The sequence below is a fragment of the Brevibacillus sp. NRS-1366 genome (assembly GCF_050467985.1).
The window spans coordinates 53,341-164,253 of the sequence record NZ_JBITPN010000017.1 but is presented as its reverse complement, the minus strand read 5'-3'; the positions used below and the strand labels follow the sequence as shown (position 1 = coordinate 164,253).

151 protein-coding genes, 1 tRNA gene, 2 pseudogenes and 1 other annotated feature (2 of these 155 cut by a window edge) are annotated in these 110,913 nt (G+C 43.2%); of the genes and pseudogenes, 12 read left to right on the top strand and 142 right to left on the bottom strand.

The window, feature by feature from the left end; genetic code table 11:
* The 37 genes from ACIFQN_RS09890 to ACIFQN_RS09710 all read right to left on the bottom strand — a co-directional run.
* Nucleotides 1-284, bottom strand: partial view of a hypothetical protein gene (locus tag ACIFQN_RS09890; RefSeq protein WP_429832853.1) — the beginning only. 835 nt of this gene lie to the left of the window's left edge; 284 of the gene's 1,119 nt are visible here — the first part of the coding sequence; its start codon is at nt 282-284; its stop codon lies off the left edge, out of view.
* A gap of 132 nt (nt 285-416) precedes the next feature.
* Entirely contained in the window at nt 417-1,361 is a 945-nt protein-coding gene (locus ACIFQN_RS09885; protein ID WP_429832852.1) for a tetratricopeptide repeat protein, read from the bottom strand.
* 109 nt (nt 1,362-1,470) lie between these two features.
* Complete coding sequence (locus ACIFQN_RS09880) at nt 1,471-2,121, bottom strand: zf-HC2 domain-containing protein (RefSeq protein ID WP_429832851.1); 651 nt, start codon at nt 2,119-2,121, stop codon at nt 1,471-1,473.
* Nucleotides 2,118-2,708, bottom strand: coding sequence for an RNA polymerase sigma factor (locus ACIFQN_RS09875; protein WP_103105232.1), 591 nt, complete (start codon nt 2,706-2,708; stop codon nt 2,118-2,120). The genes ACIFQN_RS09880 and ACIFQN_RS09875 overlap by 4 nt, the downstream gene beginning before the upstream one ends.
* Before the next feature lie 147 nt (nt 2,709-2,855).
* On the bottom strand, nt 2,856-3,977 hold the full coding sequence (locus ACIFQN_RS09870; protein ID WP_429832850.1) for an amidohydrolase family protein: 1,122 nt from the start codon (nt 3,975-3,977) through the stop codon (nt 2,856-2,858).
* A gap of 278 nt (nt 3,978-4,255) precedes the next feature.
* The gene (aroA, locus tag ACIFQN_RS09865; protein ID WP_429832849.1) at nt 4,256-5,536 is read right to left on the bottom strand and encodes a 3-phosphoshikimate 1-carboxyvinyltransferase; all 1,281 of its coding nucleotides are present in this window, start codon (nt 5,534-5,536) and stop codon (nt 4,256-4,258) included.
* A gap of 77 nt (nt 5,537-5,613) precedes the next feature.
* Nucleotides 5,614-6,714 carry a prephenate dehydrogenase gene (locus ACIFQN_RS09860; protein WP_429833205.1) on the bottom strand — a complete coding sequence of 367 codons (1,101 nt, stop codon included), beginning with the start codon at nt 6,712-6,714 and terminating at the stop codon, nt 5,614-5,616.
* A 69-nt stretch (nt 6,715-6,783) separates the two neighbouring features.
* The gene (gene hisC, locus ACIFQN_RS09855) at nt 6,784-7,878 is read right to left on the bottom strand and encodes a histidinol-phosphate transaminase (RefSeq protein WP_429832848.1); all 1,095 of its coding nucleotides are present in this window, start codon (nt 7,876-7,878) and stop codon (nt 6,784-6,786) included.
* 29 nt (nt 7,879-7,907) lie between these two features.
* Nucleotides 7,908-8,726: a tryptophan synthase subunit alpha gene (gene trpA, locus ACIFQN_RS09850; protein WP_429832847.1), complete on the bottom strand. Its 819-nt coding sequence runs from the start codon at nt 8,724-8,726 to the stop codon at nt 7,908-7,910.
* 2 nt (nt 8,727-8,728) lie between these two features.
* Nucleotides 8,729-9,955: a tryptophan synthase subunit beta gene (gene trpB / locus ACIFQN_RS09845; protein ID WP_429832846.1), complete on the bottom strand. Its 1,227-nt coding sequence runs from the start codon at nt 9,953-9,955 to the stop codon at nt 8,729-8,731.
* Nucleotides 9,918-10,586, bottom strand: coding sequence for a phosphoribosylanthranilate isomerase (locus ACIFQN_RS09840; protein ID WP_429832845.1), 669 nt, complete (start codon nt 10,584-10,586; stop codon nt 9,918-9,920). The genes trpB and ACIFQN_RS09840 overlap by 38 nt, the downstream gene beginning before the upstream one ends.
* A complete protein-coding gene (gene trpC / locus ACIFQN_RS09835) occupies nt 10,583-11,386 on the bottom strand; it encodes an indole-3-glycerol phosphate synthase TrpC (protein WP_429832844.1) in 804 nt (267 codons plus the stop codon). The genes ACIFQN_RS09840 and trpC overlap by 4 nt, the downstream gene beginning before the upstream one ends.
* On the bottom strand, nt 11,376-12,401 hold the full coding sequence (gene trpD / locus ACIFQN_RS09830) for an anthranilate phosphoribosyltransferase (protein ID WP_429832843.1): 1,026 nt from the start codon (nt 12,399-12,401) through the stop codon (nt 11,376-11,378). Before trpD ends, trpC begins: the two co-directional genes overlap by 11 nt.
* Entirely contained in the window at nt 12,395-13,909 is a 1,515-nt protein-coding gene (gene trpE / locus ACIFQN_RS09825; protein ID WP_429832842.1) for an anthranilate synthase component I, read from the bottom strand. The genes trpD and trpE overlap by 7 nt, the downstream gene beginning before the upstream one ends.
* A 281-nt stretch (nt 13,910-14,190) precedes the next feature.
* The gene (aroH, locus tag ACIFQN_RS09820; protein ID WP_429832841.1) at nt 14,191-14,568 is read right to left on the bottom strand and encodes a chorismate mutase; all 378 of its coding nucleotides are present in this window, start codon (nt 14,566-14,568) and stop codon (nt 14,191-14,193) included.
* A gap of 2 nt (nt 14,569-14,570) precedes the next feature.
* The gene (gene aroB / locus ACIFQN_RS09815; RefSeq protein WP_429832840.1) at nt 14,571-15,671 is read right to left on the bottom strand and encodes a 3-dehydroquinate synthase; all 1,101 of its coding nucleotides are present in this window, start codon (nt 15,669-15,671) and stop codon (nt 14,571-14,573) included.
* Nucleotides 15,671-16,831, bottom strand: coding sequence for a chorismate synthase (gene aroC / locus ACIFQN_RS09810; protein WP_429832839.1), 1,161 nt, complete (start codon nt 16,829-16,831; stop codon nt 15,671-15,673). Before aroC ends, aroB begins: the two co-directional genes overlap by 1 nt.
* A 206-nt stretch (nt 16,832-17,037) precedes the next feature.
* Nucleotides 17,038-17,205, bottom strand: coding sequence for a hypothetical protein (locus ACIFQN_RS09805; RefSeq protein WP_429832838.1), 168 nt, complete (start codon nt 17,203-17,205; stop codon nt 17,038-17,040).
* Nucleotides 17,206-17,279: 74 nt separating this feature from the next.
* Complete coding sequence (locus ACIFQN_RS09800) at nt 17,280-18,053, bottom strand: CheR family methyltransferase (protein WP_429832837.1); 774 nt, start codon at nt 18,051-18,053, stop codon at nt 17,280-17,282.
* A gap of 137 nt (nt 18,054-18,190) precedes the next feature.
* Nucleotides 18,191-18,634, bottom strand: coding sequence for a nucleoside-diphosphate kinase (gene ndk / locus ACIFQN_RS09795; protein ID WP_055743593.1), 444 nt, complete (start codon nt 18,632-18,634; stop codon nt 18,191-18,193).
* A 107-nt stretch (nt 18,635-18,741) separates the two neighbouring features.
* Nucleotides 18,742-19,707, bottom strand: a complete 966-nt coding sequence (gene hepT, locus ACIFQN_RS09790; RefSeq protein WP_429832836.1) for a heptaprenyl diphosphate synthase component II — start codon at nt 19,705-19,707, stop codon at nt 18,742-18,744.
* A 9-nt stretch (nt 19,708-19,716) separates the two neighbouring features.
* Nucleotides 19,717-20,580, bottom strand: coding sequence for a menaquinone biosynthesis protein (locus tag ACIFQN_RS09785; protein ID WP_429832835.1), 864 nt, complete (start codon nt 20,578-20,580; stop codon nt 19,717-19,719).
* Nucleotides 20,581-20,585: 5 nt separating this feature from the next.
* Complete coding sequence (locus ACIFQN_RS09780) at nt 20,586-21,182, bottom strand: UbiX family flavin prenyltransferase (RefSeq protein ID WP_429832834.1); 597 nt, start codon at nt 21,180-21,182, stop codon at nt 20,586-20,588.
* Nucleotides 21,179-22,048, bottom strand: a complete 870-nt coding sequence (locus ACIFQN_RS09775; RefSeq protein ID WP_429832833.1) for a UbiA-like polyprenyltransferase — start codon at nt 22,046-22,048, stop codon at nt 21,179-21,181. The genes ACIFQN_RS09780 and ACIFQN_RS09775 overlap by 4 nt, the downstream gene beginning before the upstream one ends.
* A 75-nt stretch (nt 22,049-22,123) precedes the next feature.
* On the bottom strand, nt 22,124-22,843 hold the full coding sequence (locus tag ACIFQN_RS09770) for a demethylmenaquinone methyltransferase (RefSeq protein WP_429832832.1): 720 nt from the start codon (nt 22,841-22,843) through the stop codon (nt 22,124-22,126).
* Nucleotides 22,844-22,848: 5 nt separating this feature from the next.
* Entirely contained in the window at nt 22,849-23,685 is an 837-nt protein-coding gene (locus ACIFQN_RS09765) for a heptaprenyl diphosphate synthase component 1 (RefSeq protein WP_429832831.1), read from the bottom strand.
* A 116-nt stretch (nt 23,686-23,801) separates the two neighbouring features.
* Nucleotides 23,802-24,317 carry a hypothetical protein gene (locus tag ACIFQN_RS09760; RefSeq protein WP_429832830.1) on the bottom strand — a complete coding sequence of 172 codons (516 nt, stop codon included), beginning with the start codon at nt 24,315-24,317 and terminating at the stop codon, nt 23,802-23,804.
* Nucleotides 24,318-24,390: 73 nt separating this feature from the next.
* Nucleotides 24,391-24,621 carry a trp RNA-binding attenuation protein MtrB gene (mtrB, locus tag ACIFQN_RS09755; RefSeq protein WP_289136109.1) on the bottom strand — a complete coding sequence of 77 codons (231 nt, stop codon included), beginning with the start codon at nt 24,619-24,621 and terminating at the stop codon, nt 24,391-24,393.
* A 37-nt stretch (nt 24,622-24,658) separates the two neighbouring features.
* Entirely contained in the window at nt 24,659-25,354 is a 696-nt protein-coding gene (locus tag ACIFQN_RS09750; protein WP_429832829.1) for a lytic transglycosylase domain-containing protein, read from the bottom strand.
* Between the two features lie 140 nt (nt 25,355-25,494).
* A tRNA-Pro gene (locus ACIFQN_RS09745) sits at nt 25,495-25,571 on the bottom strand.
* A gap of 80 nt (nt 25,572-25,651) precedes the next feature.
* A complete protein-coding gene (folE, locus tag ACIFQN_RS09740; RefSeq protein ID WP_429832828.1) occupies nt 25,652-26,215 on the bottom strand; it encodes a GTP cyclohydrolase I FolE in 564 nt (187 codons plus the stop codon).
* Nucleotides 26,216-26,452: 237 nt separating this feature from the next.
* On the bottom strand, nt 26,453-26,725 hold the full coding sequence (locus tag ACIFQN_RS09735) for an HU family DNA-binding protein (RefSeq protein WP_005831316.1): 273 nt from the start codon (nt 26,723-26,725) through the stop codon (nt 26,453-26,455).
* 237 nt (nt 26,726-26,962) lie between these two features.
* The gene (gene spoIVA, locus ACIFQN_RS09730; protein ID WP_429833204.1) at nt 26,963-28,441 is read right to left on the bottom strand and encodes a stage IV sporulation protein A; all 1,479 of its coding nucleotides are present in this window, start codon (nt 28,439-28,441) and stop codon (nt 26,963-26,965) included.
* Between the two features lie 180 nt (nt 28,442-28,621).
* Complete coding sequence (locus ACIFQN_RS09725; protein WP_429832827.1) at nt 28,622-29,347, bottom strand: hypothetical protein; 726 nt, start codon at nt 29,345-29,347, stop codon at nt 28,622-28,624.
* A gap of 22 nt (nt 29,348-29,369) precedes the next feature.
* Nucleotides 29,370-29,711 carry a 2Fe-2S iron-sulfur cluster-binding protein gene (locus ACIFQN_RS09720; protein WP_429832826.1) on the bottom strand — a complete coding sequence of 114 codons (342 nt, stop codon included), beginning with the start codon at nt 29,709-29,711 and terminating at the stop codon, nt 29,370-29,372.
* A gap of 15 nt (nt 29,712-29,726) precedes the next feature.
* Complete coding sequence (locus ACIFQN_RS09715) at nt 29,727-30,023, bottom strand: 2Fe-2S iron-sulfur cluster-binding protein (protein WP_429832825.1); 297 nt, start codon at nt 30,021-30,023, stop codon at nt 29,727-29,729.
* A gap of 12 nt (nt 30,024-30,035) precedes the next feature.
* A complete protein-coding gene (locus tag ACIFQN_RS09710; protein WP_429832824.1) occupies nt 30,036-30,224 on the bottom strand; it encodes a DUF2768 family protein in 189 nt (62 codons plus the stop codon).
* A 138-nt stretch (nt 30,225-30,362) separates the two neighbouring features.
* Here ACIFQN_RS09710 and ACIFQN_RS09705 point away from each other — a divergent pair, with 138 nt between their 5' ends.
* Nucleotides 30,363-30,860 carry a hypothetical protein gene (locus ACIFQN_RS09705; RefSeq protein ID WP_429832823.1) on the top strand — a complete coding sequence of 166 codons (498 nt, stop codon included), beginning with the start codon at nt 30,363-30,365 and terminating at the stop codon, nt 30,858-30,860.
* 119 nt (nt 30,861-30,979) lie between these two features.
* Here ACIFQN_RS09705 and ACIFQN_RS09700 read toward each other — a convergent pair whose 3' ends face one another.
* The 16 genes from ACIFQN_RS09700 to prsW form a co-directional block, all read right to left on the bottom strand.
* Nucleotides 30,980-31,237: a stage VI sporulation protein F gene (locus ACIFQN_RS09700; RefSeq protein ID WP_429832822.1), complete on the bottom strand. Its 258-nt coding sequence runs from the start codon at nt 31,235-31,237 to the stop codon at nt 30,980-30,982.
* Nucleotides 31,238-31,310: 73 nt separating this feature from the next.
* Nucleotides 31,311-32,339: an NAD(P)H-dependent glycerol-3-phosphate dehydrogenase gene (locus ACIFQN_RS09695; RefSeq protein ID WP_429832821.1), complete on the bottom strand. Its 1,029-nt coding sequence runs from the start codon at nt 32,337-32,339 to the stop codon at nt 31,311-31,313.
* A gap of 54 nt (nt 32,340-32,393) precedes the next feature.
* Nucleotides 32,394-32,996 (bottom strand): glycerol-3-phosphate 1-O-acyltransferase PlsY, encoded by a 603-nt coding sequence (gene plsY, locus ACIFQN_RS09690; protein ID WP_429832820.1) that lies wholly within the window; start codon nt 32,994-32,996, stop codon nt 32,394-32,396.
* A gap of 15 nt (nt 32,997-33,011) precedes the next feature.
* Entirely contained in the window at nt 33,012-34,325 is a 1,314-nt protein-coding gene (gene der / locus ACIFQN_RS09685; RefSeq protein WP_429833203.1) for a ribosome biogenesis GTPase Der, read from the bottom strand.
* 54 nt (nt 34,326-34,379) lie between these two features.
* A complete protein-coding gene (locus ACIFQN_RS09680) occupies nt 34,380-34,562 on the bottom strand; it encodes a capping complex subunit for YIEGIA (RefSeq protein WP_429832819.1) in 183 nt (60 codons plus the stop codon).
* Nucleotides 34,563-34,574: 12 nt separating this feature from the next.
* Nucleotides 34,575-35,471: a YIEGIA family protein gene (locus ACIFQN_RS09675; RefSeq protein WP_429832818.1), complete on the bottom strand. Its 897-nt coding sequence runs from the start codon at nt 35,469-35,471 to the stop codon at nt 34,575-34,577.
* A gap of 6 nt (nt 35,472-35,477) precedes the next feature.
* The gene (locus ACIFQN_RS09670; RefSeq protein ID WP_429832817.1) at nt 35,478-36,113 is read right to left on the bottom strand and encodes a YphA family membrane protein; all 636 of its coding nucleotides are present in this window, start codon (nt 36,111-36,113) and stop codon (nt 35,478-35,480) included.
* A gap of 56 nt (nt 36,114-36,169) precedes the next feature.
* The gene (gene fni, locus ACIFQN_RS09665; RefSeq protein WP_429832816.1) at nt 36,170-37,243 is read right to left on the bottom strand and encodes a type 2 isopentenyl-diphosphate Delta-isomerase; all 1,074 of its coding nucleotides are present in this window, start codon (nt 37,241-37,243) and stop codon (nt 36,170-36,172) included.
* 106 nt (nt 37,244-37,349) lie between these two features.
* Nucleotides 37,350-38,522, bottom strand: a complete 1,173-nt coding sequence (gene rpsA / locus ACIFQN_RS09660) for a 30S ribosomal protein S1 (protein WP_429832815.1) — start codon at nt 38,520-38,522, stop codon at nt 37,350-37,352.
* 186 nt (nt 38,523-38,708) lie between these two features.
* Nucleotides 38,709-39,302, bottom strand: coding sequence for a lysophospholipid acyltransferase family protein (locus ACIFQN_RS09655; RefSeq protein WP_429832814.1), 594 nt, complete (start codon nt 39,300-39,302; stop codon nt 38,709-38,711).
* Entirely contained in the window at nt 39,299-39,970 is a 672-nt protein-coding gene (gene cmk / locus ACIFQN_RS09650; RefSeq protein WP_429832813.1) for a (d)CMP kinase, read from the bottom strand. The genes ACIFQN_RS09655 and cmk overlap by 4 nt, the downstream gene beginning before the upstream one ends.
* A 138-nt stretch (nt 39,971-40,108) precedes the next feature.
* Nucleotides 40,109-40,291 (bottom strand): hypothetical protein, encoded by a 183-nt coding sequence (locus tag ACIFQN_RS09645; protein ID WP_429832812.1) that lies wholly within the window; start codon nt 40,289-40,291, stop codon nt 40,109-40,111.
* 25 nt (nt 40,292-40,316) lie between these two features.
* The gene (locus ACIFQN_RS09640) at nt 40,317-41,000 is read right to left on the bottom strand and encodes a flagellar brake protein (RefSeq protein WP_429832811.1); all 684 of its coding nucleotides are present in this window, start codon (nt 40,998-41,000) and stop codon (nt 40,317-40,319) included.
* A gap of 116 nt (nt 41,001-41,116) precedes the next feature.
* Nucleotides 41,117-42,484, bottom strand: a complete 1,368-nt coding sequence (ypeB, locus tag ACIFQN_RS09635; RefSeq protein WP_429832810.1) for a germination protein YpeB — start codon at nt 42,482-42,484, stop codon at nt 41,117-41,119.
* A gap of 33 nt (nt 42,485-42,517) precedes the next feature.
* Nucleotides 42,518-43,168 (bottom strand): cell wall hydrolase, encoded by a 651-nt coding sequence (locus tag ACIFQN_RS09630; protein WP_429832809.1) that lies wholly within the window; start codon nt 43,166-43,168, stop codon nt 42,518-42,520.
* A 192-nt stretch (nt 43,169-43,360) separates the two neighbouring features.
* Complete coding sequence (gene prsW / locus ACIFQN_RS09625; RefSeq protein WP_429832808.1) at nt 43,361-44,035, bottom strand: glutamic-type intramembrane protease PrsW; 675 nt, start codon at nt 44,033-44,035, stop codon at nt 43,361-43,363.
* Between the two features lie 83 nt (nt 44,036-44,118).
* Here prsW and ACIFQN_RS09620 point away from each other — a divergent pair, with 83 nt between their 5' ends.
* On the top strand, nt 44,119-45,090 hold the full coding sequence (locus ACIFQN_RS09620; RefSeq protein ID WP_429832807.1) for an asparaginase: 972 nt from the start codon (nt 44,119-44,121) through the stop codon (nt 45,088-45,090).
* An 81-nt stretch (nt 45,091-45,171) separates the two neighbouring features.
* Here the strand turns inward: ACIFQN_RS09620 and ACIFQN_RS09615 are convergent, their stop codons facing one another.
* Nucleotides 45,172-46,461, bottom strand: coding sequence for a Glu/Leu/Phe/Val family dehydrogenase (locus ACIFQN_RS09615; protein ID WP_429832806.1), 1,290 nt, complete (start codon nt 46,459-46,461; stop codon nt 45,172-45,174).
* 312 nt (nt 46,462-46,773) lie between these two features.
* Here ACIFQN_RS09615 and ACIFQN_RS09610 point away from each other — a divergent pair, with 312 nt between their 5' ends.
* On the top strand, nt 46,774-47,514 hold the full coding sequence (locus ACIFQN_RS09610; RefSeq protein ID WP_429832805.1) for a PIG-L deacetylase family protein: 741 nt from the start codon (nt 46,774-46,776) through the stop codon (nt 47,512-47,514).
* A gap of 72 nt (nt 47,515-47,586) precedes the next feature.
* Here ACIFQN_RS09610 and ACIFQN_RS09605 read toward each other — a convergent pair whose 3' ends face one another.
* The 6 genes from ACIFQN_RS09605 to ACIFQN_RS09580 form a co-directional block, all read right to left on the bottom strand.
* Complete coding sequence (locus ACIFQN_RS09605) at nt 47,587-48,192, bottom strand: genetic competence negative regulator (RefSeq protein WP_429832804.1); 606 nt, start codon at nt 48,190-48,192, stop codon at nt 47,587-47,589.
* Between the two features lie 759 nt (nt 48,193-48,951).
* Nucleotides 48,952-49,863, bottom strand: coding sequence for an NAD(P)/FAD-dependent oxidoreductase (locus tag ACIFQN_RS09600; RefSeq protein WP_429832803.1), 912 nt, complete (start codon nt 49,861-49,863; stop codon nt 48,952-48,954).
* 58 nt (nt 49,864-49,921) lie between these two features.
* The gene (locus ACIFQN_RS09595; RefSeq protein WP_429832802.1) at nt 49,922-50,566 is read right to left on the bottom strand and encodes a LysM peptidoglycan-binding domain-containing protein; all 645 of its coding nucleotides are present in this window, start codon (nt 50,564-50,566) and stop codon (nt 49,922-49,924) included.
* Entirely contained in the window at nt 50,563-51,144 is a 582-nt protein-coding gene (locus ACIFQN_RS09590) for a CPBP family intramembrane glutamic endopeptidase (RefSeq protein ID WP_429832801.1), read from the bottom strand. The genes ACIFQN_RS09595 and ACIFQN_RS09590 overlap by 4 nt, the downstream gene beginning before the upstream one ends.
* Nucleotides 51,145-51,160: 16 nt before the next feature.
* On the bottom strand, nt 51,161-52,672 hold the full coding sequence (locus ACIFQN_RS09585; protein WP_429832800.1) for a RecQ family ATP-dependent DNA helicase: 1,512 nt from the start codon (nt 52,670-52,672) through the stop codon (nt 51,161-51,163).
* Nucleotides 52,669-53,787 carry a helix-turn-helix domain-containing protein gene (locus ACIFQN_RS09580; protein WP_429832799.1) on the bottom strand — a complete coding sequence of 373 codons (1,119 nt, stop codon included), beginning with the start codon at nt 53,785-53,787 and terminating at the stop codon, nt 52,669-52,671. The genes ACIFQN_RS09585 and ACIFQN_RS09580 overlap by 4 nt, the downstream gene beginning before the upstream one ends.
* 108 nt (nt 53,788-53,895) lie before the next feature.
* On the opposite strand from ACIFQN_RS09580, the gene ACIFQN_RS09575 reads away from it, so the two are divergent.
* The 7 genes from ACIFQN_RS09575 to ACIFQN_RS09545 all read left to right on the top strand — a co-directional run bounded on the left by ACIFQN_RS09575 (nt 53,896) and on the right by ACIFQN_RS09545 (nt 60,264).
* The gene (locus ACIFQN_RS09575; protein WP_429832798.1) at nt 53,896-54,210 is read left to right on the top strand and encodes a hypothetical protein; all 315 of its coding nucleotides are present in this window, start codon (nt 53,896-53,898) and stop codon (nt 54,208-54,210) included.
* Entirely contained in the window at nt 54,188-54,814 is a 627-nt protein-coding gene (locus ACIFQN_RS09570; protein ID WP_429832797.1) for a hypothetical protein, read from the top strand. The genes ACIFQN_RS09575 and ACIFQN_RS09570 overlap by 23 nt, the downstream gene beginning before the upstream one ends.
* A 103-nt stretch (nt 54,815-54,917) precedes the next feature.
* Entirely contained in the window at nt 54,918-55,124 is a 207-nt protein-coding gene (locus tag ACIFQN_RS09565; RefSeq protein WP_007724004.1) for a ferredoxin, read from the top strand.
* Between the two features lie 378 nt (nt 55,125-55,502).
* Nucleotides 55,503-55,749: a binding site (T-box leader), on the top strand.
* Nucleotides 55,750-55,831: 82 nt separating this feature from the next.
* On the top strand, nt 55,832-56,986 hold the full coding sequence (locus tag ACIFQN_RS09560) for a pyridoxal-phosphate-dependent aminotransferase family protein (RefSeq protein WP_429832796.1): 1,155 nt from the start codon (nt 55,832-55,834) through the stop codon (nt 56,984-56,986).
* Nucleotides 56,979-58,562, top strand: coding sequence for a phosphoglycerate dehydrogenase (serA, locus tag ACIFQN_RS09555; RefSeq protein WP_429832795.1), 1,584 nt, complete (start codon nt 56,979-56,981; stop codon nt 58,560-58,562). Before ACIFQN_RS09560 ends, serA begins: the two co-directional genes overlap by 8 nt.
* A gap of 130 nt (nt 58,563-58,692) precedes the next feature.
* The gene (locus ACIFQN_RS09550; protein ID WP_429832794.1) at nt 58,693-59,976 is read left to right on the top strand and encodes an SLC13 family permease; all 1,284 of its coding nucleotides are present in this window, start codon (nt 58,693-58,695) and stop codon (nt 59,974-59,976) included.
* A gap of 12 nt (nt 59,977-59,988) precedes the next feature.
* Entirely contained in the window at nt 59,989-60,264 is a 276-nt protein-coding gene (locus ACIFQN_RS09545; RefSeq protein ID WP_429832793.1) for a hypothetical protein, read from the top strand.
* A gap of 90 nt (nt 60,265-60,354) precedes the next feature.
* Here ACIFQN_RS09545 and ACIFQN_RS09540 read toward each other — a convergent pair whose 3' ends face one another.
* The 39 genes and pseudogenes from ACIFQN_RS09540 to ACIFQN_RS09350 form a co-directional block, all read right to left on the bottom strand.
* Nucleotides 60,355-61,491, bottom strand: coding sequence for an HAD family hydrolase (locus ACIFQN_RS09540; protein ID WP_429832792.1), 1,137 nt, complete (start codon nt 61,489-61,491; stop codon nt 60,355-60,357).
* Between the two features lie 14 nt (nt 61,492-61,505).
* The gene (locus ACIFQN_RS09535) at nt 61,506-63,293 is read right to left on the bottom strand and encodes an ATP-binding protein (RefSeq protein ID WP_429832791.1); all 1,788 of its coding nucleotides are present in this window, start codon (nt 63,291-63,293) and stop codon (nt 61,506-61,508) included.
* Between the two features lies 1 nt (nt 63,294).
* Nucleotides 63,295-64,011, bottom strand: coding sequence for a response regulator transcription factor (locus ACIFQN_RS09530; protein ID WP_429832790.1), 717 nt, complete (start codon nt 64,009-64,011; stop codon nt 63,295-63,297).
* An 89-nt stretch (nt 64,012-64,100) separates the two neighbouring features.
* Entirely contained in the window at nt 64,101-65,330 is a 1,230-nt protein-coding gene (gene ccsA / locus ACIFQN_RS09525) for a cytochrome c biogenesis protein CcsA (RefSeq protein WP_429832789.1), read from the bottom strand.
* Between the two features lie 23 nt (nt 65,331-65,353).
* On the bottom strand, nt 65,354-66,982 hold the full coding sequence (resB, locus tag ACIFQN_RS09520; RefSeq protein ID WP_429832788.1) for a cytochrome c biogenesis protein ResB: 1,629 nt from the start codon (nt 66,980-66,982) through the stop codon (nt 65,354-65,356).
* 12 nt (nt 66,983-66,994) lie between these two features.
* Nucleotides 66,995-67,519: a thiol-disulfide oxidoreductase ResA gene (gene resA / locus ACIFQN_RS09515; RefSeq protein ID WP_429832787.1), complete on the bottom strand. Its 525-nt coding sequence runs from the start codon at nt 67,517-67,519 to the stop codon at nt 66,995-66,997.
* A 108-nt stretch (nt 67,520-67,627) separates the two neighbouring features.
* Nucleotides 67,628-68,377 carry a pseudouridine synthase gene (locus tag ACIFQN_RS09510; RefSeq protein WP_429832786.1) on the bottom strand — a complete coding sequence of 250 codons (750 nt, stop codon included), beginning with the start codon at nt 68,375-68,377 and terminating at the stop codon, nt 67,628-67,630.
* A gap of 113 nt (nt 68,378-68,490) precedes the next feature.
* Nucleotides 68,491-69,024, bottom strand: a complete 534-nt coding sequence (locus ACIFQN_RS09505; protein ID WP_429832785.1) for a spore maturation protein — start codon at nt 69,022-69,024, stop codon at nt 68,491-68,493.
* 12 nt (nt 69,025-69,036) lie between these two features.
* Nucleotides 69,037-69,627, bottom strand: coding sequence for a nucleoside recognition domain-containing protein (locus ACIFQN_RS09500; protein ID WP_429832784.1), 591 nt, complete (start codon nt 69,625-69,627; stop codon nt 69,037-69,039).
* Nucleotides 69,620-70,798, bottom strand: a complete 1,179-nt coding sequence (locus ACIFQN_RS09495; RefSeq protein WP_429832783.1) for a D-alanyl-D-alanine carboxypeptidase family protein — start codon at nt 70,796-70,798, stop codon at nt 69,620-69,622. The genes ACIFQN_RS09500 and ACIFQN_RS09495 overlap by 8 nt, the downstream gene beginning before the upstream one ends.
* Nucleotides 70,799-70,894: 96 nt before the next feature.
* Complete coding sequence (scpB, locus tag ACIFQN_RS09490) at nt 70,895-71,479, bottom strand: SMC-Scp complex subunit ScpB (protein WP_429832782.1); 585 nt, start codon at nt 71,477-71,479, stop codon at nt 70,895-70,897.
* On the bottom strand, nt 71,469-72,236 hold the full coding sequence (locus ACIFQN_RS09485) for a segregation/condensation protein A (protein WP_429832781.1): 768 nt from the start codon (nt 72,234-72,236) through the stop codon (nt 71,469-71,471). The genes scpB and ACIFQN_RS09485 overlap by 11 nt, the downstream gene beginning before the upstream one ends.
* A 19-nt stretch (nt 72,237-72,255) precedes the next feature.
* The gene (locus ACIFQN_RS09480; protein WP_429832780.1) at nt 72,256-72,924 is read right to left on the bottom strand and encodes a site-2 protease family protein; all 669 of its coding nucleotides are present in this window, start codon (nt 72,922-72,924) and stop codon (nt 72,256-72,258) included.
* A 138-nt stretch (nt 72,925-73,062) separates the two neighbouring features.
* A pseudogene (locus tag ACIFQN_RS09475) lies at nt 73,063-73,326 on the bottom strand (peptidylprolyl isomerase); the annotation flags it as partial.
* Nucleotides 73,327-73,345: 19 nt separating this feature from the next.
* Nucleotides 73,346-74,944, bottom strand: coding sequence for a recombinase family protein (locus ACIFQN_RS09470; RefSeq protein ID WP_429832779.1), 1,599 nt, complete (start codon nt 74,942-74,944; stop codon nt 73,346-73,348).
* A gap of 368 nt (nt 74,945-75,312) precedes the next feature.
* Nucleotides 75,313-75,876: a RusA family crossover junction endodeoxyribonuclease gene (locus ACIFQN_RS09465; RefSeq protein ID WP_429832778.1), complete on the bottom strand. Its 564-nt coding sequence runs from the start codon at nt 75,874-75,876 to the stop codon at nt 75,313-75,315.
* A gap of 4 nt (nt 75,877-75,880) precedes the next feature.
* Nucleotides 75,881-76,075 (bottom strand): hypothetical protein, encoded by a 195-nt coding sequence (locus ACIFQN_RS09460; RefSeq protein ID WP_429832777.1) that lies wholly within the window; start codon nt 76,073-76,075, stop codon nt 75,881-75,883.
* A 283-nt stretch (nt 76,076-76,358) separates the two neighbouring features.
* Nucleotides 76,359-76,937, bottom strand: coding sequence for a hypothetical protein (locus tag ACIFQN_RS09455; RefSeq protein ID WP_429832776.1), 579 nt, complete (start codon nt 76,935-76,937; stop codon nt 76,359-76,361).
* Nucleotides 76,938-76,948: 11 nt separating this feature from the next.
* Nucleotides 76,949-77,209, bottom strand: a complete 261-nt coding sequence (locus ACIFQN_RS09450; RefSeq protein ID WP_429832775.1) for a hypothetical protein — start codon at nt 77,207-77,209, stop codon at nt 76,949-76,951.
* Nucleotides 77,196-78,110: a hypothetical protein gene (locus tag ACIFQN_RS09445; protein WP_429832774.1), complete on the bottom strand. Its 915-nt coding sequence runs from the start codon at nt 78,108-78,110 to the stop codon at nt 77,196-77,198. The genes ACIFQN_RS09450 and ACIFQN_RS09445 overlap by 14 nt, the downstream gene beginning before the upstream one ends.
* A gap of 27 nt (nt 78,111-78,137) precedes the next feature.
* On the bottom strand, nt 78,138-78,425 hold the full coding sequence (locus ACIFQN_RS09440) for a hypothetical protein (protein WP_429832773.1): 288 nt from the start codon (nt 78,423-78,425) through the stop codon (nt 78,138-78,140).
* A 225-nt stretch (nt 78,426-78,650) separates the two neighbouring features.
* The gene (locus ACIFQN_RS09435; protein WP_429832772.1) at nt 78,651-79,046 is read right to left on the bottom strand and encodes a hypothetical protein; all 396 of its coding nucleotides are present in this window, start codon (nt 79,044-79,046) and stop codon (nt 78,651-78,653) included.
* Between the two features lie 31 nt (nt 79,047-79,077).
* Nucleotides 79,078-79,731 carry a hypothetical protein gene (locus ACIFQN_RS09430; protein ID WP_429832771.1) on the bottom strand — a complete coding sequence of 218 codons (654 nt, stop codon included), beginning with the start codon at nt 79,729-79,731 and terminating at the stop codon, nt 79,078-79,080.
* 25 nt (nt 79,732-79,756) lie between these two features.
* Nucleotides 79,757-79,999, bottom strand: a complete 243-nt coding sequence (locus tag ACIFQN_RS09425) for a hypothetical protein (protein WP_429832770.1) — start codon at nt 79,997-79,999, stop codon at nt 79,757-79,759.
* Between the two features lie 4 nt (nt 80,000-80,003).
* Nucleotides 80,004-80,351, bottom strand: coding sequence for a hypothetical protein (locus ACIFQN_RS09420; protein WP_429832769.1), 348 nt, complete (start codon nt 80,349-80,351; stop codon nt 80,004-80,006).
* Nucleotides 80,352-80,444: 93 nt separating this feature from the next.
* Nucleotides 80,445-80,510, bottom strand: a pseudogene (locus tag ACIFQN_RS09415) (HNH endonuclease); the annotation flags it as partial.
* A 141-nt stretch (nt 80,511-80,651) separates the two neighbouring features.
* Complete coding sequence (locus tag ACIFQN_RS09410) at nt 80,652-81,005, bottom strand: reverse transcriptase-like protein (protein ID WP_429832768.1); 354 nt, start codon at nt 81,003-81,005, stop codon at nt 80,652-80,654.
* Complete coding sequence (locus tag ACIFQN_RS09405; RefSeq protein WP_429832767.1) at nt 80,998-81,732, bottom strand: metallophosphoesterase family protein; 735 nt, start codon at nt 81,730-81,732, stop codon at nt 80,998-81,000. Before ACIFQN_RS09405 ends, ACIFQN_RS09410 begins: the two co-directional genes overlap by 8 nt.
* A gap of 15 nt (nt 81,733-81,747) precedes the next feature.
* Entirely contained in the window at nt 81,748-82,026 is a 279-nt protein-coding gene (locus ACIFQN_RS09400; protein WP_429832766.1) for a hypothetical protein, read from the bottom strand.
* Between the two features lie 33 nt (nt 82,027-82,059).
* On the bottom strand, nt 82,060-82,287 hold the full coding sequence (locus ACIFQN_RS09395) for a hypothetical protein (protein WP_429832765.1): 228 nt from the start codon (nt 82,285-82,287) through the stop codon (nt 82,060-82,062).
* Between the two features lie 31 nt (nt 82,288-82,318).
* A complete protein-coding gene (locus ACIFQN_RS09390; RefSeq protein ID WP_429832764.1) occupies nt 82,319-82,564 on the bottom strand; it encodes a hypothetical protein in 246 nt (81 codons plus the stop codon).
* 49 nt (nt 82,565-82,613) lie between these two features.
* Nucleotides 82,614-82,901, bottom strand: coding sequence for a hypothetical protein (locus ACIFQN_RS09385; protein ID WP_429832763.1), 288 nt, complete (start codon nt 82,899-82,901; stop codon nt 82,614-82,616).
* Entirely contained in the window at nt 82,892-83,470 is a 579-nt protein-coding gene (locus ACIFQN_RS09380; RefSeq protein WP_429832762.1) for a hypothetical protein, read from the bottom strand. Before ACIFQN_RS09380 ends, ACIFQN_RS09385 begins: the two co-directional genes overlap by 10 nt.
* Before the next feature lie 27 nt (nt 83,471-83,497).
* Entirely contained in the window at nt 83,498-83,698 is a 201-nt protein-coding gene (locus ACIFQN_RS09375; protein WP_429832761.1) for a hypothetical protein, read from the bottom strand.
* Entirely contained in the window at nt 83,698-84,273 is a 576-nt protein-coding gene (locus ACIFQN_RS09370) for a thymidine kinase (RefSeq protein WP_429833202.1), read from the bottom strand. The genes ACIFQN_RS09375 and ACIFQN_RS09370 overlap by 1 nt, the downstream gene beginning before the upstream one ends.
* A 167-nt stretch (nt 84,274-84,440) precedes the next feature.
* A complete protein-coding gene (locus ACIFQN_RS09365; RefSeq protein WP_429832760.1) occupies nt 84,441-84,704 on the bottom strand; it encodes a hypothetical protein in 264 nt (87 codons plus the stop codon).
* A gap of 67 nt (nt 84,705-84,771) precedes the next feature.
* Nucleotides 84,772-85,392 (bottom strand): hypothetical protein, encoded by a 621-nt coding sequence (locus ACIFQN_RS09360; RefSeq protein WP_429832759.1) that lies wholly within the window; start codon nt 85,390-85,392, stop codon nt 84,772-84,774.
* A gap of 91 nt (nt 85,393-85,483) precedes the next feature.
* A complete protein-coding gene (locus ACIFQN_RS09355; RefSeq protein ID WP_429832758.1) occupies nt 85,484-86,059 on the bottom strand; it encodes a hypothetical protein in 576 nt (191 codons plus the stop codon).
* Nucleotides 86,060-86,239: 180 nt separating this feature from the next.
* Entirely contained in the window at nt 86,240-86,527 is a 288-nt protein-coding gene (locus ACIFQN_RS09350) for a hypothetical protein (protein ID WP_429832757.1), read from the bottom strand.
* 137 nt (nt 86,528-86,664) lie between these two features.
* Between ACIFQN_RS09350 and ACIFQN_RS09345 the strand changes: the two genes are divergently transcribed.
* A complete protein-coding gene (locus ACIFQN_RS09345) occupies nt 86,665-87,057 on the top strand; it encodes a hypothetical protein (protein WP_429832756.1) in 393 nt (130 codons plus the stop codon).
* Between the two features lie 508 nt (nt 87,058-87,565).
* Here the strand turns inward: ACIFQN_RS09345 and ACIFQN_RS09340 are convergent.
* The 43 genes from ACIFQN_RS09340 to ACIFQN_RS09130 all read right to left on the bottom strand — a co-directional run bounded on the left by ACIFQN_RS09340 (nt 87,566) and on the right by ACIFQN_RS09130 (nt 110,325).
* Nucleotides 87,566-87,985, bottom strand: a complete 420-nt coding sequence (locus ACIFQN_RS09340; RefSeq protein ID WP_429832755.1) for a hypothetical protein — start codon at nt 87,983-87,985, stop codon at nt 87,566-87,568.
* A gap of 32 nt (nt 87,986-88,017) precedes the next feature.
* On the bottom strand, nt 88,018-88,347 hold the full coding sequence (locus ACIFQN_RS09335) for a hypothetical protein (protein WP_429832754.1): 330 nt from the start codon (nt 88,345-88,347) through the stop codon (nt 88,018-88,020).
* 521 nt (nt 88,348-88,868) lie between these two features.
* Entirely contained in the window at nt 88,869-89,423 is a 555-nt protein-coding gene (locus ACIFQN_RS09330) for a reverse transcriptase-like protein (protein ID WP_429832753.1), read from the bottom strand.
* A gap of 36 nt (nt 89,424-89,459) precedes the next feature.
* On the bottom strand, nt 89,460-89,618 hold the full coding sequence (locus tag ACIFQN_RS09325; protein WP_429832752.1) for a hypothetical protein: 159 nt from the start codon (nt 89,616-89,618) through the stop codon (nt 89,460-89,462).
* Nucleotides 89,619-89,732: 114 nt separating this feature from the next.
* The gene (locus tag ACIFQN_RS09320) at nt 89,733-90,536 is read right to left on the bottom strand and encodes an FAD-dependent thymidylate synthase (RefSeq protein ID WP_429832751.1); all 804 of its coding nucleotides are present in this window, start codon (nt 90,534-90,536) and stop codon (nt 89,733-89,735) included.
* 71 nt (nt 90,537-90,607) lie between these two features.
* A complete protein-coding gene (locus ACIFQN_RS09315) occupies nt 90,608-91,135 on the bottom strand; it encodes a hypothetical protein (RefSeq protein ID WP_429832750.1) in 528 nt (175 codons plus the stop codon).
* Nucleotides 91,136-91,187: 52 nt separating this feature from the next.
* A complete protein-coding gene (locus ACIFQN_RS09310; protein WP_429832749.1) occupies nt 91,188-91,640 on the bottom strand; it encodes a hypothetical protein in 453 nt (150 codons plus the stop codon).
* A gap of 25 nt (nt 91,641-91,665) precedes the next feature.
* Entirely contained in the window at nt 91,666-91,989 is a 324-nt protein-coding gene (locus ACIFQN_RS09305) for a hypothetical protein (protein ID WP_429832748.1), read from the bottom strand.
* Between the two features lie 318 nt (nt 91,990-92,307).
* Nucleotides 92,308-92,595, bottom strand: a complete 288-nt coding sequence (locus ACIFQN_RS09300) for a hypothetical protein (protein ID WP_429832747.1) — start codon at nt 92,593-92,595, stop codon at nt 92,308-92,310.
* A 42-nt stretch (nt 92,596-92,637) separates the two neighbouring features.
* Nucleotides 92,638-93,114: a siphovirus Gp157 family protein gene (locus tag ACIFQN_RS09295; protein WP_429832746.1), complete on the bottom strand. Its 477-nt coding sequence runs from the start codon at nt 93,112-93,114 to the stop codon at nt 92,638-92,640.
* 21 nt (nt 93,115-93,135) lie between these two features.
* Nucleotides 93,136-93,549 carry a hypothetical protein gene (locus ACIFQN_RS09290; RefSeq protein WP_429832745.1) on the bottom strand — a complete coding sequence of 138 codons (414 nt, stop codon included), beginning with the start codon at nt 93,547-93,549 and terminating at the stop codon, nt 93,136-93,138.
* A gap of 3 nt (nt 93,550-93,552) precedes the next feature.
* Nucleotides 93,553-94,677 (bottom strand): hypothetical protein, encoded by a 1,125-nt coding sequence (locus tag ACIFQN_RS09285; protein ID WP_429832744.1) that lies wholly within the window; start codon nt 94,675-94,677, stop codon nt 93,553-93,555.
* A 31-nt stretch (nt 94,678-94,708) separates the two neighbouring features.
* Nucleotides 94,709-95,032, bottom strand: a complete 324-nt coding sequence (locus ACIFQN_RS09280) for a hypothetical protein (protein WP_429832743.1) — start codon at nt 95,030-95,032, stop codon at nt 94,709-94,711.
* Nucleotides 95,033-95,114: 82 nt separating this feature from the next.
* Nucleotides 95,115-95,738 carry a vWA domain-containing protein gene (locus tag ACIFQN_RS09275; RefSeq protein WP_429832742.1) on the bottom strand — a complete coding sequence of 208 codons (624 nt, stop codon included), beginning with the start codon at nt 95,736-95,738 and terminating at the stop codon, nt 95,115-95,117.
* A gap of 46 nt (nt 95,739-95,784) precedes the next feature.
* Nucleotides 95,785-96,066, bottom strand: coding sequence for a DUF2829 domain-containing protein (locus ACIFQN_RS09270; protein ID WP_429832741.1), 282 nt, complete (start codon nt 96,064-96,066; stop codon nt 95,785-95,787).
* A gap of 234 nt (nt 96,067-96,300) precedes the next feature.
* The gene (locus ACIFQN_RS09265; protein ID WP_429832740.1) at nt 96,301-96,729 is read right to left on the bottom strand and encodes a dUTP diphosphatase; all 429 of its coding nucleotides are present in this window, start codon (nt 96,727-96,729) and stop codon (nt 96,301-96,303) included.
* A 179-nt stretch (nt 96,730-96,908) separates the two neighbouring features.
* Nucleotides 96,909-99,155, bottom strand: coding sequence for a ribonucleoside-triphosphate reductase, adenosylcobalamin-dependent (gene nrdJ, locus ACIFQN_RS09260; protein WP_429832739.1), 2,247 nt, complete (start codon nt 99,153-99,155; stop codon nt 96,909-96,911).
* A 52-nt stretch (nt 99,156-99,207) separates the two neighbouring features.
* Nucleotides 99,208-99,540: a hypothetical protein gene (locus ACIFQN_RS09255; RefSeq protein ID WP_429832738.1), complete on the bottom strand. Its 333-nt coding sequence runs from the start codon at nt 99,538-99,540 to the stop codon at nt 99,208-99,210.
* Nucleotides 99,541-99,776: 236 nt separating this feature from the next.
* Nucleotides 99,777-99,983 (bottom strand): hypothetical protein, encoded by a 207-nt coding sequence (locus ACIFQN_RS09250; RefSeq protein ID WP_429832737.1) that lies wholly within the window; start codon nt 99,981-99,983, stop codon nt 99,777-99,779.
* A 219-nt stretch (nt 99,984-100,202) separates the two neighbouring features.
* Nucleotides 100,203-100,553, bottom strand: a complete 351-nt coding sequence (locus ACIFQN_RS09245; protein ID WP_429832736.1) for a DUF5412 family protein — start codon at nt 100,551-100,553, stop codon at nt 100,203-100,205.
* A 29-nt stretch (nt 100,554-100,582) separates the two neighbouring features.
* Nucleotides 100,583-101,416 (bottom strand): polymorphic toxin type 44 domain-containing protein, encoded by an 834-nt coding sequence (locus ACIFQN_RS09240; RefSeq protein WP_429832735.1) that lies wholly within the window; start codon nt 101,414-101,416, stop codon nt 100,583-100,585.
* A 406-nt stretch (nt 101,417-101,822) separates the two neighbouring features.
* Nucleotides 101,823-102,116, bottom strand: coding sequence for a hypothetical protein (locus ACIFQN_RS09235; RefSeq protein ID WP_429832734.1), 294 nt, complete (start codon nt 102,114-102,116; stop codon nt 101,823-101,825).
* A gap of 40 nt (nt 102,117-102,156) precedes the next feature.
* Nucleotides 102,157-102,426 (bottom strand): hypothetical protein, encoded by a 270-nt coding sequence (locus ACIFQN_RS09230; RefSeq protein ID WP_429832733.1) that lies wholly within the window; start codon nt 102,424-102,426, stop codon nt 102,157-102,159.
* A gap of 32 nt (nt 102,427-102,458) precedes the next feature.
* Nucleotides 102,459-102,719 (bottom strand): hypothetical protein, encoded by a 261-nt coding sequence (locus tag ACIFQN_RS09225; protein ID WP_429832732.1) that lies wholly within the window; start codon nt 102,717-102,719, stop codon nt 102,459-102,461.
* Nucleotides 102,720-102,735: 16 nt separating this feature from the next.
* A complete protein-coding gene (locus tag ACIFQN_RS09220) occupies nt 102,736-102,918 on the bottom strand; it encodes a hypothetical protein (RefSeq protein WP_429832731.1) in 183 nt (60 codons plus the stop codon).
* Between the two features lie 44 nt (nt 102,919-102,962).
* Nucleotides 102,963-103,142, bottom strand: coding sequence for a hypothetical protein (locus ACIFQN_RS09215; RefSeq protein WP_429832730.1), 180 nt, complete (start codon nt 103,140-103,142; stop codon nt 102,963-102,965).
* Nucleotides 103,143-103,175: 33 nt separating this feature from the next.
* Nucleotides 103,176-103,532: a hypothetical protein gene (locus tag ACIFQN_RS09210; protein ID WP_429832729.1), complete on the bottom strand. Its 357-nt coding sequence runs from the start codon at nt 103,530-103,532 to the stop codon at nt 103,176-103,178.
* Between the two features lie 45 nt (nt 103,533-103,577).
* The gene (locus ACIFQN_RS09205; RefSeq protein WP_429832728.1) at nt 103,578-104,120 is read right to left on the bottom strand and encodes a ClpP family protease; all 543 of its coding nucleotides are present in this window, start codon (nt 104,118-104,120) and stop codon (nt 103,578-103,580) included.
* 34 nt (nt 104,121-104,154) lie between these two features.
* Nucleotides 104,155-104,445 (bottom strand): hypothetical protein, encoded by a 291-nt coding sequence (locus tag ACIFQN_RS09200; RefSeq protein ID WP_429832727.1) that lies wholly within the window; start codon nt 104,443-104,445, stop codon nt 104,155-104,157.
* A 42-nt stretch (nt 104,446-104,487) separates the two neighbouring features.
* Nucleotides 104,488-104,682 (bottom strand): hypothetical protein, encoded by a 195-nt coding sequence (locus ACIFQN_RS09195; RefSeq protein WP_429832726.1) that lies wholly within the window; start codon nt 104,680-104,682, stop codon nt 104,488-104,490.
* Between the two features lie 12 nt (nt 104,683-104,694).
* Entirely contained in the window at nt 104,695-104,829 is a 135-nt protein-coding gene (locus tag ACIFQN_RS09190) for a hypothetical protein (protein WP_429832725.1), read from the bottom strand.
* A 50-nt stretch (nt 104,830-104,879) separates the two neighbouring features.
* Nucleotides 104,880-105,230, bottom strand: a complete 351-nt coding sequence (locus ACIFQN_RS09185) for a hypothetical protein (RefSeq protein ID WP_429832724.1) — start codon at nt 105,228-105,230, stop codon at nt 104,880-104,882.
* Nucleotides 105,231-105,274: 44 nt separating this feature from the next.
* On the bottom strand, nt 105,275-105,991 hold the full coding sequence (locus ACIFQN_RS09180; protein ID WP_429832723.1) for a hypothetical protein: 717 nt from the start codon (nt 105,989-105,991) through the stop codon (nt 105,275-105,277).
* Between the two features lie 250 nt (nt 105,992-106,241).
* A complete protein-coding gene (locus ACIFQN_RS09175) occupies nt 106,242-106,412 on the bottom strand; it encodes an antitoxin VbhA family protein (protein WP_429832722.1) in 171 nt (56 codons plus the stop codon).
* Nucleotides 106,413-106,572: 160 nt separating this feature from the next.
* On the bottom strand, nt 106,573-106,965 hold the full coding sequence (locus ACIFQN_RS09170; protein WP_429832721.1) for a deoxynucleoside kinase: 393 nt from the start codon (nt 106,963-106,965) through the stop codon (nt 106,573-106,575).
* Between the two features lie 88 nt (nt 106,966-107,053).
* Nucleotides 107,054-107,641 (bottom strand): transglycosylase SLT domain-containing protein, encoded by a 588-nt coding sequence (locus tag ACIFQN_RS09165; protein WP_429832720.1) that lies wholly within the window; start codon nt 107,639-107,641, stop codon nt 107,054-107,056.
* Between the two features lie 149 nt (nt 107,642-107,790).
* Nucleotides 107,791-108,084 carry a hypothetical protein gene (locus ACIFQN_RS09160; protein WP_429832719.1) on the bottom strand — a complete coding sequence of 98 codons (294 nt, stop codon included), beginning with the start codon at nt 108,082-108,084 and terminating at the stop codon, nt 107,791-107,793.
* Entirely contained in the window at nt 108,069-108,242 is a 174-nt protein-coding gene (locus tag ACIFQN_RS09155; RefSeq protein WP_429832718.1) for a hypothetical protein, read from the bottom strand. Before ACIFQN_RS09155 ends, ACIFQN_RS09160 begins: the two co-directional genes overlap by 16 nt.
* 38 nt (nt 108,243-108,280) lie before the next feature.
* Complete coding sequence (locus ACIFQN_RS09150; RefSeq protein WP_429832717.1) at nt 108,281-108,640, bottom strand: hypothetical protein; 360 nt, start codon at nt 108,638-108,640, stop codon at nt 108,281-108,283.
* Nucleotides 108,627-109,367, bottom strand: coding sequence for an HNH endonuclease (locus ACIFQN_RS09145; RefSeq protein ID WP_429832716.1), 741 nt, complete (start codon nt 109,365-109,367; stop codon nt 108,627-108,629). The genes ACIFQN_RS09150 and ACIFQN_RS09145 overlap by 14 nt, the downstream gene beginning before the upstream one ends.
* Before the next feature lie 44 nt (nt 109,368-109,411).
* Complete coding sequence (locus ACIFQN_RS09140; protein WP_429832715.1) at nt 109,412-109,552, bottom strand: hypothetical protein; 141 nt, start codon at nt 109,550-109,552, stop codon at nt 109,412-109,414.
* 230 nt (nt 109,553-109,782) lie between these two features.
* On the bottom strand, nt 109,783-110,040 hold the full coding sequence (locus ACIFQN_RS09135; RefSeq protein ID WP_429832714.1) for a hypothetical protein: 258 nt from the start codon (nt 110,038-110,040) through the stop codon (nt 109,783-109,785).
* Between the two features lie 27 nt (nt 110,041-110,067).
* Nucleotides 110,068-110,325 (bottom strand): hypothetical protein, encoded by a 258-nt coding sequence (locus ACIFQN_RS09130; protein ID WP_429832713.1) that lies wholly within the window; start codon nt 110,323-110,325, stop codon nt 110,068-110,070.
* Nucleotides 110,326-110,412: 87 nt separating this feature from the next.
* On the opposite strand from ACIFQN_RS09130, the gene ACIFQN_RS09125 reads away from it, so the two are divergent.
* Nucleotides 110,413-110,913: the 5' portion of a DNA polymerase LigD gene (locus tag ACIFQN_RS09125; RefSeq protein ID WP_429832712.1), read on the top strand. 342 nt of this gene lie beyond the right edge of the window; the window shows 501 of its 843 coding nt (coding positions 1-501); the start codon lies at nt 110,413-110,415; its stop codon lies off the right edge, out of view.

Here is a 110,913-nt window from a genome sequence, read left to right as displayed (position 1 = left end):
TGTTTCTTTTCTTTCTGATTTTCCAGGGTCATGCCGGCTTTTGCTAAGAGATCCTCCAGCGACAAGACTGTTCGCTTATCGAGGAACAGTAGCAACAAAAAATGCGTTTCTTCCTTCGTCAGTTGTTCTATTTCTGCCGAGATTGTCAACCGGTGCCGCAAGCTGGACAGCAGTGACGTGATTAGTTCATTTTTGGAATGAGGGTTGCATTCGCATCCGTAATGGTTGGCAATCTGATGGAGCTGCCGGATATCGGTATACACCAAGATCTCAGCCAAGTTCATCTGTGCATCCCTTCTTTACGATGGCTTACTTGTATCCCTCATTCTTGCCAAAATGCGGAAAAATAAACAGGAAGCCACCAGAGTGACTTCCTGTTTGTCTTTTTTCTATTTGATTGGTTTTGATCCTATCTCTTACGCTTCTTCCTTTTCATCATTCCATTGATCGTGCAAATGCTGGTATTCCTTGGCTTCATCATATCGTCCAGCCTGTGTCAACAGGGCGATCAATCGGCGTATTTGATCCAGATCAAAACCGGATAAAGAAACGTACTGTTTTAGCGAATCAATCGCTTCTTCCGTTTTGCCCATGGATAGATACACATCCGCGGCTAGTGGATATGCAGCCACGTATTCTTCATCAAGTGCTTGCAGGCTCTTTACCAACTCTACGGCTTCGTCCAAACGTCCTACATGAAAGGCCATGAGCGCACTTCCAAATAACACTTCCGGTGAACGATCCAGTACAAGCGCCTGGCGGTACAACTGGTAAGCCTGCTCAAATTGACCGCTTTGGGCGAGCGAACGTCCTTTGGTCAAAAGCAGCGCAAGACTCTCTTCTCCCGCCTGCTCCAATAGTTTCATCGCCTCGTCATCTTCCCCGATTCGAAAGTACAGATTGCCCAGAGCAGCCAGAATGTCTTGATTATCTGGTTCTTTCTGCCGCGCCTGTTCCAAATACTTTACTGCCACTTCATCTAATTCCTGCAGTGCATACAAATCGGCCAGGAGCAAGTCCAATTGAATACTTTCGTACCCCGACTCCTTGCATTCATATAGCAGGTGCTGTGCAGTCTCGAAGTCACTTGAATCCAGCGCAATCTCAGCCAGCAGCATTTGACATTCCAGACGTAAAGAACGCTCCATCCCCGGGTTCTTTTCCATGACATCAGTCAGGAGACGCACCGCCTCGTCCAAATGCCCTAAACGGTACCAAACCTCAGCCAGGTACATCATGACATCTGGTAAATCCTTTCCATGCTCTTGTACTTTTTGCAAAGCGGTCAATCCCAGTTCCACTTCATCGTTTTCGATTCGTTTAATTGCTTCGTCTATGACATACAGCCACTTCTTCGGCATTTCTTGTTCACCTCATATGTATTTGTCGCATGTGTGGCTCTCCTCCGATAGAGAGCCACAAAAGACCGTCCGGAGACGGTCTTTTGTCTTTACTAATGATGATATACCATTATGCCCGTGTAAGCCAGCTCATTGTAAGAACTGTTACAAGGATACCAAATACACTGAGTACGATACTGTAATTCGGTTTTGCTAAATCAGTGCTGCTTGGCTTTCCATCGAGCGGTACAATGGAGGCCGTAGCATTGGCGAGGGGTTCTTCCTTTGAAGAAAGCTGCCCAGCCTCTACTACATATGTACCGTCGTCCGATTGCATGGAAGATGAAATCACCTGTGCCTTCTGTGTATTCATCGCCATAATTTCTCCGTCAATAATGAATGAGTTCGCTTGCTCAGTTGTACTCGTATTTACATATAACGTAAAAGTAAACAACATCAACAACAGGACAGCTACACTCGCACCAATACGTCTCATTCTGGCTGTTACGCTAAATATTTTACGTCCGATTGGAATTGCCCACTTCTCCTCAGAAAGGATTCGGGCCATCACAGCGTCTACAATAGAGCGAGAAGGCGTCACAGAGTGATACTCTTCCTTATGCGTCTCCATCCACTCACCGCTGTCCGACCACATCTCGTAATCGGCACGACAGGCGTAACATGTTGCCATATGATTGTCAACACGGCGCCTCGTCACTTCAGGCAACAGATTATCGGCGTATTCAGGCAGAATTTCCTGAACTTCTTCACATTTCATCATCGGTTCATCCCTTCAGCTTCATCCAAATGAGGGTCCAGGATGTAGGTTTCTAGCTGTCCTCTAATACTTTGTCGCGCTCGAAACAGGAGGGACTTCACTGAGCTGACCGTCAAATCTAAAATGGTGGCGATCTCGGTGTAATCCATCTGTTCGTACTCTCGCAGGATCAAGGCTGAGCGCTGTTTTTCCGGCAAGCTGTTAATCGCCAGTCTAACCATGCTCTCCCGTTCATTACGTAATAAAACCTGCTCTGGCAATGTTTTCGGGGATGCCATAGGTACCTGAAGGGTGTCGTCCAAATATACGTCAGAGTTGCGACTTTTGCGTAATTCACTGAGCACTGAGTTACGAGCAATCGTATAGAGCCAGGTAGAAAATGTTGCTTCTACATCGCGGAAAGAATGAATGCTTTTATACGCCTTGTAAAACGTCTCCTGACAGATATCCTCAGCAATATGCTCTAAATGTGCCTGACGCAATAAATGTGTAACAAATGAGAGGATCTTTTTTTCATATCGACGAATCAGTTCAGCATAGCATTCCAGATTACCTTCTTTAATCTCTCGGATAAGCTGGGAATCGGTCATGACCAGGATTACCTCCTTAGCGATTCCGATCCCTCAGCAGCCTTTTGAATAATTAGACTGCCAGGGATGTAAAAAGTTGCGCGATTGTACCATACTTTTCTCGTTTTTTTCCATGAATCCTTCACGAAAAAACCCCCAAACATGGGGTTAAATGACATATGTGTAGGGCTTGCTATCTCGAAGACACCTGCCCATCCCAATCGTAGGGAGAAACTCGTCGTTTCGATAAATCCACTTACCATTCGACATAACAGAAGTTGGAAGAAATATTTCACTAAAATTGAGAATAGTGGAAAGATCCTGCTTTGTCAACCAGTTTTCCTTTTTTAGGAAAACAATATCCGCATCTGCTCCTAATGTCAAGCATCCTTTTTGGGGATACAATCCGACGGCCTTGGCTACATTTGTCGATGAAAGCCGAACCAATACGCAGAGTAATTCTTCAGGGGTGCACCATCTCCTGCGATAATCGCAGCGGACTTCATGCAGAGGTGCTGCGACAGGCCATGTATCAAACCATTGCCGATACATGTGACGCATCGCTCGAGCTGTCCACTCCTTGTTCAGTCTAAAAATGTGATAGTACGGATCATACTCCTTTGCATCAAATAGAAACGCGGGATCAGGTAGCACTGTGCGCAGCTTCCAGTAACTCGTGGCTTCTAGCCACCGTTGAACGATCAGATCCCTCTGTTCTTTTTTACTAAACGTCTCTGTCGGTATGTGTAAATGTAAGATCGTCTTATATGACGTATGAAGTCCGGAAATCGTTTCCCAATTTAGGCTGGAAATTTCTTCTGCGCTGCGAATCGAAATGTGAATAGCAGAATACCCTCTCCTATTCCACTCACAGATCTCTTGTCCACGCAGTTCGGAAGCATCCAGCCCGACATGCCAATTATAATCGACCAGACTATTAAAATGTTGGGTCTGCTGAAAGTTGATCTGAGATCGGTTCATCCAGCGATCTGGGTAAAAGGTCTCGACAAGGCTTGTACAGCCCATACGTACCAAAGAACGGATCGCATCTATGTACGGCTCTAGCTCGCGTATTTTGTACAAGGACTGATCAGGCATCGCTACAAATCCAGGTAAGAGATACATATCCGTAGCGTCTATTTCGTAAAAAGAAGTCGTTTTCGTTGTTTTCAACAAGGTGTCTTTGGCTATTCGAATAATCTTACCCTGTGAAATCCAAATATCTGCTTGCTTGATTCCGTGTGATGTAACGATTGTTCCCCCGCGAATAACCATCCCTTGTTGAGACATCGCTCGTCCCCCTCCCGATCCAGCATCGAGAACCTGATTTGTACGAGCTTATGCACAAACTAGGAAAAAAGTACAAAAAAAAGACCGTCGTTGATTGTAAGCGCATTCAAACGACGGTAGCACATGTGTGCTTTATTATATTGGATAGGAGTGGAGAGAAACCATACTGTAGTTTTATAATAAACGGAATGTAAGCGCTTGTCAAATCATTTTTGCTAAAAAAAGTATCCCTTATGAATGACAAACCCCGCATCGTGATGTGCGGGGGTTTGTCCTGTTTATTTGCTGATCTGCTGGAGTAATTCGGCGAAGCCTGGGAACGATACAGCAATCGCATCATCATTTTCAATCACTGTTTCACCGAGAGCAGCAAGGCCAGCGACCGCCATAGCCATTCCGATTCGATGATCTCCGTGACTATCAATAACTGCCGCCTTCAAAGAAGTCTCCCCTTCGATAATCATACCATCATCGGTTGGTGTTACTTTTGCCCCGAATTTGGATAACTGACTGACTACCGTAGCAATCCGATCCGTCTCTTTTACCTTTAATTCCTCTGCGTCACGAATGACTGTACGCCCTTTTGCCTGCGTTGCTATCACTGCGATAACTGGAATCTCGTCGATCAAGCGCGGAATGATATCGCCTGCGATCTCAACCCCGTGCAGCTCGGAATGGGTTACCAACAGGTCAGCTACTGGTTCTTCATTGACGATTCGTTCATTCACCAGCTCCAGGCTTCCCCCCATCGCTCTCACCACATCAATGATGCCGGTACGGCTCGGGTTGATTCCTACGTTTTCAATCAAAAGCTTGCTGCCTGGTACCATCATGACAGCCGCAATCAAGAAAGCCGCAGAAGAGATATCGCCTGGCACTGAAATAGCGCGTCCTTGCAATTCCTGACCGCCCTCTACCGAGACAGTCAATCCATCACGTACGACCTGGACACCAAACGCCTGGAGCATGCGCTCTGTATGGTCACGGGACAAATGAGGCTCTGTGACACTGGTGACGCCTTTTGCTTGCAAGCCTGCCAGTAATATTGCCGACTTTACTTGTGCACTTGCGACAGGAGAGTGGTATGCGATCCCTTGCAATTCGCCTCCCCGGATAGCAAGCGGTGTAAATTCGCCATCCCTTCGCCCGTCTATTTTCGCTCCCATTTGGCGGAGTGGCCCGATGACCCGACGCATCGGTCTTTTCGCAATGGATTCATCCCCCTCCATAACGACATGAAAAGGCTGGGTCGACATAATCCCCGCCATCAAGCGGATGGTTGTGCCTGAATTGCCTACCTCTAGATGCTCAGAAGGTTCCTGTAATCCATACCAGCCTTTTCCATGCACTGTAACTTTGTCGCCTTGTTGCTCAATCTCAATCCCCATGCTACGGAAGCAACTGATCGTGCTGAGGCAGTCTGCACCTGGCAAAAATCCCTCGATTGTAGTCGTTCCCTTTGCGAGAGAGCCAAACATGACGGCACGGTGCGATATAGATTTATCTCCAGGAACACGGACGGTTCCTTCCACTTTTTGGGCTTGTCTAACACGAAGCACAGTTCCACTCCCCTTTTTCCTCGATAGTCATGCTGTGAAGCGTCTTCGTTGTAAAGTCCGCAGGCATAACAAGTCTATTAGCGCTTGTACACATTGTAGTCGAAATACCTCAGCAGTTCCTCGCCTTTTTCCATCTCCTGTTGGGACTGAAACGTAATCCGCAGGGCTCCGTAAATGTCTTCACGCGTCTCCCTGATCTGGAGGTTAGTAATATTGATTTGTCTCGCACCCAAGAGTGTAGTGATACGGCCAATTTCACCCGGATGGTCTGGGATGTCGATATACAAATCGTTCAATGGAGGCAGCGCTCCTGCTTTGCGCTCTGGTAATCCGTCACGGAAATCACGGGCCGTTTTGAAAAAATGTTCAATCCCTTCTGGATCTCCCTTTTCAACCAGATTCACCACATCCTGCAGCGCAATCGACCAGTCATTTGCAATCTTCAAGATGTGCTCACGGTTTTGCAAAAGCACATCACGCCACATCCGTGGATTACTCGATGCAATCCTCGTGATATCACGAAACCCACCTGCAGCCAATCGGGCATGCCATGCATTTTCGTCATCGTAGCCAGCGACCAGGTTTACCAGTGCAGACGCAAGCACGTGCGGGAAATGACTGACCGCACCCACTACCTGGTCGTGGGTATCTGCATCCATTTCCACGACTTTAGCTCGTGTGAGCGCAAGCAATTCTGTCAGACGGTCTATTTTTTCGACCGATGTCCCTGGTGCAGGCGTCAGAACGTAGTAGGCATTTTCCAGCAGTCTGTCAGAAGCGGCTTCTACACCGGACTTATGGGAACCCGCCATCGGGTGTCCGCCGATAAACGTAACGTAATCGGGAATGACTTCAACAGCCTGGCGCACAATGCCTGATTTGGTACTCCCTACATCCGTGACAATGACATTTTGCTGTAAATCCAGCCTTGACAGCACTTGCAGAGTCGCAAAAATTTGTTCGACCGGCGATGCTAGAAAAATCACATCGGCTTCTCTAACGGCCGTTTGTAAATCAGTTGTTCCTGCATGGATAACTCCAAGCGTCAATGCCTTGTCCAAACAATCCTGGCGTACGTCGTAACCGACGACCCGAATATTCGGATCACGCCGCATCGACAAGGCGATAGAGCCGCCTATCAATCCGACACCGATTACAGCAATGGTGGTTTTCTTCATCTCCACACTCTATCCTTCCTTTATCTGCGTAGACAAAAATGCCGGGACAGTCGCCCGGCATCTTTCGGGTTATTTCAATGCGCCAGTCACGATTTCTTTAAGCGCAGTGAGAATTTTTTCATTTTGCTCTTTTGTGCCGATTGTAATCCGTTGGAACCCTGGGTGACCAAGCGCATTTCCGGAACGGACGATAATTCCTTGGCTCAACAGCTTTTTAAATACTGCATCCGAGTCTTGCTTCAAGTCAACCAGAATAAAGTTTGTTTGCGTTGGGTAGTACGAAAGTCCCCACTCATCGAAACAATCTGTAAATTGCTTCAAGCCTTCTCTGTTTTTCTCACGGCAGGCGTTGACAAATTCCTGATCCTTCAGAGCTGCTCGCGCTGCTACCTGGCCCAAAGTTCCTGTGTTGAACGGTTCGCGAACGTGCTCCAAATGGGATACCAGCTCTTCCGAAGCGATCGCGTAACCGATACGTAGTGTTGCGAGACCATATATTTTAGAGAACGTACGCAAAATGATCAGATTCGGATACTCGGATAGCATCGGTACCGTTTGTGGATATTCCGGATCCACCGCATACTCGTAGTATGCCTCATCCATAACAACGAGCACGTCTTTCCGCACTTTTTTCATGAATGCCTCGAGCTGAGTTGTCGTGACAATCGTTCCAGATGGGTTATTCGGGTTACATATCCATACTACACGTGTCTGCTCGTTGATCGCAGCTGCCATCGCTTCCAGATCGTGTACGCCATCTTTCAGAGGAACCTCGATTAGCTCAGCCCCTTCAATAATGGCATTGGAGCGATATTGCGAGAAAGTAGGCGTCGCCATCACTGCATTGGTGCCCTCATTCAAAAATGCACGAGAGATCATCAACAGATTTTCGTCAGAGCCGTTTCCAAAGATCAATTGGCTCGGTTTCACTCCGAGAAAATCAGCTAGGTCCCAACGCAGACTCAGACTTGCACCATCTGGATACAACGCTAGATTGTCCAGTTGCTCGACAATTGCAGCTTTTGCCTTTGGCGAAGAGCCGAAGGGATTTTCGTTGGACGCCAGCTTAATCACTTCTGTCAGACCATATTCCCGTTTGACGTCATCAATGGGTTTCCCAGGTTGATAAACCGGGGCATTGAGTATGCGTTGCTTCGGTTGCATCCACGTTCACTCCAGTCACATTTTTCCCATTATTGTAGCGCACTTGCTAACTGATGTACAAACGTTTTTATTTTTTCGACTGCCTGTGGCGACTCCCTCGGGTCTTTCAACTGTTCGACATGTCGCTCAATCTCTTGTACAATCGCGCTGCCGACAATGACGCCATCTGTATGCACAGCCACGGCACGTACTTGTTCTGGTGTAGAAATTCCGAATCCTACAGCAGTCGGAGCGGTCGTAGACGCCTTTACCTTCTGCAAAAAATCAGCAAGATCATCCCGCAAATCAGTTCGAGCGCCTGTCACGCCCAATGAAGAAACGCAATAGAGAAAGCCGGTAGCCTGCTCACCGATCTTTTTGATCCGTGACTCCGAAGTAGGTGCTACGAGAGAAATGACGTGAATGCCATTTTTCTTTGCCGCCTCGACGGCTGGTCCGTTTTCCTCAATCGGCAAGTCAGGAATGACCACTCCATCTGCCCCATAGGCTGCCAAATCAGCAAAAAAGCGATCAATACCATATTGCAGCACGGGATTGAAATAGGAGAACAAGACAAGAGAAGCTTCCATACCAGTCTCTCTCAAACGCGCTACCAGATGCAGCGCATCGGTGATCGACACGCCATTTTCCAGCGCACGCTGAGATGCTCGTTGGATCGTAGGACCATCTGCAAGCGGGTCTGAATAAGGAACACCCAGTTCGATCACATCCGCCCCTGCTTCCACCATTGCGACTACAATCTGAAACGTTGCTTCTATCGTAGGGTCACCGACTGTAATAAACGGGATAAAGCGTTTGCGGCTGCGATCCTCGAACAGGCGATCAATTCTATTTACAGCTGTCGTCATTATCACTCTCCTCCTTCTCGACGCTCTTGCAGAGCATCCTGGATGGTTAACACGTCTTTGTCTCCACGACCAGATAGGCAAATGACGAGAATTTGATCACTAGACATCTGTGGTGCACGTTTGATTGCTTCTGCGATTGCATGAGCACTTTCCAGCGCAGGAATGATGCCTTCTGTGCGGCACAAGAGCTGAACGGCATCCAGTGCTTCGTTATCTGTCACAGAAGTATAGGTAACTCTACCGTTATCTTTTAGATAGGAATGCTCGGGTCCAACCCCTGGATAGTCAAGCCCCGCTGAAATCGAGTGGGCTTCCTGCACCTGCCCATGCTCGTCTTGCAACAGATACGTCAGCGAACCGTGAATCACACCTGGGCGTCCCAAGCTCAGCGTCGCCGCATGTTTTGCTGTATCTACCCCATGTCCAGCAGCCTCAACCCCGCGCAGAGCAACCGATTCATCCGCAATAAACGGATAAAACATGCCGATTGCATTACTCCCTCCCCCAACGCAGGCAATGACCTCATCAGGAAGTTTTCCAAGCATTTGCAAAATTTGACTGCGCGTCTCTTCCCCGATGATTTTCTGGAATTCACGCACAATGTACGGATACGGGTGCGGCCCTACTACGGAACCGATTACATAAAAGGTTTCTTCCACATGCGTCACCCAATGACGAATCGCTTCATTGGTCGCATCCTTTAACGTACGGGAACCTGAGACAGCCGGAATGACTTGTGCTCCCAGCAAATTCATCCGAAACACATTCAGTGACTGTCGGCGGATATCTTCTTCTCCCATGAACACTTTGCAGGAAAGCCCTAGTTTGGCTGCTACTGTTGCACTCGCTACCCCGTGTTGTCCAGCGCCAGTTTCTGCGATAATGGACTTTTTCCCCATTCGTTTCGCCAGCAGGGCTTGGCCGAGCGCATTATTCAATTTGTGGGCGCCTGTGTGATTGAGGTCTTCTCGCTTGAGATAAATTTGTGCTCCACCGAGTGCTTCGGTAAGTCTCTCTGCGTACGTAAGCGGCGTCGGTCTACCTGCATACTCTCTCAGCAAGTCGTTTAACTCCTGCACAAACTCGGGATCTCGACGGGCTTCTTCAAAAGCGACCTCCAGAGTAGCAACGGCATTCATCAATGTTTCAGGTACAAACTTTCCTCCAAACTGTCCAAAGCGTCCGTTTTCATCAGGCACGACTCGCGTAGTTGTCTGCTGCGTGTTCATTCGCTCTCACCCTCTCCACCAAAGTCTTGATTTTATCCGCATCTTTTTCACCGTCTGTTTCTACTCCGCTCGAGATGTCAATCACGTTTGGCTGGTAGTGACTGACTAACTCTGCGACATTATCCGTATTGATCCCGCCTGCGATGACACAAGCCGAATTTTTGCAACTTTCCTGCAGATCAGGAATTTGTTCCCAGGAGAAGCGTTTACCTGTTCCCCCGGCCATACTCGGATCATACGTATCGAACAGAAAAGCCTCTACCTTGCCCTCGTATCGGGCAATCTCACGTGCTGCATCAGACTCCCCGCCGACAGCCAGCGCTTTCCAGACCGGCAAGGAAAAACGTTCTTGAACAGCCTGACAAAAAACTGGCGATTCCTGCCCGTGCAATTGAATGACCGATAGGGGAACCTCTGCGAGGAGCTCTTCCAGCTCCTCCATGCTCGGGTTCACAAACACACCGACTGCGGGAGGATGATTCGAAACAGCAGTAAGCAAACTTTTAGCGGTCCCAGCATCGACCTTGCGCTTGCTTGGTGCAAAAACGAGACCTACGTAATCTACTTCCAGCTCTTTTAACAGAGCTAGCGTTTCTGCCCGCTTGATTCCGCATATTTTGATCTGGGTCATTTGCTCACCCCCGGTATTGGCGCTGCCCCTACCAATGAGATCACAGCCTTTTCTACATCGCTTTGTCGCATGAAATGCTCTCCGACCAATACCGCCCTTGCGCCCGCCCTTCGCACATTTTCAATGTCAGCAGGCACAGAAATGCCACTCTCACTCACGACGGTAATCGTTGAAGGGATATCTGCAATGACTTCGTGGGTAACAGACAGATCGGTTTGAAAGGTGTTCAGATTCCGATTGTTGATCCCAAGCAGCTTGGGATTGCTATATTTAAAGACCGTGTCACACTCGGGTCTGTCGTGTACTTCAATAAGCACGTCCATGCCTAGCCCCTCTGCCGTCTGTGCCAGATCGCGCATCTGCTCCGGATCGAGGATGGCTGCGATCAACAAGATGCAGTCTGCACCTGCCGCCCGTGCTTCAACCACTTGAATCTCATCAATTAGAAAATCTTTTCGCAAAAGTGGGCGATCTATCGTTTCATGGATCATACGCAAATAAGATAGACTGCCTTGGAAAAATGATTCATCGGTGAGTACAGAGATGCACTCTGCTTGGGCAGCTTGATAAGCCTGTGCGATGGAAACTGGATGAAAATCTGGTCGGATCAATCCTTTTGACGGCGATGCCTTTTTGACTTCAGCGATCACGCCGACTGGTCTCGTGCTTGTTTCCAATGCCCGTCGAAAGCCTCGTGGAGCTTCGATCGATTTGGTTTGGGTGAGTAACGAAGCAATCGTCGTTTCAGCTTTCAGACGACTGATCTCTTCCAGTTTTTTTTCTACGATTTTACGAAGCATGAATCATTCCTCCTGCAATTTGACGGAATTGCTCAAGCTTGCGCAATACGAGTCCGTCATCAATCAGTTCAGCCGCACGTATGACTCCCTCGCCAATCGAAGTCACACGATCTGCAAGATACAAGATAGCTCCGGCATTCAACAGGACGATGTCGCGAGCAGCACCGCGTCCTCCTGCGAATACATCGTGGATGATGGCCGCATTTTCATGAGCGTCCCCACCGCGCAGAGCATCTTTTTCATGCCGACGAAGTCCAAATTGTTCTGGCTCAATTTCATACGAACGAATTTGCCCATCCCGCAGTTCTGCAATTTGGCTAATTCCGGTAACCGTCAATTCATCCAATCCGTCGGAACCGGCCACGACCAGCGCTCGTTTCACTTCCAATTCTCTGAGCACGGTAGCTACTGTAGGAAGTAGCTGTGCGTCATACACACCCATCAACTGATGAGTAGCTCCAGCGGGATTTGTCAGAGGACCAAGCAGATTAAAAACGGTGCGAACAGCCAATTCCTTGCGCGGACCCGCCGCATGCTTCATCGCTTGATGATACAGGGGAGCGAACAGAAAGCAAAGATTGGTTGCTCGAAGACAATCCGCAGCATCCTTTGGGGATAGATTGACTGGCACGCCCAAAGCCTCCAAAACGTCTGCACTGCCGCTCTTACTCGATACTGCTCGGTTGCCGTGCTTGGCAATCCGAACACCGTCACTGGCTGCCACAATTGCGCTGGCAGTAGAGATATTGAAGGTGTTGCTGCCATCCCCGCCCGTTCCGCACGTGTCTACTAAACCAGGAAGGTCAATAGGAAAACATGTCGCCCGCTTTCTCATTGCACGAGCAAACCCGATAATTTCTTCTACTTGCTCTCCTTTCAGGCGCAGGCTTGCCAAAAAGGCTCCGATCTGAGCAGGTGTTGCCTTTCCATCCATAATTTCACCCATTGCCTCTTCCGCCATGTCTCTGTTCAAATGGCTCCCTTTTAAGATCTGATCCAATGCATGGGTTAGCATGGCAATTCCTCCTTGCGCGCGAATAACTGCTCCGCTTTTTCCAGAGCGGAAATCATTGCTGCTGCTTTATTGATCGTTTCCTGGTATTCACTTGCGGGAACAGAATCTGCCACGATCCCTGCACCTGCCTGCACGTGTGCATAACCATCCTGGAAAAACAAAGTCCGGATTGTGATGCAGCTATCCAGCGAACCATCAAACGAAATATATCCAATCGCACCAGCGTATAAATGTCTCGCATCTGACTCCAGTTCCGCGATGATCTCCATCGCACGAAGTTTGGGTGAGCCTGAAACCGTTCCCGCAGGAAAAGCGGACAAGAGGGCATCAAACGCGTGGAGTCCTTCTCGGAGCTTTCCGGTCACATGTGACACCATGTGCATTACGTGGGAGTAGTTCTCGATCACCAAAGCCTCTTCTACCTTCACGCTGCCATAGGAGGAGACTTTCCCCACATCATTTCGTCCCAGGTCGAGCAGCATATAATGTTCTGCGCGCTCTTTGTTATCCGCCAACAAGTCTGCCGCCAATTCCTCGTCTTCTTTTGGAGTTGCTCCTCGCTTGCGTGTCCCTGCGATGGGCCGCATTTCTACTTTTTCATCCTCTACCCGAACCAATAGCTCGGGAGACGTTCCGACAACTGTCTCACCTTCATACTCGAGGTAGTACATGTAAGGAGAGGGGTTCAGTGTACGCAACAAGCGGTAAACGGCAAATGGATCGACGGACGTTTTTACAGAAAAGCGCTGGGATAGCACTACCTGAAAAATATCTCCGGCCGCAATGTATTCTTTGGCTTGTTCTACCATCCGTTCATATTGTTCCCGGCTCATATTGGGCTCGACGGACAACGGTTCCGGCGACCCGGTCGCTACCTGGATGCGGCTGTCAGCCTGCAGGGGAGCTGTAACTTTTGTCGCCAGCTGCTCGAGTCGTTCACAAACTAGTTTGTATTTTTCGTCGATCCGGGAGGCTGTATCACCTGGCTCTACATGCAGGTTGACAATCAACTGAATTTCTTGTTTCAAATGGTCGAATGCAATCATCTCGTCAACGAAGAGAAACCGCATGTCGGGTACCCGTACTGCTTCTTTTCGATGCACAGGTAAATTTTCAAAATAACGCAGCGTATTATAGCCGAAGAATCCAACCGCTCCGCCACTCAGACGAGGGAAGCGCGGGAGTTTAGGGCTTTTGTAGCGATCCGTTTCTTCGCGCAAAAAATTTACCGGGTTGCCCTTCTGGACGAAACGCTCTCCATTTCGCCTGGAAACTGTTATTACTTCCCCTTTTGCTTCCACAATCTGAAAGGGGTTCATTCCAATGAACGAAAACCGTGCCCAGCGAGCACCGCCTTCGACGCTCTCCAAGAGGAAAGAATCACTCGTTCGAATCTTCTGATACAGACGGATAGGTGTTTCTTGGTCCGCGAGCAAAGTCATGCTTACAGGAATCAAGGAATACGATGCCGAAAGGGACTGCACTTCGGCCAGGGAGGGGAAATACATGGACTCTCATCTCCTTTTTAGAGGGTGTGAAAAGGGAGGAACAAACCCGCCTTTTCTACATCCGCTTCTTAGAGCGAGAGGTAGGGGGAGAAAGAAAATATGAAAAAAAATCCAGTAGGAGACCTGGATTGGGCATGTATATGTACCCAGCCTGCTCTTCTCTCCTCAACCTAACTCATCTCAACTCTGCTCTACTCACTCTGCTCTCAGCCGGTATCTGCTTAAAACCGGAAAACGAGGCGCTCTCGTTTCACTTATGGTAAAAGAGAGCGCCCCGATTGTCAACTGCGATTTGTCAGGTCAGGCCGTAGCTTCACAGCATCACGTAGAAAAACGTGTTGAATTTCTTTGGCTGTCTTGTCTGTATTCACATGCATCATGACGCGGACACAGAGGGGCAGCCCCCCGGGTACAGGAATTTCTTGGGCACACATGAGTGGAACATAGGCCCATGCTTCCCCGTCAATCATACGTGCTGCTTGCGCTGGAAAAGTCGCACACAGATCGGGTGTCGTCGTAATGATAATACTTCCGATATCCTCAGGATTTACCTCGTTACGTCCTACCATCTCTTCCAACAGCCACTTTGTAGAAGAAATAATTTCTTCGCGTGTATCGGCTTCCACCGTTACAGCGCCTCTGATTCCTCGCACTCCCATCGTTATGCCTCCGCTTCTTCTTTCATTACGCTGATGATCAGGTCTTCATCGATGTCTTTTACTACTTCCACTTGTCCGATTGCACGTGGCAAGACTAAAGCAAGCTTGCCGCCGATTGTTTTTTTGTCTCGTCTCATTGCATCCAACACCGCTTCTGGCGACAGGTCACCAGGCCATTTAGTAGGAAGATGGTAGAGGCGAAGGACTCTCTCGGTTCGCGCGTAGACGCCTTTTTCTGCAAAGCCGATACGTTCAGCCACTTTGGCAGCGAGGCACATGCCAATCGCTATTGCTTCACCATGGTTAAGCGTTGAGTAGTGGGACAGCGCTTCAAAAGCATGTCCAAACGTATGGCCTAAATTGAGTAATGCACGTTGTCCCTGCTCCGTCTCGTCCTCTGAGACAATCGCGGCCTTGACTGCACAGCCACGTTGAATCGCTTTCGCTAATAATTCAGAATCCAGATCCCACAGACTCTCTGCGTTTTCCTGGAGCCAATCTACAAAAGACTCATCTGCAATGAGTCCATGCTTGACGACCTCTGCAAATCCCGCTGCTACCTCACACTTCGGCAATGTTTGTAGAGCGGCTGTATCATAAATGACAACGCGAGGCTGATGGAATGCTCCAATCAGATTTTTCCCCAGCGCATGATTGATGGCAACTTTCCCGCCGACGGAGCTATCATGGGCAAGCAGCGTAGTAGGCAGCTGGACAAAATCAATTCCACGCATATACGTGGCCGCCACGAATCCTGCCAGATCTCCCACGACACCGCCACCGAGAGCCAATACAGCAGACCTCCGATCTAGACCAGCCTGAATGGCTTCAGTCATGATCCGTTCATAGACGGCGAGGGACTTCGACTGCTCTCCCGCTGCGATAACACTAGCAGAAGCCTGGTAGCCAGCAGCTCGGAGAACCTCACGCAGAGAATCCAAATAGCCAGCAGCAACATTTTCATCGGTCACGATCAAAAGCTTGCTTGCAGAGGAAATGCTCGCCTCTTGCAGCAGGGTCGGAACTTGCTGCAAGAGGCCATTTCCAATCACAATCGGGTAAGAGCGCTCTCCTAGTTCAACAGTCAGGCTCTTTGCACTCATTAGTATTTCTCCGTATATGCGCGGTATTGGCGCACGTTTTCCACCATATCATCCATCGAGTCACATGGGAACTTGTCACACATGGCGTTTGCGATTTCCCACGCTACCACTGCTTCTGCTACTACACTAGCTGCTGGTACCGCACAGCTGTCAGATCGCTCAATGCTAGCGGAAAACGGCTCTTTGGAATCAATATCTACGCTCATCAGCGGCTTGTACAAGGTCGGAATCGGCTTCATGACACCACGCACAACGACAGGCATTCCTGTTGTCATACCGCCTTCCAGTCCACCGGCACGGTTCGACTTACGGCTGTAGCCAGTCTCTTCGTTCCAAAGAATTTCATCGTGCACTTGGGAGCCTGACAATCCTGCTGCCTCAAAGCCGATGCCGATCTCTACACCCTTGAATGCCTGAATGCTCATGATGGCTTGCGCCAAACGGCCATCCAGCTTGCGGTCCCATTGAACATGGCTTCCAAGGCCAATTGGAACGCCTTCCACAATAACCTCAACGATTCCACCCAGGGAGTCTCCGTCTTCTTTTGCCTTGTCAATCGCAGCCATCATGCGTGGCTCGGCTTCTTTATCCAGGCAGCGAACGGGTGACTCTTCCGTACGTGCAATCAGCTCGTCAAGGCTGACGTCCTGACGTTTTGCTACGACATCGTTAATCTGCAATACTTGGCCACCTAAACGAATGCCGAAAGCAGCCAGCAGTTGACGCGCTACTGCGCCTACTGCCACACGAATAGTCGTCTCACGTGCGCTAGAACGTTCCAGAATATTTCGCATATCCCGCTGATGATACTTAATCGCACCGTTCAAATCGGCATGACCCGGGCGAGGACGAGACACACGTCTTTTTTCTTCCGCGCCTTCGACTGGTTCAGCACACATGATCCCTTGCCAGTGAGTCCAATCTTTATTTTCCACGACCAGTGTGATTGGAGCACCTGTGGTATACCCATGACGGACACCGGATAGCACCTTCACCTGATCTATTTCAATTTGCATTCTTCTTCCACGTCCATGGCCTTTTTGTCGACGTGCCAATTGCTCGTTAATCGCCTCAATGGAAATAGGCAAGTTACTCGGTACGCCTTCGATGATTGCTGTCAATTGAGGCCCGTGAGACTCCCCTGCTGTCAAGTAACGCATCTCTTTCCTTCCTCCATCCTCCAGGCAGCCTTATCCCTAAATTTGATTCAAAAGGGATGCTGTCCTTTATCACTTTTAAGCGCTATAATATCATACCTGTTCCGCGGTGGAAACATAAAAGTGGCAAAACCGTTTGAAATCCTGATCCTTGACAGGAAAAACGCCCCTCCGAATGGAGAAGCGCTGGGGATTTACTTGGCGCTAATTTAGAAGCGGTCCACCACCAAAAACGGATTGGATCCAAGTGGTTGTCGGAGGTGGTCCACACGCATCAGATCGTCTAATTGCGTCTTTTCCGTACCCAGTATTTGTCCACACTCCTGAAGTGTAATCAGACCTCGACGATATGCTTCGATGACCTTTTGCTTATCCATCTGCTGCCTCCCCTGCACGTAGGTATTCCTAGTCTAGGGATAAAAGAACACAGATATACTAGAGCGCAGGTGAATTATCCCATTTTTCGATAAAAAAACGTATCTTCCGCTTCAAGCTGGTACTGCTGAGGCTGAAAGATCTGTTCTGTACTGCCAACGAACAGGACTCCCCCCGGCTTCAGAGCTCGACTGAACTTGTGATAGAGCTCATGCTTTGCTTCTTCTGTGAAGTAAATCATCACGTTGCGGCAAATGATCAAGTCGAAATGAGAATCAAACGTATCTGCAAGCAGGTTGTGCTTTTTGAAAGTAACGCGTTTTTTTACTTCCTCTGAAATCCGGTAGCTGAGCGTATCTTTTAAAAAATACTTGGCGACCAAATCTTTCGGACAGTCCTGCAGTGAACGGTCCGTATACACCCCTTGCTTTGCTTTAGACAAAGCGCCTTCATCAATGTCTGACGCGAGAATGGTTGCTTCTACTCTCTTGCGCAGCAGAATCAAGGAAAGCGTGTATGGCTCCTCCCCAGTCGAGCAAGCTGCACTCCAGCATTTGACAGGGCCCGATTGCTTTGCAAGTCGAGGCAGTATCTTGTTTTCGAGGACATCCCATCTACCCGGATTGCGGAAAAATTCCGATACGTTGATCGTCATCCTGTCCAGGAACTCATAGAACATTTCCTTGTCCTTTGCGATAGCATCAAAATAATGGGTAAACGTGGCATATCCCCGCTTCACTCGAAGTGAGGTGAGGCGACGCTTCATTTGCGCTTCTTTGTAGAGGGCAAGATCAATACCGGTCATTTTTTTAACATTTGCTATAAATTGGAGAAAGTCCTTATCTTCCATTGAGAACGGTGCCCCCTTTAACAGTTACCTCTCTCTTCATTCGCCATTATTTGAGTAAAATCCTATCAGGACAGACGCATATTTTGACGAAAAAAAGAAAAAAACCCCCACGAAAGGGGTTTTTTTGCAGAAAATCATTAGATCCAGCGTTGGATTGTTTTCTCGAAGGAGAGAACTTCATCCGCGGAGAACCACAGGCCGATTTCGCGCTCAGCACTTTCAGGAGAATCGGAGCCGTGGATGATGTTCATGCCAACGGAAGTAGCGAAATCACCACGGATTGTTCCGGAAGCCGCGTCAACCGGGTTTGTTTTACCCATCATTGCACGAGCAGTTGTGATTACGTTGTTGCCTTGCCATACCATAGCAAATACTGGTCCAGAAGTGATGAAGTCTACCAGTTCACCAAAGAAAGGACGCTCTTTGTGTTCAGCATAATGCTCTTCAGCCAGCTCGCGGCTAACAGTCATCAGCTTTGCGCCTACCAATTGGTATCCTTTTTTCTCAAAACGGGAAACGATTTCCCCGATCAGATTACGTTGTACGCCATCAGGTTTTACCATAAGGAATGTTTTTTCCATTGTAAGTATGCCTCCATTAGAGCTATGTATTGGTGTAGTTGACACCACCAACAGAAATTTTATCAAAAGTATGGTGGTCAAGCAACAGGCTGACCGTCAAAATATCATTAAAATTTGCGGTCAATGATAAAATTTGCAATTCCTGTCAGGGACGTTTTTGCTTGATTATCAGGCAAATCTGCCAAAATGGCATGCGCACGGGCAATGTAACGCTCGGCTAACTGTTGCGAAAACGCTATTCCCTCGCCTGCACGTACCAAACGAATCGCTTCGTCAATGTGATCCCAAAACGTATTTTCCGCAATCCAAGCCTGGAACTGCTGCGCGGATTTCCCGTGATGAGCCGTATATAGCGCAGGCAATGTGATATTTCCGTGAACCAGATCGCTTCCAGCCGGTTTCCCTAGCTGTTTCTCTGTTCCTGTGAAATCAAGAATGTCATCGGTAATCTGGAATGCCATACCCACGTTATACCCGTACCAGTACATTTTGCGCACGAGTTCTTCGGTGGCCCCGCTGGCAACAGCACCGAGCTGACAGCTTATCGCGATCAGCAAGGCCGTTTTGCGTTTAATGCGCCGCAAATACGTCCGGAAGTTTTGTTCCCAGTTGTTCAGATCTTTCACTTGCTCTATCTCGCCTTTGCAGACTTCGACAATAGCATTGGACAAAATTTGATGCAATTGCGGTATCGGCAGTGCTGAGGCAATCGCCAGCGCACGAGCAAAAATGTAATCACCCGCATACATTGCCACCTTGTTGTCCCACTTCATCCGTACGGTGTCCTTGCCACGCCGCTTATCCGCATCGTCAATGACGTCATCGTGCACAAGCGAGGCCATATGAATCAGCTCGAGTGGAACAGCTACGTGTTTCAGACGTTTTACATCATACTTCCCCCATTTTCCCCCGAGCAGCACAAATACCGGACGAATCCGTTTTCCTCCTGCTTTGAGAAGGTGGGTCGAAGATTGATAAAGCTCGCGTACTTCTGTATCAATGGACTTTTCCAGTTCATCTTCAATGTACTGGACGTCCTTTTTCATCTTGAAGTAAATATCGACTAGGTTCATCCGTTCCACCTATCTCGTCAACGTAGTTTTGGTCTGTCGGCCCCCAGCCTGCCACAGGTCGACAGTGGTTGGTGCCGCTAGAAGTCCCAGCTCCGCCGCGCATCGGTAGTAATACTCCAATCCAATCCGCTGTACGTCGCCGAAATCGTGCTGTAATCCCTGAAAATAGCGGGCCCACTCCTCTTTCTCTCCTCCGTAATGGGTGTGAACGTAATCAATCAAGGGAGCTGAATTTTCGAGCGTCTTCCTTTTGCTAGCCAAAAAAGAAGCATGCACTTCTGCAATCAAGTCATGATGTTCGGCAATCACCGCTTTGCGCAGTGCCCAGATCGCGAACGTCATGGAATAGCCCGTAAACTGATGCCACAGTTCTCCCAAATCATAGACGTGCAAGTCCCTGCCATTGCGCTTCGCCTGAATGGCGTCATCACCAATTAACAACGCAGCGTCCGCTCCGCGCAGCATTTCATCCAGTAAAGGCTCTTGTGTAACGTAGGAAATCTCATAATCGTAAAACTTACGGAGAATGATTTTTAACAGATTGACTGTGGTTGCCGACGTATTCGTGAGAGCAATACGAGCTCCATTCAATTGCTCAATCGGCTTCTTGCTGAACAAGAAAAGGGAGCCTACTCTCCCTTTGGCACTGACGGAAAGATCCGCCAACGCCACATATTGGGAAGCATGCTCAGCATAGCTAAAGGAAGAAATGGGACCCATATCTATTTCGCCCGAAGCCATCGCCTGGTTCAACTGAGCAGGCACTTGACGAATAAACTCGATACGGTCCTCAAATTTTGCCTGGTCAAAATAAAAGTAAACAGGGAGTACGTTCGTGTATAAGATTTGTCCAATTCGCAAGGATTTTTGCATGCTTCTTATTCCCCCCAACGCCGAAACAGCGAGTGTGGTACATCGAGTGCATCCAAAGCTTTCCCTACAACAAAATTGATGAGATCATCCATCGTTTGCGGTTTTTGATAATAGCCTGGCATCGCCGGCAATATTTTTACGCCCAAGCGACTCAGCTTCAGCATGTTTTCTAGTTGAATGGCATTCAGTGGAGTCTCACGCGGGACAATGACCAAGCGGCGCCCTTCCTTGAGCATGACATCCGCTACCCTCTCTAAGAGGCTGCCTGATGCCCCGTGTGCAATACCGGAGAGAGTTCCCATCGAGCATGGAACCACGATCATCCCGTCACAACGGTACGAACCACTTGCCGCCGGACAATTGAAGTCGCGCAGACCCCAATAATGCAGCTCACCAGAAAAATCCTGTTGCAACTTCTCCTGCAGCAAGCCTTCTCTGTTGCTGGTCTCCCAATCCAATTCATCTTGGAAAACTTGCCATCCCGCTTCAGTAATCATCAAATGGACAATGTGTCCGGCACGCAGCAGTTCTTGAACTAACCGTACGCCATAGATGGCACCACTTGCTCCCGTTATCCCAACAGCCCATTTTTGCTGATTCATGAGATCACTAAATCAATCATGGTAAACGTAAACATGACAACACTCAAGATGCCGTTCATATTGAAGAAAGCGACATCCAGTTTAGAAAGATCGGTTGGCTTCACAAGACTGTGCTCATAAATGAGGATCGCACCGGATATCAAGACACCAATCAAAAACCAAATGGACAAGTCAGCTACAACATACAAAGACATCAATCCTGCAAAAGTAAGAATGTGGCATATTCTTGCAGTCAAGAGCGCATTTGCAATCCCGAAACGGCTAGGCATGGAGAACAAGCCTTCTTTTCTGTCAAAATCAGCGTCCTGACAAGCATAAATAATATCAAAACCCGCTGTCCAAAACATAACAGACGCAAACAAAAGCAATCCAATGGCATCTACCTGACCTGTAGTCGCTACCCAGCCGCCTAATGGCCCAAAGCCGATAGCCACACCAAGAATGAAGTGGCACAGCCACGTAAAACGCTTGGTATAGGAATATAGCACTAGGACAAATACAGCAAGCGGCAAAAGCTTCACTGCCAGTTCATTCAACTGGAATGCTGCAATGAAAAGCACAGCAAACGACACAACGATAAACAAGATCACTTCTATTATCGAGATGAGTCCAGCCGGAATGGCGCGTGTGGCAGTCCGCGGATTTTTCGCATCAATAATTCGGTCGATTACCCGATTCAATGACATCGCTGCGCTTCTTGCCCCAACCATCGCTACTGTAACCCAAAAGATTTCCATCCAAGTGGGCCAAGCCTTTTCTATGACAATGCTACCCAAAACAGCTCCCATAAAAGCAAACGGCAATGCAAAGAGGGAGTGCTCGAATTTTATCATTTCCAAAATAATTTTCAATTTACGAAGACCCATGTCGTACACTTCCTATCCACTAAAGAAATACTGGTGAGCCCTCTCATGCTGAATCGGGAACCAGTAAAAGACATCCTACGATTTTGTACCGATGTGCAGGGCAGAAACTCCACCCATAAATAATTTGACCTGAACCGGATCCAACCCCGCTTGCTGGAACATGCGTGCCAACTCGCGACTGTCAGGGAATTTCGTCAGGGATTCAGGTAACCAGGCGTACTCTTCATACTTGTCCACAGTCCATTTCGCAACCAACGGCAATATCTTATAGAAATAGAGATAAAATAGCTTACGATAAGGAATAAAGGGGGGCTTGGACACTTCCAAGGAAACGACTTTACCTCCAGGCTTAACGACACGAGCCATTTCATTCAACACTTTCTGTACATCGGGAACATTGCGCAGGGCAAATCCGATTGTCGCAAAATCAAAAGTGTTGTCCTCATATGGCAAATTCATCGCATCCGCATTGACTAGCTTGACTGTATTGCCCACACCTGCATTAGAGACCTTGTAAGCGCCGACATCCAACATATTCTGGCTGAAGTCCAGTCCTACGACGCTTCCTGTACTGCCCACAGCATGGGCCAAAGCGATGGTCCAATCACCTGTACCACATGCTACGTCCAAGGCAGTGTGCCCAGGCTGGATGTTCATCTGCTTCATGGTATAGTTGCGCCACATGACATGGCTTCCAAAACTAATGATGTTGTTCATTTTGTCATAGTCTTTTGCAATGCTTTCAAAAACGGAATGGACGTACTCTGCCTTCTCTTTCATCTGCATCTGGTTCACTAGGCTTACATCTCCTCAATTACCCGTTTCAATCGATTAATCCGATGAGAGTAGCGAGCCGTAATCGTTGAAAGCATATTCCGCTTTTCAGCGGGATGCAGCGTACGCACCATTTGCTCGCACATGCTGATCATTTCCATGGCTTTCATCTCGACACCGGACATAACCTGCGCGAGCGTAGCCCCTGGTTTTTGCAGCAAAAAACGGGCAAAACCAAAGGGAACTTGTTCTTGCCATTTTATTTGCTCCCACTCCCCGATTACACTCTCTACCTTAGCTGTTTCCTTCATGAGATCAATCCAAAAGCGTCGATTATCTTCAGAATCAGCATACTCTTCCACGATCGCTACATACAAGCCTGTATCAATCGTATTACGCAGCTCCCAGTACTCTTCGTCAGATGGGATCTTGCCATCTCGACCAGCGACATACAATTTCATCTTGGCTTCATTTACTCGTTGTACGGCACCGGACAATACTTGAATCGCTTTAATCTCACTTGCCTGTGCAAGCAAATGATAGTAGCGGCTACTGTAATAATCGCCGGCCAGCACTGTGAGCTGTCTGCTTCGCTCGGCCGTCTGTGACTCTTCATACTCATTTTTCACATGTTCGTGCATGTCCAGTCCAAGCTGGACCAGTCCCGTCGCTGTGCAGAAAATCACTGCCCGTTCCTTGGTCATACCTTGCTCCCGCAAAAACAGGTACAAAAGCTCAAGACGATTTTCCGCCATGGAAGGAACATCAACGTAATATTCTACATAAGGGTGGGTACTTCGCTTGTAGATCTGTTCGATGATCAACCGAACTTCTTCTACATAGGGGGTGTGTTCTTTGCTCATGCGTCCTCCTCCACAAGCTGCGCAACCTAAAGATGTCTGCCTGCTTTCGTACACTTCCGTAATACTTTGCCATCCGGTCAAAAGGCCGTTCCTGCTATCATACCATACTTCTTTCGTCAGGGACTAATTCTCTCATAAAAATAGGGATCGATTCGAACAGGAAAAGTATCTCTCACATATGATTCCACATCGGACAGTTCTGTCAATGGCGTGGCGTGTGCAGCCTGGTTTTCACTGTTAGATTGGATCGCCACCAGGAGTCTTGACTCTTTTGGTGTATCGGTCACTTCTAGCAGCCGAAAATAGACTTGCTTCACATTGTCTGTAAGGGTAAACAAATCATGTGTCAAGCCATAAAAATCTTGATAAACATGAGGGAGTTCTACCTTTTGATCGGATTTCACCGCTAAATCGACATAAATTGACGAGTTTTCCCATTTTATACGCTTAATATTATAATGTGTTTCCACCATTGTAAACAAATCAAGCGCATTTTGCTCGCTTAGGTGGATCGGGTGGGCAGCATGGAATGTCGGAACATCAGCACCCTTCCAGCCAGAGCTGGGGACAAGAGACAGCATCAATGCCAAGAATGTGGATACAGCGATAGCCATAAATAGATTGCGGGGCATGGGCATCCCTCCTCTCCACCATTCTACAAATAAAAAAAGCAGGCTATGCCTGCTTTTACCCAAAACCACAAGATCATTCCGTTGTATCAATTGTCCCATGCTGGGAGTAAATGAGGGCTTTCCCCCGGACTTTTATCGCTGAAGTATGCTCTGTAAATTGAAAAATCATGACTTCGCCCTTGTCGAGCTTTTCTGTGTGATGGAAACGGGTATCGGTGCCTCTCGTTAGCCCGATCACATGCACACCATTTTCTTTTGCCTTGACCACAAAATAATCCTGATTAAAAGCAGATGGTTGTGACACGCTTTTTCCTCCTGACAATTGCGTTATCGCTAATGCCCTAGTATGTTGTCCCTTTTGGCTCTAGTCGGTTCATGATTTTTTCCACGTAGCGCTGTGTTTCTAGCGGCAGCTGGTCATATTTCGCTTCGAGATCCGCGTCAGTGTCAATGCCCAGGCGACCAACTCTCCCTGGCCCCGCATTATAAGCTGCTAAGGCTACTTTCACGTTGCCGTCATAACGGTCGAGGAGCGTTTTTAGATACTTGGTTCCTCCCGCCAAATTTTCGTCAGGATTATAGACGTTGCGCACATGCATCGCTTTCGCTGTTTGATCCATCAATTGCATCAAGCCTTTTGCTCCCGCATGGGAAACAACATTCGGATCGAAATTAGACTCGGCTCTCACAACTTCCCGCACCAAATCTTTGTCTACACCTACCCGATTGGCCATTCGGTCGATTTTTTCTAAAATGTCTTTCGAAGGCATAGCGGCTGTTCGCCCTGCAGAACCTGACTCAGAAGCCTCTGCATAACGATCGGGGGCTCCATTTGCAAAGTTCCATTCGGGTGACCCGTCAAGCTCGGCCAAAATTTCCTGCGATGTGATTACCCGTTGCCCATTAGCCAATTTTTCTTGCAAAAGGTCAGAAAACAGCTGGTCGTGACCGTTTGAAAGAGTAGACTGCCCTGTGCCGGTATCATAGGTTTGCGGCATCTGATTCGAATATGGCTGAAGTGATACTGGAACCCTCATGGTTACGAACAATCCTTCCTAGCTTGTCTTCCTCCTCATTATAGAAAAGAAATATCAGGAAGCCAATAGCGAATATGGAATCAGCAAAAGGAGACAAAAAAAGAAGCCTGATCCTCAGGCTTCTGGTCTGATCATGTAGATGGTCGGAATGCAGGGATTCGAACCCTGGACCTCACCCACCCCAAGGGTGCGCGCTACCGGGCTGCGCCACATCCCGACTGTACATGTACACTATACTATTTTTTACCTCTATTGTCAATAGTATTATCGTATTTTTCTGCTATTTGCACCTTGATATTACGTACGAATCAGGCTGAATACTTCTGCACGAGCTGCAGGATCTTTTTCAAATACTCCGCGTACGGCAGATGTTATGGTTTTGGAACCAGGCTTCTTCACACCGCGCATGGTCATGCACATATGCTCTGCTTCCACGACGACCACTACTCCATGTGGGTCCAGCTTGCGGACGAGGGAGTCTGCAACGGTTGTCGTGATTCTTTCCTGCAGTTGAGGTCGACGTGCTACAGTGTCAACAGCGCGTGCCAATTTGCTTAGTCCCACTACACGGCCACCGCGCGGGATATAGGCCACATGCGCCTTTCCAAAAAAAGGAACCAGGTGATGCTCACACATTGAGTAGAACGGGATGTCTTTTACAAGCACCATCTCTTCATGATCTTCACTAAATACCGTTTCGAAGTATTTCTCTTCGTCTATGTGCATGCCTTCAAATACTTCGGCGTACATTTTCGCTACACGTTTAGGGGTATCTAGCAATCCTTCCCGGTCCGGGTTATCACCGATTGCTTCTAAAATCATCCGAACCGCTTGCTGAATTTTATCCAAATCAACGTTCATTTTTGTACCTCCTAACTTGATGACATACCACTGCGTAACCACCTATGACATGTCCATTCCTCACGCCTTCTTGACACGACGATCAATAGGCGAAACAAGCCAATCTTATCACACCGGCTACAAAAAAACAAAAAGATCTTCCAAAATTTTCTTCTAAAAGTGCAGATGCGCAGAAAAAAACCCACATCGACTCAATGTGGGTTTTTTATGTAAGTGCTTCGTTTACAAAGATAACGACTACTTGATGGAGTCTTTGAGTTGCTTCCCTGGTTTGAAAGCAGGTACTTTGCTGGAAGCGATTTCGATCTCTTCACCAGTTTGCGGGTTACGACCTTTACGAGCCGCGCGCTCACGAACCTCGAAGTTACCAAAGCCGATCAGTTGGACTTTATCACCTGTTTTCAATGCGTCAGCAATCGCGTCGAGAACCGCGTCAACTGCTTTGGTTGCATCTTTCTTGGTGAGTTCAGTGGTTTCAGCCACTTTTGCAATCAGTTCTGTTTTGTTCATCTTGTTCACCTCCCCTCAAAGAACACCAAGTCCTAGCTATTATTTTTCTTAACCGAAACGAAGCATTTTATACACGATTGGTTGTTTTTACCGATCTGACAAGCTTATAGTAATACACCGTTTTCTTAAATTCAAGCCCCTCCTGTCGAAATAAAGCGAAATACAAGAAAAAAAGGCATCCCGTCACGCCGGGTGCCCCTTGTTTATTCCGTATTCATAGGACTATCATCCTGGTTCTTAGAGTATAATCGCAATCAGTCCGCCCGAACCTTCGTTGATGATACGACCCAAGGTTTCTTGCAGTTTATAACGTGCATTATCCGGCATCATCGTGATTTTTGCCTGGATGCCTTCCCTTACGATAGAATGGAGCGACCGACCGAAAATGTCTGAGTTCCAGATGGAAAGCGGATCTTTGTCAAAGTCTTGCATGAGATAACGGACCAGCTCTTCGCTTTGTTTTTCCGTGCCGATGATAGGCGCGAATTCTGATTCCACATCCACGCGAATCATGTGGATAGACGGCGCTGTCGCCTTGAGTCTTACACCGAAACGCGGCCCTTGGCGGATCAGCTCAGGTTCGTCCAAGGTCATCTCATGCAACGACGGAGCAGCTATGCCGTAGCCTGTACTCCGAACCATGTGCAAGGCCTCCGCTACTTGGTCATACTCCCTCTTGGCATGAGCGAACTCTTGCATAATTTTCAGCAAGTGATCTTTGCCGTTGATTTCCACACCCACAATTTCCATCAGGATGCGATCATATAACTCGTCTGGAGCATAGAGATCGATCTCTGCAATCCCTTGCCCCATATGCATTCCGGCGAGAGACGCGCGCTCCACGAAGTCATAATCATTGAAGAAACCGACGACACGGTCCACGTCGCGTAACCGGCGGATGTCCTGCACGGTCTCACGTACAGCTTCTTCATAATTCTGACGGAGCCAATGTCCGTTCTCCAGAACCATAACCCAGCTCGGCAGATTTACGTTTACTTCATGAACTGGGAACTCAAACAGTACTTCTCTCATGAGCAGAAGCACTTCTTGTTCCGTCATCTGATCGACTGACAAAGCGACAACTGGTACGTCGTATTTTTCCTGAAGCTGCACGCGCAAATTTTGTGCTTCGTCTGAACGAGGACGTGTAGAGTTGACGATGATGACGAACGGCTTGCCTACTTCCTTCAGCTCATTTACAACGCGCTCTTCCGCATCAATGTATCCCACACGCGGTATTTCAGCGATGCTGCCATCCGTCGTAACCACGATCCCAATGGTGGAGTGCTCCTGAATCACCTTGCGTGTTCCTACTTCCGCCGCTTCCTCAAAAGGAACGGGCTCCTCATACCAAGGAGTATTCACCATGCGAGGGCCGTTATCGTCTTCGAACCCTTTTGCACCCTGTACCGTATAGCCGACGCAGTCAACGAGGCGAACGTTGATACTGAGCCCTTCTGTAACGTGTACATTGACGGCCTGGTTAGGAACAAATTTGGGTTCTGTCGTCATGATTGTTCGGCCAGATGCACTTTGCGGCAATTCGTCCGTGGCGCGGATCCGCTCAGCCTCTGACTGGATATTCGGGATGACGACCTGCTCCATAAACCGCTTGATAAAGGTCGATTTTCCCGTACGAACCGGGCCTACCACACCTAGGTAGATGTCTCCGCCCGTCCGTTCGGCAATGTCTTTAAAGATATCGACTCGTTCCACCATCGATGACCTCCTTCTATTTGTCTATTTTTACACTATGACCGATTTTCCGAATTATCCCTGACCTCCAGTATTTTCGTAGGGAATCTCGTACTAGTTTCGTGGACAGTACAAATATATGTATTTTTGGGATAACTAGAACAAAAAAAACGACTCCAGCTTAAGAGTCGTCTTTCTTCCTTACAATTTCATCAGTCTTGGTTCCCCATCCACCAGTTCATACGGAAAGGACTTCGCCGGGACAAACATGGTTTCTCGCGCCAGTACATACCGAGGATCAGTTTTCGGTTGTACCGTCACCTTGTTCTCACGCAGCATATTGGCAATATCGGCTCCGTAATCAATCCCTACCTTCCCCTCCGCGTTCATCACAAGAGGAAGCAGGTAATTGCCCATCGTGGATGGTACTTGCCACACTTTTACACCAATCTCGGAGTGGTCAATGGAATAGTATCCGTTGCCCAGATCAGACTGAACTGGCAATTTATTGAAGTAGTTGCGATAGCGATCAACAGCGCTCTGAACATCCGCCACTGTACTAACGGCACCCAAATGGATCAGCCTTGCCGTCGGCTTCGTCTCTACATCGATCAAGACATATTTATATGTACCGCCCTTTTCAAAGGCATTGCCAGGCACATCCGGCATGTATTTGGGGATCATTTTACGGAAATCAATCTCGTATTTTTCGAAAATGGGAGTCTCCATCGGTTTTGTAACAATAGGCAAAACCTGGGTATCCTTTTGAAATTGCTCAATTGCTTTTTGTGTTGCTTCTAGAAAAAACGTACTGGGAACTTGATTTTCCGCTTTTCTCTCATCAGGGTACAAGCATCCTGATAAGACGACAGACAGGATCGTCAAACTCGCGACCAGTTTAAACGTTTTACGCCATGATTTCCACATGCTGTTTCCACACCTCTTAGACTCATTCTTCATTTTCCTTGCGCTGCTTCTCTAATGCAGCCTGTACAACGGACTTCAAGCGACTCTCGGGGATCCGCACCGTGCAATCCTTCTGTGTCGCTTTTGCCTGGCATCCCAGACGGATTCCTTTGGCTATATCCTGCTCGGGCAGCTTGCGTACCTCCAAGGCCGTCGGGCTTGTCAGCTCCCCACTCTCAATGACTACCCGGCACATGAGGCAGGACGCATGTCCACCACAGCGCTGAGGGATCACCACGCGTGCTGCGGCGGCTGCACTTACAATTGTTTGTCCGGGCCTAGCCTTGATGCTTTTGCCGCCTGGTAAAAAGGTGATTTTTCCCATTTCTGTCACTCCCCATCAATAAGGTCGATGGGCGAGTTTTACATCTCCTTCTTTGACGATCTGAATCTGACAGCCAAGTCGATACCCTTCTGCCCGTTCTGCTTTGCGAAGACGCAATTTTTCTTCTTTCGTTACTTCGTTCAAGTATTCTGCGCCCTCCAGTACCTGCGTACGACACTGGGCGCAGACGCCACGCTGGCATGTATGCCCCCAAACCACCTTGTTTTTTTTAGCAATCGCCACGATCGTTTGGTTCGTCTCCAGAGGCACTTCATAACTTCCGGAGCGAGTATGTAAGGTTAATTGTGCCATTTTTCTCTCTCCTTATACAAAAATCACAATAAGAATCATAACAAATACCGCCAATAGCAGTAAAAAGGCGCATGTTTTTACTAGAAAGCGAAACAGTGTATTTGTCATTTTTCTAGCAAAGATCATAAGCAAATTGCAGACAAACATCAGGCCAATAGCTAGCAAGGAGATGTTCATCTTCGTCATAGGATCAATATACATCTGGATTGCAGCATCCTTTGCATTTTTTGCTTCATTATACCATACTTCGTAAGCCTGTCGTCTGACACCCTACGAACCTCCATCTGGACATTCGCATAGACTATGGGTGATGAAGAACGCCCATTGGAGGGATGGAAGTTGAGCAGCAAAGGAAACAATCGGAAATGGCGAAACCCTTATGCTCCCATACCCAGCAAAAAACTAAGCGAGCAGGTGACAGATGTATCTCTTGCTATCACACCCAAGAAAATTATTCCAGCAGTTGACCTACGTACATCCGTATCCAAAATGCGCAATAACATTAAAGGGATAAGCACGACCATAAGGCAAGTAGAAGAAACCATGGATACGCTATACGGAGCCATGGAGATATTCGAAAATCTTGGAAAGAAAGTTCCGGAGCCAGAAGCTGCGTCGGAAAAAGACGTCTCCAAGACCAAGAAGAAGGCAAATGCGAAAGAAGTTGCAGAAAAGACGGTCGAAGAGCCATCAGAGGCCGAAACCGGGGGCAGCAATCCATTAGCCAATATAGATATCGGGCAACTTTTGGGACTGTTACAATCTCCGTTGGTTCAAAATCTGATTAGTCAAACTGTCGGCAGCAGCAGTTCCAAGCAACGAAAAAAAGAGGGATGAGATCCCTCTTTTTTTCTTGTTTCTGTAGGTCAGCCATGTCCCTGTAGAGCCATGATTGTTCCTAGTCTTACTGTATGATCGATTTCTCAGCAGGTAACGGGCATAATCGCCCATTTCTCCTACTTTAAGAGCTTAGTCAAGGATGACATATCATGAAGGTTGATTTCCTGATTACGAAACATTTCAATGATCTTGTCTTCCTTTTCCGCAGTGAGTTGTTTTCCACTGAGATTGGCAAGCGTTTGGATAATTTGACGCAGCTTTGCCTCGTCCTCAAAATCACTGCGCTTTACTTGACCCGCCAGCGAACGCAGTTTGGCTTCATCAACCTGCGCACTTCCTTTTCCTTGTAGCTTCTTCAAAAAAAAGTTGTTCATAACCTCTCTCCTCCTGCTACCTAGGTTTTCTCCCTATGGTATGTGCAGGGGCCTGAATGTGTGAGGCATTCGATTATGCACCATTCGGATCAAGATACCCCATCTCGTAGGTTTTCCCTCTCCTCATCAGCTCCTCAACACCCTGGCGAGGTTCTTTTTCTTCAAACAAAATTCCGTATAGGACGGAAGCGATCGGCATATCGACATCCTCACGACGAGAAAGGGCATAAGCAGCGTGTGTCGTTCTGACCCCTTCCACTACCATTCCCATCTGCTCCAATACATCCTCGAGCTTTTTGCCTTGACCGAGCATGTAGCCTGCCCGCCAATTTCGGCTGTGCTTACTGGTGCATGTCACAATCAAATCACCAACACCTGCGAGGCCAGCAAATGTCGGCGGCATTGCACCTAGCTTAATCCCAAGACGACTGATCTCAGCCAGCCCTCTCGTCAACAGAGCGGCTTTGGCATTGTCACCGTAGCCGAGCCCATCTGACATACCTGCCCCGAGTGCTATGATGTTTTTTAACGCTCCGGCGATTTCGGCACCAATCAGATCCGGGTTGGTGTAGACGCGGAAATTGGCATTCATCAATAAATCCTGCGACCGCAGCATGCTTTCTTCTGATTCGGAAGCTACCACAACGGTAGTCGGTTGGCGAAGAACCACTTCTTCCGCGTGGCTAGGCCCCGACAATACCGCCAATCTGGATGAGATGGATGTCGGTACTTCTTCCATAATTACCTCTGACATTCGCTTCAGACTCTCCAGTTCAAAGCCTTTGGTTGCATGAATCAAAAGAACTTGCGGATCGAGAAATGGTGCCATTTGCCGGCAAATTTGTCGCATCGCGTGCGATGGAACAGCCAACAGTACAATTGGCTTTCTGGTAACCGCTTCTTGCAAATCAACACTCGCGACGATATTGGCAGAGAGCTTCACATCCGGCAAATATTTACCATTCACATGTTTCGTATTAATCTCTTCCGCCAGTTTAGGATCTCGTACCCAAATCGTCACATGATGCCCATTGTCCGCCAATACGGAAGCGAGTGCCGTTCCCCAGCTACCTGCACCTATCACGGTAACGTTTTTTATCAATAGGTCCCCCTCCACTTTTCTAGATCCATTTCACAGAACGTTCGCTACGTAGTACTACCCCAACTTATGCTGGGATTTATCACCTAGTTTACGCTCATTTCCTGCAAGAAGATTTCGGATATTATTATAATGACGAATATAAGCAAATACGGTGATTATGAGGCTCGCCCAAAAAAAGGAAATCGGCTTGTCCAGAAAATAAATCACAATGGGAATTACGGTTACCATTACTAATGAACCAAGAGACACAAAGCGGGTAATTGCAATAACGAGGACCGCGATTATTGCTCCAATTAAAAATGCCAGGGGAGAAAAGCCCAGCACCACACCTAATGTGGTCGCTATGCCTTTTCCCCCGCGAAATCCGAAAAAAATGGGCCAATTGTGTCCTGCGATTGCAAATAACCCGGCTATGGCATAGGCAACGGGATCTCCGGTAATGAGATGGGCGATCCCCATTGCCGCTAATCCTTTTAACGCATCTAGGATGAGAACAGCGACCCCAGGTCCTTTCCCCAGAACCCGAAGCGTGTTGGTGGCACCCGCATTACCGCTGCCATGTGAGCGAATGTCGATTCCTGCAACTTTTTTGGCGACGAGATAGCTAAAGCTGATGGACCCGATCAGATAGCTGATCACCCAAGACAATAACACCATGGCGGTTTTTCCTCCCTACGTTTTCTTCCGAGTCCAGATTCTAACAGGCGTTCCTTCAAAGACAAACGCCTCGCGTATTTTGTTCTCTATGTATCGCTCATAAGAGAAGTGCATAAGCTCTGGATCGTTAACAAACAAAATAAACGTCGGAGGTTTGACGGTTGCTTGTGTAACATAATTGATTTTCAGGCGTTTTCCTCTATCAGACGGCGGTGGTGTCCGGACGGTTGCATCCGTTACCAGATCGTTTAATACAGAGGTCGGTACACGCATCGCATGCGCCTGGGACACTTCATCTACTTTTGGCAGGATCGTGTGTACCCGCTGTTTGGATTTGGCTGAAACGTACAAAATTGGCGCGTAATCCAGGTATTTGAATTCTTCCCGAATCAATTCAGTGAAGCGCTGCATCGTCTTGTCGTCTTTTTCAACGGCATCCCATTTATTTACGACAATGATGACACCACGACCTGCTTCATGCGCATAGCCGGCAATCTTTTTATCCTGCTCAATAATGCCCTCTTCGCCATTAATGACTACTAAGACAACATCCGAGTCTTCAATGGAGCGCATCGCACGCATTACACTATACTTCTCCGTATTCTCGTATACCTTCCCGCGCTTGCGCATCCCTGCTGTGTCGACAAGAACATAACTTTGTCCGTCGCGTTCAAAAGGGGTGTCAATCGCATCCCGAGTAGTTCCCGCGACCTCACTGACGATTACGCGCTCTTCACCCAAAATGGCGTTGGTCAAGGATGACTTGCCCACATTTGGTCTGCCAATAATAGATACGCGAATGATATCTTCTTTGTTTTCGTCATCTTCTTCGGAAGGAAAATGCAGAACGACTTCCTCAAGCATGTCCCCTAGCCCTAAACCGTGACTTCCCGAGATAGGAAACGGTTCGCCCAATCCCAAGGAGTAAAAGTCATAAATATCTGTGCGCATTTCAGGATTGTCCGCTTTGTTGACGGCGAGTACAATCGGTTTTCCCGTACGGTTGAGCATCCGTGCCAGCTCCATATCCGCGTCGGTTACTCCTGTACGACTATCAGCAATCATGATGATGACAGTTGCTTCATCAATTGCCAGCTCGGCCTGGTAACGCATTTGCGTAAGTATTTCGTCGGTCTCGCCAAATTCAATCCCGCCCGTATCAATCACATGAAAGGTATGGGTTAACCATTCCCCTTTTCCGTAAAGGCGGTCACGGGTTACTCCCGGCATGTCCTCCACGATTGCGATACGTTCACCGATCAATCTGTTAAAAATCGTGGACTTGCCCACGTTGGGTCTCCCCACAATGGCTACCACAGGTAATCCCATAATCAACAACACTCTCTCTCATTTTACGTTTTGACTTGCTAATCATACCATACACTACTTATGGCGAACAATGATAAGGGTATCCTCGCTTATCTCATGGACCATCGCATCCAAGATTTTCTCTAATGTGAAAGCTGTTTGTTGCAGGCGTTCTTTGCTTGGTTCGATGAATATCGGAGCACCGCCCGCGATATTCTCTTTTTTCATCGTGATCACGGCCAAGATTTGACTAGGCACGATCTCCACCTCCTACCCACGGGCTTTCGTCTTCCCAGGCATCCGGAACACACTCTCTAATATAGGCACCGCTTCAATGACTGCTATCGCACGCTCAAGGTCTTTTACTTGCGGCAACAAAAAGACACCGAGTCTCCCTGTCGGCAGATCGCGTTTTACCAACGGAGTGAGGGACGGCTCTCCTGTATCCGTAAACACCCCAAGCTGTGTGGCTACATCATGTAAAATAGCTTGTCGCTGTCCAGGATGCGCAATCGTCACTTTGGCATTGGCGTCTTTTGGCGCTAATATTAACGCCATTCCTTGCTCTGCGATGATCTTACGTGCTTCTTTCAATCCAACATTCATGATATAGATATCCCCGGCGTACAAGTCTTTACCTTCCACGCGGAGCTCTGCAGGCTCAACATCGACAATAAGCGACAGCGTTTTTCCAGAACGGAGCTTGCGGGAAATGATCAATGCTATGATCCCTGCGATGACTCCACCCCACCATTGAAAGAAAATGGTCGCAGTTGTCGTCACCAAAGAAGTAAAGATCACCATGTAATTACGCCCTTCAAACACCATCGCAATGCCTTCGATGTAGGGACCTCCTCGCGGGACTAGTTCCTGTTTATCAATCTCTGACAGTGTTGTCCTCTCCATATTGCGAACATCGCGAAATTGCTGTGCAGCTACTGTCAGGAAAGTAACAGCTGTATAGTTTTCTTTTAACAAAGCAGGTACGGCCAAAGCGCCTAGTGCTGAAGCAATCACTCCTAAAGAGACATGAATGATTTTCCCATGTGGGTAGGTAGGATATTGACGGTAATCCGTTCGCAGCAGATGGATCCGACACAAGATCCCGAACAAGAATCCGAGTGTCAGCGGAAAGACATATTCATTTGCGAGAAGCTGTTTTAACACCAAAAATCACCTTCCTGCATCTGAATGGGAAGACTCCGGCTCCCTCCAGCCAAGAACTCGCCGGATCATAGACCAAATCAAACGGATGACACACATGAACGAAATACCACTCCACAGAAGATCCTGTGCATAATCAGTACCGAACATACACGAGCCTGAAAGCTTCCAAAAATAAAGGGAGTGCAGAATATCGGCCAAGGTCAGGGCAAATAGGAGCTGAAACAACTGTGCCCTGCTTTGCCTGCTCATGATCAATGTGGCGACAACTCCAACCGCAGGTATAATTACACGTTCTTCCCAAAATAACAAGATGGGGTCCTTAAAAAATATCCAGCGTAACCAAACCAGTAGAACAGCGGTAGCCATTGCCCCTACTAGATGAATTCTGCGCCTTTCTTTTCCCAACCGGGTGTATAAAGCAACACTTCCAAGCAGTGGTAAGATCGTTCCGCTGAGACTTACTTGAATAGGAGCAAAATAGAATTTCCAGCTTACAAACGAACAGACCAGAAAAGCGGCTATTACAGCCAGCATTCTTCTGCGCGACATCCTCCATTCTCGCAGCTGCGAATCAAAGCTCCCCATCCATACCAGGCAAAGCAGAGACCACTGAAAGAGAATCGCAATAGTTCCCTCGTTCATGTTCATCTCCTCAAATTGTGGTTGTCTCCCCAAAGTATGCCTCAAGTGTTAGCCTTTCATGAATCTATTGATTGTCCAAAATCTCGTTGTGCAAGGTTTTCCAGATTGATTCCACGCAATCGGGCTCGTTGTGCCGTTGTGCCAGTGATCATGACCGGGATTCGCCTGCAGTCTTTGATTTTCCGTACACCAAGTGCAGTCATGCCTACTCGCAATTGATTATGCCACTCATCAACCGCGTTCAAGCAATCATCCAAGGTGCTGGTGCGGACCAAGCGGAGCATAGCCCCTGCAATGCCCACTGCAGAAGCTCCTAATGCCAACGCTCTTACTGCATCCAAGCCATGTCGAATACCGCCAGTTGCCATAATAGAAACACCATCATGCGGGAAACTCTGCGCCTCCAGCAAGCTTTCCACGGTAGTAAAGCCCCAATCTTCAAACATGGGCAGCGGCTGAACGTTTCGCATGTTCTCGACCTTGGCAAAGTTCGTTCCCCCCTTCCCACCCACATCAATGAGAGAGATACCTGCCTCCACCAGTTGTTGAATCGTTTCCTTTGCCATACCGAACCCGACTTCCTTCACCATTACGGGTACTTCCAGGCTCTCCTTGATGGCGCGAATGTTCTCTATGTAGCCGCGAAAATCTCTGTCTCCTTCTGGCATCAAGAGCTCCTGCATGACATTCAAATGAATCTGCAGTCCGTCAGCTTCGAGCATGTCCACCGCAGTACGTGCCTGCTCAATCGTTGCTTCCGCTCCTACATTGGCAAATACGATACCATTCGGGTATTCTTTCCGCACGATGCGATAGCTATTTTCGACAGCAGGATCACGAATAGCAGCCATTTGAGAACCAACTGCCATCGCCAAGTTCCGCTCACGTGCGATTATCGCCAGCTTCTGGTTGATCTCGGTTGTAGCACTGGCTCCTCCCGTCATCGCATTGATGACAATCGGTGAACCGAGCCGGAAAGAATCGATATCTGTATCAAGTGTCACTTCGTTGTAGCCCGTATTTGGCAGACTGTTGGGTACAAAGCTAACGTCATCAAAACTGTTGCGGTCTTGTTCATTTGTAGTTAGAGCATGCCTAATATGATCCAATTTCCTTGTGGAACGATCCATGTCTCTTCCTCCTGCATGAAGTCGATATTCTTGCGATTCATCCTTTCAACTTGCGCATAAAAAGGGATACGCAAAAGAGCGTATCCCCTAGAATTTCGACGTCCTATTACTTGAACTTGTCTTTCAGATCTCCGAACAGTTCTCCCAACGTTACACCCATTGGTTGGTTGTTTTCTTGTTGGAATTGCTGTTGTTCACGTTTGCTCGCGCGCTCTGCTTGCTCGACACGATCTTCTTCTACGGCGCGAATGCTCAAGCTGATGCGCTGTTCTTGTGGAGCGACATCCAGGATTTTGACTTGGACTTCCTGGCCTTCCTTCAGCACCTCACCCGGAGTATTCACACGACGATTAGCGATCTGAGAAATATGCACCAGACCTTCGATTCCAGGAGCCACTTCAACAAAAGCACCAAACGATACTAGACGTTTTACAGTTCCTGTAGTGATGGAGCCTGCTTTAAACTCTTCCGCTACCTTCGCCCATGGACCAGCCTGGGTTTCCTTGATACTCAGCCCGATGCGCTCATTTTCGCGGTCCACTTTCAATACTTTTACCTGAACCTTATCGCCTTCTTTTACTACGTCAGAAGGTTTATCTACGCGGTTCCACGCCAGCTCGGAAACGTGCACCAGACCATCTACTCCACCGATGTCAACAAATACACCGAAGTCAGTCATGCGCTGTACAGTTCCTTCCAGAACTTGACCTGGCTGGATTTTATCCAAAATGGATTGTTTTTTTACTTTCACTTCGTCATCCAGGACTGCTTTGTGGGAGAGGATTACTTTGTTTTTTTCCTTATCCATCTCTACCACTTTCAAAGCCAGTGCTTTCCCTTTGTAGTCGGAGAAATCTTCTACAAAGTGACGCTCAACCATGGAAGCTGGAATGAAGCCACGCACGCCTACGTCAACTACCAGGCCACCTTTGACAACTTCCTTGACAGTCGCTTCAATGATTTCCCCAGCCTGCATTTTTTGCTCCAAATCAGCCCACGATGATTCCATCGCAACCGCTTTCTTGGATACAACCAGCTCTTCTTTTTCATCGTTCAGCTTGATTATCTTTACTTCAAAAGTATCGCCAACAGCTACTTCATCGGATACTTTCTCTACGTGCAGAGGAGAAAGCTCACTAATTGGAATAAGTCCGTCGTATTTGTAACCCACATCAACAAGCGCTTGTTTGTCCTCTACTTTTGTAACCGTCGCTTTTACTACATCCCCTACGGAAACAGTTGTTGCATCGGTTAAGCTTACGTTCGTTTCATCCATCATCCAAAAGACCTCCTTAATACCATCCAGTCCCAGTCCATCTATGTAGAGGTTATGATCAACCACATTACACGAAGCGGGAGCAAGTATATTTTTAACTGTTGCCCAAGGGCTGACAGTTAGCCTTGACGAAGCCAGTAAGTTCCAGCAAAGTTAGTATTCTTCCCTTTGGCAATTCTATACCAAATGCTACGGGAGATGCTGGTCACGCAACTCCTTGATATGCGACATAATAAGGTCGCTGGTTGCCTTCAATGTATCGGAGCCAGTTTTGGTCTCACGTAGATGGGTGAGATCAATCGGTTTCCCGTATACGATTTTAACAGGACGAAACATTCGATAAGGTCCAATGATTGCCACCGGAATCACCATTGCCTGTGACTTAAGAGCAAACATCGCAACCCCCGGCATTCCCTCACCCAATTCGCTTGTTTTACTGCGGGTTCCCTCGGGGAAAATTCCAAAGATTTTTCCTTCTTCCAGCAGTTTTAGTGTAGCGCGAATAGCTGCACGATCGCCAGCTCCCCGTTTAACCGGAAATGCACCGAATTTTACGAGTAAAAAATTCAAGCCTGGAATCCGAAAAAGCTCTTCTTTGGCCATGAAGTTAACCTGGCGCTCAATTCCGGAACCAAGAAGGGGTGGATCCCAGAGGGAGATGTGATTGGCGCAAAGAATCACTGGGCCTTCCTTAGGTATATGTTCACGCCCGATCACTTGCCATCGAAAGACAAGTGAAAATATAATGCGAAAAAATCCTCGAAAGATACGATAGTAGCTCACTGGGTTGACTCTCCCGTTCGCTCGCAGATTTGTAAGATTCGATCTACAACCTGATCAATGGTAATTCCCGTTGTATCCACCAAAACGGCATCGTCCGCCTGGCGCAAAGGAGCTACCTCACGATTCATGTCCCGCAGATCTCGCTCTTCAATCTCTTTCTCCAGTTCCGCCAGGTCTGTCTGGATACCCTTTGCGAGCAATTCTTTCCATCTTCTCTCGGCCCGCTCCCGACTGGAGGCGGTCAGAAAAATTTTCACTTCTGCGTCCGGCAGCACATGCGTACCGATATCTCTGCCATCCATGACTACATTGCCTTGTTTGGCCAGATTTCTTTGCAGAACGAGCATTTGCTCACGGACGGAACCATAGCTGGCTACAATCGATGCATACTGGCTGACTTCGGGTGAACGGATCAAGCTCGTCACATCCATATCATTCCAGTAAACATACTGCTGCCCGTTTTCACGAACCAGGCGAATCTCATTATTTTGCAATAGTTCGGAAACGGAAAGTTCTTCGTCGATGGAAAGTTGATTGTGGTGAACCGCCCAAGCCAATGCCCGATACATGGAACCCGTGTCAATGTACACGTACTCCAGATGACCGGCTACTCTTTGGGCAACAGTGCTTTTACCTGCTCCCGCTGGTCCATCAATTGCAATGTTCATTCATTCTCACCTGCTATGTACAGTAGTTCTGAAAGGGAATAAAACAAGAAAAGCTTCTATCGAAGCCCTTTCCCATTCATGTGATGCGTTTCTATGTTATCTATAATAGTACCATAGTATGGAAGCATTCGCAAACCCTTAGGGCAGTCTCGATACTCCTTCCAAGCGCTCTGTTTCGATCAAAAGCAGTCGCACTGGAGCATACTGAATCAAGAATTCCCCTGCTACCAGCATGATTGCGCAAGCGACAATTCCGATCAAGATTCCCTTTTCGATCTGTTTTGAAAATCGCCGAAAACGTTCATTGTACTGACTGGTCATAGGGGTCACTTCTTTCTGTCAGTCGTCAGTCCTCGATGCCTTTTTTGCGCAGTTCAAGCTGTCTTTCATAGCAAGCCCTAACGACTTTAGCCCGATCCATTTCACTCATCTTAATGAATTTGCCAGAAATCCACTGATGCAATCCTTTTTCTTCGGCTGGTTTTCGTCTGACAATTTCCATCTCAGCATATGCGTGATGAACCTGCCCATTTTTGCTTGGCAATGAAATCCAGACTTTCAGCAAATCTTTATCCTCTAAGTGAAAAGATTCGTCACAGGTAAAAGACAACCCGCCGCCACTAACATCCATCGTACGCGCAAGAAAATGATACTGACGAATCGGATCGCTCAGCTTTACCGCGATTTCCAGTGCCGTTTCGATCCGCAAATAGTTGCGCCGCTGCGTCCGTTGTATGAATTCCTTTGCCGGTAATTGGATCAAAAGCACAGGAATGTGTTCGCTTTTTCTCCCCACGATGGACGATCGAAATTCGTAACGAGAGCCATCCTCACCGACGTACCAAACTGTACAATCCGTGCCGGGCCCGAACAATCCTGTTCTTCCTGTATCTTCACTCGTGGGCAGTTCGATGAATGCCACATCGTCTTTCATGTCCGTCACTCGGCTCTTGAAGGTGTGAACCTGTGTCTCTTCAGAGGAACTAATAAAGTCAAGTCGTATCGTTTGTCCTATTCTTGGAAGCATCATAAAGTCTATGTTCCTCCTTTTCCCTCTCACGCTTCCATTATATACCCTTTCATTTGGAATCAGCAAATAGGGAAAGCCGTTATATCTGGCTTTCCCTCGTCTTATGCCAACGATTTCTACCGTTCTGCTTTTTGATCTCCACTGGTATCCATTTTGACTACTTCTTCCTCATCACCATTTAATGCATTGATATAGATCAAGTAGGCGTTCCCTTCAAAGCTTCCACTGAGCTCCCAGGTAAGTACCTCCTGCCCATCATTTTTGCCTTCGATCAAAGCCAGCCTCTGATTGGTGACCTTCACGCTCGGATTTACTTTTTTCCTCGCCTCTTCTTTCGTAATTCGAGGCTTGGAAAGCATGCGCTGTTTATGATTAAACAGGTATTCAGTGGAATTAATCGCAGTAACCTCCCCATTATCCAAAGCTACCTCGACGATGATGGAATCCGGATAGATCCGAATGTCATCTTGCACAGGTACGAAAGTGAATAAAGCACTGCGCCCATAGCTGTCTATTTCGCTGACGGCCATGTTGTCAAAGCCGTGTTTGGTGAGAAACTTTCTGCCGTGGTCTTCTGCCTGTTTCATGCTGAGCTTTTCATCGCCGATAGCTCGCTCATTCATCATCCAGACAACTTTTCCGCTCCGTTTGGTGACGTCCATATTGATGGCTGATTTCTTGTCTTTAGGAATAACGCGTACGCTAAACGCAGTGTATTCTTGCCCCTTGCCGTTTTCGTTCACTTCTACATGTGCCGCATCCGCCTTGATTCCCAAGAAATCGAGTGCAGCTCGCTTCGCCTCTTCAGCGCTGACCGGCTTACCGTCAATACCCTTGATCCGTTGCTGTTTCTTTTTATCCAGACTCTGGATTCCAACTCCCCAATCCAGGTCAGGGTACTCTTGGACTTTTTTCTCAATCGTATGGAACCCGTCAATGATCGTGTTGTCCGACTTTTTGTCATCAGAGGCAAGTGCCGTTTCCACGTCCATCCAGCGGAGCTGCTTGTCAATCACATTCGTCTGTACGTTGCGCAATTGATCCTGAATATCTTGCGATTGCTTATGCAAGCTCTTCAGCGTAGCATACTCTTTTTCGTTTAAGGGCTCCTTGGTCAAATCTCGTACGGCGACGCGATAGGAAAAGTCAGCGACCCTGGAGAGCATCTCCTCTGTCTTATTAAATGGCATCAACGTCAGAGGCAGTTGTCCAACATCTGATTGAGCAGCATATGAAAGGCGCCACACATTTGTGAGTGTCGGAGTCATTTGACGGCGGGAATTGACTACCAGTGACTTGCCCAGTTCATCATGCAGCTTATCCACGTGATAAGTGAGATCGTGGAAAGCCCTCTGATACGAGTTTTCCGCTTTGATTAACACCGAGTTTTTTTCATTATGCTCTTGATAACCCCACATGCCTGCCCCTACCAACGCGACTAAGGCTACTGGAAACAAAATACGTGCTGTTGCTCCGTAAACCATCTCTTTTCACTCCTCCTATCGGCATTGATGCCATCACCGGCAAAAGATATGTTTTCCGATTTTCTTAACCTGTGGTCTACTCCAGATCCATTGGGAGGTAGCCGTTGCGGGATTAAAATAATAGGTACATCCGCCTGAGGGATCCCAGCCACTCAGCGCATTCTTCACCGCCTTGCGAGCACTGTCGTTTGGTTCTAGCCAGATTTGACCGTCTGCTACAGCAGTGAACGCCCGGGGTTCAAATATGACTGCGGAAGGCGTATTCGGAAACGACGGGCTTTTCACCCGATTGAGAATGACCGCTGCAATCGCTACTTGTCCTTCGTACGGTTCTCCCCTCGCTTCTCCGTATACGGCGTTTGCCATCAGCTTCAAATCGTTCGCAGAGATTCGGGAAGGATGAAAGCTCTGTTTCGTTTTGGTCTTCTCTTTTGCAGGTGCAGCCATTTCAGTTTGCCGTGCCCAAGCAACGCTCTTTTCTGTAGACAAGAGTTGATTTCCTATAAAGACCGCTGCAACCAGCAGCACTAACATCCCTGTAATCCACAATGAACGCACGGCTGAAACCTCCTTGGCACGTTTTGAAATCTTTGCATAGTGTTGGTGGAGGAAGAATGGTTTATGCATGGAATCTCGGAGACTAAAAAAAGACCGATGCAAGGTGCACCGGCCTTTGGGAATCATTTACTTGAAATCTCAGGACTCGTTAATACTAAAATGTTGATCGTTGTCACACAAGCACTGCTTAAAGCCTGTTTCGACCTGCCCTTCCGGTTCTCGACGACCGCGTAGGGTAAAAGTTTCTCCACATACATTGCATCGAATAGTCACTTTTGCTCGTTCCGTTTTTAACACGTTTCGTCTCCTCCTTGTCCTCTATTGTGGACGGGAAGAAAGCTTTTTAGAACCATAATCATGTGCTCGCTGCACCTTTTTCAGACCTTGCCACCACAACAGCAGCATGAAAGGCACGATAACGACAAGCCAGTTTTGAATAGAAAGGAAGATAGCATTGTACAGTGCATGAAGTCCAATCGGCAAAACAATCGACACCCACAAGAATGCGCGCTCCTGTTTTCGCGTTTTCGAAAACTTCGCTCGTCCGAGATAATATCCCATCCACACCGCAAACAACGCATGACTGGAAACAGGCAACAACGCTCGCCAAAAGGCGATGTTCAAACCGTTGATAATCAGATAAAAAAGATTTTCCAGCGTTGCAAACCCAAGAGATACAGCTACAGCGTACACGATACCGTCATATGGCTCGTCAAATTCAACGTGTCTGTAAGCGGTGAAAAAAATAACCATCCATTTGAAAAATTCTTCCACGACAGCGGACTGGACCACGTCCGCGACAATGCCTCCCCGCCATTCCCACTCATTCTGCATGATATACTGGAGAACCATAATCGGGATGACCAGCAGCATTCCAAAAATAAACGACCGGATGACCATCGAAATGGGCTCTGGTTCAAGGCTGTCACGCAGGTAAAAATAGCTTAAGATGGCGATACCGGGGGCAATTGCCGCTCCGATCATAGCAATCATCTGTTTATTGCTCCTTTACACAAGGCTGTTAATCATCGTACCATGAATACTGGTTCATGAAAACCCGCTACAGGAGAGAGATCATGTTGAAAAAAATTTTGGTATTAAATACAGGTGGCACGATTGCCATGTCTGTCGATGCTTCAGAAGGTGTAAAACCGTTGGATGATCAGGCAGTCAACAAAATTCTTCCTTTTTTAGAGCGCTATGCGGACGTCACGATGAAAAATGTCCTCAATCTGCCAAGCCCCCACATAACTCCTTCTATCATGAATCAATTGCGGCAACACATCGAGGAGGAGCTATCTCTTGCTCATTATGATGGGGTGGTCATTACACATGGGACAGACACGCTCGAGGAAACTGCGTATTTTCTTGATTTAACCTTATCCCTCAGCGTTCCTATCGTGGTTACCGGGGCGATGCGCAGCAGCAATGAATTAGGGGCAGATGGACCTGTCAACCTGATTTCTTCTGTTCGCACTGCTGCTGATCCTGGCAGTAGAGATAAAGGAGTCCTCGTCGTTTTTAACGATGAAATTCACGCTGCCTGCCATGTAACCAAAACGCACACAAGCAACGTCGCTACCTTCCAATCACCGCAATATGGCCCGATTGGAACGATTGCAAAGAAAAATGTACAATACCACCATGCTTCCTTGGACCGTGAGCATTATTTTATCTCACATGCGAATGCCAATGTGCCTCTTATCAAGGCCGTAGCTGGCATGGATCCAGCATGGCTCCAATTTTTACTGAATCAATCCATTGATGGTTTGGTTATTGAAGCGTTCGGCCTGGGAAATCTCCCGCCTGCGATTATCCCTACGCTTAAACAACTTTTGGACAAAGGCATTCCGATCGTACTTGTTTCCCGTTGTTATAACGGTCAAGTCCAAGACGTCTACGACTACGAAGGCGGCGGACACCAGTTAAAGCAAATGGGAATCGTATTTTCAAACGGTCTAAATGGACAAAAAGCTCGCCTGAAGCTGATTGTCACCCTTGAGCAAACACGAGATTTTGAACAACTCCAGCATTTGTTCGAACAATAACCATCAATTGTATGAAAGACAAAAAACCCTCCTTGAATCCAAGGAGGGTTTGTCTTGTATATGGTGTTGATTAAAAAACTTTTATACCCAGCCACGGAAGCGAGAAGCTTCAGCCATTTTACGCGCACCCACCATATATGCAGAGAGGCGCATGTCAATACGACGAGTTTGAGACAGGGAGTAAACATTTTCAAACGAACGTACCATTACTTTTTCCAGCTTTTCTTCTACTTCTTCTTCGGACCAGTAGTAGCCTTGGTTGTTTTGTACCCACTCGAAGTAGGAAACAGTTACACCGCCGGCACTTGCCAGTACATCTGGAACAAGAAGAATTCCACGTTCAGTCAGGATTTTAGTCGCTTCCAGTGTAGTAGGGCCGTTTGCCGCTTCTACAACGATTTGCGCTTTGATATTGTGTGCATTCGCTGCAGTAATTTGGTTCTCGATTGCTGCAGGCACGATAATATCACAATCCAGTTCAAACAGTTCTTTGTTTGTAATCGTGTTGGTGAACAGTTTGGTTACGGTACCGAAGGAATCACGACGATCCAACAGATAGTCAATATCCAAACCGTTTGGATCATGCAGGGCACCGTACGCATCAGAGATACCAACTACTTTAGCACCTGCATCATGCATGAATTTCGCCAGGTAGCTACCTGCGTTACCAAAACCTTGAATAACTACGCGAGCGCCTTTGATTTCGATGTTACGACGTTTTGCAGCTTCACGGATGCAAATGGTTACACCTTTTGCAGTTGCTGTTTCACGACCATGCGAACCACCCAAAGCGATTGGTTTGCCGGTAATGAAACCAGGAGAGTCAAACTCGCGAATGCGGCTGTACTCGTCCATCATCCACGCCATGATTTGTGAGTTAGTGAAGACGTCCGGAGCCGGAATGTCTTTTGTTGGTCCCACAAGTTGGCTGATAGCGCGAACGTAACCGCGGCTCAGTCGCTCCAGTTCACGGAAAGACATTTCACGCGGGTCACAAATGATACCGCCCTTACCACCGCCGTACGGAAGGTCAACGATACCGGCTTTGAGGCTCATCCAGATGGAAAGCGCTTTAACTTCATCCTCTGTAACTTCCGGGTGGAAACGAATGCCCCCCTTGGTCGGACCAACTGCATCGTTGTGCTGTGCACGATAGCCCGTAAACACCTTTACTTCGCCGTTATCCATGCGAACCGGAATGCGTACGGTCAAAACGCGTAGCGGCTCCTTCAAGAGTTCAAACATCGATTCTTGGTAACCTAGTTTCTCCAGTGCTTCCTTGATCACCGTTTGAGTCGAAGTCAGCAAGTTTAGACTTTCTTGCTTTTCTTTCCCTTCGGTGCTTTCGGTTACCACGTCTTGATTACCCATTACTTACCACCTCAAAAATGTTTTCGGTAAATGCAGCCTTTAGTATACACGCTTGTATCAGGTATGAGAAGCGTAAAAAAGTTTTTTGCGATTTTGCTCCGCTTTTTTACTTTTCCCTTTTGGATAATAATACAATTTATCACCGTCACGTAAAAACCAATCTCAATTTTCCAAACAATGACTTACAAGCGACACGGCGCACTTTTGCAGTGAGAATAGCATCCCCAACCGTGACAGTTTCATTACAGAAAAAGTGAATTTATGCCATAATAAAAAAGATCACAATGGAAGTTTATTCATGGAGGTGTTTTTATGAAAAAAAACAACATCCTGTTTATTTTCGCTCATCCAGACGATGAGACGTTCGCAAGTGGGATCACGATTAGTAAATATGCCCAGGACCAAACTGTCAGCTCGCATCTTCTTTGCGCTACTCGGGGACAGGCTGGAAAAGCAGGAGACCCACCCATCTGTTCAATGGAGGAGCTCCCCCGCTATCGGGAAATGGAGCTTCGCGAAGCTGCTTCTATCCTAGGCCTTGTCTCTGTTGATGTATTGGATTATGAAGACAAGCACCTGAGCGAGGTGCCCGTCGATGAGTTAGTCAATCGGATCCATGCCTCGATTGCGCAGCTGCAGCCGGAAATTGTCGTCACTTTCGCTCCACATGGCATTTCCGGTCATCCGGATCATCGAGCGATCTCGGCTGCGACCACCCAAGCTGTCCATTCCTTACCCAAGGATACTAGTGTTCGCAAGCTCTACTATGCAACACGTGCGTCGAACAGTTCGTTTGGAGCCGTGCAGCCGCCCTTTTCTGATCCAATCGAAAGCATTACCACTGTGATTAACGGCCCTGAATATAAGCCACAGGTAGCGGCCGCCCTACGCGCCCACAAAACACAGCACTTGTCTGTAGAGCGTGTTTTTCCAGGAGTAACAGCCGGAGAATCAACTTCTGTTCCTCCCCTAAACCAATATATAATGGCGTGGACGAAGATTCCCAATTACATTATTGAAGGACAGGAAGACGATTTCTTTTGCGGATTGTAGTTCAATAAAACAGCAAAAGCACCTAGTTCATGACTAGGTGCTGTTTTATCTCCCCAGACATCCCCCAATAACTTAGGTAAAATGCCTGCATATTTCTTTTACTGCATCGTCAGCAACGACAACCTTTCCATACTCTTCCAAAACATAGATTGTTGTCGGCGTCGCTTCCCCATATTCAGAGAGGATCGCAATCAATTTGTGATAACGCTCCTGATCCAAATCGACTTCTTCCAAGACCAGGTGGTATTTTCCCTGATAGAAGTAGGCTGAGCCTCCGTTGGTCAAAAGAGCGTTTACACGATGCGCAGCTTCAACCATATGCTCAAAATCTCGGAAGGCGTACATGATCAGGTCGCTTTCTTCCAAGGTGACCTCTAGTTCATAGACGTCTTCGTCGTCTTCGTATTCTCCCTCTTCCTTCCCATCCTTTGAGCCGGTTTTGCCGCGCGTGACGATCACGACCATTCCCTGAGCTGGCAAGGCGAACACTTCAACTGCAACAGGCCCTGAAACTTCAAAACCGAGCTCGTGATAAGCCTGCTCCATCATGTCGTTGAACAGTTCATGAACTTTAGGAATGTCACGCCACATGTCTTCTTTCTCTATCCCGCGCTCTGACAGGTCGTCAAACGTTAAAAAGATTCGTATTTTGTCTTGACCAAGGCGTTCAACACGCATGACTGTCCCTCCTCGCCATCCAGTCGTACTATAAAATATGATGGTAAGCCTGTAAGAGTTCTCCGCATTTTCCGGCGAATACCTGATAGCATTCAACCATTTTTTAGCACTTTGGAAAATCCGGGATAGTCCTATCATATCACATTTAGTAACCGGAACATAGCCACGTGACACCTCGCGCCTTTCTTCGTGCATTTTCGAACGAGTATGTCGATTAGGCAGGAGTGATATAAGAGTTTGTTGTAACCTGTCAATTTCTGCGCTTTCCCAGGAAAAGATTCCTTCTTGAAGCTATGGAATACAAGACACAGACAATAGTCATGGTCATCGTCGCTATAGGCATTTTTAAAAATTGAATTCCGAGAACAAACGTTGAGAATATGCCTAAGAGAACATGGAGCCACACTGTCTGAGATGATTTTTGATAAAAATATTGGCTGATGTGAAAGTGCAGTAACCCAAATAAAAGGAGGGTTGCTAAGACGAATAAGAAGAGGGAAAGAAATATTTCTAAGGGTGAAAACAGAAACATAGATAGCCAATCCCCGACCCGATCCAGATGCAGACTTCTTACAGGAAATACGAGCAGTGCCCCATTCCCCAAAATCCACGCAAGTAGTCCTACTAACAGGCTTCTTCCTACAACCACCATCGTTACTGGTGCCTCCTAGAACCGTTTCTCCTCCTCATTTATATTGATTCCTGCTAGTTCGAGTTCCACAAAAAATGAAAAAACGCCGTTATCCGGCGTTCGAGGTATTATTTTTTATCCATTTCACGCAGGCGCTTTTGAATCCAGATAGCTGCCTGCGCTCCGTCCCCCATCGCAATTGCCACTTGCTGCGAGTGTTCATTAATATCTCCTACTGCCCATATGTTGGGATGGTCGGTTTCTTTCGTTCGCGGATTCGTACGCACATGTCCCTTCTCGTTCAAATAGACGTCAAATCCCTCTAGCAAACCCGTCTGCACTTCGGCTCCTGGAAAAGCGAGAAAAGCCCTCGTCATGTTCACTTGTTCTCCCGAAGAAAGTTCCACCCCTTGCAGTTTTCCGCTCTCATGAAATAACCGCTGGACGCTTTGATTGAAAAAAGCAAAACCTTGCTCTTTCATTTGGTTGATCGCATCTGCCTCGGTTAAAGCCCCGGCATGATTGATGACTGCAAGTTGCTTCGTAAAGTGGGATAACTCGTTTGCCATTGCTATTGCCTGTGGTCCAGCTCCAATCACCGCTGTCTTCTCTCCGACACTTTCATAGCCATCACAGTCCGGGCATAGAAATATAGAATTCCCTATACATTCTAAAATTCCCGGTATCTCCGGGAACGGATCGCAAATCCCCGTCGCCATCACCAATGTTCGGGCCACGAGTGGAGCTGCTCCGCTTTTCGTTTTCACGGCAAAAGCTCTTGAAATATCCGTATGCAGTGACACTACCTCATCCTCGATGATTATGGCGCCATATTGAATAGCTTGCTCCCGCCCCAACCGGCGCAGCGAATCCCCACTGACGCCCTTCGGATAGCCAAGGATATTTCGATATGTCCGAGCGACTGAAGACCGTCCTCCAGGCATATCGACAACGGCTACACACCGCAAGCTTCTAGCCAGTTGAATGGCCGTTTGCATTCCTGCAATGCCACCGCCGATAACAACCGTATCATAGATCACGTCCACTCCACCTGTCTTAGGCCATTTCCCCATAGCATACCCAAGGGGTGCCCAGCCATTACCGGGAGATTGGTACCATGACAACTCTGCCCGCTGTAAGCTGCGTTTCCGCGTGAAAGCCATTGTACTTGGCAATCCGAACTACATTGTTGTTGTTGCCGTAATATTTGCGCGATAGCATGTATAAGGTTTCCCCTTTTTGAACCACATGCCTGATTGCTTTCGGCTTCTCTGCTGGTGACTTGGCAGGAGTTACCACCGGTGCACTCGCAGGTTTTGCGAGGGGGGTTACAGCTGTACCAGGCGTCTGTTTGCTACTCGGGCTAGGGTCCGATACAGACTGGGCAGAAGGAGTCACAGGCTCACTACTCTGAGATGGTGCAGGCACCTCTGGTTTCAACTCGGGCGCTTGCTTCCCTTCCTGTGCGGCCGTCTCCTTTTGCTCCTTATCCTCGCCCCCTTGCACCTGACCGTCTGTTTGGGAAGTTACAGAGGGAGGCTGCTCCACTGTCAGGACAGCAGCACTGGGTTTCGCTGATTCGCGAGATACTTGTGCCTGATACAATTCAATAACGATTACCCCAAAAAAGAGTGCTCCAAATATAACCAGTCCCGATTGAAACCATTTTTTCAGGGAAACATTGACTTTCCGTTGCGTATGACGGGAGCGTCGAGGTGGTAATTCATTCGGCTCTATGTTCACTCTTTCTCCCCCCTTTCCTTCTTCAAAATGGCTTGCAAATAAAAAGCCAGCAATAGGTCGATTCCGATATGCGCCATAATTGGTGACCACAGTGAGTTGGCATGAATAAACAGCATTCCCAATAGCCAACTCGTTCCAAATACACTTGCCACGAGCAATGGTTTTGCCAGATAACGGACATGCACGACTGTAAAAACGACACTTGTCCAAAAATTCCCGGCAAATGTCTGAATAACGCCCCGAAACAGCCATTCTTCCCCCACACCAACGGAAACACAGACCAGTAGAGTCATCCAAGGGGACATGCTGCCAAAAATCCGCTGGTTCACACTGCCATCATCCTGCCATCGCTTGGGTAAATACTTTTCCATCGCTATGCTTGCTAGAACAATCATAGCTACTACGCATCCGGCCCAGCCCATACTGGACCAACCAGGATAAGCAAACAAGCCGAGGGTAGCCCCCAGACCATGCACCCATAAGCTGCTGCACGCTGCCACTGTTAAAACCAATCCTTGTGTTAGCCAGAGATTCAGCTGTAGAGTAGCTTCATCCATCTCTTGCCCACCATGCTTCACTGAGAAAATCGCTCCTTTATCTTTTCGGCAAAAGTGTCAGTAACGCCTGCCGTAAATTCCATGGTTTTTCAGCATTGTTTTCCTCTAACGCGGTTCGCTCGCCAATATATGCACTTCGATCCAGTCCACACCGTGAACAGCACTGCAGTGTATACGTGTACTTCTCTTCATCAAAATACTGATTTAAGCTTTTTCGCAAACATCGTTCACTTTGCACATAACCCAGCATGCCAGACAGCTTTTTTATTTTGAGTCGCTTGCGTTTCTGGGTTTCCTGCCAGATTTTATCGGCTTTCTCCTGATCAAAAAGAGTATCAGCCCCACTCTTTGTACAAACACTCACTTTTTCTGCATAAAAAGACAACAAGCTCGCCATTTCTTCTGTCATTTCTATGGCAGCCAAAACCTCACTGTTAAGGGAAATCCCTGATGAGAGCAACTGACAATATTTTTGCACTTGTGAAAGTGTGGGGTATTCTCGCTCTAACATGTGCTGATGAATATGTACATCATCAGGGCTATGGAAAAGTACCGCGTATCCAGGCTGACCATCTCGTCCTACACGACCTATTTCCTGGGCATATGCTTCCAAGCTCGCGGGCAGTTGATAATGAATGACAAACCGAATATCGGACTTGTCAATCCCCAATCCAAAAGCATTCGTAGCCACGATGACGTCCAGTTCGCCTGAGAGGAACTGAGATTGTATCATCATTCGTTCCATGCTGTTCATACCGCCATGGTATCCATGCACACGCTTTTTCCCTTCGAGCTGATAGGAAGCTGACAATACATCAACAGCCTGCCTGGTACTACAGTAAACAATACCAGGTCCTTGCAAACTGTCCATCAGCTCCAGCACTGCCTGACGCCGCTCCCCCTCTCCATTTGCAAAAACGAGATCCATGGCGATATTTGCCCGGTTTAGCGGCTGAACGATCACATCTTCCTGTGCGATGCCAAAAAGCTCGCATATCTCCTCCTGAACCGTTTTGGTTGCCGTCGCTGTTACCGCCAGAACAGGCGGATTTCCTAATTGCGTCACCACTTCGGGCAGCCGTAAGTAATCGGTCCGAAAATCATGTCCCCATTGCGAGATGCAGTGGGCCTCGTCAATCGCTACCATAGAAACTTTTGCTCGCTTCAGTATCTCCTGGACATACGGCTGCTGGAGCTTTTCTGGTGAGACATAGAGGAGCTTGTACGTTCCGTCTACAATTTCCCGCAGAGTTTCCCGGCTCTCTGCCGGGTCTTGTGAACTATTCAAGTATGCAGCAGGAATTCTTCTGCGAGCCCGCAATTGCTGTACCTGATCAACCATCAAGGAAATGAGCGGGGAAACAACTACCGTGATACCCGGTAAAAGCAGAGCAGGAAGCTGGTACGTTATCGATTTTCCTCCGCCTGTTGCAAGCAACCCCAGGACATTGCGCCCTGACATAACTCGTCTTATCAGTATTTCCTGCCCAGGTCGAAAAGAAGGGTGTCCGAAATGCTTGTTCAGCGTGCCATGCAACCTATCGTTCACGTTACCTTCTCCCCCTGTCTTCGAGCTAAAGCCAGACGGATTTGCAAATAAGAAACAGACGCTTCCAGATGATCTTTGATTATACGTAATCGGCTGGTCATTAGCTGCTCGCTTGTTTGAATAATGAGCGCCCCCATCTCCTCAGACAAATACGCCGAGTAATCCCATTCGGGGCAACGGAGGGCCATTTCAACGAGATGATCTTCTACCGTACTTTCTTTGATCCCTCTTTTGATCGCAATCTCTGCTTTCGGTAATCCTTGTTGGATCAGCGCATATGTTCTCGCGGCACTTTCGGTCAACCGAGGGTCTACCTTATTGTTTTGCTCAACTAATCGGGACAACAAGGGAAACTGTTCACTTTCCTGCAGCAGGCGCTGGATGGAGACAGCCAACCCGTATCGGAGTAGAAGATTCAAATATACAGGGGCCTCCTTCCTTTGCTTTGCGATTTGTCCAAGAGTTTTCCCAACCTGAGAGGCTCCTGACAATTGCGCGACAATCAACTCCGCTACTTCTTTTGGCAATGGTTGCAACAGATGGAAAAGCTCATCTCCCAATTGAGTTTGCCACGCTGTTCTGGCGGCTTTCTCACTGAGCTCGGCCCGTACCCATTTTTGTGTACGCTTGTCAGATACGACAGGAAGAAATCCCAAATCTCCTGCAAGCATTTGCGAGATTGTCTGTACCACTAAATGCAGTCGCTGCCAAAAAGATTCAAGCAGCTCTGCCAAATCAGATTGTGTGAACGGCTTTAGCCAAACATCAAGGCGATAGCGTAGAGCCTCATTTTGAGCATACTCCTTGCCCCTTTGCGTAATCAAAAAGGTTGGTTTATTTGCCGGGACCTCTCGCGTCACATGCTGAATATAGCCCTCTTGAAACAAAGTTGAAACAATTTTATCCCAATCCTCTTTTGTAAAACGAGGAAACATCCGATAATACGGATAAAGGCTGTACAAATGCACGTCCTGCAGAGTTTGATTGGCCCTTCGGCCTCGCAATATGTAATAGGCTGCCTGAAGCGTTCGTTCGTTTGCTAGAGGGAGCAAGACATTCAAAGCGACAGCGCAAAGAAATTCCTGTTCCTCACAAGCACTGTTCCGACTGTTCATTGGTACTCCTTTAGCTCTCTTTCTATTATCTATCTTTTTATCTTTGCGATTACGTTTGCTTTATTTCGTACGAACTACGAATCGCTGCCATTTTACCTGGAGGATCTCATGACAAAACGATTGAAAAAGTCAGAATTTATGATGGCGTATATGATCATCATAACACTTGCTTGCACGGTTGGTGGATTTTTTTTCGGTGCGCATTATATGAAGACAAAATTGGAGACCGAGCAAACCGCCGCCTTGGAAGCAAAACAAAAAGAAGCCGAAAAGGAACGGCTTTTACGTGAACAAAAGCTGTACAGTGAACAGGACTTTATCCGTTTTTATTATGCCGTTTACGCCCCGGTTGCTGGATCTGAAGCACGCTCATTTCAACACGATGCAGAAATGGGGGCAGATGGACAAAAAAGAACAAGCTGAATCATTGAAGCATTTAAACAAATTAGCGCAGCAAACGAAAAAAGAATTGGAAAAGAGTGTCCCCCTGCCGACCTCTCCCTTGTTAATACAGGCACATCAGCTTTTTACAGAAAGCCTACGGGCGTATTTGGATAGTATGGAGCACGTTCGTAGCGACCAGAATAGTAATGCATTAACCCCTGCTACCATTGCAAACAGTATGACGCTGTTCCATAACAATTGGCTGATGGCGCAGGAAAAGGTATATCACTCCTTTGCCGCTTGGGAATCAGCTTATGTAACGAAGCAGCCAATGCCTAAGGAAACGCCAACGAGGGTCAGCACAGACCAGTGGAAGCAGTATCCTTTTCATTACCGTACCTATCTTGCTGCAGCCTCCATGGCATCGGGCAATCAATGGCAGAACTATAACCCGGAGGATCTCACTGCACGCCTCGACATGCTGGTTGCTTCTACGGATGCCGGGACACTAGGCATCAATGATTTTGCTGCCGCAGTAAAATTATTACATGCGACAGATGCTGTTCATGCCGGTGACTTTAAAGACTTAAATTCCAGGCTCTATACCGGGTTGAAGACCCCTGAAATCCCTCTTTACAAGTAGTCGTACATTTTTAGACTGATTCAATCTTGAAATCTTGTCAGCAAGAGCATACAATGGTCTATGATAGTGGACGTACCACTTCGTAATGGGAGGTGAAACCACGATGACAACATGGGTAGATAAAGATACTTGTATCGCGTGCGGTGCTTGTGGCGCGACGGCTCCTGACGTCTTTGATTACGACGATGAGGGCCTTGCATTCAACAAGCTGGATGACAATGCGAATAGCGTTGAAATCCCAGATATCCTTCACGACGACGTCCGTGACGCTGCAGAAGGATGCCCAACCGATTCTATTAAAGTGGAATAGGATTCCTTCTCCAATGACAAAAACCTCTCCGTACTTTTTGTGCGCGAGGGGTTTTTCATTTTTTCATTTTCAATTATTCCCCCGCCTCACTGAACATATGATCAGCATTTTCCCATTTCAACTTTTCAAATGATTAGGTAAGATGAAAGTGCCAGGAAAACCCGAACATTAATCAGCTTTTTTTCCTTTTTTTGTGAGATGAATATCCTAACGTTCGGTTTTTATTGATTTATTATTGTATCTCCTTATTAAAAACACTATTATTCACGAACTATAAAGGATATTTTTTTAGTAATGTTCATTTTTTCTGTTTTTTGTGCTTGACGGTACCTATTTTGGCGTGATATCGTAAGTACAAATCTTACGAAACACAAATAGGTAACAACGATGACGAAGAAATGCTGTGTACATGGAAACCCTCAGAGAGCCGATGGTAGCTGCGAATCGGCGGTTCCACTCACAGATAAGCACTTCCGAGTTGTTGCGTCGAACCGATGATCCTTTATCCAGTAGACGCGAACGGTAGATCCGTTATCTCTTCAGGTCATGTACCTGCCAAGGCTCTTCTTTGAGAAAAGAAGGGCGAATGAGGGTGGCACCGCGAAGCAAGCCTCTCGTCCCTCACTGTTCCGTAATAGGAGCAGTGTGGGAACGGGAGGTTTTTTTATTATTGCAAGCTGCTGTATTTACTAAGGAGGAGAGAGAACATGTTTACTGACAAAATGATTTTGAGAATTCCAGGGCCAACCCCAATTCCCCCTCGCGTGCAACTCGCAATGAGCCAACCGATGATCGGGCATCGCAGCGGAAAGTTTTCTGCTCTGTTCGCAAAAACTGCCGAGCGACTGAAGCCCTACTTCGGTACCACCCAAGATGTTTATATCCTCGCCGGTAGTGGTACGAGCGCGCTGGAGATGGGGGTAGTAAACACTCTGCAGCCTGGTGATGAAGCAGCGATTCTCGTTAGCGGTGCATTCGGTGAACGGTTTGCCAAAATTTGCGAGCGTTATGGCATCGTAGCTCATCGACTGGAAGTTGCTTGGGGCCAAGCTGTAACTCCTGAGCTATTGGAAGCTTTCCTCAAGGAAAAGCCACAAGTCAAAGCCGTATTTGCCACCTATTGCGAAACATCTACCGGTGTTCAAAATCCGATTGCAGAATTGGCAGAGGTCATTCGTCAGCATTCTGACGCTCTCTTCATTGTTGACGCTGTGAGCTGCCTCGGTGCAGTTGCCTGCGAAATGGACGCTTGGGGTGTTGACATCGTCGTAACAGGCTCGCAAAAGGCCTTCATGCTCCCTACTGGCCTCGCTTTCCTCGCTGCAAGTGAACGCGCCTGGAAAGTGATCGAGCAAAATAAAACAATCGCTTTCTACCTTGATCTCAAGGCCTATCGGAAAAGCCTGGCGGATCAAACGACTCCATATACGCCTGCTGTCTCGCTCATCTTTGGACTCGCAGAGGTCTTGGATATGTTAGACGAGGAAGGATTGCCAGCTATCATCAAACGCCACGAGCTGATGCGTGACATGACACGTGCCGCTATGAGAGCCTTGAATGTTCCCTTGATGGCCGATGATGCCTATGGCGCAGCTACCGTGACTTCTTGCGACCCTCAAGGCGCATTTGATGCCGAGGCGCTCCGCAAAGTCCTGACGAAGCAGTACAACATCACCATCGCTGGCGGACAGCAGCATCTCAAAGGAAAAATCTTCCGCATCGGTCACATGGGCTATTGCGAACCGCTCGATGCTTTGCAAGTGATTTCTGCTATTGAAATGTCGCTCCACCAAATTGGTGCCCCGGTTGAACTGGGTGCCGGTGTAAAAGCTGCTCAGGAGGTGCTCATCGCACATGTATAAAGTACTGATTACCGATCCACTAAGCGAATTTGGAATTCAACAACTATTGGATGCATCTGATGTAGAAGTCGTCCGCCAAACCAACCTCTCCCCAGCTGAGCTTCTCGAAGTCATCGGTGACTACGATGCCCTGCTCGTGCGCAGCCAGACACAAGTAACGGCAGAAGTACTTGCCGCTGGTAAAAAACTGAAAGCAGTAGGACGTGCCGGTGTTGGTGTCGACAATATTGATGTTAACGCTGCAACCCAAGCAGGTGTCCCAGTCATTAACGCTCCAGATGGAAACACGATCTCTACCGCAGAGCATTCGTTCGCAATGCTGATGGCTGTTGCCCGCAACATCCCTCAGGCTCATAAAAAGCTTGTAGACGGAACATGGGATCGCAAAAGCTTTCAAGGTGTCGAGCTGAACAACAAAGTGCTGGGTATCATCGGCATGGGCCGCATTGGTTCTGAAGTGGCCAAGCGAGCCAAAGCATTCGGGATGACAGTCCTGGGATACGACCCATTCATGACGGAAGAACGCGCACAAAAAATGGGCGTTACCAACGCAACCGTTGATGAAATTTCCCGCAAAGCTGACTTCATCACTGTGCATACTCCATTGACCAAAGAAACCCGCTATATTATCAGCACAAAAGAATTCGCTAAAATGAAAGATGGCGTTCGCCTGATCAACTGCGCACGCGGGGGAATCATTGATGAAAAGGCGCTGTTTGAAGCCATTACTTCCGGCAAAGTGGCTGGTGCGGCCTTGGATGTATACGAAGTGGAACCGCCGGTAGATAATCCGCTGGTGGGTCTGCCTCAGGTCGTAACCACTCCTCACTTGGGAGCTTCTACTATCGAGGCACAAGAGAATGTTGCGGTTGACGTATCGGAAGAAATTTTGAAGGTTCTGCGTGGCGAGCCTTTCAAAAATGCAGTAAACCTGCCTTCGATCCCTGCACATGTAATGGAAAAAGTACAACCGTACTTTACCCTGGGGGAAAAGCTTGGCCATTTCCTTGCACAGGTGACTGTTGGCTCGATCTCGGAGGTTGAGATCAAGTACAGTGGGGAATTGACCGAAGTAGATACTGCTCCCCTTACTCGTACCGTTCTGAAGGGTGTTCTTTCTTTCCGCTTGGGTGAGGAAGTAAACTTCGTAAATGCGCCTCTGTTGGCAAAAGTACGTGATATTACGGTTACAGAGCAAAAGGCTGCGCAAAACAAAGGCTTTACCAACCTCTTGACCGTCACGCTTAAGACTACGCAAGAAACACGCATGGTTGCGGGTACTCGTTTGAACGGTTATGGTGCTCGCATCGTGAAGATTGATGATTTCGCAATTGACGTTGCTCCCGAAGGCTACTTGCTCTACATTCACCACAATGACCGCCCTGGTGTTATCGGACGCGTCGGTTCAATCTTGGGTGAAAACAGCGTGAACATCGCAACGATGCAGGTAGGACGTCGCGATATTGGCGGCGATGCCATCATGATGCTCTCAGTCGATAAGCCGTTGACTGCAGAACTGTTGGATACAATGGGCGAGCTGGCTGAAGTGAAAAGCGTTACTCAAATCGAGCTATAAAAACGAGATTGCGTTCCGAGACAATTTTCTTTGGAAAAGGCCTGGTATTCACCGGGTCTTTTCCTTTACCATCATTTTTCTTACCGCTATAATAGGACAAGACACTCTCACCATGAGAAAGGAGAACAGTATGACGAACCAGGCTTTATTTGCCATAGGCATTTTTTTAGTTACATACGCATTCATTATTAGTGAAAAATTGCACCGTACCATCGTAGCCATGAGCGGTGGTATCCTAATGGTGCTGTTCGGTATCGTAACCCAAGAGCAAGCGATTCACCACATTGACTTTAATACCCTCGGTCTCCTTATCGGGATGATGATTCTGGTTGCTGTAACTGCCCAGACCGGCGTTTTCAAGTATGTAGCCATCCGTGCGGCTAAAGCTGCAGGGGGTAAGCCTATTCGAATCCTTGTCTACCTAAGTATTATTACAGCCCTCGCCTCTGCTTTTTTAGACAATGTGACCACTGTGTTGCTGATCGTACCCGTGACTTTTAGCATCGCTCGGCAGCTGCAGCTGAACCCGATTCCTTTTTTGATCAGTGAAATTATCGCCTCCAATGCAGGCGGTACGGCAACCTTAATTGGTGATCCACCCAATATCATGATTGGCAGCTCTGTACCTGAGCTGGACTTTATGGCTTTCTTGATAAACCTGAGCCCGATCATTATTGTCATCATGGCTGTGACCATCGTCTGTCTCGTGCTGATTTATCGGAAGCAGCTCGTTACTTCACCTGAGCTTAGCGCCAAGATCATGCAATTGAACGAACGTGACGAGATCACAGACAAGAGCTTGTTAAAAAAATCATTGACTGTGATGGCGCTAACGATTATTGGCTTTATGCTGCATGGTGCCCTTCATTTGGAGTCAGCCACCATTGCTCTTACCGGGGCCTTTCTCTTGCTCTTATTGACAGGTGAGCATTATTTGGAAGACGCCATCAGCAAAGTCGAATGGAACACGATCTTCTTCTTTATCGGCTTGTTCGTCCTTGTTTCAGGACTTGTTGAAACCGGTGTCATCGCCAAATTAGCAGGTGAAGCCATTCACTTGACCGGGGCAGACCCGCTGAAAACATCCCTCTTGATTCTTTGGTTAAGTGCAATCGCTTCTGCTTTTGTGGATAATATTCCATTCGTTGCGACCATGATCCCGATGATCAAGGAAATGGGAGCACTCGGCATCACTAATCTGGAGCCGCTTTGGTGGAGTCTCGCCCTCGGCGCCTGCTTGGGTGGGAACGGTACCTTGATCGGAGCTTCCGCCAACGTCATCGTAGCAGGATTGGCTGCAAAAGAAGGCCATCACATCGGGTTTGTCAGCTTCATGAAGATCGCCTTCCCGCTGATGATCCTGTCCATTGTCATCGCTCATGTTTACGTCTATCTGCGCTATTTTATCTGGTGAGGAGGAATTCGCTTGCTACAATATACTTTTGATGAAACGCTGATCGGCATTAAGGAGATTGTCCAGCTCAATGATGTCGCTTTTCAGATTCAAGTCCGCTCCGATGAAATGCGCAATCGCCTCAAGCAAGTTCGCCAATTTTTTGAAGACAACAAGGACTTTACAGACGTCTTTTTCTACTCTCAAGAAGATGGCACATATGAAGTGATTGTCCGCAGCGACATTGCCTCTTCGTTTTTGATCCACTGTTTTCGCTTTCAATGTTTGACCTCTTTGCGCTGGGCATAGGTGTTTATTTTCATTCCCCTTCTTGCTCGTACAAAAAAAGACTCTGCCGAGTAAAAACTCAGCGGAGTCTTTTTCCATGCTGTTCTTCCATTATTCCAGAATAGACAGGATTCCACGCACATCGTCCAAAATGTAATCGGCCTTCTCTTCCTCAAACTTGGCACGAGCTTCCGCGCCAGACAAGCCAGTCAATGTCGCTGCGAATTTGCAGCCAATCGCACGGGCAGCCAGGAAGTCAGCCAACGAATCACCGACGATCAGTACTTCCTCCCCATTCGCAATCGGAAGCGAGTAGTTGACAATATCACTGTTTGGCGTTGAAAGTCCGAACAGACCTTTTACATATGAATAAGGATGCGGCTTGGACAATGGTGAACTAGATGGATATTCTTCCTCTGCCTCAAGCACATGAGAAGCAGTCACCACACGATTTTGGTCAAACCATTCAAGAATCTTCATTTCATTTAGTGGAACGTGCGTTTCGATCGTTGGACGCCCTGTTCCAATCCCCAACGTATACCCTTTTTCTTTCAACGTACGGAACAGCTCAATCATTTCAGCAGGCGGGACAATCGGAATCTCATCAGTCAGGAAGCCCTTTTTGCCTGGCTGCATGGTTTCACGTCCGATTGAAGCAGCCACCCGCTCGTCTCCCAAATACCACTCCTGGAATGTTTCTTGAACCAACTGCCACAGATCACTGTTACGCGAGAACATTTCTGTTTTGACCCCGCAACGCTCTTCAGCAATTACATTCAAATAGAGCAGCATTTCCGCTTTTTGAGCAGAGCCTTTGGCAAAATCAGCGGTAAAGGCAGCATAATCTACCATAAAATCCGGAGCGAGAGTAGCGCCCCACTCTCTGACTTGGGCCAATTCAGGACGATCGATTTGCCCAACCAGCATGTTGGTTGCTTCGCTGCCCAACTTTGGCTTCAATACTTCCAGCAAGCGAATCAATTGATAGGAAAATGCCAGAAAAACCATGTCCCAGTTGGAGTTGATTCCACGTGATTTAATAAAGTCAAGTACCTCATCTTGTGCAAATACTTCCGTGCGAATACGGCGGATCTCGGACTCGATTGGAGCTGGTGAAAAAGAATCGCTTTTGAGTCCCAAATATTGCGGGCTGTAAAGCAGCTCCCAAACGGTCAAAGCAGATGCATCAAAATAGCGTTCTTCACTTAGCATAACCCCATCAACATCAAAAAGGATCGTTTTGATCATTTCTCTCTACACTCCTATTTGTTTTTCAGTTGCAACATCAAGGCAATGGTAAACGTCGTTCCTTCTCCCAGCTTACTTTGTACACTCATCGTACCGCCATGCGCTTCGACAATATTCTTGGCAATCGCTAGCCCTAAACCTGTTCCGCCTTCCCGACCGCGGGTACGGGCCTTGTCAGCCTTGTAAAAGCGTTCAAATACAAATGGCAGATCTTCCTGAGGTATACCACTGCCCGTATCGCTGATTTCTAGCAGCAATGCTTTTTCTCCGCGAGCCCGGATCGTGACGCTGCCTTGACTCGGAGTATGTCTGAGCGCGTTGTCAATCAGGTTGGTGAGGACTTGTTCCATGCGGTCGGGGTCGATGTACACATAACTGTGCGTTGTAGACATTTCAAGCAGCAGATTGATATCCCGCTCTCTCGCCAAATTCGTAAACTTTCGCTGAATTCGTTCCAAGTAAGGACGCAACTCCATCGTTTCCTGGAATAGCTCTACGTGTCCTGCTTCCATACGGGCAAGGCTCAATAGTTCATTCACTAGCTTGGTCATGCGAACAGACTCGTCATAAATAATCTTCGCTAATTCTTTATGTTCTTCCGGAGTAGTAACAATATCATCTACGATTGCTTCACTATAGCCCTGCAGCATGGATAATGGCGTCCGGAGTTCATGGGAGACATTCGCTACAAAATCATTACGCATCTTGTCCAGCTTGCGCTCTTGTGTAATGTCACGCAGGACCGCAACTGCCCCACGGATTTGGTCACGATCGTTGAGAGGTACCATGACTAGTGCCCAGATGCGTCCCTGCACCGGGATATCTTCCACTACCTCTTCACCGGTCTGAACCTGTTGATAGAAAGAAAATAACGGTACTGGCTCATCTGCATGCTCGTACTCCCAATCTCGGAGGAAGCGTTCAGCAGGCGGATTTTTTACCGCGATCTTGCCGTTTGCGTCAATCATGACTACACCATCAACCATACTTCGTAGAACGCTGGCTAACTGTTCCTTTTCATTGGACAGGGCAACGACTAATTGATTGAGTTTGCTTGCCATCGTATTGAACGACGCAGCTAGCTCCCCTGTCTCGTCCGCAGTTCTGATCGGTATCTCAGCGTGAAAATCCCCTTCCGCAATACGGTGGGCAGTCTCTTTCATCTGCCGTAGCGGAATTGTAATTCGCGATGAAAGGAAAAACGCGAATACGGTCGTAGAGACGAAACCGATCACGCCAACCACAAAAATCAGAAATCTCACTTCGTTCACGGTATCGTCAAAATCTTCAATCGCCTGATACATCACGACCGACCCCAGACGGCCAGCGGAAACTTCCATTGGCACTGCAACAGCCAATAGTTGAACATTCCCTGTCCGATCATTCGTATTCGTAGGGTCGACTTGCAAATATAAACGTTCAGGAGCTGGGTGCTTTCCCGCCAGCGCATCTTTCAGCTTTAATCCGGGAGCCCCTAGCAATTGCTCTACTGGAATGACGGGCAAACCTTTGCCTTCACTTTTGCCAATTACGTTGCCCTTTTCATCTAAAACGACCATGCCCGTGTGGTGCACCAGCCCGAATTTAGATGCCATTTCCAAAGCAGCCTCTTTATCCTCGCTCGCAGCCAGACCTGTCGCTAATCCTTCTGCCAGTTCTTGCAAATTTTTCGTCTGCCGGGCGTTATAAAAGCTGTCAAAGGACTGTACAAGCAAAAGGCTAAAAATCGTTAATACCAGTGCAAACAAAGCAATAATGGTCATCCAGAGCTTTCCAACTACACTGCGAAAAATGACATCCACGTTATTTTGGCACCTCTAGTTTGTATCCCACCCCCCACACAGTGGCAATCATATTGGCCGCCTGAGGTGAGACGCGATTTAATTTTTCGCGCAAGCGCTTGATATGCGTATCCACTGTACGCAGATCTCCAAAAAACTCGTAATGCCATACATCTTTTAACAGTTCTTCGCGTGTAAATACTTTATCTGGTGAAAGCGCCAAGTAGTGGAGCAGCTCATACTCTTTCGGTGTCAGACTCACTTCTTGCCCGCTGGCTATGACCTTGTGAGCATCATGGTCAATTGTCAGCTCGGGAAAAACGAGTACCGAGTGGCTATTGAACGTTTCCGTTTTCAAATATGCCGTAGCGGAAGAACGGCGGAGAATCGCTTTGACCCGATACATGACCTCACGCGGACTGAACGGCTTGACCACGTAGTCATCCACGCCTGCTTCAAAGCCGTGAACGCGATTGGTTTCTTCTCCTTTGGCTGTCAGCATGATGATCGGTGTTGCTTTAAACTCGCGGATTCGTTGGCAAACCTCGATTCCATCCATACCGGGAAGCATCAGGTCGAGCAAAATAATGTCGTAATCACTGCCTACGGCCATCTCTACAGCTTGTTCACCGTTATCGGCCTCATCAATGAGAAAGTTTTCTCTTTCTAGATACATTTTCAGCAGTCGGCGGATGCGCTCTTCGTCATCCACTACGAGAATTCGTGCTATTTTTTCCATGTTCAACACCTCTTACATTATGATTTCTGAATCCGATTGAAGATAGTCCAAAAAGCTGGCAGCAAGACCAGCTTTTTGGGGAGATATAATTACACTCCAGCATAAGAGTGCAAACCGGCAATGACGAGATTCACCACGACCAGCGTAATTAAGATGATGACAAATCCGATTACGGACATCCAGGCTGACTTGGCTCCAATCCATCCACGGGACAGTCGCAGATGCAGGTAAGCACTATAGAAGAGCCACACGATGAGCGCCCAGACTTCTTTTGGATCCCATCCCCAGAATCGTCCCCACGCTTCTTGTGCCCAAATCATTGCAAAGATCAGGGCTCCCAGAGTGAATACAGGGTATCCAATACTGATCGCACGGTAACTAATCTCATCCAGAAGATCCGGCTCGATACCCTCCACAGATGGCTGGATCACTGCCCCTAATCGCTTGCGGAAAATCAAGCGCAACCCACCATATAGAATTACGCCTGTTATGACAGACCATAGCATCGTATTCAGCTTGCGAGCCGCATCTTTTCCTTCCATCCACGATGGAGCGGTAAACAGTGGAGACATAGGTCCCGCCTGGATAATCTTCGAATCTGCCGGAGCAACCAAAGCAGGCATGGTATATTCAGCCTTTACTTTTTCCATTTGCCCCATCGGATTCATTTGCTCCTGGTTCATTTCAAATACGGTTTTTTTGTCCAATCGTGCAAACGTGGATTCCATACCGATGAATCCAACCAGCATCAAAACGACCGAGAGCACAACTTCCAGCCATTTGGTGCTTTTGGTGGAAATATGTTGAGGTACCGTGCGGATCAAATACATCAATCCAGCGGCAAAACCGACTGCAAGAATCCCTTCACCCAAAGCAGCCGTAGTCACGTGAATGTGTAACCAATAGCTCTGCAAAGAAGGAATCAAAGGTGTAACATCTTTTGGAAAAACATAGGAATAGGCTAACATGATGACACCTAACGGAAGGACAAACGCACCAATTACATTTAGTTTGTAAATCCGATAGATGATCAGATAAGCCAAGATAATACAGTAATCCAAAAACGCCATGAACTCGAACATGTTACTAGTCGGGCTGTGTCCTCCACCGATCCAGCGCGCCACAACATAACCTGTTTGAGCGATAAAACCTACGACAGCCAAGCGATAAGCAATCGTACCAAAGCGTGTTTGATGTTGCTCCGGATCACGCCCCGTCCAGTTTTTCCCAGTCGTGGCAATAACGAATACGATGGACGAGATTACGTAAAGCAAAAACGCAATATCCAATAACCAGTCACTCAATTGGATGAGCTGCACGTCGAGTGTACCTCCTTGAAGCCCTAAGCCTTCGATTTTTCTTCAATGGTCACAGGTAATTTCATCTGTTCAACGAGTCCGTCTACTTCCCTACGCATGCCAAACCAGTTTTTGTTTGTATGAGCAGCCAGCAAAATCGTTCCCTCTTGGAACTGTACCCAGATACGGCGATGCTGCCAGAAGAAACCCATGGCGACGCCGATCATAAAGATGAATGATCCAAAGTAAATCAAGGGTACGGCTTTGTCCATGCGTACATTTAAACCTGTGATGTCAATCAGATCAGGCTTCTTGAATTCTAATCCATAACGGGGATCCGAATTCTGCGTAAGTACCGAGCCTTGCAAATAGACCATTTTTTCATTGAGTTTTCCGTTGTCATCCAATATTTCTAAAGCAACCATCGGATTTTTCGGCAGGTTGGTCTGGGTAGCTGGTTTGCCGTCTTTACCCATGATGAAATCCGGGAAATAATCCAGCGTACGAACCTTGATTCCATTTGCGATCACCTGCTCTTGAGCCGGGTTGTACAAATCAACTTTGATCTGGCCAATCTGCTTGTTGCCATTTTTCAGATCAACCAAATTGAAATTAAGTGCCCCTAGCTGCATCTCTTGCATACCGGACTGATACAGATAAAGACTGTCATGCACCATCGGATGGTTAACAACGATCGGACCATTTTTTATTTCGACAAGATCAGGCTTTGCACCTGGCAGATCTGCATTTTTGTTCAAATACAGGATCGCATCCGTCTGATAATTCTTTGCGATGACTCCGCCTTTTAAGTCCAGCTTGGCAGGCATTTCTTCTTCTGTCCAATACTCTGTCTTGTATTCCACATTCTTAACGTAGTAAGGGGTATTGGGAATCGCAACTGTCTCTCCCTCTCGTACCCAGACATACTCGTCCAAGAAAAAGCCCGGAATACTCCGCATCAATACACCGATCAGGAAAAGGATTAATCCAATGTGATTGGTATAGGGACCCCAGCGACTGAAACGGCCTTTTTCAGCCATCAGGGCTCGGTCCGTTTGGAAAACGCGGTACCCTTTCTTTTGCAGCACCCGAGCAGAACCAGCCAGCACTTCGGACTGATCGGTACCTGGGGCTAATGCTCCCTCTGCAAATACCTTTTGTCCTTTTAAAAAGGATTTGTGCTGGTTGAGGCGCGGTTTTTTCAATGCCTTGTACAAAGGAACCACACGGTCAAGACTACAGATCACCAGTGAGGTGCCGAGCATGACCAAGAGCGTCACGAACCACCAGGATGAATAGAGGTTGTGGAATCCCAGCTGGTAGTAGATGGTACCCAGCGTCCCGTACGTATTCGTGTAAAAACGAGCGACATCCGCCTCTGTTGGGACTGGGACAGGTATGTACTGCTGCTGTGGAAAAACTGTTCCTAGCGCCGAAGCGATCAGGATAACAATAATGATACCGATTGCAATTTTGACGGAAGAAAAGTAATTCCAAACCTGATCAACCATATTTTTCGTGTAGGTTTGGGAACGCCGTGCCATGCCTTCATATCGCATGTCAGGAAAATTAGTCTGCTCCAGAATTTCTATGTCTAGCGGCTTGCCGCAAGATTCGCAGAGCAGCGTTCCAACGGGATTGGTATGACCACATTCACATTTTCGCTGATCCATATTGATCCTCACTTACGGCAAAATTTTGGACACTTTGTCCGCAATCATTGCTTCATTTAATTGACCGATGAAAATTTCCTTTACTTCCCCTTCTGGTGAGACGAAAAAGGTAGTAGGAATCGGTCCGATCCGGTATAGCTTGGTGATTTGGGATTGACGGTCTAACAAAATTGGAAAATGAACATTGAACTGCTTGATGAACGGCTCAACGGCTACTGGTGATTCCCCAATATTTACACCAACGACGACAAGACCTTTGTCCTTATACTTGTCATATTGCTCTTGTAAGGCAGGCATTTCTTTCTTACAGGGCTCGCACCAAGTACCCCAGAAGTTAAGCACGACGCCTTTTCCTTTCAAATCACCCAGAGCCATTTCAGATCCATTCAGTTGCTCCAGGCTAAAATTCGGAGCATCACTCCCTACTTTTACAGCGTTCGGATCCTTCACGAAGCTGGAATAAAGAGCAAAGACAAGCGCCACGAGCAAAAGGCCCAAGACGGCGATCCGAACGTATGTGCGATTACTTTTGTTCATGTTGCCCAGACTCCCATCTGCTACTAATAGAAATGCAAGGATTTCCTTTCTATTATAGCGTTCCTAGTTTTTCCGCCAGCGCATAACTTATGAACAGATTTTGAACGATCAGCGCTTGCGACCTCCATCCCGCTTATTTTGAATCAATCCTTGCTTCAATCGATCTACTTCCGCACTTGTCAGCGGGCGGTATTGGCCTGGCGCGAGTCCTTCCAGTGTAAGAAAGTCTAGACGGATTCGCTCAAGTGTTATCACGGGATGCCCGATCGCATCGCACATTCTGCGTACTTGGCGGTTACGCCCTTCGTGAATGGTCAGCTCTACAAGAGCCTTCCCTTTACCCGCGTCAACCTTGATCAATCTAGCCTCTCCCGGTGAGGTCATGCCATCTTCTAGGCGAATGCCCGTCGCGAGCTTTCTCACTTTTTCCGCAGTCGGCACGCCTCTTACCCAGGCACGGTATACCTTGTCAATTTCGTAGCTGGGGTGTGCCAATTTATTCGCCAGCCCCCCATCGTTCGTGAGCAGCAATAAGCCAGAGGTGTCATAATCTAGACGACCTACTGGATAGACGCGTTCTTTGACGCCTTTTAGCAAATCGGTAACGACTCGTCTTCCTTGAGGATCCGTCACACTCGTAATCACACCCGTCGGTTTGTAGAGCAGCAGATGGACATGTTGCTCGAGCTGGATTCTGCGACCATTCACCACGATCTTATCCGTTAATGGATTCACTCTTGTTCCCAGCTCGCGTACCACAGCACCGTTCACCTGTACCTTGCCTTGCACAATCAACTCTTCACAATGGCGACGAGAGGCTACTCCAGCATGTGCCAATATCTTTTGCAAACGTTCCATTGTATGGATCACCTCTACAACATCATACCCATTCTTATCAGTGTGGACAAGAAAAAGGCAAAAACTTCCCCGTGATGAAGGAAGTTTTTTGGTATGCCTTGTCGGTATCCCTTTTATGAAAAAACATAAGAAACAATCATGAGAGAGAAAATGACTCCCGCCAAATCAGACCAGAGCCCTACTTTTAGGGCGTAAGCAGAGTTGCGGATGCCCACTGCCCCGAAGTACACAGTCAGAACGTACAGGGTCGTGTCTGTACTCCCTTGCATAGTTGCAGCCAACCTTCCCAAGAATGAATCAGGGCCGTACTGCGCAATTAAATCTGTCGCGATCGCAAGTGATCCCGTTCCTGTCATCGGTCGCAGCAGTGCGAGAGGAACAATTTCTTCAGGAAAATGAATCGCGTCAAGCGCCGGTCTGATAGCACCCAGGAGCAGCTCCAGTGCCCCGGATTCACGAAACATCGTTACCGCGACCATCATCGCGACCAGATGGGGCAGCACGCGAATCGTTGTCGCAAGTCCCCCTTTTGCACCCTCTACAAACGTCTCATATACCGGGACACGTTTGCTCCATCCATAGAGCAGCACAAAGGCAATCATGACAGGAATGGCCCACAGGGAGGTTAGGGATACCCATTGGTACATGTGCAATCCCCCTTATCCGTGACGTCTCATATGCCGATAGCGGTACCAGCGATCAATGAGCAGGGCAACAATCGTTGCTGCAAAAGAAGACACCAAAGTGGTTCCCACGATTTCTACCGGGTTGACGGAGCCGTATTGCATTCGGATGGCAATCATCGTAGTCGGGATGATCGTAATACTCGCCGTGTTAATGGCAAGTAGTGTGCACATTGCCGGTGATGCGACCTGTTTGTCTGGATTGAGCTTTTGCAATTCCTCCATAGCCTTCAATCCCATCGGTGTTGCAGCATTACCTAACCCCAGCAAATTGGCGCTCATATTAGACAAGATATATCCCATGGCCGGATGACCTTTTGGGATGTCGGGAAACAAGAGCGAGATGATTGGCGAAAGTACGCGAGCCAACAGTTCCAACAGCCCTGCTTTCTCTGCGACCCGCATGATTCCCATCCAAAAAGCAAGGATGCTGAGAAGACCAAAACAAACCGTTACACCTGTTTTCGCGCCTTCGAAAGCCGCCTGATTGATTGCTTCCATTCGTCCTGTTGCTGCAGCTACAACGATACTGATGACGATCAGTGCGAGCCAGATGATATTAAGCACGCCACAGCCCTCCTGCCACCAGGTCCCACATCTTCTGCCAAAAAGTACTCGTTCCTGAATCACCTTGCAGCTGGGTCCATGTCGGTTCATTCACGTCTACCTTCAACGGAACTTGCCCGATCATATCGTCCTTGAGGTAAAACTGCAGAAAACCTACCAATTGACCATTCATCTTGGACGTGACATTCGATTCGCCCATGACCACACGCTTGTGCATGACTGCTTCCTCACTAGATTGCAGCGGGTATTGAAAGGCATTGGTTGTAACCAGATGGGTACCTGCTTCCAAACGAATCGGGGCTTCGGGCTGTACGCTCTCACCCAGACTTGCCAATTTTTTAAGTGGGAAATGAGTAAAGCCAAAGTCCAATAACTTTGCTGAGTCGTTCCAGTCATCCGAAGCATTCAGAGTAATCGTTGCCAGTTGCCTGCCCTCTCTCGTTGCAGAGGAAGCCAAACAACGTTTTGCCAGCTTGGTGTACCCTGTTTTCACACCATCAGCACCGTTGTACAGATGCAGCATTTTGTTTTTGTTCAGCAGTCGTCTATCCCACTCTTCGCCTTCCCATGAGATATCCTTCACTTTTGTCGATACAATTTGACGAAACGTTGGATTGCGCAAGGCATAGGCTGACAGTTTGGCCATATCTTCTGCTGTGGAATAATGCATATTGCTGTCATCCAGCCCGTGAGGATTCGTGAAATTGGTATGATGCATGCCAATTAAGGCAGCCTTTTCATTCATCAAGTAGGTAAAGCCCGGTACCGACCCGCCGATATGGGTAGCAATGGTGACAGCCGCATCATTGCCAGATCTGAGCATCAAACCATACAGCAATTCTTCCAATGTCAGTTTTTCTGACCGTTTCAGATAGATAGATGATCCCTCCACACCTACTGCCTCTGGTGGAACGGTTATCTTTGCATCCAGTTTTCCCATTTCAATGGCAACAATCGCTGTCATCGTCTTGGTTAAGCTGGCAATTCTCATTTTTTTTGTTCCGTTTTTCGAATAAAGGATCCGTCCGCTCGTTACATCTATCAATGCTGCTCCTTCTGCCGATAACCCCGGTGGGGAGCCTGCTGCTTTTACCTCGGCAACAGGTCCAACGAGCAGCTGTATAAACAGAAAAACGACGAGTACGCCGGACAACTGTTTTCGTACATTCATAAACGTCCTCCCCATTACAAAAGTACATCGATACACAGGTTTGTACCATGTATATGGGGACGAGTCGTTTGATAGTACGAAAAACTGTCCGGGAAACTAGTCGTTTGATGGTTCTTCTGTTTTTGCAAAAAGAGCGGACGCCTCCATCCGCGCCTCTTCTATATCGAGATTAATGGGAGGTTCAGGAAGATCTCCTAGTTCCCGCAGACCAAAATGTTCCAAAAAGTCTTTGGTTGTGGCATACAAAATAGGGCGCCCGATTCCTTCTGCCCTGCCAGCCTCACGAATCAGCTGCTTCGACAAAAGGGTATTCAAAGCTTTTTCACATTTTACACCGCGGATTTCTTCGATTTCGGATCGCGTCAAAGGTTGCTTGTAGGCAACGATCGCTAGTGTCTCCAGCGCAGCCTGGGAAAGAGTTGATTGCCCCGGTGATGTCGCCAACCGTTCAAAATAAGGTACATGCTCGGGCAGCGTAGTCAATTGGTAAGCCTTGGCCACTTCCACGATTTGTATGCCGCGACCGGCACGACGGAAATCAGCTTTCATGTCCTCAATCAAGTCCACGACCACTTCTTCGGATACCTCGGTGATTTCACTTATTTCTTTGGCGTCGATTCCTTCATCACCCGAGATGAACAACAAGCCCTCAATGACGCCTTTCAGCTTGTCATAGTCCATCAATTGAGGCTCCTTTCGATGCATTTTCACAAATCATGATATCTTGAAACAATTGATTTTGAATACAGGTAATTTCTTTTGCCTTCATCAGTTCAAGCAAGGCAAGAAAGGTTGTGACAATCTCCGAGCGCGTGGCTCCTCCTGTGAAGAGCTGTGAGAAGCGGACCATCCCGCCCACTCCACGAACCAGATGCCGAATCTCTTTCATCCTGTCTTTAATCGAAACTTCATCACGCGAAACCTTGGTGATCGGCTCTTTTTCCTTTACCTTCTTCACCAGCTTTTCCAATGCGTTAATCAGATCGTAGAGAGTAACATCCTTTACGGTATGATCTTCCTCCCGAACATATGGGGATAAATTTTCCGCAGGTCTGGTAAATACCTGATTGCGGCCAATCTCCATTTCGCGCAGTTGTTCGGCGAGCATCTTATAACGTTTGTACTCCAAAAGACGGGCAACAAGCTCTTCACGAGGGTCGACCTCTTCGACATCCATATCAAGGAACTGCTGAAAGACATGCTCCTCTTTCTTTGGCAACAGCATTTTGCTTTTGATAGAGAGGAGAGTCGCCGCCATGACTACAAATTCACTCGCTACATCCAACTGCAGCTGCTGCATCGTGTCGATCGTCGCAAGATATTGTTCTGTAATCTCGGCGACCGGTATATCGTAGATGTCCACCTCTGCCTTGTCAATCAAATGGAGCAACAGGTCGAGCGGACCCTCAAAGGAATCCAGTTTTATGCTGTATGCCAAAAATAGTCCCTCGTTTCCTTTAGATGAACAGTATTGCGATGCTTTGCGAGATTCCCTCTACCCATGAGAGAACCATCATGAATGGCATTTGGAAAATGACCGCTCGGATTCCCGGAATGAAGATCAAAAGCAATAAGATCCACGGACCATAAATCTCAAAATTGTAAAATACCTTGTCCCATCTGCGAGGAGAAAGGAAACGAAGGATCTTGTAGCCATCCAGTGGAGGGATCGGCAGCAAATTGAACATGAATAACGCTGCGTTAATCTGGACCAGGTAGGACATCGTGTGCTCTATCGCAAATACAGCTTTTTCTCCCATCCCCGTCAGTAGACCATAATAGCTCATGAGTATGAACAAGACGTAGGCAATAATAGAGAGAATCAGGTTGATCAACGGACCGGCTGCGGATACGTAGACGATCCCCAACCGCTTGTTTCCCCGAAAATGTAGCGGATTAATCGGCACCGGCTTCGCCCAACCGAACGGACCAAACAAAATCAGAATTAAACCGAACGGATCAATGTGCGGAATCGGATTCAATGTTAGGCGGCCCTCATCCTTGGCCGTATTATCACCTAGTCTCCAGGCGACAAAGGCATGCGCCCATTCATGCAAAGAGAAAGCGATGACGAATGCGATCAAGCGAAACGGCACCGTTTTCCAGTCAAAGTGAAAAAGATCCATTGGTTCCTCCTCTGAAAAATCGTCTACCTTATAGGATACCAGCAGATAGATAGGCTTACAAGTATTCTGCGATTTGCTTTAGAGCAGACAACAAACACCGGCAAACCTTTCGGCGCCGGTGTTTGTTTGTGCAGCCAATTATTCAGCTACGACTTTTACAGTGCTCATTTTTTCGCCTTGCTTAATCGCATCTACATGCTCCATGCCGGAAGTAATGCGGCCAAACACAGTATGTACGCCATCAAGATGTGGGAAGGAATCGTAGCAGATGAAGAATTGGCTTCCGCCAGTATCTTTTCCTGCATGCGCCATGGAGAGCGCACCACGCAGATGCTTGTGCGGGTTTCCTTGGGTTTCACATTTGATTGTGTAGCCTGGACCGCCAGTTCCTGTTCCGTAAGGGATGATTATACACCAGTATTTAGAGGTGATAATTCAACCTCCAGTCAATGTTAGATACTTCATCTTTTTTAAATGTAATTGATTTTATTGATTTAGCGATCATCATTTTTTTACCGTCCATATCCATTGATTCAAATTTTTCTTTCCAGCCAATTTGCTCTTCAGCCAATGTGGATATGTCTGTACGATTAAGTTTCATATCTTTAATTTCATTTTCTATTTTCGTGACTCTTTTTTTTAGTCTTTCTACTTCCTCCTCTTTCTTTTCAATTAGACTAGAAAGTAGTTCAGGTTTAAATTTACTTTTCCCCATTAAAGAGTTTACAACTTCTCCATTTAATATGTCTATTTCATTTTGCATACTCTTTAGTTTTTTTCCTTCGGTTTTCAGTTCAGCTTCCAAAACTTTTATCTCTTCATTTTGCTTCATTAATAGACTTTCTGCATATTGGTCAGTTTTAAGTTTTTCTAAATGGTCAAAGATGTCTTGTATCGCACTACGTTCAAATTTAATTGCAGAGAAATAGATAGTTTCATGTCCTTCTTTGTTGTTCTTTCCGTGATGACAGCAGTATCTTAGTTGATTGTATTCATACACCCCACCGTTTTTAAGCGGAGTTTTTTTCTTGGAGTAATCTGCTTTGAGTTTGTGACCACAATATCCACAAAAAGCTAAACCAGTAAATAAAAAATTACTCTTTGTTATTACTGGTGCCTTGCTATTTGGCTTGTGATTTAATCTAGCATCAATAATTTGTTGTATTTTTTTAAATTTCTCTTGACCGATAATTTCGTATTCTTCTCTATAACATTGCAATTTCCACTCATCTTTATCTCTTACCTTTGAGTTGTCATCCTCATAGACATTATATCTTCTATATCCCATATAAATTGGATTTCTTAAAATTCTATTTATTGAGTTTTGTCTCCACATCTTTCCCTTGCGAGGTCTATGTCCTAATTCATTGAGATATTGAGTTATCCTATTGGCTCCATACCCCTTATCATATACAAGATCGAAAATCAGTCTGATAATTTTAGCTTCTTCTTCAAATATCCTAAATTCTTTTATCATTTTATCTTTCTTAGGATGTTTTATTTCTGTATCGTATAATTCATAACCATAAGGTACATTTCCACCAGTCCATAAATTCTCTTCCTGCATTTGACTCATTTTCTCTTTAACACGCATCGATATTTTTTCACTTTCACCAGAGGCCATCCAGAAAGTAACATAGTTCATTAGCTTGTCGCCATGATTTTCAATTTTTCTTTGCTGTTCGTTTACACTCCAGCACTCTATTCCCTTTGAGCATAAAAATTGTATGACTAAAGGGGTCTCATCTTCTCGTCTTCCCAATCGGTCAAACATAAATACAAGTAAGACATCAAATTCATTTTTTTCTGCTGCCTTTTTTATCTCATTAAGAGCATCCCTATCATTTGTGGATGTTTTCCAGCCTGAGACACCTTTTTCATAAAATTCTCTTGTGATTTCCCAATTATCTTTGTTATGAACGTATTCTTGACAAGATTTGCGCTGTAATGCAATATCTTCTCCTTCGTCTACTTGGCTTTTTGTTGATACCCTATATAGAGTCCACACTCTCTTCTTCATAATGGTGTATATATACCCCCTTTACTATATTAGTATTATACCCTACTACGTGTACTAAAATAAATAAAAACCCCTAAGAATTTAGAGGTTATTATTTATTTTAGTTATTTATGTATAATTCTTTTAAATCATTAAGTGTTTTTTTATTTTCTTCGGAATCCTTTGAAAAGTACATCGTAGTTTTGAGTCTGTTTTTTCTTGCTGGTATTTTCAAGATAATATGACTTTCGTTCTCAAGTAAATCGCACTCTACATTATTAAATATTACTTTCTTCGTTTAAACTCACCTCTTAATGTCACTTTGTTTATACATGATTTCTCTTTTGTATAACTTGACAAATCAAGTTTAAATTTATGTTTTTTCCTCTTTATTTTTTATATTTAAGGCAATTACTTTGATTAATTTCTTCCTGTTCAAAACCTTCAATTGCCTTCTTTAATATTGAGCATCTTCCCTTTAAATATTTCTTGCAAGAATTACATCTACTTTCAAAGTCTTTAAATGATTCTACATCATCGAATATTCCTACAAAGGGAACAGGTGTGAATAACAGTTCTATTCTTGGATTGTGAGGACTGTACAGTATTCGTTGCGTTCGAGTTAAAACACGACTATCGTTGTCATATACAATTTTCTCCAATGCATCATTGTTGAGCTTATAAATGTTGTTGTCGTCGCGACCTTTTCGATTGAAATAAATTCTTGTGTCCATGTATATGTAATGATCTTTTGTAAAGTCATAGTCCCAATCTTGATCTTTCATTTGATTCCATGCATCGATTTGTATTCGTTCCTTTAGTTCTGCTCCTTCGGGACTGAGAATGCGTTTGCCTGTTGGAACCATTCTTTTAAGTGCTGGATTAAACCTTCCTTGATTTATGTATAGCTTATTGATTGAGACTGGTAGTGGAAGTGTCAAATTTAATTTCAATTGCTCACTCTCCCAAAATGTAACTGCGTTTTTCGGTGGTTATCTTTTGATGTAATACATTTTCTAACTCTGTTATTTTATTTAATTGTTCTACACTAATAATCCCCTCATTCTTATAAACGTTCAATCTATCAATTATATAATTGTGAAACTTAGCAATTAGTGCTAACTCATGTTCAATGATGGCACGATTTCTCATATTATTTACTCCCCCATCCCTCTCATAAAACATACATTTCATTGTGTTTTTGTATCACACTACTCAATTTGATTTCATACAAGTCTTGCTCGATGATTGACTATCTCTACATTTCCATCTATAATTAGCATCCTTGTCAACTTAACAAAAGAGCTATTTTCTTAACCTTTTTACCATCTGACAAACACTGTTCGCTGTTAAGTTTGACTAAGGCAGTTCTTTTTATCTAAAAGGACTTGTGATACAGATCATTTATTCAAAATTTGATCTGTATCACTTCAAATCAATTACAAATTGCTACCTCTTTTTGCTGATAGAAATCCTCGAACCCTTCATGTTTGCGCATGTATTCTAAAACTTTATTTACATATTTTTTATATTTTTGATTATTAATATCAACTCCCTTCCTCATGTAAGAGTATTGATCTCGCTTGTCTTTAAAGTAGTTTGTTTCGAGGAAATACCTATCCCCATATTTGTCTCTTCCTAGAGTACGGACAAGAAGTCTTGTCTGCCTCTTACCCTCATCTAACCAGACATAATGCCATAGATGTAATGATCCATCTTTTTCTAAATATGGCTTTTTAAATTGGTAGATAACCCCATCATCGTATTGGTAATCAACTTGACCGTTCCACATAAGCCCACGAGGAATTTCAATTACTTCCCCATTATGATTGAAGGTTTCTAATTCAGATTGCTCTCTTTGTTCGACTGTCCAGAGTTCTGAGTTGAGCTGCTTAATTTCTTTTGATATGCCTGATCGAGCCAATCGCTTGCTTCTATCATCAATGTCCATCTGTTCTAAGCTTTCACGTACTCTTTTAAGATCCTCAATCTGTTTCTGTAGTGATTCCTTCAATATAACATCTCCTATTCTTTATCTACCCACTTAAGTACTTTTACTTCTTTTAATTCGACTTCCACGCATTCAATTTCATCTTCATACTCCCAAGGAGATTCATCTTGCTGTTCTGTTGCACCTACACTGTAATGAGTTCGATAGAATTTGCCCCGATATTCAAAAATGATCTTATGATGCATACTCCATCGAGAGGTGTCAGTGATTTCGTCAAGAATTGCAGAACTCGGCAAATCCAATTCTTTAATTAGAAAATCTTTATGCAGTTTCATTGTCGTCCTCCTTTAAAATAACTCCATAGCCCTTGCAATGTACACATTCAGTATATGGTCTGTTAATTTCATTTATCAACTCAGAAAGATAGTTATCGATGTTATTTTGTAGATCTTTTTCGTTCTCACCTTTAAATTCCTGAACAATTGGATAGGATTGATATGCCTTTGGTGCGACTTCGAAAATCGTTACATCGCGTGTTTTACGATAGCGTGTTTCGTATTTTGGTTTCTTGCGAGTGTTCTGATTTACATCAACCTGATAAGACTCTTGTTTATATAATTCAATTCGCTTTTTCACAGTAAAGCAAAAATCATAATCGCTAGATACATATGCATACCGAGAATCTATGTTATGTTTAATGTAATCACGAATAATTTTATAACTCTCTTCTTTTGTAAGTTTGCATGGTCTTGTTGGTAACAAAACTGGATGATAGTTCAATGTATCGAGAAAATTAAATCTAAGATCATATTGCTGCTGTGTGATTTCAAACTGATCCAACTCTTCGATTACATTTATTTCAAACTGCAATTCTTCGTATGTTTCTTCACTTAGTTCAAATTTCTTTTCGTATAGCCCAATTACCTCTGCATACTGACTGTCTTCATCTATGTATCTTTCGTAAATTACCTTTGGAGTTAACTCACTTTCTGGATATCCTGCTTTAAGTTCATAACGCTCATTAATTCGTTCAGGTGCTACTTTTCGCTCCGCTTTTGTCGGGACTGTTTTTACTTCGTACCATGATTTCCGATAAGTTTCTTTCGGTATCTCTCCATCAAACAAGTAATTCTTAATGGATGAGTGATAATAACTATCGTTTTTGATGTTGTCAGAGATAAATACCTTTGCTTTAGTTTTAATTGCTATTAGTCTTAATTGACTTGACGCTTTCACTTAATCCTCTCCTTTTTTGTATAAATGTTAGATTTTATTTGGATCATATTTAGTGATTCGCAGATGTATATTCTTTTTCAAATCCTCCATCGTTTCTGACAGATTCTTTAAGGTGTCAATCTTCCCAGTTAAATAAGAGATACGCTGTTGAGTTGGTATATCTTTATCATTTTCGTTTGGAATACCGTTAATGGTATCAAATAGTAATCCTGAAACTTCTTCACTTAGTTTATCTTGTGTTTGTCTAATTTCATCACTCAGTTCACGTAACGTTACTTTAAAGTCATACTCTACATCGCTTGCAAGTTGATGCATTTGTTTTCCTCCTTTGAATAAAAAAGATAAAATTTATTAAATCATCATATACCAGATAACGCATCCTGCGAACAATACGCATATCATCATAAAAATCAGGCTTACGATTTTGGCACCACGACTTTGTGCGTTCATCCAGTCATTGTATGCCCCATACGCAAGTAATAACGGCAATGCAACAAACAATATGAGTCTGATAAGCAAATCTAATAAGCCTCCACTGATTCAAAAATTGTTTTTCATCCACTTTTTAATTTTAGATGACATTCTTTCTTTATACTTCTTACAACCGCCATCTTCTAATGGAATGTATTTGCATTCATATGCTGCTCTAAATGTGTTCTCGCACCATTTACAATTAAGACAAACACTGTCTTCTAGTTCATCAAATTCTTGTTCATCCATCAACAAACCACTAATCTTATATACAGACTTGTAATTTGATAAATACACTAACTGTTCGGATAACTCTTCAATTAGATAAACTCCTCCTTTATATCTTTGACCTAATTCGTAGCATTTCACTGGTGTGTTGTTCTTAACATGTTGTTGAAGCTCATCTAAATTTTCTACATCATTGATCAGAACCTTATCATATCCACTGCGGCAAACAATTAACAAGCCCCCACCTCCTTGATAAAAGTTCATATCATTAGATTACTTCTAGCCGAACACTCTTGCCATCAAATCCTTCAATGGGAACACCATCTATTTCGTAACCGTTAAAATATCCCTCATCGTAAACTTTTTTCAACTTCCCCTCTATGCTCGTGAGTACGTATTGGTAAAATTCCTTTATAAATTCATCTTTATCTTTGTTGTATGGATGGAAATAAGTGTGTCGTTCCTCTCCGCTTACTTCAAAGGTAAACTCATAACTTTCCTCATCTGAAGAATATCCTTCTGAATGACGGGTACATTCAATATTAAATTCTCCGATCTTATTTACTTCATCAATTATGTATTGGGCTATTTCTTGTCTATGTTTGAGTGATTTAATAACGTCCTCAATTGTTTCTAAGTTTTTATCATAAGAGATATGGGGATTTTCATTATTTCCAAGCCGTTCCTCAAAATTCATTAATTTGTTTCGTATTGAAACTTTATAATCACAATACCATCCTTTTCCGTTTTCAATTGTCACCTTGAATTTTGGAAATGCATCTTGAACCTTATTGATTAATTCATCCACTCTGATGTCTCTTACATCTAATTCTGTAACATAGTTTTGTTTAATATAAGAAAGTAACTCCTGATCATCATTGAACGTTGTATTATCGAACTTGAGCAACAATTGTTTGTGCATTAGTACTCCCCCTCTGATTTTCATTCTATCGTTTCACAGCATTAAGTATGTCTTGGGTAAACTCTCGACCATCTTGGAAGAAGCGCCAACTGCCAATCATCTTTTCGTCTTCCCAAGTTTCCATTCGATATGTGTATGTATAAGGTTTTTCTTTGCTGCAAAGTTCCAATGCCTTTTTTGTTACGATGTCGTCGTCAGTGTGTTCGAAGCATACGCTCTCATCATCTTCATCCCAATGACTATATTTATTTAGTTTATAAGTTCTCATATTTTCACCTCGTTATTTTGTTTATTTTCGCTTTGTTTCCTTTTAACTTGATTGCCACTTCATTATACGCAAATGCAGCATCATCTTCTTTCTCAAAAACTCCTATCCGACAGTTTCTTTTGCCATCCCATATTTGGGCAAGATATTTTCCTCGTACTAAAGAAACTCCTCTGTACTTTGATGTTTTTATAACTCTTCTTAATGACTCCCATTCTTCTTTACTCATATATACAACATTGTTCAATTGTGCAAATTCTCCATAATGTAATTTGGCATAGTAATTGTAGCAATTAGCTGCGGATACTTCAGTTTTGAAAGAACCAAGATGATTTACCCATCCATCAATCGACATTTGACATATCCATGTCCCACTTGCATTATGCCATGTAACACCTTTGAATATAGATTTGCATCCTTGTTGTGGTTTTCTATTTCTCATATTTTCAGCATGGGTGCATATTCGAAGGTTCTCTTTTTGATTATTAAGTTTATTACCATCTTTGTGATCAATTACAATATGCCTTCCCTTTACACCTTTATCGATTATTATGTGCTGAACAGGAACACTTGAAAAGCATGTGGTTTTTTCCTATAATTATTATCTTAATATCTATCACCTTTTTCTGTTTATTTCTTTAACGATTTCATTCAGTTATGCATAGGCCAAGTTGTTCTGATTGCTGCTAGTATTAATTGAGTTTCCAAGTAATCGAACAGATAATAGACTAAACTTACTGCGATTAAGGGTGTAAAGCTTGCTCTTCTTCCAGTTTGTATAAACATGTCTAGAGTCAGTATATACAACTGTTTTATTAATTTTATTTTCTAAGAGCCATTCAATCATTTTGTTAAAAGCCATCATTTCAATCTCCGCACTATTTCTTTTGTTATCCAGTAATTCATAGTGCTGGTACTCAATATTATCTTTGCAATCTGTAATGGTAAAGGCCAACGCAGATCTTTTTCCAACTGATTGAGATGTGCCATCAATATATGCTCTATACATTCGACTCCTCCTTCGTCTTAACGTAATGCCGCGTAAACCCATCTTCAGAAATCTCTAGGCAATTCAATTGATATCCGTAGGCAGCTCCTCCATCAATTCCTATCTTTCCTTCAGAGAACCACACATCAGGTTTTCCATGTAAATTCACGCAAGGTGTATGACCGAATACGATTGTCTTATCTGTTTGAACTTTACCATGATGAAACTCGTCTCTAATCCAAATCATCTCTTCATGTGGAGTGAGTCTCCAGTTTTCATATAAGGGGTTAAATCCTGCATGGACAAAGATGTACTCATCGGTTTCATGAAAGTAAGGTAGCTCTATTAAGAATTTAATGTGATGTTGATAATTGTCTAAGATGAACTTTTTAGCTTTAAGCGTATCAATACCTGAGTCAATGAAATCAAGTCCACAATATGATTCAACTGTTTGTAGTCCACCATTACGAAAGAAATTAAACTCATTCATACCGTCATTTGTGAGTAGCCAGTCTAAGAACATCTTGTCATGATTTCCAATTAGTGCGATTGCATCATATGTATTTACAAGTTCCATAACCTTATCTAAGACCTGCTTACTTTTACGTCCACGATCTACATAATCTCCAAGCAGAATAAGCTTGTCTTGTGTTGGGTTGAAATTAACTTTATCTAATAACCTGATAAAATGGTCATACATCCCGTGTAAATCACTAATCACAAGAATCCTCTTTTGATCATCTTTCAATTTATATTCACCTCCTTATTTACAAACGTAGGTTGGAGTATTGTCATATCTATAATGACTTACTTTGTCTTCCCATCCTTTACCATAGCCTATCGTGTAACCCTCATGGAAACCTTCTTCCTGCTCCTTGTAAAATTGATCATCTGCATTTTTAAAATGTAACATATCTAGTAACAATTCTAACTCATCAGATGTCAGACCATCTTGTCCATTATTTCGATCAAACAGAAACCAACCAATTTTCTTCAAGTTGTCTGATTCAGAGTTAATTAGATCATTAATTTTATTTTGCATTGAGTCCTCCTTTTTGGATTTATTCAGCTTATTTTATTGAATTATCTTTCGGTGTCCATTGCCACCACTGTACAACTCGCAGATACCTTCTTGTTCCATTCGTCCAACAATGTGTGCAGAAGAATACCAATTCAGACCGAATACTCTTGATACCCAAGTCACACCAACGCTACCATTCTTTTTTGCTTGTTCAACTACTTTGTCGTAAAATTCATTTCCTTTTGAAATTGATTCATCGATATACTCTTGTGTAAATTTCATGCAACTCTTCCCTTCACTATAAACTTAGATTTTATTGAATTACATCAACTTTATATGTCGCAATGACTTCGATGCCACCATGAAAAGATTCAAAATTAACTTTGTCTGAGATGAACTTTGACTCATATGTGTTGATGTACAATTCTGGATCGTCTTCGACTATTCTTACCACATATACGTAGTTACCTACGCATGTTTTGTCATGATATTCATTAAGAATATGCACTTTAACACCTTTCTTGTATTTATTCGTATCTTGATTCAACACCCCATACACAGTAATTCCCCCTTAATAATTTTCCTATTGAAATAATCATTTGAGCGTATTATTTTAGTTTCTTAAATGTAATTTTCTTTTCATTAATCTGTAATTGCACAGTATCATTTGCACGAACTCGATATGTATGACTAAACCTCTGCGGAAATCTAATTTGGTTTCCTCTCAACTGCATCCCACGTCTATCATCAGTCTTCACAAGTGCAAAGTACCCTTGTCCAACTCGTAACTTTACCCAGTCTCCATTTTCAAGATACATCTCATCCATCATACATGTGGGAATTTTCATAAACACGTTATAATCATCTCCCTTTAATGTTTGTTTGGTTACATCCAAATACGTTGCTTGCCTCCTGTACTTACCTTTTTATGTAGATCATAAAACATATCAAGATACTCGTTTCTCACGTCTATCATTGGGCGTTCAGATACATCGATGAATGGATAATCAGGAACTTTAATATTAGTGGAATCATTTTTCATGTTGTGCTTCTTTTCAATTGCTAGAATTAGTTGATCAATCGGCTTAATGATTCTCATATACATCGATTCACTCATTGGTACAAAATTGAATTTCTTGTAGATTGCAGTCTTCATAGTTGTCTCAAGATTTTTATATTCGGGCAAAAGTTTTTTAAGCACTGGATGAAGATCATGCAATAGGTATTCATCTGTATCGTGCGTTGCCAATTCGAATAAAACGTAATCATCATATCCGAAATGTTTTCCCATTTTTACGCAGTTGATTAGGTGCTGAAGAACACTGTAGAAGTAATCACTATGACCATTTGAGCGACAAACTTTACTTAGAGAGTGGACGATATCTGTAATACTAATTTGATTAGGCTCTGGATTTTGAATGTCAACCATTCGTCCAGAATATGTAACAATACAATACTCACTCATATGCATACTCCTACTAAATTTTATGTATTATTCTACGTTTCCTTCTTTGTTTATCTTCCCATAAACTGCACCGAATTTTTCAATGCATAACTTCCTAAAACAGTCATTATAATCACACACTATGTATTCATCTAGTTGGAATACTTTTTCTCCTTCATGTAGTAGTTCTTTACAGATGCATTTTGCAACAGGTTTCCCTTCATTCTCTATGTATTGGAATCGATCCATTAGTCATCCTCCTTCAATGGAGGTCTATGATAATGTTTACGACAAGTTGATTTATAGACATCCTCTAATCCTAATTCGATTTGTTCTCCTGAATATACAGGTATTCCACTCTTGAATTTAAGGATGTGTGTGGCCTTTCTGTTACAGTAATAGCATACTGTTTTGATTTCCTCAACCTTATCTGCCACGCACAATAATACTTGGCTACCATGGAAGAGTTGATTACGGAAATCTTTCAGTAGACCATAGCAGATTACAGGAATGTTTAACCAATCTACAACTTCTGCTAATTCATTGATGTGTTTAGCAGACACAAACTGCACCTCATCCACAAGCACACAATCTGGCTTACTCTTCGCTACCAGTGTATAAATATCTGTATCATTATGTATCGGAATAGCATCACGCTTTATGCCAATTCTTGATTTAACTATGTTTACACCAAATCTTGTATCTAATGCTGGAGTAAACACCATCACACTCTTGCCAGTAGACTCATAGTTATGAGCTGTCATTAACAACTGCGCAGTTTTACTTGCACTCATTTGTCCATACTTGAAGTATAGTTTAGATATGTTATTCACCACCATTATTTTTGTTTAATATATTGATATTTTACACTGCCAATAGTCAATAAGATGTTTGACAGTGTTTATAAACAACGTCTATAATTTGTTTCAGATAGGTAAGATGGGGTCTTACCTATCCATTGGTTTCAACTCTTTTAGTTTTGGGCTTGTCTTTATGACAGGTCTTTTTCTTTTAGTAGTTCGTAGCCTGATTCTCCTTCTTCCTCTTCTTGTCTCCAGAGAACCAGTCCATCATATGTATTTAGGAATCCATAAAACACTTCTCCGTAGTCTGTGTAGTATTCGACCAGTTCCAGTTTGTGTGCCAATCTATAATCAGAATCATGGTACTTTGCTAGATCCTCACTATCTGTCAGTTCATATTCATCTGAATCTTGAGACTTGAAATGATAAATGTTTCTAACATCGAATGACATCAGGATTCCCCCTATTTGTTTGTGGACTGGTGTGTTGCGTTCTGAATCTACATGATGGAACACCTCCTTAAATCTTTCCATGGAACATTTCATTTCTGTAACTCATTATTATATCTAAACAAAATTTCAACCTGCTCAGTGCTTCTATCTCTTCTATCGTGTACTTTTCTGAATCAAGAAGCATAGAGTTAATCAGTAAAATAATATTAGACAACTCAATCTCTTTGGCGATTAAATTTAACGATTTGGAAATATGGGACATTTTTGCGCTCGGAGCCATAACATTAAACAAATCTAAATCATCAGATATTACTTTGTGTACAGATGAGTTTACCAATTGTTTCTGATAGGATTTTTTCAGCTCTTTTTCTCTTTCTTGTTCTAAAAACACATCAAGATTTGGTAATTCAATCATATGGAAATCTTGATGTAATTTAGTTGTGGGAAAGAATCTCTTATCCCTTCGATCTTGCCCACCTTTAATCACATACTCGGGATATAACAGATCAAGATTCCATAAAGCTGACCTATACTTCCCCTTTTTTTCTGTGTCATATTCTATATAAGATCCCAATTCTTTCTCTGCATACATTTTCAATGTACTGAACTGTAATCCATCAGAATGTTGTCCTAAGATTTTTAGAGCTACTTTTCTTATAATTTCGGAAGCAGAAATTCTTTTTGTCATTTTGTTTTCCACCAGTCTTAGAATTCTAAGATTATTATATATTTGGGGAAGACTGGTAGTCAATAGCTTAATCTAAGAATGCTAAGATTTTTTAGAGTTTACATTGTTGTAGTATATCCAAGCTGATTTTCAGTTTTATCAGTTCATGAGAGCTATCCTTATTGCAAGCATCTGAATCTAAAAACCGTCTTATTTTATCTGTAATTCTTGATTCATTTATTAAAGATGATAAATCACCAAGTAAATGTTTGATGTCAGCGTATTCGTCATTCCCGCTAAATTTGTATTGATCTATATTGGGAATTACAATAGAAGTCCAATCCCTTAATAGTTTGATTGTTGGTTTAAAAATTGCCATTTTTGGCTTTGGGACTTCTTTAACTACAAGCTCTGGATATCTCTTTTCCAAATCCCACAATGCAGATCGGAAATTGCCATTGTTATAGTCATCTTTTGGTATGTATTCACAAAGTGACGCCTCTGTAAAATTTCTTAGTGTTGTCACCCTCAAACCATCTTGATGTATCGCTAGAACAGTTAACCCAACCCTTCTTATTGTCTCAGAAAGTGGAATCAGTTCAGTAACTTGCATTGACAGTTTTCGACCATTATCAATTAATTCTTTAATTAATTTTTGTTTGTCAAGATCAATTTTATTATTATTCATAGTCAATCACCCCAACCAATCTCCTTCTCAATCGCATAATTTGTTGTGTCTTGTGCATGCATTTCCGTTTCTGACCTTCATAATTCTTATAGCGCACTATTCATGACTTTATTATTGTCAATGTCAAACCTGATATCGTGAATATCATCGCATTTCTTTTAAATCAAATAGGACTTTTATCTAGAGTTTAAAAAATTCCTTTCGCTTAATTTCCCAGCATCCACACCTACAATTATTGTCGTCAGTGCATCTTCTTAGCTTAATTCCAGCACTTGGTTTGCTATATGGACGATTGGCAAATTGAAGTCTTCCTTCTTGATAGTCAATTTCGTTTAGTATTTCCACAAGTTGCAATTTTAGATCCAATCGCCGAAACCATGACAATAAACCATGAGTAGAATCAAGTTCTTTTTTAAGTTCATATGCCTTTTCTTTTAAGCGTGAAACACTGAAGTGCATATAGTTCAAGAAAATCACTCCTCCATCATAAAAGATTGGTTTATTCCAATCTGCATAAGCAGATATATTTATTTAAAAATGAGTTGTCACTCTCATGTCAATGTATTACCATAGTTTAACAGCCAATTTTAAGGGAGGTCTTTTAAATGGCAACTAAAACTTTGCATAAAGAAGTTAGGCTTGAAAAAATCTCAGAAGATAAATTGCATAATTATCTGGTTAACAGAACAAAGCAAACTGCTATAAAAATACCTAATGAGGTGGAAAAAACCTTAACAAAATTCCGTAATCCAAATCATCCCGCCAGCATTCTAGCTTCAGATATTCTCACATTTGCTATTTATGGAGACAGAAAAGGGATAAAAGGCGCCAGAAAATTAGTTCTATCTTCTCTTACTAATCCTTTACTTGATAATTACTTTGAAGGTACAGAAGTTAGAGAACTACTTAATTTCTTGTTGGATTGCCCAGAGGGTTATGAATTTACCTATAAACCTGTATTTGCACATATAGAAATTGAAGAATTGAAGCGCCTTTAATGGCGTTTTTTCTATTAAAAAGATAATTTTATTTACTTTTATAAATCTTAGACATTGTATCAATTAGGTAGGCAGCATCCTGAGCCGACTTAAAACTTCCATCATACTTATTCAAAGCATTTATGGCCTTTTGAGTCTTTTCGTCTAACACTCTTCTGCTTTCATTTAGGTAACTCTGTCCCCATGGTATGATTTCGTCCCATTCATCATGGTGTTTTACTGCGTCTACTTTCTTGATTGTTTTAAATTCGAAAAACCATTGTGTAAATGTAGCAAAGATCCCTGTTAGTGGTATTAATAGGCAGCATACTAGCAAGATATGTTCGAACATATTATGGTTCATCAGTCGTGCTAACAAGATTCCAAACAAGCTTAGACAAAGAATACCGATGAATCTTGGATAGTAAAAGTCTCTCTTGTCATAAACAAATGTTACAAACTGTTTAAACATTTTTCACTCACTCTTTCCTAATGAAATCAATCTTATATGGCGATTTCAATTACATCATCATTTGACTTCAAATTCTTTCTTTAATTCAAGGTATTGGTTATATCTCTGTATTTTGAGAAGTTTAAGTCGTTCAACTTCTTTCATTTCTTCTATTTTCTCAACCTCTTCAGATAACCCATCTGGGTCATTTATTAAGCCATTTACCTTAAAGGAATAATCATGTGGATTAGACATAATAAATTCCACGATATCATTAAACTCTAATGGATATATCTGGCATCTTGGAAATTCATCATTCCCCATTGAATCAGAAAACCATTCTAATTTATAACCACTCATCTCATTGTCTTCAGTCACAATGAACGAGAAATTATCATATTGATTTGTAAAAACATCTTTAATAACTTTACCTTTTAATTCGCTTAACTCAATAAATTTAAAATTTATGTATTTATCAACGTCAATCAAGCAATCCATAACCACTCTCCCCTTTCCGATAAAACTCTTGATTAGATTTTCTCCATTTCTTTTATTTTTCGATTAAGATTCTCATATTTAGCTACTGCTTCTTGATATTGACCAGCTTCTTTAACTAACTGCTTAGACAATTCTTCAATTTCTAATGCCTCAATCCAAGGATTGTTTTTGTAATCCTCTTGATGCTTAAAAGCTCGATCTAATGGATGACTTCTCTTCAACAGAAAGTGAATGCTTTCACGAATGTTAGTCATTGCTCTGTATTTTTCATGCCTTTCTCCCATCGTTTTATCTAAACCACTTTTTAATTGAACGTATTCGTCCGTATTGTTTGACTTTACCACTGATAAAGGTATATTCACCTGAACGCCTCGTTTCCTAATAAAATTGATGATTTATCGCTTCTTTTGAATCTCTTTGTTATAGTCACTCATGATCTCATTGAACTTTTCGTCTCCAACATGTTTACGAACGATCTTCTTTAGTACTCTATGTTTGTTCTTATGTCTTCTAAGTAACATCCTAAACTGATTGAAAAAATACTCCATCTTATTATCAGTATTTTTATATGTTAAATTAATATGATCTCTCTCGTATTCCATAAATATCTCCTATGACCAATGATTACAAGTAGTAGTTGGCAATGTCATACTTTGATTTTCCATCTTTAGTCCAAAACTCACTGTTGCGTTTATGGAATTTGCAGTGATCATTTTTTGAAAAGTCCTCTTGATGCTTCAGGCATCTACCCCAACTAGTTCCCCAAAGAATAAAATGCTTACATGTTTCACAACGTTTCTTCTTACTTGTGTCAGTCCAACCAGTTAAATGAATATACACGTTAATATTCCACCTTTCAATAAATGTACCATTTACTTTGGGTTTACCTTGTCATTACCTTCTTTCGCCTTTCTTTATATTGAAAGTTAAAGTCAAACTTGTGTGGCAATACTGCATATGTATTTGCGTTGTTTTGTTTATTATTTTTGATTTCTTTTCTTGAAGCACACACTCTGATTTTCTTAGCCTGATCTAATGTAATTACATTTTCCTTAATTCTTGATAGTTTATCAGCCTCCTTGTTGTTTTTACGACTAATCCAGTTGAATGTAATCTGCTTGAATTTTTCACCATATTTCCATATAATCCGATGCAATTCCTTATTTCGCTCTTTTTTCGAAAGACCATTGGCTATTGCTATCACGCTTTGATTGTCTCCATAAATCGCTACCTCGTTAATCTGGAATCTTCGAAGTGTTTTAAGCAATTGGTTCAAAGCAAACCATTCAGCGTAATTGTTGTCATATTTATTGATGTTATTTCCGATATTTTTAGCTTCTTGATATAACACATTGCCATTTCGATCATATATAATGAATGCAGTGGTAATTTGTTTCTTTGCCCAATCAACTGAAGCATCAAAATATGCCTTATGCATCTATATTCCCTCCTCTTTTATGAGGAACGCTGCGTGCTACATTATGTATTCAATATGCCACGCTCCACTTTTCCAAATGTAACGAACTGGCTTGGTGAAATAATCTTTGCTTTCGTCAATGTAGTAAATTTCACCCTCCCTTGCCTTAATTGGTAGATCTCTTAAATACGCAACTGCATTCACCTGTTCACTCATTTGATACTCCTTCTCCTATAAAAAAGAATCTAGCAAGTTTTACCTTGTAGATTCATTATATTACGTATTTTTATTTAATACAATACCTTTTATTTGATTTTTTTAGTTATTATTTCACCACATTGTTTTCTGTGACCCATACATCTTTCGTAGCAAGAGATCAAGTTTAGTATCATTAGCAATCTCGTTATGAAGAACCATGTTTGAAGCAGCAGAAATGAATTGTTCAATAGTGAGACCAGTTTTGCGGAGTTGTTTCTGCACCAACTTCCACTCAACTACATGTTCCCCATGATACTCATATACTGCACCCCATAACGCTTGATCTACATGATGTACAAGATCCCACATACCTTTTACAACCTTCACAGTATTGCCTTGTGCACCCTTTTCCCAAAGACGTTGAGGGAAGACGGATTGCATTAATGAAACAAAGTTAAATTGGTACACAAATGGATTAAGTTTTGCTGCAATAGGCATTGCAGAGCGTGCAACTTGCTTTGTTTCGCCATTTTCAAGTAACTGTTTGTAATTCCACATTGAATTATCGATCGCTTCATTTACAGTCTGAGGATCTTTTACCTTATCACTCGGCATTGCAAAGTCATCTGATGATAGAGCGCGATTACCTCCAGCCACACGCATATTACGAGTTGTGTAAGTGATCAAGTGATCATACACTTCTTTGGTGACATCAATGAATTCAAACTCTGCATATTCTCCCCTCATTACTTCAGGTACGTGTCCCATCTTAATAATGCTTAATGGTCTTCGAATATTATCACGATCCGACTTTCCTAGATAGATAGCTGCATTACGAGCCATATTCAAGCGTTGTGGGTCTGAATAGCGATGTAAGACAATTTGAAATGTATCTCCTTGATATGTAAGACTACCTGTTGCATTTGTTGTAATCATAATAGTTCCTCCCTAGATAAGTTGAGACTGTAGACCTCCCATCTACAGTCTCGTTATGTATTATTTTGATTTTAAGCTGTTCTGTAATATTTCTTTCTCATTTCTTCAGCAAATTTTACTGCTTCTTCCAAATTAGAGAATTTTCCAAGTCTTGTGTTTTTCTTATTGATACTCAATTGTACTATGTATGCTTGTTCCCATTTGCTCCAAGCTACATTTCTATGGCCTGTTTTTGAGTTTTTATTTGCTCCAAGTCGATTTTTTGTATTTCTAGATGCGTCCGTTACAACTAAATTACATTTGCGATTGTCTAGTAAGTTATGATTTTTATGATCAACATGAGAACCCTTTGGCGCATTGGTAATGACTCTATGTAAATAATGTGTTTCTGATCTATGCTTTCCATCAGGCAGACTAATATATTTTGTGGCTCGTGCGTAGTATCCTTCCATCTCATTATCCCAAGAAACATGCCAAGATAAATTTAAATCCAAGAGTAGTGGTAAATCCTCCGTATCAATTAACGTTATAAAAGTTTGTCCTGTTCTTCTTTTTAAAAGAATTTCTACATAGTCGCCTTTTATTTCATAATAGTTCATTCCTTTTTTCTTAGCGATGATTTATACCAACTTTCTATATGAAATACAATTTTTACTTAAATACCAGTGTGTAAAAAGCAAGGCAGAAGTAAAACAAGTGGAATGCATTGATTACAGTTCCTGTAAAAGTTCTATTCTTCAACGTGTACAATTGCTTCTTTAGATGTTCTAGTTTTGCTTCTTCGGTATTGGCTGGTTTCTTTTTCGCAAAGTTTTTAACAAAGGTAACTATCGTATAACCCAACATTACAAGCGTAAGAATCTTTAATTGCTCAATATCCAAAGCATAAATATAGAACGCGATTGTCAATACAACCCATAGAATTGCAAACAAGTAAGGGAAAAGCAGTCTTGCTCCTTGTTTAGTATACTCACTGTCACTAATCGCGCCTTCCAATTGCTTAATTTGCAGTTCTATTCCTAGTTTTGTTGTGTTGTAGAATAAACTCCCCTTTATCATCGCTGCAAGATAAAGTGAAATGAAAAGTAGTGACAAAAATACCATATATGCGTTCCTCCTATTATTTTATTTATCTATTAGAAATAACATCACCACTAGCTTTTACACTACCATTTACATGACCACAATTAATATCTCCACTTGCTCTAACATCTCCACCGACATCACCACATTTTACGTCACCACTTGCTGAGACATCCCCATTGATATTCCCTTGGATGGAAGCATCACCTGAAGTTTGTAAGGATGCCAGATCCCCTGTAAATTCAACTTTGACGATTCCTGAAAGCCCTGATTGAACAACAACTCCATCAACAATTACACTATTGTTTACAATGCTGATATTTCGTCCTGAAACCTGAATGGACTGACCATTAATAGTGATTGTGTTCATTTGATCCTCCTTTAGACGATTTCTGAATTGCCGTATGTAAGTTCCTAACGAACTCTTCGGGATTGTTCGTTTGTATTTTATCGATGGTTACATTTGTTACTGTCTCAGATTTACTTGAGATTAACTCTTTATGTATCGTGCAAATACCATCAACAATTGCAGCCAGAAGGATAATTGGTAGTGCAATGAACAAAGGATAGTTTTCGTATACCATGAGTATAAAGGTAACTAAAGTAAACATGACCATCGAAACTGAATTTAACAATAACTTACCGTAAACTTTAATCCAGTACAATTAAACAACCTCCCTTATTAATTTTACTTGTTTGGTACTTCGCTTGTATTGCAGTGGATCTTACTATACTCTAATGGATTCGTAACAACAGCGTTAGTTGATACTGCATTTGTTGTAAAATAAGTAGTCGGATTCGTCAAATAAGCATATCCATATTTATTTGGCTTGTCGATGCTTTCATACTCTCTCACAAGTCTTAGATATGTATCTGCAAGCTTGCTATAATCGTGAAAATTTCCCTTGTTTAGTTGTTCATCCATTTTTTCCGAAAGTGCATCAATTTTCTTTTTCAGGTCTTCCTTAATATTCATAAGAACAACTCCCTTTCTGAATCAAATATAGTATTTATTTAATTATTTAATTCTAATACTTTCACCCTGATGAATCTGAATGGAATCGCCAAAATCTTTTCCAGCCTTCAATGCTTCCAGCAAACCTTTTTTGTCAATCTTAGGTTCTTGAGGAATCTTAAACTCTTCTGGTACTGCTTTTTCATTATGTATTACGACACTTGGGGGATTATTTTGTAGTCGGACATCAAACAATCCTGCTTTCAGTTTCTTAATATTGGCTTGTTTTAGTGAATCCTCCAAATACTGTTTAAGTCGATCATGTCTATTCTCAAGTGACTTAGCTTTCTCCGTAAGGCGTTTTGATTCTTCTTTAAGTGCCTTTGATTCAGCTTCAATATTCTTCATATACTTGATTAAGTTCTCCGCTTTAACTTCAATGGCATCATTCAATACATCTAATGTTTCCTTTAGTGAATCATCTTCCTCCAGCATATCGAGAATGGAGATGTACGCTTGTGAAAGTTCGTATAGGTTCATATAATCTCTCCTTAAAATTTTTTATTCATTTAACATATTTTCAATCTCTCCAAGTTCAAGTTCTACTTTCTTTTCATTTGAAAGAAGTTGGTCAAGTTTGGCTTCCATCACTTTAAGTTTCTGCTCTTCCTCTTTACGGCTCAGATTATCTAACTTGGCCTTAAGGTCGCTGATCCAATCCATTACATTGTAGCCAGTAATCTTGTATTCGCTGAGTAGATCCAAATCCTTTGCAGCAATAACGTATGTATTAAGTTTCACCAATAATGTGATGATTTGTTCTTTTTGTAGGACTTGGATATTGTATCTAACGCCATCTACTTCAATTGAGCAATTTGTTACTGGAGCAAATTTTTGTGATTTACTTAACTTGCTTTTCTTCTCCTCAATTTGTTTCTTAAGTTCTAAGATTTTCTGATCGTTGTTATTTACCATTATTTACTCTCCTTTTTGATATAGTTTTCCATTTACTAAGTATTTGTCTCTGAACATTGGTTTATAATGCGTATAGATTTCTGTCAGAGTTCCTTCGAAGATAGTTTTGTCACGATTGTGATAATGCACGCTCCCCCAATATCCATTATCCTTGATACGCTCTTGAACTATGATTACATATTTACCATCATCATTATTGCTCTTCTTGATTCTCGCAGTGCCATTTTCGCTCCTCTCTAAATATACACTCCATCCCCAATATTTTTCTGATTGGACTTTATTGATTAATGTTTCAAGAGTATATTGAACATACTCATCTTTCGTTTTATCGTATGGAGAATACTCAGTCATGCACTCTAATAGCTCAAACATTGCAGCGTAATTTTCTACTGGATCAGTAGATACAATATCAATGAATTTATCCCCAAGTGATTTCAATTTTAGCAGTTGTAAATATGCTTTACCTTCGTAGTTCTTTGATTCCTTTGCAAAGAAATAGTGCTTCCCCTTGTTGACATCAGTGTAATATCCACTTTCGCCCTGCTTTTCTGATCTATTCCATTTTGTTGTGTGATAATCGAACCTACCCATATAAATCCATTCGTCATTATCTTTTGTTTTATATGTCCCACCAAACACCAAGTCTTTTGATTTAACATGTTTTTTCTCATGAATCAGTTTGTTAAACTGTGACAACTCTATGTAATCAGGAGAGGATGTTGGAATCAGAACCAGCTCTTTACCATCCCAACCATAGATGAAATCACCTTCCAATCCCTTACCTTTAATTGAGTTAGTATTTTCTAAGATAAAAAGCAGGTTTTCAACCGTAATTTCAAATTCAAAATCCCTTGGATCATAAACTCTTACATATGCCTGTCGATGATTCCAGTGGGAAACATAGTCTCCCACCTTTTTATTCAGCACAAAACCTGATGTTGGCTGATTGGCGAAATCTAAATCTTGAATGCTCTTGTCTCTCCAGCCATTCCATGAGGTTTCTTTTCTGAGTTTTCCTTTTTGGTCAAAATAAATTACATACGCCAACTTTTTTGTATATGTATTATCTCTTTTTTGGAATCCTACTTTAATCTTCTCTGGAATGAATATATTTGTTTTAATGCGCAATCCCTCCCTTAAGTTGAATGAAATCATTGTTTTATAGCTTAATTGGAGTTGAGGCAAGAATATCTTCCATGCTATTCAAATTATCTATCGCTTGTATCCAGTGATAATACTCCTTATACCTTTTATTACAAAAAGACTCTTTTGCTAGTTTATTAACTTCCTTAAGTTCATAATTTACAACATCAAGTGTTAAGCATCTAAATCCTTCATCAGAGCTAAAGTCATATGCACCAAGATCAATTAATTTCACCAGTGCATCTAACACTGTTTTGTACTCTAAGACTTCCTTGTGTAATCGAATATCTTCAATATTTTTTGTAATCATTACGATTTGCTGCTTAAAGACACTGCTCATTTTCATTCTCCTTTGGTTTTTGGCTGCCACACTACGTTTTCTAATCTAATCTCTGTTTTATTAGGAGTGGTTCCCCACTCCATTACTTACTTTCATCTTTCCAATTTGCACTAATGGCTCCTGTAGATCGATACATGGAAACTGCATCTGTAACAGCACTATATGTATTGGTGATACCCTTTCCAGTAGCAGCAAAATTCATAGCAAAGTTCCCATTGATGCCAATTGAATTGGCCTCTTTAATAGCATCTTGATTCGCTGCTAAGAATAGGAATTGCCAACCCTCTTCTTGTTTTGACTTGATTTTATCCATGATTTGAGTACGTTTGTACTCACGACTTGCATTCTCATCGCCATCCGTCAAAATAACAGAAATCACTTTCTCAGGCCTTTCATCTTCAGGAGTATTTGCAATTCTACCTGATACTTCATCAATTGCACGACCAATGGCATCTAAAAGTGCAGTCATTCCACTAGGTACATACGTTTTGTCATTCAGAGGTTGCACCAACTTAATTCGTTCACCTGATGTAAGTTGGTTGTAATTACTGTCAAAAAGAACAATCGTTAGATTTGCATCACCCTCTGTATTCTTCTGCGATTCTAAGAAGGTATTAAACCCTCCAATCGCATCACTTTTAATCGAATCCATTGAGCCACTCTTATCGATAATTGCAATGATTTCGGTTAATCCTTGTTTTGGCATGTTTCATATCTCCCTTATTTATGTTTTTGAATTGATTTCTGTTTTATTAAACTACAGTCCAATCTTCTGCCAGCAAGTCTGATTGTGATGCAAGCCAGCCTACAACAATAGAACCGTCTGCTGCTTTCATATCAATGTGTGAATTGACTTTGACATGTGAGTATGGAGGCAAGTTTTCCCCAACATGTGTTTCTGCTTCATTTCGCAGTTCAAAGGCTTCTAAAACTGTTCCTCTAACCAAGTAGATAAACATACCCTTTCCGTTCCAACCATGACGTGCTACCTTTTTACCTGTTTTAAGTGCTTCCAATGCTTGACCAAAATTCATCCCTAGATCATCTCCCATGTTTTTTCATTCCAATAAAAGACATCTTTCATTGGATGTTTTATACTTTATATAGTTGTGTTTTGCTTTCTAACCACTATATGTAGTGGTTATTTTTGGGTTTTTATGCATCCTATAATCAAAACGATCAACACTACTAACTCCATCAAATGAAAACAAAGAGTTTCAATTCCCATATGTATTTTCAACTTAAAGTTAGGGAGAGGAAGACTCCCCCTATTTCGCTCCAGTGGAGCCGTAACCTCCACGGTTTTTGTTACCCAGAACCTCAACTACATCAAATTCAACATCAGGCATCTTTTCTTGAATCCGAAATTGACAAATGCGATCTCCTTTATTGATGACAGTATCTCTTAATGCATATGCTGGGAAGAACCATTGATCATCATCGCCTGAATAAGAGTTGTCAATAATACCTTTTCCGTTGGTTTGAATGATGCCAAAATGCTTGAATGTAGAAGATCGAGGCACAACATGTGCCTCATATCCTTCTGGTAGCTCCATCGCTACTCCAAGTGGAATTGCTTCGGATTCACCGTACTTCATAATAATTGTCTCTGCTGCACGAAGATCAAGCCAATCTCCTTGTTTAATCTTCTCAATGCGTGGTAATTCCTTATCAAAATATTTAATTCTAATTTTCATTTTGTAACTCCATTCATTTGTTTATTAAGTGCTACATACCACTCTTCTTTTGTCTTATCATCAAAGTATTCAATTATAGAATATAACTCAAGAAGGTCATTGTGATTAAAGTTAGATAGTACATTATCTTTGCTTTTTATTTTTGATATCATCTGAATAAACGTTGCCTTACTCATTACTTAGCGAATTGGGCAGGCGCCTGTTGAACAATCATCTTGGCTTAATTCTGCCTCTGTCTCAGCTTTCTCAATTTTATGCAGTAAGGACACATCAAACGGTTTCATTTGTGCCTTCATTTCATCATATTGCTCCTTGGTGATTGCTTCATATGGGGCAAGCTGATAGGTGCCACCATCAAGCTGTAAGAATGACACCCCAACAAAGTTGTCCCAATTGTCCCAAACAATACTCTCGCACTTACTCCATTCATTTGGACGAACAGTGATAGTGTTAGAAGAATTATGTTCTGTATAATGATCTTGAAAACGGAAATATGTATCAAATTGACGTTCAACTGAAACATCGTCTTTCGTTTCTTTAGCTCCTGAAGCAATTGGGAAGTCAATTACAAGTGTCCTAGCATTGTTCATTCTCGCTTCATGTGTTTCCCCACGGGTGCCAACTTCAGGATTAACATTCCATCCAAGTTGTTGCGCTACTTTGACGAGAGGATCTGTTGAATTGATTCGGATGCGACGAATATAGTATGGACTATGTGACCAGTGCAAGCCACTAGAAACCCCACCTGCCATTTGTGACAGCGTACCTTCAGGTTTAACAGTTGTCACGAGAAGTGGTGAGTTAACACGAAGTTCTTTCGCGTAATTATCTGCTTCATCTCTTGCAACCTTACCAAGTCGTTCCAGCAATTCTTTTTCTTGTTCATCTGTATATTCCAATTTAGCCATAGCATCTTTAACACCTGTTAGAGACGTACCCAACAAACGATCACGCTGTTGAATCTTATTCCAATGAGGAAGTTCTAATGTAGCAAGTGTCATTCGCAAACCAGCCCTTGCTGACAGTCTTTGAGCCTCAAACAGATCTTCAAGATCAAGCTCATGACCCAACTCTGTTTTCTTAACAAATTGCACAAGGTTCACCGTAGTTAGATTGCACACCCCATATGAATCAAGCAAAATCTCTGCGCAGGGATTCAAACCTTCTGCATTTGGTCTACGTCGGTTTGCTTCCTCAAGATTAATAAATCCCGGCTCACCTTCAAGCTTCATAACATTGAATACAAAGTTAAGAAAGTCTCTTGTAGGTTTCTTCGTGAAGGCGATCGAATTATTGGACATTCTTCGATGATCCAATCCCCATCGACCATCACCAATTTTATTAATTTCATCAAACCAGACTGGCTTAATTCCCAACTTATCCAGATATGCTCCAACTGCTTTATGCTGCTCTAGCTGCTCATCTGTCCAGATACCATTAATACCATACTTGGCAAACATACTTTCATAATCATCTGCATCTAACAAGAAAATCTCTGCTGTTCTACGAACCCCACCAACTACAACATTTGCTCCAATCAGATTACCAATGTCAAGGATGTGAATTGGTCTTACACTCCCAAATCCTTTTTCAGCAAATTGTATTGGGCTTAAAGTTGGATCAATCTGATTCTTAAGTACTTTGTTAATACCCTCAAACATTTCTTTCAATGGCTCATATCCACTTGCAGTTCCACCGAATGTTTTAAGTCGTTCACCTTTCGGTCGCACTGAATTATAACTAATTTTGACAGTGTGTACTTGTTCATAATTTGGATCTGTCAGCAGTCTCAGGTAAGTTCGTAATGCTTCGACCCAGCCCTCTTTTGAGTCTCCTACATAAATTTTTGCAAATCCATTTTCAAAGAGTGTAAGCTGAGTCTGCTCTAACCTCTGTGAAACTTGAACGGGTTTGTAATCTGAGTGTAGAAGGGATGTATTTACACGAATTTTCTTCAAGCCTGCTGCCATCTTCTTCGTGCATTTAAATCCAACACCTGTACCAACCATTAGGAGATAAAATAAGTCGCCTAAGTCATCCCAACTTGAGATATTAATGAAGGAACAATTGAAGTTCCCAAGAACGAACTTATTATTAAGAATGTCGCTTGCTCCACCAACCCAAAGAGTCCTACCCGAAAGAAATTGCTTTGTCTCATACTGATTCTTAAACAATTTTTGGGCTTCATTCTTCATTTCTTCGACATTTGGCTTATAACCCATTTCTCTAAGATGGTGATATGCTAGTCCAACGTTGTAATTTACTGCACGCTTACCAGTTTCTTGCCAAAGTTCTCGTCTTTGTGCTTCTGGCAACCACCGAGAATAAGTTCTGTTAAATACAAACTCTCCTAATTCTGTAAGTGGATTTGGATTGTTTGCCACCACTTCCTCAACGTATTCATTTGTAATAAAATCAATAGACAAGTATGTTTCCTCCTAATATGTAAATAGATAAGTTGATATGTATTTAATTTATTCAATATGTGATTTTGTTGTGTGATTCCAACTTCAAATGTGCTTCTTCTTCCAATTGAAATTCTTCATGTGCAATTTTCAAATTGAGTTCAGCCATCTCTTGATATCCCTGTTCCATCAATCGTCTAAACTGTTCCATGGATGATTCTGAGTTATTTGCCTTTGTGTAAGTCTGTTCAAAGTCTGACCTCTTACATCCTTTTTGTTTTCCATTTTCAAGAATGATGTAATCACCTGATGATCCTTGAAATGTTCCATCTTCATTCTTTAACTCGAAGTCTTGTGTCATCTGTTCTGCCTTAATAGTCAAATTGTTGACTATATAAGTCTCCATGTTGGGCACCAACTCCTTTAATTTAAATTGTGCCTTTCAACTTTCATCTCGCTATATGCCTTGTCCAAGTTTTTTAGGGCCTTTCTTAGTTCAACGCCCTCATATCCACGCTCGAAATCTCTAACGGCTAAATTAAAGCTAGTAAACAAGTCAATATCTTTGATACACTTCATTATATTTTGAATCCATTCTCTACAGTCATCTATGTTTGGCACGTCTCGTGTAGCCATGTCGTATTACCGTTGATAAGCATTCATGACTGAAAGCTCTTCACCCATTGACGCAAATTCCATTTCAAAGTAGCATCGTGCTTGAATTGGAGTATTAGCTGCATAATCCAGTACTTGATTGTTCGTACCAATACCATAGTATTCAATTGGATTACGTTTCAATTCAGCGGTTTTTGCAAAGACAGTTTGGTTTTTTAGATTGGAAAAGTTCATTATGTATCATCCTTATTATTTATTATTTTTATTTAATATGCGAAATCAATTTAAGTTTAACCCTTTTCCCTCACATTGTTCTCACACCTTTCAAAAGCCGTATTCATAGATTACAACATCAGTTTAAGGTTGTAAACAGTTTTTTATTTATTTTTTTTACTTACATTATTTATATAATAGGGGACGTGCATCCCCTATTATATAAATAATATCTTGTACTTAATCCATTGTTCTTTTGTCATATTTCTCACTTCTCACATCGAGCACTCTATCATTAATCTTAATATGGGTTTCATCAATCCATTCGACTATCTCCTCTGCCTCTTTCCAGCTCCAGTAGATCAGTTTATCACCGAATAAACCTGAGTTTACATCAACTCTCAATCCCCCTTCGGAACCAAAACGATACACTTTCGCTGTGTAAGTATTGTTTGGAGAATTGATTTGTTGAGTAAGATCTCCATGTCGAAGAAATAACGTAGAGTAAAATGCTAGATAGTAGAGTAAGAGTGGAATTACTATTAGTGATACAAAAAAAATGAACCATTTACTCTTGAGAACTTTCTTCATATCACTTCCCCTTTTTTTAGGAGAAAAAATTAGAAATCACCAGTTTCGTACCAAGTGATACCTCTAGCAATAGCAGCTTGATCTGTTGGATCATCAAAATATGAATCAAACCATTCCAATCTTGCTGTACCAACTAAAATTTGAACCATACCTGCGGCACTTAGAAGTGTTTTTTTGCTAAAATGATCTCTTCCTACGAAGCCATAGTGAATGTTTCCAATATCTTCTCCTGTTAAATAGTATTTTGTTCCATTTACTTTGACTGTTCTTAAGTTATTCCATCCAATTTCTCTTTTGTAGTCCCAAGGCCCACCTGGTCTCACTTGTACAGCGAAAAATGTGGCAGTTGATAGCCATGGATTAATAGTTGGATTTAACTTTGCAGCCTGTTCAAATCCTCTTTCTTTGGTCTGTAGCTCTTCTAGATTGGTATATACTCGATTCTCTAATGAAAAACTTCTAGGTTCATCTGGATCAGCCATAGGCATAATCCGATTAGAAAATTCCAGCTCAGATGACTCAGATCTTTCTGACAGTTCTATTAGCTCTTCTTCTGTTGCCACAACAACTTCAAAATCTGCGGTGAACTTTACAATTCCGTTTTCTACTTCTTCATTGACAGAAATAACTACTTCCTCATATTCATTCACCAAACGTGGGTCAATTCCTTCAAAATTTACCTTAGAAATATCCAAAGTACCATCTGATCTTAGTTTTAAATCTTCTTTCTGGTCGGTAATGGTGTACTTGTGCAAATCCGTAACGTTGTTGATTTCTGGAATAACTACTTCAGCGGCTCTCACTTGAGAGAATCCGCTAAATAACAAAAATGCTGCGAATGATACTGCGACTAATTTCTTCATCTTGACACCCTTTCAGAATTGTATTTTATCGGTAACACAATTCTAAATTACCATATTAACAAATATATGTAAATAAATTTCCGCATTCTAACAATTTTCCCAAAATGAATAATAAAGCGCATGACCCCATCTGTTAATAGACTGTTAAATTTTTATAAACTCCTGATTTTATTTGAACTGCTCACCTATAATGTAGCTAAGAAATAAAAGGAAGAATCCTGCCGATACTCCAATAATATTGTTGACTGGAAAGCTAAAGATCCAAGACAAAATTAATGTCCCTAAAGATATTAGCCCCCAAATGAAAAGACAAATGACAATGAGACATAACAAACCAATTCCGATTCTTTGAATCATAACATATAGGCTTTGAATCAAGAATGCGCCTCCTTATAAAAGCGTTGTATTATTGAACATCTCCCCACTCTGGAACTTCATCGTCCCAAATGTATTGTGAGATATACCCTACTGTTTCATTACTCTCGTCTTCAAGAGATACATCTTCATCTTCGCGTGTTACATCGACAACATAAACTTGAATTACTTCACCATCGTACATTTGATATAGACCTATCATGTCGAGTGCAACACTCTCTGACGGCAGGAGATTGTTAGAGCATAGCCCATCTCCCCATGTATTTAGCTCAAAATCATAGTAATTGTCACATACGTCACGATTTGCGATTGCGTAAAACTTCATTTGCTAAACCTCCTATTTCTCATTAAAAGAGTAATTTTATTTAGTTATATGGATTAACAAACGTCAGTTGCCAAACATCTTTTGCAATCTTTCTCCATGCGTGTGCGTAATATCCAGCAGAAATGTTAAAACTCTCAAACGCATAGGCATCTATAATTCCGCTGATATCTCCAAATGTGTTGGTGTAAATATAGCCATCTATTACCTTAAAACTAAACTTTTTTGCTTTTGATAGCGGTCTGTTTGTCAGCAATAGTCTTTTTCCATTACATTTCAGATCATCTATCAGTTCTGGTCTCGCAATTTTCATACTTAATCACCTTTCTTAATCAAACTTGCATTTTATTCACCTTTCTTGCAGCCACATGCTACCTTATAATCCCAATATCCTTTACAATCAGCGCTATTTGGTTTCATCTTAAAATCAGCAAGACTTTCTGAAACACAAATCGCAGAATCATCATTGTTTAGATACTCATATTTCGGATTCCACATGTTCCAGTAGCACTCTTTCATGCTACATTTACCTCCAGCCCATTCACCTTGAACTTCTTCAATCTTAGCCATCATTTCATCTATCTCAGGTATTTGACGTAAGTTCATTGTTTTCACTTCCTAATTAAGTTTTGATGCTCTGATAATTTTTATTTCCTTCACCTTCTAGTTCAACGACAATATCAGAGTAGCAATGCTTCAGTGCTTGAATTGCTTCATTTGCTATGAAACTGTTTTCTACTATGACAAAACCTTTTGAATTCACCTGTTCATATATTTGAGTCAACTCATTATGAATATGGATCATAAATATACCACTCCTCTTTATTTTTAAATCAAACTAACTTTTTATCATATTCCTAGCTTATATCGTATGATATTTGAAAGCAGTGGAACACCAAATAGAACAAGTATTGCCCATCCATCATGTCCACCAACCAACAATGCAGCCATGACAAGATAGCCAATAACCTCAATGAAACTGTAAGCCTTCGCAAACACACTATCTATAATTGATTTAACAATTTTCATATACTTTATCACCTTTCCAATATAATCTCGATTTTATTTTAAATATTCTAGTTCAGTCAGCTCATCTGGAATGTATATGTCAAAAATTGTTTCATTCCAATACTTTGAAGACGCAATATATTTATTTACATCAATTATTGTATTTGTTATTGCTGCTCGTTCAATGTCACTAATTTCTTTACCTCTACTTTCTTCTATCGTCGTTTTTATTACTTTATATCTTTCAATACTAGCAAGCTCAGAGAAATAGGAAATAGGCAGTGCAATAATTGCAACCAATAACAGCACACCTGAAATTATACTCGTAACGAATCCAATTTCTTCGATCCCTTTGTACAATAAGTACATTCCAAGTCCTAGCAATAAACTTAGAGATATCAAAATGATCATATTTGTGATCCTCCTATTATTCTTCTAATCAAATGACTGTTTTATCTAAATGATTTCATGACAAATTCCTAGTTTTAAGGCATCTTCAGTAGGAATATACCATTCTGCTTTACGTTCTTTGATAGCATCTAATTTATCTTGCATGATATTTGTATTTTCTTTAATGATTGCATCGTACATGTCTTGTAATCTTTGCATTTCTTTAACTTCTTGTTTCAATCCCTCAAGTTTATCCCAGACAAAACTTGATACCTCGTGATACATAAATGTGCAATTCTTACCAGCGAATCTACTTGCTCCTGCAAGATAAATCCAAAGTCCCATGCTCATGGCACTTCCAAAGCAATATGTGTGTACGGGTGTTTTGCTATTTCTAATTGTATCAACCAAAGCTAAACCATCATAACAACTACCACCAAATGAGTTGATGTATAATTCAATCGGGTTACGCTCGAAATCTTTATATTCATTTTCTTTAAGGTCATCATCATAATTAATTTCAAAAATCTCTTTAATCACACCATTAACAGAACCACTTGAAATAAAATCAGATAGTAATACTTTTCGAATTTTTAATTGTTTATCCATTTATTTCGTTTCCTTTCCTAATCAAAGTTATTTTTTATTGTATCCTAACCCCAATGTGATATTGTTGCTCAACCCATCCAGAAACAAAAGTCCAACCTCCTGATTCATATTTATTTTTTAAATTTGAGATAGCTTTCTTGAAAATTTTATCTTCTAACCGCTTAACATCATAGGTAACACCATAGTACATGCCAAGATACGAATTTAAAAATTCATTTTCTTTTATTTTTTTATCTAGTATTTCTTCCATCTCCTGTGAGCATTTATTTACTAAGTCATTTTTATATTTTTCTTGGGCATTTTTATAGTCATCAAATCTAATCATGATAATACCTCCAATATTATTACTCATCCATATGAGTTTGATTTAAACTAACTCCTCCATCCCACGCCACAAAACATAATCATCTGAGACTAGCTCGAAGAAATCTTGACTATTCGCATGCTGCTTATCATTAAGGGAATCTACAATGCGCTTTCCCCAGTATTCGTTTACGTTCTCTGCGATCAGCTTTTCAGCAACACTTTCTCTAGCGAAGTTGTCTACTGCAATAATTTTCATTTTAACGCCACCTCATTCAGACTTATCTAACTCATCCATTTTGTTTAGCACTTTCTCAATGGCATCAAGCTGGTCATAAAAACCACCTGCATTTGCACCTTCAGCCCATCCAGTTAATATGTCTCGTAATTTTTCCCATTTATTCATATACATCACCTCATTTTCTTATAAAGTTGCACTTTTAATTGAAGATTGATCTATACCCTAACCAATCTTTCTTGAACTGTAATTGTTAATGTATAAGATTTACTAGGATCTGATGCCATTTGATCAGCAATCCATTTTGTTACAACTTCAGGATCATCATTCCACCCAACTTCAAAGCTCTTTGTTGTTTTTACAGAAGGAGCAGGGAAATACAATACTCCGTCCTCGTCTTTTTCCACATAGCCTATTTTCTCATCTCCATGACGAACTTTTTTAGCATCAGCAATTGTTGTAAATAATTGAGCATGTCCTAGATCGTCTGTGTAGGCATCTTTCGAAGTCCACCCATCTCTTAAATACTCATATTCACCCTTCTTGTTTAAAGTTACTAATGCGTACATGCCTTACTCCTTTCTAGATGAAACCATTATTTTATTTGGTTAACCTAATTATATTCAGGATTACTAAGCTCAAGTTCGCAGTCTTTTTCATCAATTATTAGATTGGCTTTACGGGCATAAATTTTAAATAGAGTTTCTTCAAGGCCGTAGAAACCTCCCATGATTGCTCTTGTGTCAAACTCTTTAAAATCTTTTTTGCTGCGGTAACTGTCATCACGAATACGGACAGTATCAACTTGTCCAGTCTTAGCATCAACATTGATATTGTATTTACAGTCATATTTCTCTTTATTTGATTCTGAGTCAAAATAAATGCGTATTAACCAAGACCATTCACGATCAATAATTAAAGTCATTTCATGTGTTTCTTCATATCCAAGATCTCCTAAGTCATCAACCTCTTCTGCAAGCTCCTTAATGAGTTCAGAAAGTTTGTAATCATCTTTAGAAGTAAGCAATAATTTATCTAGCTGTTCTTTCATACGACTAACACCTTGATCATGAACTACTGCGTTAAGATGGTCTTTAATGGTTGCTAAAATCAATTGATTATATGAAGGGATGTCTAAGTTTTTAAGATTGATTTGCAACAGTTCTTCAACCTGTTTTGAAAGAGATTTCCCAAAATCACTATAACTCCGTAGTGTATCGTTGATGACACTTTCAATAGTTTTTTCTAGATGAGATTTCACAACCTTCTCAAGAAAACCCTCTTCTTTCAATTTAGATAGCGATTCATTGATAATCAAATTCAGATCCATATTCATTCCTCCACAATATTTTATATTCAAATCAATATTAGATTTTATTAGATTCTAAAACCCAATGCCAATTGCCAGAACCCAAGGTGTAGTAACAAGTAATACTCACGATACTCACCTAAATGTTCACTCGCTACATTTGCGCCTAAAGCGAAATTCTTGAATTTCCAGTTGTTAAAGAAACTGCAAACTATAAAATTGTTGTTTAAATCCCAATGCACTTCTTTCATCTCCTTATCAAATTAGGTTTTTATTTTGATTTCTTTGCTATTTCTAAAGCCTTTTTCAGAAACTCTTCATATGCAATTTCACCTTTTACAACAGTAAGCAGTAATTCATCCTCTTCTTGTGTGAACCTATATCCTTCAATCTCAAGAGACACTTTAGCGTTTTTTAATACTATTTCACCACATGTAGACATAATATTCATTACACCTTTTCAGAAAATCTTTCTCATTCTCACTTCTAATTGCGACTCTTCCATAGTAACTCTGATCTGATTGGTAGATATCAACCTCTTCATCATTTACTTTTACAAATTTAATTCCGCAAATATTAGTTTCCAATAAACTCCCTCCTAATTATCCAATTAACCGATATATGTATTGTGAAATTTGCTCTGATGTCATCAACTCTGTATTGATGTATAAAATGGGAACATGGGATTTCTTTAGAACGTGAGTGTATTTATCGTTAATTGATTCCAGCCTATCTTCATGCACATACTCATCCCCACGTTTATTCAATCTATCCTTTAATACCTCTACATCACTATACAGATACACAATCAGCGCTTGGTTTTTAAGAAGCCGATCCTCTAGGTCTAGTTTTTGTGGAGTGCTTATGATTGAATAGTCCTCGTACAATGAAGCGTAAACCAAGTTTGAATATATGTATCGATCAATTATCATGTCTTGCAACGTACTCATAGAAGCAAATCTATTGAACAACTCTTCGTTGGATGATTTTGACATCTCGAATGATGAACCTTTAATAATTGGATATCCAGTTAATTTATTTAATTTATTGGCTACCGTTGTTTTGAAGCAGCACTCATTTCCTTCAAGAATGACTAACAGTAATCTCACCGCTTTCTAATTTGTGTTTGTATTCAAGAACCACACGAACATATCCATTGTTTAGATTCTTGCGTTTTGACTTACCTATACCGTACCTGTATGCTGTCAAAACACGTTTTGTTAAGTTCTCGCCTTTATACCCTTCATCACGGTATTTATCTGTCAGTCTCTTTACATGACTGACTGCCGTTAGACTAGAATGATAAGGATTAAATGGATTAGGGTTAACAATCTTGTTCAGAGCAACTTCTTCTGGGAAGGTGTTGCTGGTGTTCATTTGGAATAAGCCCCTACTGCTATTGTCATACGAAGTTAGACTTGGATTAAATCGTGATTCATTGAACGCAATGCCTAGCATCAATTCAAATTCAACCTCAAACTCTACACATAGTTCCCATATGTATTTCTGAATATCTGTGTCAAGATCAATTTGATAAGGGATAAATTTATCTTCTTCTAGACTCGCAGCCTGTACAGTTAGCTTTTCTTGCATCACCTGAATAGATTCAGTGATTTGATAAGAAGGCTGATTAACTTGCAAGAAGAATGCAAGTAGGGCAAACTGTAACATACATACCTCCTTGTGTTTCCATAATAACACTACGACATTTGTTTGTATACTATTTATTTTTATTTAATTTAAGGTATTTATTTAACTCTCCTGCTTTACCAACCATGCCAAACAAATAGTTCTTATTGTTAGATGTGATGATTTTCATTTTACACGGCCCCTTCCACAATATCAGTTAATAGTGTTTGAATCCTCGTGTAAACATCTACTACCTCCCAGTCAAACTCTCCAGTAATTTGAATGCTATGTGTATCTTTCTGCTCCTTAATTGAGATCTGAATCTCTCCAGTTGATTCATCATCAAACATAAAAGCAAATCCATTATCGATTGGTGTGATTTCATAATCCTTCAGTAAATATTCTTTCTTGATTGTCTCTTTAATTTTATTTATAATGTCATCTGCAAAACTGCTGTGAATCCATGTAGTTAATTTATTTTCCATACTGAACATCCTCTCTCTACGTTAGAGTAATAAGTACTTTGTCCTTTTTTAATTCCAATCAGTGCTTCATCTTCACTATTAAGATTCATGACATCGACTCTTTTTCCAATAAGCAAGTTGAAAACATCAAGCAATCTTAGGTTGATCCAAATGTCCATACTACAGTCCACCTCTTTTTGATAAAACTACAATTTGATTAGGTATTGATACCGTGTACTTTTAATTTAAGAATATCCAATGTCATTTTAATTGCTTGACAATAATTATAATAAGCTGGATTTCTTGTCTTGTAATATTCCTGTTCATAATCCAAGTAAGTGAGAGTCAATTTTTCTTCTGGCGTCTGTTCAACTTCATGTCCTTCAACAAGTGCTTTCATGTATTCCATGGGATTTTCTAATGCATAATCTTGAAGTATTCCTTTTTGCTTAGTAAATGCTTGATCTAAATGTGACCAATTAGTCAAAACTAAATGTTTAATTGATCCTCTATCACACTTGCCCCAAATATAATCAATAGATTCAGCCACTTCTTTTGGTAATTTAACTTTCTCCATATGTATCTCCTTTCCTAAAATTCAATTTTGCTTTATTCCCTTTTATCTCATAAGCCTTAATATCATACGCAATGGCTGCATCTTCTTCATTTTCAAACTCGCCAATTCTAATGTTTTTCTTGCCATCCCAGCATTGTGCTAAATACCTTCCGGTAGCATTATTCAAGCTAACTCCTCGATATTTTGAAGTCTTCATATTTTTAGTTGAGTATGATTCCCATTCATCTTTTGGCATATATTTCACATCATTTAGGTTGGCAAATTCTCCAAAGTGCTCTTTGGCATGGAAGTTGTAACAATTTGCAGCGGCAACCTCATCTGTGAATGTTCCTAAGAAATCGGTCTTCCCTCCACGTTCCAAGTTGATATAAACTTCATAACTGCCACACTTATGAAGCCTTACACCTTTTAATTCTTTGATGTGGCTTTTTCTGTTCCGCATATTGTCACTGTGACTACAAACGCGAAGATTGCTCTTCTGATTATTTAATCCATTCCCATCAATATGATCTACGGGAACATTTCGCCCCATTCTTTCAGGATTCATTAACAACTTATGTAAAGATAAACTCGACCAAAGTCCCATTTTCGAATGGCGGTATTTTTTCTTAATCCGGCATTGAACATATTCATCTTTAGATATGTATAGATCATAGCATTCACTTAAATATTCATAGTCCTCATCATCTACTAAAACAACTCCTTCTTCCAAGTGGATTTCTTTCATTAAACCCCTCCTTATTTTTGAATAAAGTCGACGTTTCAACGTATTTAACAAAGATCTACTGTCTTACGTTTATCATCCATGTACGATTCACCATCGTATTTCATCATTGTGCCTCCGTAATCAAACCATACTTCATAATCAGGGTTAACCTCTTTCAGTTTTTCAATAAACTCTTTAACTTTCATCAATATCACTTCCTTTCTGAATTAAAACGTTATTGCATTAAAATTAGGTTTCAAACCCCATACACTCACTTAATTCACATTCATCATAAAACCTCTCAGTGATATCACTATTTGGGTGACTGCAATACTCAGAACATCCGAAATCATCTTCACCCATAGTTACATAACAGTCATGTTCAAAGTATTTACAGTTAGCACAAATACCGTGGATCTTCATTTATCCAACCCCTTTATATATCAAAAGCTTTATAAGGTGCTTCGTCTAACCAAGTTTTACTGACCGTGTAACATAGGTCCCCAACCTCTGGAATGGACTCTGCTTCATCAGAATCACTATCTACCCACTCAAGATATTTGTTGTACAATTCATCTTGTTGTATTTTTAACGTGTCAACCATTTGATTTACTTTATCTTCGGATACGTAAGCACTATGTATGCGTGAACTCTCTCCTAGACTACTGTATTCTTCAATAACATAAATCCACATGCTAACCTCCATGTTCAAAATGTTATTTTATTCAACTACAAACCCTTTCTCGTCTTCATATGTACCAATTCCGTATGTAATAGCACCAAGAGCTAAGAGATCTACCATTTCTCCATCAGTTACATTGACAATATCAGAACTTCCTATTCTCAAGCCTCTACAAATAGCTCTAAACTCGTCATTATCTTCTACTAAGACATATGGTGAATGTTTATCTCCAACTTCAACTACTTCTAAGGTATTAAACAGTTTTGTAACGAAATTCTTACTAACTTCAGTGTACATGTTATATCCTCCTATTTATGTTCCAATATTTTTATAATCAAACTCCTTCATATCAGTGCTATTCTTAGAAGTGAAGGAGTGTATCTTATGTTAAATACACCTATCAAACCAATGCTGCTTCACAAGTCAGACAGTCCACCTTCGGGTGATCTAATTCACCAGTTGAAGTTTGATGGATTCCGTTGTCTTCTACATTATGACCAAGGTCAAGTTAGACTGTTCACTCGTCATCAGAATGAATGTACTACTCAATTTCCTGAGATCATTCCTAACCTTAACTGTTCAAATGCTATTATTGATGGTGAAATGATTGTTATGGATGGCATAAAGCCATGCTGGGAATCAGTAATGAAGAGATTCAATACCACTAAGCCAATTTCAATCAAACATCTAATGTCCAATATGCCAGCGCATTTTGTTGCTTTTGATATAATCTATATAAACAATCAGAATGTTGTATCGATACCACTGATTGATCGCTTGAATTTACTTGATTCCATCGTAGAACCATCTAATTCGATTTCTGTCTGTCCTTCATCATCAGATGGTCAGCAGCTCTTCAATCGAGTTAAAGAATTAGGACTTGAA

Coding starts and splice junctions, on each gene's coding strand:
- der (WP_429833203.1), bottom strand. CDS start 34,325: ATGGGATTACCTGTGGTAGCCATTGTGGGGAGACCCAACGTGGGCAAG.
- serA (WP_429832795.1), top strand. CDS start 56,979: ATGTATAAAGTACTGATTACCGATCCACTAAGCGAATTTGGAATTCAA.
- ACIFQN_RS09155 (WP_429832718.1), bottom strand. CDS start 108,242: ATGGACATTTGGATCAACCTAAGATTGCTTGATGTTTTCAACTTGCTT.
- trpB (WP_429832846.1), bottom strand. CDS start 9,955: ATGAACACGCAGCAGACAACTACGCGAGTCGTGCCTGATGAAAACGGA.
- ACIFQN_RS09340 (WP_429832755.1), bottom strand. CDS start 87,985: ATGGATTGCTTGATTGACGTTGATAAATACATAAATTTTAAATTTATT.
- ACIFQN_RS09800 (WP_429832837.1), bottom strand. CDS start 18,053: ATGGAAGATAAGGACTTTCTCCAATTTATAGCAAATGTTAAAAAAATG.
- ACIFQN_RS09410 (WP_429832768.1), bottom strand. CDS start 81,005: ATGTATAGAGCATATATTGATGGCACATCTCAATCAGTTGGAAAAAGA.
- ACIFQN_RS09615 (WP_429832806.1), bottom strand. CDS start 46,461: ATGGGTAATCAAGACGTGGTAACCGAAAGCACCGAAGGGAAAGAAAAG.
- ACIFQN_RS09225 (WP_429832732.1), bottom strand. CDS start 102,719: ATGAACTTACGTCAAATACCTGAGATAGATGAAATGATGGCTAAGATT.
- ACIFQN_RS09170 (WP_429832721.1), bottom strand. CDS start 106,965: ATGTCAAAATCATCCAACGAAGAGTTGTTCAATAGATTTGCTTCTATG.
- ACIFQN_RS09305 (WP_429832748.1), bottom strand. CDS start 91,989: ATGAACACAATCACTATTAATGGTCAGTCCATTCAGGTTTCAGGACGA.
- ACIFQN_RS09565 (WP_007724004.1), top strand. CDS start 54,918: ATGACAACATGGGTAGATAAAGATACTTGTATCGCGTGCGGTGCTTGT.
- ACIFQN_RS09400 (WP_429832766.1), bottom strand. CDS start 82,026: ATGCAAAATAAAATTAATGATCTAATTAACTCTGAATCAGACAACTTG.
- ACIFQN_RS09620 (WP_429832807.1), top strand. CDS start 44,119: ATGTTGAAAAAAATTTTGGTATTAAATACAGGTGGCACGATTGCCATG.
- ACIFQN_RS09470 (WP_429832779.1), bottom strand. CDS start 74,944: ATGAAGAAGAGAGTGTGGACTCTATATAGGGTATCAACAAAAAGCCAA.
- ACIFQN_RS09330 (WP_429832753.1), bottom strand. CDS start 89,423: ATGCATAAGGCATATTTTGATGCTTCAGTTGATTGGGCAAAGAAACAA.
- ACIFQN_RS09580 (WP_429832799.1), bottom strand. CDS start 53,787: ATGAACAGTCGGAACAGTGCTTGTGAGGAACAGGAATTTCTTTGCGCT.
- ACIFQN_RS09250 (WP_429832737.1), bottom strand. CDS start 99,983: ATGAACTTTTCCAATCTAAAAAACCAAACTGTCTTTGCAAAAACCGCT.
- ndk (WP_055743593.1), bottom strand. CDS start 18,634: ATGGAAAAAACATTCCTTATGGTAAAACCTGATGGCGTACAACGTAAT.
- trpD (WP_429832843.1), bottom strand. CDS start 12,401: ATGCTAACCCATGCATTGGATCAGATCTTAAAAGGGAGCCATTTGAAC.
- ACIFQN_RS09760 (WP_429832830.1), bottom strand. CDS start 24,317: ATGCCCCGCAATCTATTTATGGCTATCGCTGTATCCACATTCTTGGCA.
- ACIFQN_RS09640 (WP_429832811.1), bottom strand. CDS start 41,000: ATGATGCTTCCAAGAATAGGACAAACGATACGACTTGACTTTATTAGT.
- hisC (WP_429832848.1), bottom strand. CDS start 7,878: ATGCAACCGAAGCAACGCATACTCAATGCCCCGGTTTATCAACCTGGG.
- ACIFQN_RS09175 (WP_429832722.1), bottom strand. CDS start 106,412: ATGTCTACATGTGGTGAAATAGTATTAAAAAACGCTAAAGTGTCTCTT.
- ACIFQN_RS09570 (WP_429832797.1), top strand. CDS start 54,188: ATGGACAAAAAAGAACAAGCTGAATCATTGAAGCATTTAAACAAATTA.
- ACIFQN_RS09460 (WP_429832777.1), bottom strand. CDS start 76,075: ATGAGAAATCGTGCCATCATTGAACATGAGTTAGCACTAATTGCTAAG.
- ACIFQN_RS09495 (WP_429832783.1), bottom strand. CDS start 70,798: ATGAATGTACGAAAACAGTTGTCCGGCGTACTCGTCGTTTTTCTGTTT.
- folE (WP_429832828.1), bottom strand. CDS start 26,215: ATGAACGTTGATTTGGATAAAATTCAGCAAGCGGTTCGGATGATTTTA.
- ACIFQN_RS09630 (WP_429832809.1), bottom strand. CDS start 43,168: ATGATTCCCAAAGGCCGGTGCACCTTGCATCGGTCTTTTTTTAGTCTC.
- fni (WP_429832816.1), bottom strand. CDS start 37,243: ATGGATCGTTCCACAAGGAAATTGGATCATATTAGGCATGCTCTAACT.
- ACIFQN_RS09290 (WP_429832745.1), bottom strand. CDS start 93,549: ATGGTAAATAACAACGATCAGAAAATCTTAGAACTTAAGAAACAAATT.
- ACIFQN_RS09700 (WP_429832822.1), bottom strand. CDS start 31,237: ATGAACAACTTTTTTTTGAAGAAGCTACAAGGAAAAGGAAGTGCGCAG.
- ACIFQN_RS09785 (WP_429832835.1), bottom strand. CDS start 20,580: ATGCAAAAATCCTTGCGAATTGGACAAATCTTATACACGAACGTACTC.
- ACIFQN_RS09780 (WP_429832834.1), bottom strand. CDS start 21,182: ATGAATCAGCAAAAATGGGCTGTTGGGATAACGGGAGCAAGTGGTGCC.
- ACIFQN_RS09200 (WP_429832727.1), bottom strand. CDS start 104,445: ATGATTAGATTTGATGACTATAAAAATGCCCAAGAAAAATATAAAAAT.
- ACIFQN_RS09185 (WP_429832724.1), bottom strand. CDS start 105,230: ATGTACGCATTAGTAACTTTAAACAAGAAGGGTGAATATGAGTATTTA.
- ACIFQN_RS09510 (WP_429832786.1), bottom strand. CDS start 68,377: ATGGAACGTTTGCAAAAGATATTGGCACATGCTGGAGTAGCCTCTCGT.
- ACIFQN_RS09275 (WP_429832742.1), bottom strand. CDS start 95,738: ATGCCAAAACAAGGATTAACCGAAATCATTGCAATTATCGATAAGAGT.
- ACIFQN_RS09735 (WP_005831316.1), bottom strand. CDS start 26,725: ATGAACAAAACAGAACTGATTGCAAAAGTGGCTGAAACCACTGAACTC.
- rpsA (WP_429832815.1), bottom strand. CDS start 38,522: ATGATGGATGAAACGAACGTAAGCTTAACCGATGCAACAACTGTTTCC.
- ACIFQN_RS09265 (WP_429832740.1), bottom strand. CDS start 96,729: ATGAAAATTAGAATTAAATATTTTGATAAGGAATTACCACGCATTGAG.
- ACIFQN_RS09530 (WP_429832790.1), bottom strand. CDS start 64,011: ATGGAAAAAATAGCACGAATTCTCGTAGTGGATGACGAAGAGCGCATC.
- ACIFQN_RS09420 (WP_429832769.1), bottom strand. CDS start 80,351: ATGTCGATTGATGGATGGGTAAATCATCTTGGTTCTTTCAAAACTGAA.
- prsW (WP_429832808.1), bottom strand. CDS start 44,035: ATGATTGCTATGATCGGAGCGGCAATTGCCCCCGGTATCGCCATCTTA.
- trpE (WP_429832842.1), bottom strand. CDS start 13,909: ATGTATTTCCCCTCCCTGGCCGAAGTGCAGTCCCTTTCGGCATCGTAT.
- ACIFQN_RS09145 (WP_429832716.1), bottom strand. CDS start 109,367: ATGAAAGAAATCCACTTGGAAGAAGGAGTTGTTTTAGTAGATGATGAG.
- ACIFQN_RS09280 (WP_429832743.1), bottom strand. CDS start 95,032: ATGAGCAGTGTCTTTAAGCAGCAAATCGTAATGATTACAAAAAATATT.
- ACIFQN_RS09875 (WP_103105232.1), bottom strand. CDS start 2,708: ATGACCGATTCCCAGCTTATCCGAGAGATTAAAGAAGGTAATCTGGAA.
- ypeB (WP_429832810.1), bottom strand. CDS start 42,484: ATGGTTTACGGAGCAACAGCACGTATTTTGTTTCCAGTAGCCTTAGTC.
- ACIFQN_RS09720 (WP_429832826.1), bottom strand. CDS start 29,711: ATGGGAAAAATCACCTTTTTACCAGGCGGCAAAAGCATCAAGGCTAGG.
- ACIFQN_RS09645 (WP_429832812.1), bottom strand. CDS start 40,291: ATGACCAGTCAGTACAATGAACGTTTTCGGCGATTTTCAAAACAGATC.
- ACIFQN_RS09130 (WP_429832713.1), bottom strand. CDS start 110,325: ATGTACACTGAAGTTAGTAAGAATTTCGTTACAAAACTGTTTAATACC.
- ACIFQN_RS09315 (WP_429832750.1), bottom strand. CDS start 91,135: ATGAACTATTATGAAATAAAAGGCGACTATGTAGAAATTCTTTTAAAA.
- ACIFQN_RS09750 (WP_429832829.1), bottom strand. CDS start 25,354: ATGAGGGTTCCAGTATCACTTCAGCCATATTCGAATCAGATGCCGCAA.
- ACIFQN_RS09775 (WP_429832833.1), bottom strand. CDS start 22,048: ATGGGTCTTCGTAAATTGAAAATTATTTTGGAAATGATAAAATTCGAG.
- ACIFQN_RS09380 (WP_429832762.1), bottom strand. CDS start 83,470: ATGAGTGAGTATTGTATTGTTACATATTCTGGACGAATGGTTGACATT.
- ACIFQN_RS09140 (WP_429832715.1), bottom strand. CDS start 109,552: ATGAAAGTTAAAGAGTTTATTGAAAAACTGAAAGAGGTTAACCCTGAT.
- ACIFQN_RS09715 (WP_429832825.1), bottom strand. CDS start 30,023: ATGGCACAATTAACCTTACATACTCGCTCCGGAAGTTATGAAGTGCCT.
- hepT (WP_429832836.1), bottom strand. CDS start 19,707: ATGAACCTAGTCGATATTTACTTCAAGATGAAAAAGGACGTCCAGTAC.
- ACIFQN_RS09425 (WP_429832770.1), bottom strand. CDS start 79,999: ATGAGAACTTATAAACTAAATAAATATAGTCATTGGGATGAAGATGAT.
- ACIFQN_RS09670 (WP_429832817.1), bottom strand. CDS start 36,113: ATGAACGAGGGAACTATTGCGATTCTCTTTCAGTGGTCTCTGCTTTGC.
- ACIFQN_RS09710 (WP_429832824.1), bottom strand. CDS start 30,224: ATGTATATTGATCCTATGACGAAGATGAACATCTCCTTGCTAGCTATT.
- ACIFQN_RS09205 (WP_429832728.1), bottom strand. CDS start 104,120: ATGGATAAACAATTAAAAATTCGAAAAGTATTACTATCTGATTTTATT.
- ACIFQN_RS09725 (WP_429832827.1), bottom strand. CDS start 29,347: ATGTGGAAATCATGGCGTAAAACGTTTAAACTGGTCGCGAGTTTGACG.
- ACIFQN_RS09550 (WP_429832794.1), top strand. CDS start 58,693: ATGACGAACCAGGCTTTATTTGCCATAGGCATTTTTTTAGTTACATAC.
- ACIFQN_RS09190 (WP_429832725.1), bottom strand. CDS start 104,829: ATGAATAAATGGGAAAAATTACGAGACATATTAACTGGATGGGCTGAA.
- ACIFQN_RS09540 (WP_429832792.1), bottom strand. CDS start 61,491: ATGATCAAAACGATCCTTTTTGATGTTGATGGGGTTATGCTAAGTGAA.
- ACIFQN_RS09360 (WP_429832759.1), bottom strand. CDS start 85,392: ATGACAAAAAGAATTTCTGCTTCCGAAATTATAAGAAAAGTAGCTCTA.
- ACIFQN_RS09575 (WP_429832798.1), top strand. CDS start 53,896: ATGACAAAACGATTGAAAAAGTCAGAATTTATGATGGCGTATATGATC.
- ACIFQN_RS09215 (WP_429832730.1), bottom strand. CDS start 103,142: ATGAAAATTGTTAAATCAATTATAGATAGTGTGTTTGCGAAGGCTTAC.
- ACIFQN_RS09365 (WP_429832760.1), bottom strand. CDS start 84,704: ATGTCATTCGATGTTAGAAACATTTATCATTTCAAGTCTCAAGATTCA.
- ACIFQN_RS09300 (WP_429832747.1), bottom strand. CDS start 92,595: ATGAATATTAAGGAAGACCTGAAAAAGAAAATTGATGCACTTTCGGAA.
- ACIFQN_RS09160 (WP_429832719.1), bottom strand. CDS start 108,084: ATGGAAAATAAATTAACTACATGGATTCACAGCAGTTTTGCAGATGAC.
- ACIFQN_RS09325 (WP_429832752.1), bottom strand. CDS start 89,618: ATGAGTGAACAGGTGAATGCAGTTGCGTATTTAAGAGATCTACCAATT.
- aroC (WP_429832839.1), bottom strand. CDS start 16,831: ATGCGTTACTTGACAGCAGGGGAGTCTCACGGGCCTCAATTGACAGCA.
- ACIFQN_RS09505 (WP_429832785.1), bottom strand. CDS start 69,024: ATGTACCAATGGGTATCCCTAACCTCCCTGTGGGCCATTCCTGTCATG.
- trpC (WP_429832844.1), bottom strand. CDS start 11,386: ATGCTTCGTAAAATCGTAGAAAAAAAACTGGAAGAGATCAGTCGTCTG.
- cmk (WP_429832813.1), bottom strand. CDS start 39,970: ATGAACATTGCAATTGATGGACCAGCGGGAGCAGGTAAAAGCACTGTT.
- ACIFQN_RS09345 (WP_429832756.1), top strand. CDS start 86,665: ATGGCAACTAAAACTTTGCATAAAGAAGTTAGGCTTGAAAAAATCTCA.
- ACIFQN_RS09165 (WP_429832720.1), bottom strand. CDS start 107,641: ATGTTACAGTTTGCCCTACTTGCATTCTTCTTGCAAGTTAATCAGCCT.
- resB (WP_429832788.1), bottom strand. CDS start 66,982: ATGGATCAGCGAAAATGTGAATGTGGTCATACCAATCCCGTTGGAACG.
- ACIFQN_RS09245 (WP_429832736.1), bottom strand. CDS start 100,553: ATGAAGAAAGTTCTCAAGAGTAAATGGTTCATTTTTTTTGTATCACTA.
- ACIFQN_RS09230 (WP_429832733.1), bottom strand. CDS start 102,426: ATGAAAATTGCGAGACCAGAACTGATAGATGATCTGAAATGTAATGGA.
- ACIFQN_RS09235 (WP_429832734.1), bottom strand. CDS start 102,116: ATGAAGTTTTACGCAATCGCAAATCGTGACGTATGTGACAATTACTAT.
- scpB (WP_429832782.1), bottom strand. CDS start 71,479: ATGGACTATGACAAGCTGAAAGGCGTCATTGAGGGCTTGTTGTTCATC.
- ACIFQN_RS09375 (WP_429832761.1), bottom strand. CDS start 83,698: ATGGATCGATTCCAATACATAGAGAATGAAGGGAAACCTGTTGCAAAA.
- ACIFQN_RS09560 (WP_429832796.1), top strand. CDS start 55,832: ATGTTTACTGACAAAATGATTTTGAGAATTCCAGGGCCAACCCCAATT.
- ACIFQN_RS09430 (WP_429832771.1), bottom strand. CDS start 79,731: ATGCACAAACAATTGTTGCTCAAGTTCGATAATACAACGTTCAATGAT.
- ACIFQN_RS09295 (WP_429832746.1), bottom strand. CDS start 93,114: ATGAACCTATACGAACTTTCACAAGCGTACATCTCCATTCTCGATATG.
- ACIFQN_RS09270 (WP_429832741.1), bottom strand. CDS start 96,066: ATGAATTTTGGTCAAGCATTGGAAGCACTTAAAACAGGTAAAAAGGTA.
- ACIFQN_RS09885 (WP_429832852.1), bottom strand. CDS start 1,361: ATGCCGAAGAAGTGGCTGTATGTCATAGACGAAGCAATTAAACGAATC.
- trpA (WP_429832847.1), bottom strand. CDS start 8,726: ATGACGACAGCTGTAAATAGAATTGATCGCCTGTTCGAGGATCGCAGC.
- ACIFQN_RS09450 (WP_429832775.1), bottom strand. CDS start 77,209: ATGAAACTGCATAAAGATTTTCTAATTAAAGAATTGGATTTGCCGAGT.
- ACIFQN_RS09605 (WP_429832804.1), bottom strand. CDS start 48,192: ATGCGTGTTGAACGCCTTGGTCAAGACAAAATACGAATCTTTTTAACG.
- resA (WP_429832787.1), bottom strand. CDS start 67,519: ATGAACAAAAGTAATCGCACATACGTTCGGATCGCCGTCTTGGGCCTT.
- ACIFQN_RS09840 (WP_429832845.1), bottom strand. CDS start 10,586: ATGACCCAGATCAAAATATGCGGAATCAAGCGGGCAGAAACGCTAGCT.
- aroH (WP_429832841.1), bottom strand. CDS start 14,568: ATGGGAGTGCGAGGAATCAGAGGCGCTGTAACGGTGGAAGCCGATACA.
- ACIFQN_RS09395 (WP_429832765.1), bottom strand. CDS start 82,287: ATGAAATTTACACAAGAGTATATCGATGAATCAATTTCAAAAGGAAAT.
- ACIFQN_RS09480 (WP_429832780.1), bottom strand. CDS start 72,924: ATGGATCTTTTTCACTTTGACTGGAAAACGGTGCCGTTTCGCTTGATC.
- ACIFQN_RS09195 (WP_429832726.1), bottom strand. CDS start 104,682: ATGAAAATTATTGCAGTAGACAACTTCGCTAGAGAAAGTGTTGCTGAA.
- ACIFQN_RS09320 (WP_429832751.1), bottom strand. CDS start 90,536: ATGATTACAACAAATGCAACAGGTAGTCTTACATATCAAGGAGATACA.
- ACIFQN_RS09150 (WP_429832717.1), bottom strand. CDS start 108,640: ATGGAGAAAGTTAAATTACCAAAAGAAGTGGCTGAATCTATTGATTAT.
- ACIFQN_RS09880 (WP_429832851.1), bottom strand. CDS start 2,121: ATGATGAAATGTGAAGAAGTTCAGGAAATTCTGCCTGAATACGCCGAT.
- ACIFQN_RS09180 (WP_429832723.1), bottom strand. CDS start 105,991: ATGGATCTGAATTTGATTATCAATGAATCGCTATCTAAATTGAAAGAA.
- ACIFQN_RS09210 (WP_429832729.1), bottom strand. CDS start 103,532: ATGATCATTTTGATATCTCTAAGTTTATTGCTAGGACTTGGAATGTAC.
- ACIFQN_RS09440 (WP_429832773.1), bottom strand. CDS start 78,425: ATGCATCAACTTGCAAGCGATGTAGAGTATGACTTTAAAGTAACGTTA.
- ACIFQN_RS09135 (WP_429832714.1), bottom strand. CDS start 110,040: ATGTGGATTTATGTTATTGAAGAATACAGTAGTCTAGGAGAGAGTTCA.
- aroB (WP_429832840.1), bottom strand. CDS start 15,671: ATGAGTGCAAAGAGCCTGACTGTTGAACTAGGAGAGCGCTCTTACCCG.
- ACIFQN_RS09255 (WP_429832738.1), bottom strand. CDS start 99,540: ATGGAGACTTATATAGTCAACAATTTGACTATTAAGGCAGAACAGATG.
- ACIFQN_RS09355 (WP_429832758.1), bottom strand. CDS start 86,059: ATGAATAATAATAAAATTGATCTTGACAAACAAAAATTAATTAAAGAA.
- ACIFQN_RS09240 (WP_429832735.1), bottom strand. CDS start 101,416: ATGAAGAAATTAGTCGCAGTATCATTCGCAGCATTTTTGTTATTTAGC.
- ACIFQN_RS09310 (WP_429832749.1), bottom strand. CDS start 91,640: ATGGTATTTTTGTCACTACTTTTCATTTCACTTTATCTTGCAGCGATG.
- plsY (WP_429832820.1), bottom strand. CDS start 32,996: ATGGTGTTATTGTCTTGGGTGATCAGCTATCTGATCGGGTCCATCAGC.
- ACIFQN_RS09860 (WP_429833205.1), bottom strand. CDS start 6,714: ATGAAGAAAACCACCATTGCTGTAATCGGTGTCGGATTGATAGGCGGC.
- ACIFQN_RS09610 (WP_429832805.1), top strand. CDS start 46,774: ATGAAAAAAAACAACATCCTGTTTATTTTCGCTCATCCAGACGATGAG.
- ACIFQN_RS09870 (WP_429832850.1), bottom strand. CDS start 3,977: ATGTCTCAACAAGGGATGGTTATTCGCGGGGGAACAATCGTTACATCA.
- ACIFQN_RS09765 (WP_429832831.1), bottom strand. CDS start 23,685: ATGAGCAAAGAACACACCCCCTATGTAGAAGAAGTTCGGTTGATCATC.
- ACIFQN_RS09220 (WP_429832731.1), bottom strand. CDS start 102,918: ATGATCCATATTCATAATGAGTTGACTCAAATATATGAACAGGTGAAT.
- ACIFQN_RS09805 (WP_429832838.1), bottom strand. CDS start 17,205: ATGGATAAGCAAAAGGTCATCGAAGCATATCGTCGAGGTCTGATTACA.